This window comes from Rhodococcus sp. ZPP, from assembly GCF_017656075.1.
Classification (GTDB): domain Bacteria; phylum Actinomycetota; class Actinomycetes; order Mycobacteriales; family Mycobacteriaceae; genus Rhodococcus_F; species Rhodococcus_F oxybenzonivorans.
This window is the reverse complement of the sequence record NZ_CP058638.1, coordinates 6,541,702-6,657,044: the sequence shown is the minus strand read 5'-3', so window position 1 is coordinate 6,657,044 and position 115,343 is coordinate 6,541,702. Positions and strand designations below refer to the sequence as shown.

At 65.6% G+C, this 115,343-nt stretch carries 104 protein-coding genes and 3 pseudogenes (2 of these 107 only partly in view); 36 read left to right on the top strand and 71 right to left on the bottom strand.

Translation table 11 applies throughout. The features are described from left to right. The 8 genes from carA to HYG77_RS30685 form a co-directional block, all read right to left on the bottom strand. On the bottom strand, nucleotides 1–977 hold the 5' portion of the coding sequence (gene carA / locus HYG77_RS30720) for a glutamine-hydrolyzing carbamoyl-phosphate synthase small subunit (protein ID WP_159922683.1). The gene continues 184 nt to the left of window position 1, outside the view; only the first 977 of its 1,161 coding nucleotides appear in the window; the start codon lies at nucleotides 975–977; its stop codon lies off the left edge, out of view. After that, nucleotides 974–1,534 (bottom strand): transporter, encoded by a 561-nt coding sequence (locus tag HYG77_RS30715; RefSeq protein WP_109330279.1) that lies wholly within the window; start codon nucleotides 1,532–1,534, stop codon nucleotides 974–976. The genes carA and HYG77_RS30715 overlap by 4 nt, the downstream gene beginning before the upstream one ends. Further along, entirely contained in the window at nucleotides 1,534–2,880 is a 1,347-nt protein-coding gene (locus HYG77_RS30710) for a dihydroorotase (RefSeq protein WP_208961483.1), read from the bottom strand. Before HYG77_RS30710 ends, HYG77_RS30715 begins: the two co-directional genes overlap by 1 nt. Next, entirely contained in the window at nucleotides 2,877–3,818 is a 942-nt protein-coding gene (locus HYG77_RS30705) for an aspartate carbamoyltransferase catalytic subunit (RefSeq protein ID WP_109330283.1), read from the bottom strand. The genes HYG77_RS30710 and HYG77_RS30705 overlap by 4 nt, the downstream gene beginning before the upstream one ends. Beyond that, nucleotides 3,819–4,448 (bottom strand): bifunctional pyr operon transcriptional regulator/uracil phosphoribosyltransferase PyrR, encoded by a 630-nt coding sequence (pyrR, locus tag HYG77_RS30700; RefSeq protein WP_208961482.1) that lies wholly within the window; start codon nucleotides 4,446–4,448, stop codon nucleotides 3,819–3,821. It lies immediately after the preceding gene. A gap of 163 nt (nucleotides 4,449–4,611) precedes the next feature. Then, nucleotides 4,612–5,121 carry a transcription antitermination factor NusB gene (gene nusB / locus HYG77_RS30695; RefSeq protein ID WP_109330287.1) on the bottom strand — a complete coding sequence of 170 codons (510 nt, stop codon included), beginning with the start codon at nucleotides 5,119–5,121 and terminating at the stop codon, nucleotides 4,612–4,614. Next, the gene (efp, locus tag HYG77_RS30690; protein ID WP_109330289.1) at nucleotides 5,122–5,685 is read right to left on the bottom strand and encodes an elongation factor P; all 564 of its coding nucleotides are present in this window, start codon (nucleotides 5,683–5,685) and stop codon (nucleotides 5,122–5,124) included. It abuts the gene before it with no gap. A 34-nt stretch (nucleotides 5,686–5,719) separates the two neighbouring features. Continuing rightward, nucleotides 5,720–6,823: an aminopeptidase P family protein gene (locus HYG77_RS30685; RefSeq protein ID WP_208961481.1), complete on the bottom strand. Its 1,104-nt coding sequence runs from the start codon at nucleotides 6,821–6,823 to the stop codon at nucleotides 5,720–5,722. Nucleotides 6,824–6,983: 160 nt separating this feature from the next. On the opposite strand from HYG77_RS30685, the gene HYG77_RS30680 reads away from it, so the two are divergent. Next, nucleotides 6,984–7,721, top strand: coding sequence for a B-4DMT family transporter (locus HYG77_RS30680; RefSeq protein WP_208961480.1), 738 nt, complete (start codon nucleotides 6,984–6,986; stop codon nucleotides 7,719–7,721). A gap of 107 nt (nucleotides 7,722–7,828) precedes the next feature. On the opposite strand, the gene aroB is transcribed toward HYG77_RS30680, so the two are convergent. The 15 genes from aroB to aspS all read right to left on the bottom strand — a co-directional run bounded on the left by aroB (nucleotide 7,829) and on the right by aspS (nucleotide 28,156). Next, entirely contained in the window at nucleotides 7,829–8,935 is a 1,107-nt protein-coding gene (gene aroB, locus HYG77_RS30675) for a 3-dehydroquinate synthase (RefSeq protein WP_109330293.1), read from the bottom strand. Between the two features lie 61 nt (nucleotides 8,936–8,996). Next, nucleotides 8,997–9,503, bottom strand: a complete 507-nt coding sequence (locus tag HYG77_RS30670) for a shikimate kinase (RefSeq protein ID WP_109330295.1) — start codon at nucleotides 9,501–9,503, stop codon at nucleotides 8,997–8,999. 38 nt (nucleotides 9,504–9,541) lie between these two features. Further along, nucleotides 9,542–10,729, bottom strand: a complete 1,188-nt coding sequence (aroC, locus tag HYG77_RS30665) for a chorismate synthase (RefSeq protein WP_109330297.1) — start codon at nucleotides 10,727–10,729, stop codon at nucleotides 9,542–9,544. Nucleotides 10,730–10,805: 76 nt separating this feature from the next. Further along, nucleotides 10,806–11,453, bottom strand: coding sequence for an A24 family peptidase (locus HYG77_RS30660; protein ID WP_208961479.1), 648 nt, complete (start codon nucleotides 11,451–11,453; stop codon nucleotides 10,806–10,808). A 545-nt stretch (nucleotides 11,454–11,998) separates the two neighbouring features. After that, on the bottom strand, nucleotides 11,999–13,078 hold the full coding sequence (locus HYG77_RS30655) for an IS110 family transposase (protein WP_244373338.1): 1,080 nt from the start codon (nucleotides 13,076–13,078) through the stop codon (nucleotides 11,999–12,001). 105 nt (nucleotides 13,079–13,183) lie between these two features. Beyond that, a complete protein-coding gene (locus HYG77_RS30650) occupies nucleotides 13,184–14,011 on the bottom strand; it encodes a shikimate dehydrogenase (RefSeq protein WP_109330301.1) in 828 nt (275 codons plus the stop codon). Beyond that, complete coding sequence (locus tag HYG77_RS30645; protein WP_208961477.1) at nucleotides 14,001–15,749, bottom strand: endolytic transglycosylase MltG; 1,749 nt, start codon at nucleotides 15,747–15,749, stop codon at nucleotides 14,001–14,003. Before HYG77_RS30645 ends, HYG77_RS30650 begins: the two co-directional genes overlap by 11 nt. Next, entirely contained in the window at nucleotides 15,746–16,285 is a 540-nt protein-coding gene (gene ruvX, locus HYG77_RS30640; RefSeq protein ID WP_109330305.1) for a Holliday junction resolvase RuvX, read from the bottom strand. The genes HYG77_RS30645 and ruvX overlap by 4 nt, the downstream gene beginning before the upstream one ends. A 2-nt stretch (nucleotides 16,286–16,287) precedes the next feature. After that, nucleotides 16,288–18,960 (bottom strand): alanine--tRNA ligase, encoded by a 2,673-nt coding sequence (gene alaS / locus HYG77_RS30635; RefSeq protein WP_109330307.1) that lies wholly within the window; start codon nucleotides 18,958–18,960, stop codon nucleotides 16,288–16,290. 86 nt (nucleotides 18,961–19,046) lie between these two features. Next, nucleotides 19,047–20,480, bottom strand: coding sequence for a replication-associated recombination protein A (locus HYG77_RS30630; protein ID WP_208961476.1), 1,434 nt, complete (start codon nucleotides 20,478–20,480; stop codon nucleotides 19,047–19,049). Nucleotides 20,481–20,537: 57 nt separating this feature from the next. Further along, nucleotides 20,538–21,713 (bottom strand): phosphotransferase, encoded by a 1,176-nt coding sequence (locus tag HYG77_RS30625; protein WP_109330311.1) that lies wholly within the window; start codon nucleotides 21,711–21,713, stop codon nucleotides 20,538–20,540. Between the two features lie 65 nt (nucleotides 21,714–21,778). After that, nucleotides 21,779–22,729, bottom strand: a complete 951-nt coding sequence (locus HYG77_RS30620) for a transglutaminase family protein (protein ID WP_208961475.1) — start codon at nucleotides 22,727–22,729, stop codon at nucleotides 21,779–21,781. After that, the gene (locus HYG77_RS30615; protein WP_208961474.1) at nucleotides 22,726–25,332 is read right to left on the bottom strand and encodes a circularly permuted type 2 ATP-grasp protein; all 2,607 of its coding nucleotides are present in this window, start codon (nucleotides 25,330–25,332) and stop codon (nucleotides 22,726–22,728) included. Before HYG77_RS30615 ends, HYG77_RS30620 begins: the two co-directional genes overlap by 4 nt. Next, a complete protein-coding gene (locus tag HYG77_RS30610) occupies nucleotides 25,329–26,300 on the bottom strand; it encodes a DUF389 domain-containing protein (RefSeq protein WP_208961473.1) in 972 nt (323 codons plus the stop codon). The genes HYG77_RS30615 and HYG77_RS30610 overlap by 4 nt, the downstream gene beginning before the upstream one ends. 41 nt (nucleotides 26,301–26,341) lie before the next feature. Continuing rightward, nucleotides 26,342–28,156 (bottom strand): aspartate--tRNA ligase, encoded by a 1,815-nt coding sequence (gene aspS / locus HYG77_RS30605; protein ID WP_208961472.1) that lies wholly within the window; start codon nucleotides 28,154–28,156, stop codon nucleotides 26,342–26,344. 144 nt (nucleotides 28,157–28,300) lie between these two features. Between aspS and HYG77_RS30600 the strand changes: the two genes are divergently transcribed. Continuing rightward, complete coding sequence (locus HYG77_RS30600) at nucleotides 28,301–29,230, top strand: neutral zinc metallopeptidase (protein ID WP_208961471.1); 930 nt, start codon at nucleotides 28,301–28,303, stop codon at nucleotides 29,228–29,230. 63 nt (nucleotides 29,231–29,293) lie between these two features. Beyond that, entirely contained in the window at nucleotides 29,294–29,749 is a 456-nt protein-coding gene (locus tag HYG77_RS30595; RefSeq protein WP_208961470.1) for a PPOX class F420-dependent oxidoreductase, read from the top strand. Here the strand turns inward: HYG77_RS30595 and HYG77_RS30590 are convergent. Continuing rightward, nucleotides 29,736–30,779 carry an Rv2578c family radical SAM protein gene (locus HYG77_RS30590; protein WP_208961469.1) on the bottom strand — a complete coding sequence of 348 codons (1,044 nt, stop codon included), beginning with the start codon at nucleotides 30,777–30,779 and terminating at the stop codon, nucleotides 29,736–29,738. The two genes, HYG77_RS30595 and HYG77_RS30590, sit on opposite strands and share 14 nt — an antisense overlap. Before the next feature lie 143 nt (nucleotides 30,780–30,922). Here HYG77_RS30590 and HYG77_RS30585 point away from each other — a divergent pair, with 143 nt between their 5' ends. Further along, nucleotides 30,923–31,423 carry a hemerythrin domain-containing protein gene (locus HYG77_RS30585; protein ID WP_109330326.1) on the top strand — a complete coding sequence of 167 codons (501 nt, stop codon included), beginning with the start codon at nucleotides 30,923–30,925 and terminating at the stop codon, nucleotides 31,421–31,423. 255 nt (nucleotides 31,424–31,678) lie between these two features. After that, complete coding sequence (locus HYG77_RS30580) at nucleotides 31,679–33,085, top strand: wax ester/triacylglycerol synthase family O-acyltransferase (RefSeq protein ID WP_208961468.1); 1,407 nt, start codon at nucleotides 31,679–31,681, stop codon at nucleotides 33,083–33,085. A 40-nt stretch (nucleotides 33,086–33,125) separates the two neighbouring features. Here the strand turns inward: HYG77_RS30580 and HYG77_RS30575 are convergent, their stop codons facing one another. Further along, nucleotides 33,126–34,496: a wax ester/triacylglycerol synthase family O-acyltransferase gene (locus HYG77_RS30575; protein ID WP_208963578.1), complete on the bottom strand. Its 1,371-nt coding sequence runs from the start codon at nucleotides 34,494–34,496 to the stop codon at nucleotides 33,126–33,128. A 1,185-nt stretch (nucleotides 34,497–35,681) separates the two neighbouring features. On the opposite strand from HYG77_RS30575, the gene HYG77_RS30570 reads away from it, so the two are divergent. The 3 genes from HYG77_RS30570 (at nucleotide 35,682) to HYG77_RS30560 (ending at nucleotide 37,674) form a co-directional block, all read left to right on the top strand. Further along, nucleotides 35,682–35,879 carry a hypothetical protein gene (locus HYG77_RS30570; protein ID WP_109335140.1) on the top strand — a complete coding sequence of 66 codons (198 nt, stop codon included), beginning with the start codon at nucleotides 35,682–35,684 and terminating at the stop codon, nucleotides 35,877–35,879. 269 nt (nucleotides 35,880–36,148) lie between these two features. Continuing rightward, nucleotides 36,149–36,427: a hypothetical protein gene (locus HYG77_RS30565; protein ID WP_230989856.1), complete on the top strand. Its 279-nt coding sequence runs from the start codon at nucleotides 36,149–36,151 to the stop codon at nucleotides 36,425–36,427. A 257-nt stretch (nucleotides 36,428–36,684) separates the two neighbouring features. Further along, nucleotides 36,685–37,674, top strand: a complete 990-nt coding sequence (locus HYG77_RS30560; protein WP_109330329.1) for a rod shape-determining protein — start codon at nucleotides 36,685–36,687, stop codon at nucleotides 37,672–37,674. On the opposite strand, the gene HYG77_RS30555 is transcribed toward HYG77_RS30560, so the two are convergent. After that, nucleotides 37,675–40,506, bottom strand: a complete 2,832-nt coding sequence (locus HYG77_RS30555; RefSeq protein WP_208961467.1) for an FtsW/RodA/SpoVE family cell cycle protein — start codon at nucleotides 40,504–40,506, stop codon at nucleotides 37,675–37,677. Between the two features lie 20 nt (nucleotides 40,507–40,526). Then, nucleotides 40,527–41,768 carry a hypothetical protein gene (locus tag HYG77_RS30550; protein WP_208961466.1) on the bottom strand — a complete coding sequence of 414 codons (1,242 nt, stop codon included), beginning with the start codon at nucleotides 41,766–41,768 and terminating at the stop codon, nucleotides 40,527–40,529. Between the two features lie 573 nt (nucleotides 41,769–42,341). On the opposite strand from HYG77_RS30550, the gene HYG77_RS30545 reads away from it, so the two are divergent. Both HYG77_RS30545 and HYG77_RS30540 read left to right on the top strand, forming a co-directional pair. Beyond that, nucleotides 42,342–43,280: a hypothetical protein gene (locus HYG77_RS30545; protein WP_208961465.1), complete on the top strand. Its 939-nt coding sequence runs from the start codon at nucleotides 42,342–42,344 to the stop codon at nucleotides 43,278–43,280. A 223-nt stretch (nucleotides 43,281–43,503) separates the two neighbouring features. Further along, nucleotides 43,504–43,833: a hypothetical protein gene (locus HYG77_RS30540; protein WP_109330336.1), complete on the top strand. Its 330-nt coding sequence runs from the start codon at nucleotides 43,504–43,506 to the stop codon at nucleotides 43,831–43,833. A 287-nt stretch (nucleotides 43,834–44,120) separates the two neighbouring features. On the opposite strand, the gene HYG77_RS30535 is transcribed toward HYG77_RS30540, so the two are convergent. Genes HYG77_RS30535 through HYG77_RS30525 form a run of 3 tightly spaced genes read right to left on the bottom strand, consistent with a single transcriptional unit; the run spans nucleotide 44,121 to nucleotide 45,681 of the window. Then, nucleotides 44,121–44,516 (bottom strand): hypothetical protein, encoded by a 396-nt coding sequence (locus HYG77_RS30535; protein ID WP_244373333.1) that lies wholly within the window; start codon nucleotides 44,514–44,516, stop codon nucleotides 44,121–44,123. Beyond that, on the bottom strand, nucleotides 44,513–45,118 hold the full coding sequence (locus tag HYG77_RS30530; protein ID WP_208961464.1) for a hypothetical protein: 606 nt from the start codon (nucleotides 45,116–45,118) through the stop codon (nucleotides 44,513–44,515). Before HYG77_RS30530 ends, HYG77_RS30535 begins: the two co-directional genes overlap by 4 nt. A 29-nt stretch (nucleotides 45,119–45,147) precedes the next feature. Then, nucleotides 45,148–45,681 (bottom strand): MarR family winged helix-turn-helix transcriptional regulator, encoded by a 534-nt coding sequence (locus tag HYG77_RS30525; protein WP_244373330.1) that lies wholly within the window; start codon nucleotides 45,679–45,681, stop codon nucleotides 45,148–45,150. A gap of 217 nt (nucleotides 45,682–45,898) precedes the next feature. Between HYG77_RS30525 and HYG77_RS30520 the strand changes: the two genes are divergently transcribed. The 3 genes from HYG77_RS30520 (at nucleotide 45,899) to HYG77_RS30510 (ending at nucleotide 49,007) form a co-directional block, all read left to right on the top strand. Continuing rightward, the gene (locus tag HYG77_RS30520; RefSeq protein ID WP_208963575.1) at nucleotides 45,899–47,920 is read left to right on the top strand and encodes an MMPL family transporter; all 2,022 of its coding nucleotides are present in this window, start codon (nucleotides 45,899–45,901) and stop codon (nucleotides 47,918–47,920) included. A 63-nt stretch (nucleotides 47,921–47,983) separates the two neighbouring features. Further along, nucleotides 47,984–48,403 (top strand): VOC family protein, encoded by a 420-nt coding sequence (locus HYG77_RS30515; protein WP_208961463.1) that lies wholly within the window; start codon nucleotides 47,984–47,986, stop codon nucleotides 48,401–48,403. A gap of 1 nt (nucleotide 48,404) precedes the next feature. Continuing rightward, complete coding sequence (locus tag HYG77_RS30510; protein WP_109330346.1) at nucleotides 48,405–49,007, top strand: glyoxalase; 603 nt, start codon at nucleotides 48,405–48,407, stop codon at nucleotides 49,005–49,007. A 100-nt stretch (nucleotides 49,008–49,107) separates the two neighbouring features. Here HYG77_RS30510 and HYG77_RS30505 read toward each other — a convergent pair whose 3' ends face one another. Then, a complete protein-coding gene (locus HYG77_RS30505) occupies nucleotides 49,108–51,333 on the bottom strand; it encodes a thiamine pyrophosphate-dependent enzyme (protein WP_208961462.1) in 2,226 nt (741 codons plus the stop codon). A 274-nt stretch (nucleotides 51,334–51,607) separates the two neighbouring features. Between HYG77_RS30505 and HYG77_RS30500 the strand changes: the two genes are divergently transcribed. From HYG77_RS30500 to HYG77_RS30485, 4 genes are all read left to right on the top strand, one after another. Further along, entirely contained in the window at nucleotides 51,608–53,086 is a 1,479-nt protein-coding gene (locus tag HYG77_RS30500) for an AMP-binding protein (protein ID WP_109330349.1), read from the top strand. A 98-nt stretch (nucleotides 53,087–53,184) separates the two neighbouring features. Then, a complete protein-coding gene (locus tag HYG77_RS30495) occupies nucleotides 53,185–55,050 on the top strand; it encodes a DUF3556 domain-containing protein (protein ID WP_208961461.1) in 1,866 nt (621 codons plus the stop codon). After that, complete coding sequence (locus HYG77_RS30490) at nucleotides 55,047–56,480, top strand: NAD(P)/FAD-dependent oxidoreductase (RefSeq protein WP_208961460.1); 1,434 nt, start codon at nucleotides 55,047–55,049, stop codon at nucleotides 56,478–56,480. The genes HYG77_RS30495 and HYG77_RS30490 overlap by 4 nt, the downstream gene beginning before the upstream one ends. 136 nt (nucleotides 56,481–56,616) lie before the next feature. Next, on the top strand, nucleotides 56,617–56,760 hold the full coding sequence (locus HYG77_RS30485) for a hypothetical protein (RefSeq protein WP_208961459.1): 144 nt from the start codon (nucleotides 56,617–56,619) through the stop codon (nucleotides 56,758–56,760). Between the two features lie 39 nt (nucleotides 56,761–56,799). On the opposite strand, the gene HYG77_RS30480 is transcribed toward HYG77_RS30485, so the two are convergent. Next, on the bottom strand, nucleotides 56,800–58,086 hold the full coding sequence (locus HYG77_RS30480) for a helix-turn-helix domain-containing protein (protein ID WP_208961458.1): 1,287 nt from the start codon (nucleotides 58,084–58,086) through the stop codon (nucleotides 56,800–56,802). A 241-nt stretch (nucleotides 58,087–58,327) separates the two neighbouring features. Between HYG77_RS30480 and HYG77_RS30475 the strand changes: the two genes are divergently transcribed. Continuing rightward, entirely contained in the window at nucleotides 58,328–59,227 is a 900-nt protein-coding gene (locus HYG77_RS30475) for an NAD(P)-dependent oxidoreductase (RefSeq protein WP_244373326.1), read from the top strand. A 30-nt stretch (nucleotides 59,228–59,257) separates the two neighbouring features. After that, nucleotides 59,258–60,045: pseudogene (locus HYG77_RS30470) on the top strand (MFS transporter); the annotation flags it as partial. Nucleotides 60,046–60,305: 260 nt separating this feature from the next. On the opposite strand, the gene HYG77_RS30465 reads toward HYG77_RS30470, so the two are convergent. Further along, nucleotides 60,306–60,509: a cold-shock protein gene (locus HYG77_RS30465; RefSeq protein WP_109330492.1), complete on the bottom strand. Its 204-nt coding sequence runs from the start codon at nucleotides 60,507–60,509 to the stop codon at nucleotides 60,306–60,308. 225 nt (nucleotides 60,510–60,734) lie between these two features. Here HYG77_RS30465 and HYG77_RS30460 point away from each other — a divergent pair, with 225 nt between their 5' ends. After that, nucleotides 60,735–61,259 carry a hypothetical protein gene (locus tag HYG77_RS30460; protein ID WP_208961457.1) on the top strand — a complete coding sequence of 175 codons (525 nt, stop codon included), beginning with the start codon at nucleotides 60,735–60,737 and terminating at the stop codon, nucleotides 61,257–61,259. A gap of 914 nt (nucleotides 61,260–62,173) precedes the next feature. Continuing rightward, nucleotides 62,174–62,460 (top strand): annotated as a pseudogene (locus HYG77_RS40020) (IS3 family transposase); the annotation flags it as partial. Between the two features lie 270 nt (nucleotides 62,461–62,730). On the opposite strand, the gene HYG77_RS30455 reads toward HYG77_RS40020, so the two are convergent. The 8 genes from HYG77_RS30455 to HYG77_RS30420 form a co-directional block, all read right to left on the bottom strand. Further along, nucleotides 62,731–63,354 carry a hypothetical protein gene (locus tag HYG77_RS30455; protein ID WP_208961456.1) on the bottom strand — a complete coding sequence of 208 codons (624 nt, stop codon included), beginning with the start codon at nucleotides 63,352–63,354 and terminating at the stop codon, nucleotides 62,731–62,733. A 146-nt stretch (nucleotides 63,355–63,500) separates the two neighbouring features. Then, the gene (locus HYG77_RS30450) at nucleotides 63,501–64,811 is read right to left on the bottom strand and encodes a cytochrome P450 (protein ID WP_208961455.1); all 1,311 of its coding nucleotides are present in this window, start codon (nucleotides 64,809–64,811) and stop codon (nucleotides 63,501–63,503) included. Nucleotides 64,812–65,097: 286 nt separating this feature from the next. Continuing rightward, on the bottom strand, nucleotides 65,098–65,640 hold the full coding sequence (locus HYG77_RS30445) for an NADPH-dependent FMN reductase (protein WP_208961454.1): 543 nt from the start codon (nucleotides 65,638–65,640) through the stop codon (nucleotides 65,098–65,100). Nucleotides 65,641–65,919: 279 nt separating this feature from the next. Next, entirely contained in the window at nucleotides 65,920–66,528 is a 609-nt protein-coding gene (locus tag HYG77_RS30440; RefSeq protein ID WP_208961453.1) for an MFS transporter, read from the bottom strand. A 109-nt stretch (nucleotides 66,529–66,637) separates the two neighbouring features. Beyond that, entirely contained in the window at nucleotides 66,638–66,952 is a 315-nt protein-coding gene (locus HYG77_RS30435; protein ID WP_208961452.1) for a hypothetical protein, read from the bottom strand. A gap of 85 nt (nucleotides 66,953–67,037) precedes the next feature. Next, complete coding sequence (locus HYG77_RS30430; protein ID WP_208961451.1) at nucleotides 67,038–67,739, bottom strand: DUF5642 family protein; 702 nt, start codon at nucleotides 67,737–67,739, stop codon at nucleotides 67,038–67,040. A 92-nt stretch (nucleotides 67,740–67,831) separates the two neighbouring features. After that, nucleotides 67,832–69,418, bottom strand: coding sequence for a hypothetical protein (locus tag HYG77_RS30425; RefSeq protein ID WP_208961450.1), 1,587 nt, complete (start codon nucleotides 69,416–69,418; stop codon nucleotides 67,832–67,834). Between the two features lie 25 nt (nucleotides 69,419–69,443). Beyond that, nucleotides 69,444–70,091: an MspA family porin gene (locus HYG77_RS30420; protein WP_208961449.1), complete on the bottom strand. Its 648-nt coding sequence runs from the start codon at nucleotides 70,089–70,091 to the stop codon at nucleotides 69,444–69,446. Nucleotides 70,092–70,346: 255 nt separating this feature from the next. Here HYG77_RS30420 and HYG77_RS30415 point away from each other — a divergent pair, with 255 nt between their 5' ends. Then, nucleotides 70,347–71,114 carry a hypothetical protein gene (locus HYG77_RS30415; RefSeq protein WP_208961448.1) on the top strand — a complete coding sequence of 256 codons (768 nt, stop codon included), beginning with the start codon at nucleotides 70,347–70,349 and terminating at the stop codon, nucleotides 71,112–71,114. Nucleotides 71,115–71,302: 188 nt separating this feature from the next. Here the strand turns inward: HYG77_RS30415 and HYG77_RS30410 are convergent, their stop codons facing one another. Continuing rightward, the gene (locus tag HYG77_RS30410) at nucleotides 71,303–72,898 is read right to left on the bottom strand and encodes a GMC oxidoreductase (protein ID WP_208961447.1); all 1,596 of its coding nucleotides are present in this window, start codon (nucleotides 72,896–72,898) and stop codon (nucleotides 71,303–71,305) included. A 552-nt stretch (nucleotides 72,899–73,450) separates the two neighbouring features. Between HYG77_RS30410 and HYG77_RS30405 the strand changes: the two genes are divergently transcribed. Next, complete coding sequence (locus tag HYG77_RS30405; protein ID WP_208961446.1) at nucleotides 73,451–74,239, top strand: SDR family oxidoreductase; 789 nt, start codon at nucleotides 73,451–73,453, stop codon at nucleotides 74,237–74,239. A 694-nt stretch (nucleotides 74,240–74,933) separates the two neighbouring features. Here HYG77_RS30405 and HYG77_RS40015 read toward each other — a convergent pair. After that, nucleotides 74,934–75,440 (bottom strand): hypothetical protein, encoded by a 507-nt coding sequence (locus tag HYG77_RS40015; RefSeq protein ID WP_244373324.1) that lies wholly within the window; start codon nucleotides 75,438–75,440, stop codon nucleotides 74,934–74,936. Nucleotides 75,441–75,734: 294 nt separating this feature from the next. Beyond that, nucleotides 75,735–76,913, bottom strand: a pseudogene (locus HYG77_RS30395) (aromatic ring-hydroxylating dioxygenase subunit alpha). A gap of 150 nt (nucleotides 76,914–77,063) precedes the next feature. Between HYG77_RS30395 and HYG77_RS30390 the strand changes: the two are divergent. Then, nucleotides 77,064–77,687 (top strand): TetR/AcrR family transcriptional regulator, encoded by a 624-nt coding sequence (locus tag HYG77_RS30390; RefSeq protein WP_109330510.1) that lies wholly within the window; start codon nucleotides 77,064–77,066, stop codon nucleotides 77,685–77,687. 112 nt (nucleotides 77,688–77,799) lie between these two features. Continuing rightward, nucleotides 77,800–80,223, top strand: a complete 2,424-nt coding sequence (locus tag HYG77_RS30385) for a tetratricopeptide repeat protein (RefSeq protein WP_208961445.1) — start codon at nucleotides 77,800–77,802, stop codon at nucleotides 80,221–80,223. A 363-nt stretch (nucleotides 80,224–80,586) separates the two neighbouring features. Here HYG77_RS30385 and HYG77_RS30380 read toward each other — a convergent pair whose 3' ends face one another. The 7 genes from HYG77_RS30380 to HYG77_RS30350 all read right to left on the bottom strand — a co-directional run bounded on the left by HYG77_RS30380 (nucleotide 80,587) and on the right by HYG77_RS30350 (nucleotide 85,008). After that, nucleotides 80,587–81,207, bottom strand: coding sequence for a hypothetical protein (locus HYG77_RS30380; protein ID WP_244373322.1), 621 nt, complete (start codon nucleotides 81,205–81,207; stop codon nucleotides 80,587–80,589). Nucleotides 81,208–82,427: 1,220 nt separating this feature from the next. Continuing rightward, nucleotides 82,428–82,721 carry a hypothetical protein gene (locus tag HYG77_RS30375; RefSeq protein WP_244373317.1) on the bottom strand — a complete coding sequence of 98 codons (294 nt, stop codon included), beginning with the start codon at nucleotides 82,719–82,721 and terminating at the stop codon, nucleotides 82,428–82,430. A 161-nt stretch (nucleotides 82,722–82,882) separates the two neighbouring features. Then, nucleotides 82,883–83,023, bottom strand: a complete 141-nt coding sequence (locus HYG77_RS30370; protein WP_201453476.1) for a hypothetical protein — start codon at nucleotides 83,021–83,023, stop codon at nucleotides 82,883–82,885. 483 nt (nucleotides 83,024–83,506) lie between these two features. Further along, nucleotides 83,507–83,839 carry a rhodanese-like domain-containing protein gene (locus HYG77_RS30365; protein ID WP_208961443.1) on the bottom strand — a complete coding sequence of 111 codons (333 nt, stop codon included), beginning with the start codon at nucleotides 83,837–83,839 and terminating at the stop codon, nucleotides 83,507–83,509. After that, a complete protein-coding gene (locus HYG77_RS30360) occupies nucleotides 83,836–84,102 on the bottom strand; it encodes a hypothetical protein (RefSeq protein WP_208961442.1) in 267 nt (88 codons plus the stop codon). Before HYG77_RS30360 ends, HYG77_RS30365 begins: the two co-directional genes overlap by 4 nt. Continuing rightward, nucleotides 84,099–84,554, bottom strand: coding sequence for a hypothetical protein (locus HYG77_RS30355; RefSeq protein WP_208961441.1), 456 nt, complete (start codon nucleotides 84,552–84,554; stop codon nucleotides 84,099–84,101). Before HYG77_RS30355 ends, HYG77_RS30360 begins: the two co-directional genes overlap by 4 nt. 34 nt (nucleotides 84,555–84,588) lie before the next feature. Beyond that, nucleotides 84,589–85,008, bottom strand: a complete 420-nt coding sequence (locus HYG77_RS30350) for a MarR family winged helix-turn-helix transcriptional regulator (protein ID WP_109330522.1) — start codon at nucleotides 85,006–85,008, stop codon at nucleotides 84,589–84,591. Between the two features lie 103 nt (nucleotides 85,009–85,111). On the opposite strand from HYG77_RS30350, the gene HYG77_RS30345 reads away from it, so the two are divergent. From HYG77_RS30345 to HYG77_RS30335, 3 genes are all read left to right on the top strand, one after another. Beyond that, the gene (locus HYG77_RS30345; RefSeq protein WP_208961440.1) at nucleotides 85,112–85,900 is read left to right on the top strand and encodes an SDR family oxidoreductase; all 789 of its coding nucleotides are present in this window, start codon (nucleotides 85,112–85,114) and stop codon (nucleotides 85,898–85,900) included. A 147-nt stretch (nucleotides 85,901–86,047) separates the two neighbouring features. Then, on the top strand, nucleotides 86,048–86,335 hold the full coding sequence (locus HYG77_RS30340; protein ID WP_109335148.1) for a YiaA/YiaB family inner membrane protein: 288 nt from the start codon (nucleotides 86,048–86,050) through the stop codon (nucleotides 86,333–86,335). 172 nt (nucleotides 86,336–86,507) lie between these two features. Then, entirely contained in the window at nucleotides 86,508–87,308 is an 801-nt protein-coding gene (locus HYG77_RS30335; protein ID WP_244373315.1) for a DUF5995 family protein, read from the top strand. 15 nt (nucleotides 87,309–87,323) lie between these two features. Here HYG77_RS30335 and HYG77_RS30330 read toward each other — a convergent pair whose 3' ends face one another. The 4 genes from HYG77_RS30330 to HYG77_RS30315 are packed head-to-tail and all read right to left on the bottom strand — an operon-like array spanning nucleotide 87,324 to nucleotide 92,299. Next, nucleotides 87,324–89,306, bottom strand: coding sequence for a 5-oxoprolinase/urea amidolyase family protein (locus HYG77_RS30330; protein WP_208961438.1), 1,983 nt, complete (start codon nucleotides 89,304–89,306; stop codon nucleotides 87,324–87,326). Next, nucleotides 89,303–89,959, bottom strand: a complete 657-nt coding sequence (locus HYG77_RS30325; protein ID WP_109330528.1) for an urea amidolyase associated protein UAAP2 — start codon at nucleotides 89,957–89,959, stop codon at nucleotides 89,303–89,305. Before HYG77_RS30325 ends, HYG77_RS30330 begins: the two co-directional genes overlap by 4 nt. Beyond that, nucleotides 89,956–90,801, bottom strand: coding sequence for an urea amidolyase associated protein UAAP1 (locus HYG77_RS30320; protein WP_109330530.1), 846 nt, complete (start codon nucleotides 90,799–90,801; stop codon nucleotides 89,956–89,958). Before HYG77_RS30320 ends, HYG77_RS30325 begins: the two co-directional genes overlap by 4 nt. A 1-nt stretch (nucleotide 90,802) precedes the next feature. Then, nucleotides 90,803–92,299 carry an amino acid permease gene (locus HYG77_RS30315; RefSeq protein WP_208963573.1) on the bottom strand — a complete coding sequence of 499 codons (1,497 nt, stop codon included), beginning with the start codon at nucleotides 92,297–92,299 and terminating at the stop codon, nucleotides 90,803–90,805. 272 nt (nucleotides 92,300–92,571) lie between these two features. Here HYG77_RS30315 and HYG77_RS30310 point away from each other — a divergent pair, with 272 nt between their 5' ends. Genes HYG77_RS30310 through HYG77_RS30300 form a run of 3 tightly spaced genes read left to right on the top strand, consistent with a single transcriptional unit; the run spans nucleotide 92,572 to nucleotide 95,069 of the window. Beyond that, entirely contained in the window at nucleotides 92,572–93,300 is a 729-nt protein-coding gene (locus HYG77_RS30310; protein WP_109330532.1) for a TetR/AcrR family transcriptional regulator, read from the top strand. Nucleotides 93,301–93,339: 39 nt separating this feature from the next. Then, a complete protein-coding gene (locus HYG77_RS30305; RefSeq protein ID WP_208961437.1) occupies nucleotides 93,340–93,669 on the top strand; it encodes a type VII secretion target in 330 nt (109 codons plus the stop codon). After that, a complete protein-coding gene (locus HYG77_RS30300; RefSeq protein WP_208961436.1) occupies nucleotides 93,666–95,069 on the top strand; it encodes a hypothetical protein in 1,404 nt (467 codons plus the stop codon). Before HYG77_RS30305 ends, HYG77_RS30300 begins: the two co-directional genes overlap by 4 nt. A 45-nt stretch (nucleotides 95,070–95,114) precedes the next feature. Here the strand turns inward: HYG77_RS30300 and HYG77_RS30295 are convergent, their stop codons facing one another. The 3 genes from HYG77_RS30295 to HYG77_RS30285 are packed head-to-tail and all read right to left on the bottom strand — an operon-like array spanning nucleotide 95,115 to nucleotide 97,704. Beyond that, nucleotides 95,115–95,774: a hypothetical protein gene (locus HYG77_RS30295; RefSeq protein WP_208961435.1), complete on the bottom strand. Its 660-nt coding sequence runs from the start codon at nucleotides 95,772–95,774 to the stop codon at nucleotides 95,115–95,117. Next, nucleotides 95,737–97,008, bottom strand: a complete 1,272-nt coding sequence (hisS, locus tag HYG77_RS30290) for a histidine--tRNA ligase (RefSeq protein ID WP_109330540.1) — start codon at nucleotides 97,006–97,008, stop codon at nucleotides 95,737–95,739. The genes HYG77_RS30295 and hisS overlap by 38 nt, the downstream gene beginning before the upstream one ends. A 15-nt stretch (nucleotides 97,009–97,023) precedes the next feature. Further along, entirely contained in the window at nucleotides 97,024–97,704 is a 681-nt protein-coding gene (locus tag HYG77_RS30285; RefSeq protein ID WP_208961434.1) for an MBL fold metallo-hydrolase, read from the bottom strand. Nucleotides 97,705–97,882: 178 nt separating this feature from the next. On the opposite strand from HYG77_RS30285, the gene HYG77_RS30280 reads away from it, so the two are divergent. Next, a complete protein-coding gene (locus HYG77_RS30280; RefSeq protein ID WP_109330544.1) occupies nucleotides 97,883–98,758 on the top strand; it encodes a peptidylprolyl isomerase in 876 nt (291 codons plus the stop codon). 25 nt (nucleotides 98,759–98,783) lie between these two features. Continuing rightward, nucleotides 98,784–99,578: a peptidylprolyl isomerase gene (locus tag HYG77_RS30275; protein ID WP_208961433.1), complete on the top strand. Its 795-nt coding sequence runs from the start codon at nucleotides 98,784–98,786 to the stop codon at nucleotides 99,576–99,578. 112 nt (nucleotides 99,579–99,690) lie between these two features. Here HYG77_RS30275 and HYG77_RS30270 read toward each other — a convergent pair whose 3' ends face one another. The 10 genes from HYG77_RS30270 to HYG77_RS30225 all read right to left on the bottom strand — a co-directional run bounded on the left by HYG77_RS30270 (nucleotide 99,691) and on the right by HYG77_RS30225 (nucleotide 111,066). Next, nucleotides 99,691–102,066, bottom strand: coding sequence for a RelA/SpoT family protein (locus HYG77_RS30270; RefSeq protein ID WP_109330548.1), 2,376 nt, complete (start codon nucleotides 102,064–102,066; stop codon nucleotides 99,691–99,693). A 62-nt stretch (nucleotides 102,067–102,128) separates the two neighbouring features. Further along, the gene (locus HYG77_RS30265) at nucleotides 102,129–102,662 is read right to left on the bottom strand and encodes an adenine phosphoribosyltransferase (RefSeq protein ID WP_208961432.1); all 534 of its coding nucleotides are present in this window, start codon (nucleotides 102,660–102,662) and stop codon (nucleotides 102,129–102,131) included. Further along, nucleotides 102,659–104,395, bottom strand: coding sequence for an ABC transporter substrate-binding protein (locus HYG77_RS30260; RefSeq protein WP_109330552.1), 1,737 nt, complete (start codon nucleotides 104,393–104,395; stop codon nucleotides 102,659–102,661). The genes HYG77_RS30265 and HYG77_RS30260 overlap by 4 nt, the downstream gene beginning before the upstream one ends. Nucleotide 104,396: 1 nt before the next feature. Continuing rightward, complete coding sequence (gene secF, locus HYG77_RS30255; RefSeq protein WP_208961431.1) at nucleotides 104,397–105,632, bottom strand: protein translocase subunit SecF; 1,236 nt, start codon at nucleotides 105,630–105,632, stop codon at nucleotides 104,397–104,399. Continuing rightward, nucleotides 105,629–107,305: a protein translocase subunit SecD gene (gene secD, locus HYG77_RS30250; protein ID WP_208961430.1), complete on the bottom strand. Its 1,677-nt coding sequence runs from the start codon at nucleotides 107,303–107,305 to the stop codon at nucleotides 105,629–105,631. The genes secF and secD overlap by 4 nt, the downstream gene beginning before the upstream one ends. Before the next feature lie 132 nt (nucleotides 107,306–107,437). Next, nucleotides 107,438–107,782, bottom strand: coding sequence for a preprotein translocase subunit YajC (gene yajC, locus HYG77_RS30245; protein ID WP_109330558.1), 345 nt, complete (start codon nucleotides 107,780–107,782; stop codon nucleotides 107,438–107,440). 137 nt (nucleotides 107,783–107,919) lie between these two features. Beyond that, nucleotides 107,920–109,017 carry a Holliday junction branch migration DNA helicase RuvB gene (ruvB, locus tag HYG77_RS30240; RefSeq protein WP_208961429.1) on the bottom strand — a complete coding sequence of 366 codons (1,098 nt, stop codon included), beginning with the start codon at nucleotides 109,015–109,017 and terminating at the stop codon, nucleotides 107,920–107,922. After that, complete coding sequence (gene ruvA / locus HYG77_RS30235) at nucleotides 109,014–109,613, bottom strand: Holliday junction branch migration protein RuvA (RefSeq protein WP_208961428.1); 600 nt, start codon at nucleotides 109,611–109,613, stop codon at nucleotides 109,014–109,016. The genes ruvB and ruvA overlap by 4 nt, the downstream gene beginning before the upstream one ends. After that, a complete protein-coding gene (gene ruvC / locus HYG77_RS30230; protein WP_109330564.1) occupies nucleotides 109,610–110,179 on the bottom strand; it encodes a crossover junction endodeoxyribonuclease RuvC in 570 nt (189 codons plus the stop codon). Before ruvC ends, ruvA begins: the two co-directional genes overlap by 4 nt. 134 nt (nucleotides 110,180–110,313) lie before the next feature. Then, the gene (locus HYG77_RS30225; protein ID WP_208961427.1) at nucleotides 110,314–111,066 is read right to left on the bottom strand and encodes a YebC/PmpR family DNA-binding transcriptional regulator; all 753 of its coding nucleotides are present in this window, start codon (nucleotides 111,064–111,066) and stop codon (nucleotides 110,314–110,316) included. Between the two features lie 143 nt (nucleotides 111,067–111,209). On the opposite strand from HYG77_RS30225, the gene HYG77_RS30220 reads away from it, so the two are divergent. Next, on the top strand, nucleotides 111,210–111,566 hold the full coding sequence (locus HYG77_RS30220) for a GntR family transcriptional regulator (RefSeq protein ID WP_159926459.1): 357 nt from the start codon (nucleotides 111,210–111,212) through the stop codon (nucleotides 111,564–111,566). Next, nucleotides 111,563–112,489 (top strand): hypothetical protein, encoded by a 927-nt coding sequence (locus tag HYG77_RS30215; RefSeq protein WP_208961426.1) that lies wholly within the window; start codon nucleotides 111,563–111,565, stop codon nucleotides 112,487–112,489. The genes HYG77_RS30220 and HYG77_RS30215 overlap by 4 nt, the downstream gene beginning before the upstream one ends. On the opposite strand, the gene pdxT is transcribed toward HYG77_RS30215, so the two are convergent. Together pdxT and HYG77_RS30205 are read right to left on the bottom strand one after the other, a co-directional pair. Then, nucleotides 112,486–113,094, bottom strand: coding sequence for a pyridoxal 5'-phosphate synthase glutaminase subunit PdxT (gene pdxT, locus HYG77_RS30210; RefSeq protein ID WP_208961425.1), 609 nt, complete (start codon nucleotides 113,092–113,094; stop codon nucleotides 112,486–112,488). The genes HYG77_RS30215 and pdxT overlap by 4 nt on opposite strands. Then, the gene (locus HYG77_RS30205; RefSeq protein WP_208961424.1) at nucleotides 113,091–113,945 is read right to left on the bottom strand and encodes an acyl-CoA thioesterase II; all 855 of its coding nucleotides are present in this window, start codon (nucleotides 113,943–113,945) and stop codon (nucleotides 113,091–113,093) included. Before HYG77_RS30205 ends, pdxT begins: the two co-directional genes overlap by 4 nt. Nucleotides 113,946–114,000: 55 nt before the next feature. Between HYG77_RS30205 and HYG77_RS30200 the strand changes: the two genes are divergently transcribed. Further along, nucleotides 114,001–114,624 (top strand): hypothetical protein, encoded by a 624-nt coding sequence (locus HYG77_RS30200; protein ID WP_208963572.1) that lies wholly within the window; start codon nucleotides 114,001–114,003, stop codon nucleotides 114,622–114,624. Between the two features lie 12 nt (nucleotides 114,625–114,636). Here HYG77_RS30200 and HYG77_RS30195 read toward each other — a convergent pair whose 3' ends face one another. Further along, nucleotides 114,637–115,343, bottom strand: partial view of an acyl-CoA thioesterase II gene (locus tag HYG77_RS30195; RefSeq protein WP_208961423.1) — the 3' portion only. Its footprint extends 115 nt past the window's final position; the window shows 707 of its 822 coding nt (coding positions 116–822); its start codon lies off the right edge, out of view; its stop codon occupies nucleotides 114,637–114,639.

Below are 115,343 nucleotides of genomic sequence, written 5' to 3'. Positions count from 1 at the left end.
TCGAATTCCTGCCCGGCCTCCCCCTCGAGCGCGAACCCGTGATTCTGTGCGGTGATCGCGATGCGTCCGGTTTCGTGTTCGATCACCGGGACGTTGATTCCGCGGTGACCGAATTTCATCTTGTAGGTGCCGAGGCCCAGCGCGCGGCCCAGGATCTGATTGCCGAAGCAGATACCGAACAGGGGCAGGCCTTGCCCGATTACTTCCTTCGTGAGATGGACGGCGCCGTCCGCGGTGGCCGGGTCGCCCGGACCGTTCGAGAGGAACACGCCGTCGGCCTTCAGGTCGAGGATCTGCTCGAGCGTCGCATCGGACGGCAGAACGTGTACGCGGATACCCCGCTCGGCAAACATGCGCGGGGTGTTGGTCTTGATACCCAAGTCGATCGCGGCGACCGTGAAGCGGGCCTCTCCCCCGGTCGGCTCGACGACATACCCGCTGGTGGTGCTGACCTCACCCGCGAGATCGGCACCGAGCATCGACGGCTGGCTCTTCACGCGCTCCAGCAACACCTCCGGTTCGGCGAGCGCATCTCCGGAGAACACTCCGGCCCGCATCGACCCCCGGGTGCGCAGGTGGCGCACGAGGGCGCGGGTGTCGATGCCGGCGATCCCCACGACACCCTGCTTCACCAGTTCGTCCTGTAGAGACCCGGTCGCGCGCCAGCTCGAGGTGCGGCGCGCAGGATCGCGGACAACGTAACCGGCTACCCAGATCTTCGCTTCCGCACTGCTCCCGGTGGGACCGACGGACTCGTCGTCTTCGTCGTTCCAGCCGGTGTTGCCGATCTGGGGCGCCGTGGCCACCACGATCTGGCGGTGATAGCTGGGGTCGGTCAGTGTCTCCTGGTAGCCGGTCATGCCGGTGCTGAAGACGGCCTCGCCCAGTGTCTGCCCGACGGCACCGAACGTGGTGCCGCGAAAGATCCGGCCGTCCTCGAGGACCAGTACTGCCGAGTCGGTGTCATAGCCGCTCATGCGTTCTCTCCGTTCTGCTCGACCTCGCCAGAGCTCGCCGCATTCGCTGAATCTTCACTGTCTGTGGTGCCGCCCGACTCGCCCGAGTTGATCCAGACGGGGTAGACGGACTTGTCGTCGCTGCGGAATCCGGTGTCGATCTCGGTGCCGGACGGCAGTGCCCATCGGATCACCAGGAGTCCGTCTTTGCTCATGACCTTGCCGGCGAGGCCCCGCTCCGTGCGCACCGCACGAATCGCGTCCTGCGGAATCCAGATCGCCGAGGCGCCGTCCCTTTCGAGCAGGATGCCGGAGTGGTACCGCGAGATTTCACCGGTGGCCCGGAACCCGAGATCCCCGACCGCAATTCGGTCCTGCCAGCTGGGTGCAAGCGTGCTGCCGACGTAGAGTCCGGTCGCCGGCGCGATCGTCTGCGCACCCAGGTGGGCGGGAACGGACGGCAGCTGACCGATGCGGTCGGCCTGCCGACGGGCCCGGCCACGCCATCCGACGTACATGAGGTAGATCGCCAGAGCCCAGAAGGCGGCCAGCCCGACGATCCAGAGGATTCTCTCCATCACTGTCCTCCGCCGCTGCGTACGGGAGTGCGGACGTCACCGTTCCGCGCGGTGACCCGGCCCCGGAGGATGGTGGTGGTGACCCGCGCCGGCAGCGTCATCGACTCGTACGGCGTGTTGGACGCCACGCTGGCGAGTGCGGGCCCGTGCACAGTCCATTCGGCATCCGGATCGACCAGCACCAGGTTGGCCGGTTCACCGACGGCGATGGGCCGCCCCTGGTCGTCGAGTCCGACGATCTCTGCGGGACGTTCGCTCATCACGCGGGCCACCCCACGCCAGTCGAGCAGGCCCGGCCGGACCATGGTCATCGCGACGATCGACAGCGCCGTCTCCAGCCCCAGCATGCCGGGACGGGCCGCGGCGAATTCGCAGCACTTGTCCTGCTCGGCGTGCGGGGCGTGATCGGTGGCGACGCAGTCGATGACCCCCTCGGCGAGACCGGCGCGCAACGCCGCGACATCACTGGCTTCGCGCAGCGGCGGGTTCACCTTGTTGACGGCGTCGTACGTTTCGAGACGGGAGTCGTCGAGGAGCAAATGGTGCGGCGTCACCTCGGCGGTGATCGAAATGCCCTGCCCTCGCGCCCATTTCACCAACTCGACCGTTCCGGCGGTGGAGGCATGGCAGATGTGGACACGGGCGCCGGCATCCCGGGCGAGCAGCGCATCACGGGCGACGATCGATTCCTCGGCTGCACGAGGCCAGCCGGCCAGGCCCAGCCGGGCCGCGGTCGGGCCTTCGTGGGCGACGGCACCGACGGTCAGCCGGGGTTCTTCTGCGTGCTGGGCGATGAGCACACCGAGCGAGCTCGAGTACTCGAGGGCGCGGCGCATGAGCAGTGGGTCGTAGACGCAATGACCGTCGTCCGAGAACATCCGGACCCGGCCGGATCCTGCGGCCATCGTCGCCATCTCGGCGAGTTGCTTCCCCTCGAGCCCGACGGTGACGGCCCCGACCGGATGCACGTCGACGAGCCCGACTTCCTGCCCGCGGCGCCACACGTGGTCGGTGACAACCACCGAGTCGGCGACGGGGCTGGTGTTGGCCATGGCGAACACTGCCGTGTACCCACCGAGCGCAGCCGCAGCCGAACCGGAATCGATGGTTTCGGTGTCTTCGCGGCCCGGCTCACGCAAATGTGTGTGCAAATCGACGAATCCGGGCAGCAGAATCTGGCCGGCCGCATCGATGACGTCGGTTTCTGCAGCAGCGGACTTCGCGGCGTCCGCGCCGATCGCAGCGACGAGTCCGTCGTCGAGCAGCACATCGGTGGGTTCGCCCTCGCCGTACAGCAACGCGTTCTTGATGAGCACTGTCTCTCCTGTTTCTGTCGAGTTGCTCATCCGGCAACTTCCTCGGCACCGACCAGCAGTCGGAACAGCACGGCCATACGCATGTGCACTCCGTTGGTGACCTGTTGCAGCACAGCGGCTCTCGGAGAGTCGGCGACTGCGGAGGCGATTTCCATACCGCGCAGCATCGGGCCCGGATGCAACACGACGGCATGCTCTGGGAGCAGAGCGAGGCGCTTCTCGGACAGTCCGTAATTGATCGAGTACTCACGCTGGGACGGGAAGAATCCCCCGTTCATCCGTTCCGCCTGCACGCGCAGCATCAGGACCGCATCGAGCCCGGGGAGTTCGGCGTCGAACGAGTGGGCCACCGTGACCGGCCAGGACGAGGCCCCGACCGGAAGCAGCGTGGGCGGTGCCACGAGAACGACCTCCGCACCGAGCATCGACAGCAGCAGCGCGTTGGACCTGGCCACCCGGCTGTGCAGGATGTCACCCACGATGGCGATGCGCTTGCCCTCGATGTCCCCGAGGCGCTGCCGCAGCGTCAGTGCATCGAGCAGCGCCTGGGTGGGATGCTCATGGGTGCCGTCCCCCGCGTTGATGATCGCCGGTCCGCCGTCGTGGCCGGCCGTCCACGAGGCGATCTGGTGAGCGGCGCCCGAAGCCGGATGGCGCACGATCAGCGCGTCGGCGCCCGCGGCACGCAACGTCATGGCCGTATCACGCAGCGATTCGCCCTTCGAGACCGACGAGCTCGAGGCGCTGACATTGATGACATCCGCGCTCATCCACTTGCCCGCGACCTCGAAGGACACCCGGGTCCGTGTCGAGTTCTCGAAGAACACGGTCATGACGGTGCGGCCGCGCAGGGTCGGCAGCTTGTGGACCTCGCGCCCGAGGAGGGCCTGTTCGAAGCGCTCCGCCTCGTCGAGAAGCTCGACCGCCGATCCTCGGGTCAGGTCCGCAATCGACAACAGGTGCTTCACTTAGCTCTTTCCCCCGGAGATCATGACCGCGTCACGGCCGTCGTGTTCGCCCAGGAGAACCTTGACGTCCTCGGTTCGGGCGGTCGGCACGTTCTTCCCCACGTAGTCGGCGCGCAACGGCAGCTCCCGATGGCCGCGATCGACGAGGACCGCGAGCTGAACTGCGCGTGGCCGTCCCAGGTCCCGCAGAGCGTCGAGGGCCGATCGGACGGTGCGACCTGAAAACAGCACGTCGTCGACCAGCACCACCAGCGCGTTGTCGACACCGCCCTCGGGGACGGAGGTCCGCTCGAGGGGGCGGTGCGGCTTGGTGCGCAGGTCGTCGCGGTAGAGGGTGATGTCGAGTGAACCGACCGGCGGACGCACGCCGGAGAATTCTTCGATTTTTGCGGCCAGACGCGCCGCGAGGGTCGTGCCGCGGGTGGGTATCCCGATGAGGACGACGCGAGGCGCTTCACCGTCGGCGGCGTCGATCGCGGTCTTCTCGATGATCTGATGCGCGATACGCGCAATGGTGCGGCCTACATCCGCTGCGGACAACAACTCACGCGCGGGCTCGACTGCCGGTGACGACTTCGGTGTTGCTTCTGCCGGTTCCTCGGCAGGGCGGGACCCTTCGGGCACGCGCATACAACGACCTCCTTCTCCGCCTCACTGGACGGATCGTTAAAGGATGCCTGACGCGGCCAGCTTAGCAGCGCGCCGAGTTGCGCCAGGCCGGGGCCCCGGCCTCCGGTTCCCGCGCGCCACTCGGCCTGAGGGGCTCCGCGGGACCGGAGTGAGGCAGATGAACCTACGAACGCGGATCTTCCGGCTCGTCGCTTCCTGGTTCGGCACGCCGGGAGGTGGCCGCGGCAGCCGACCGCACCTGCGGGGCAACCAGTACGACCTGGCCGAGGACGCCGTTGACGAATCCCGGCGAGTCGTCGGTGGAAAGCTGTTTGGCCAGCTCGACCGCTTCGTCCACCGCCACGACGGGCGGGACATCGGTGGCATGGAACAGCTCCCACACTGCGATCCGCAGAATCGCCCGGTCCACCGCCGGTAGCCGCTCGAGCGTCCAGTCCTGCAGGTGCGAGGAGATCACCGCATCGATCCGGTCGAGGTTTTCGGCCACGCCGGTGACCACGGTGACGGTGTACGGAGCGACGGGCGCAACGGACTCGTCCTTGCCGGACATGTCCGCCCGCTCGGTCGCGAGATCGACCGGGTCGAGGTCGCGCGCTTCCGCTTCGAAGAGGAAGTCGACGGCGCGCTTACGGGCCTTGTGCCGTGCGCCGAGCTTCTTATGGGTACCGGACACTCAGGAATTCACACGCCCGAGGTAGTTGCCGTCGCGGGAGTCGACCTTCAACTTGTCGCCAGTGTTGATGAACAGCGGCACCTGGATTTCGGCACCGGTCTCGAGGGTGGCGGGCTTGGTGCCACCGGTCGAGCGGTCGCCCTGCAGACCCGGATCGGTGTGCTTGACCTCGAGCTCCACCGTGACGGGCAGCTCGACGAAAAGCGGAACGTCCTCGTGCACGGCGACCTGGACCGCCATGTTCTCGAGCATGAAGCGTGCACCGTCGCCGACCGTCGCCTCGTTGATCGAGATCTGGTCGTAGGTGTCACCGTCCATGAAGATGTAGTCGCTGCCGTCGTGGTAGAGGTACGTCATGTCGCGTCGGTCGACGGTGGCAGTCTCGACCTTGACGCCGGCGTTGAAGGTCTTGTCGACGACCTTGCCCGACAGCACGTTCTTCAGCTTGGTTCGCACGAATGCGGGGCCCTTGCCCGGCTTGACGTGCTGGAACTCGATAATCGTCCACAGCTGGCCCTCGATCTGCAGGACCAGGCCGTTCTTGAAATCACTAGTGGAAGCCACTTGCTTCGCGTCTCCTCGATAAGGTCGAAACCGTCTACACGACAGTCAGGTCTTTGGTGGTGAGGGTGAGTAGCTCCGGACCCTGCTCCCGGACCACGAGCGTGTCCTCGATCCGCACGCCTCCGCGCCCGGAGAAATACACGCCCGGCTCGACGGTCACCGCCGCACCGTCCAGAAGTGTACCGGTGCCCAGCTTGCCGATTCCGGGTGCTTCGTGGATTTGCAGGCCGACGCCGTGCCCGAGCCCGTGCAGGAACAGCTCTCCGTAGCCTGCTTCCTCGATCACGCTGCGGGCTGCCGCGTCGACGGCGGTGACCTCGGCGCCCGGCCGCAGGGCGGCACATCCGGCCGCCTGCGAGCGGGCGACCAGGGCGTACACCTCGCGCTGCCAGTCGGCTGCCTGTTCGAGGATGTACGTGCGCGTCATATCCGAGTGGTAGCCGCCGACCTCGGCCCCGAAATCCAGTTTGACGAAGTCGCCGCGCTGCAGCACTGCCGAGGTGGGACGGTGGTGGGGAATTGCCGAATGGGCACCCGCCGCGACGATCGTCTCGAACGAAATGCCGTCGGCACCGTGATCGAGCATCAGAGCCTCGAGCTCGCGCCCCACCTCTTTCTCGGTGCGTCCCGGCCGGAGTCCGCCACGCTCGAGAAGGTCGGCGAGCGCGGCGTCGGCGGCAGTGCACGCGGCCCGGAGCAACGCCACTTCGTAATCGTCCTTCACCATGCGTAGCTCCTCCACCAGCCCGGGAACCGGCTCCAGGCGCGTATCCGGGGCGAGCAGCGACCACGCGGCGAACTCGTCCACCGTGACGACATGACTTTCGAAGGCGAGCGACGACGCCGTCCGGCGGGCGACCGACTCGACGAGGTGGGCGACGCTGGCGCGGGCGATTTCGGCCCGGAGGTCGGGTACCTGTTCGGCCACCTGGGTGAGGTAGCGCCCGTCCGTGCAGATCACCGTGCGTTCCTCGGCGCCGTCGGCGTCCGCCGCGTCGACGAGCACTGCGGCATTGGACCCGGTGAAGCCGGTGAGGTACCGCACGTTCACCAGGTCCGTCACGAGAAGTGCGTCGAGATCGCGGGCGGCGAGCGCCGCGCGCAGTGCCGCGCGCCGCGAACCATGATCAGCAGGCATGACAGCAAACGTACCGGCATTGCCACCCGCCCCGCTGCCGAGGGACACGACCCGCGCGGCGGCGCCGAAATCGACCACCGTCGGCGGGGAGAACAGGTTGCAGACAGCGCGTCTGTGGGTTAGACCACACGCCGGAAAACCTTCTCGTTACGCTGTGCCCATGAATGCGTGGGTGGTACGCGGCCTCGGGATGGCCCTGATACATATTTTGGTTCGTGTGTTGCTCGGTGCGGCAATCACACAGTGGCCCCTCCAAGGTTCGATCCTGAGGTGGGTGGCTCTGCTGGTCGTGGTGTTGGTGGCGTTGATCTGGGCGGGTATCGACGGCATCCGGGACCGGCATCGCAACCCGGACCCCGACCAGGGTGCCGACCTCACCATGCTGTGGCTGAAGGCAGCGTTGCTCGGCGGCATCGTTGCGGGGGTCGGCAGCTGGCTGGCCGATCTGTTGCCCTCCCTCAACGTCACACAGAACTCGTTCTTCTTCGAAATCACCTCCGGTGCCGCGTTCACCGTCCTGCTCATCTTCGTTCCGGCCATGCTGGCCGTCTTCCTGGGCCGTTTCTTTGCCGGGCGTGAAGCCAAGAAGGCATCGCAGGGGCGTGGCGGCGACCGAGATGCCCGGCGGGGTGCCGGATCGGCGGCAGGCGCAGCAGCGGGAGGTACGGCAGCTGCTGCTGTCGCCGACGACAACGGCTATGGGCAGCACTATCCGGACGGAACGTACGACCAGACCGGTTACGCCGATCCCGATGCCGACACCGCGGTTTTCGAACCGGTACACAACTACCGCCAGGACACCTCGGACCTCGATGCCGGCGAGGGGCAGGACACCACCTGGCAGGAACCCGTCGACCTCGGCAAGCGCAACCCCGAAGAGCCGAAACGCGGCGAGTAGACCGCACTCGTCGGTCGAATCCGAAGACGCCGCCGCGGCGGAGGTGAGCAGGGTGCTTGCCTCCGCCGCGGCGTGTCTCGGCGTCAGAGAAGTGCCGTGTCACCGCGTCAGAGAAGTACTGCGCCGCCGGCGGTCTCCTCGCGTGCGACGGCCGAATATGCCGCGACGAGCAAGGACGGGTCCGGGCCCTCCAGACGTCCGGGCTTTGCCAGTCCGTCGAGAACCACGAACCGCAGCACGCCGGCGCGGTTCTTCTTGTCGGTCTGCATTCCCTCGACCAGCTGACCGAACGCGTCCGCGTCGTACGTCGTGGGGAGCCCGACCAGTTCGAGGATCCGGCGGTGCCGATCGGCGGTCTCGTCGTCGAGCCGGCCGGCCAGACGGCCCAGCTCGGCCGCAAACACCAGTCCGACCGACACCGCGGCGCCGTGACGCCAGCGGTAGCGCTCGCGCCGCTCGATCGCATGACCCAGCGTGTGCCCGTAGTTGAGGATTTCCCGCAGATCGGATTCGCGGAGATCGGCCGCCACAACTTTGGCCTTCACCTCCACCGAACGCTTGATCAGTTCCGGCAGCACGGACCCGGTCGGGTCGAGCGCCGCCTCGGGGTCACTCTCGATGAGGTCGAGGATGACGGGGTCGGCGATGAATCCGGTCTTGATGACCTCCGCCATCCCGGCGACGATCTCGTTGCGGGGCACGGTCTCCAGTGTCACGAGGTCGATGAGCACGGCCGACGGCTCGTGGAACGAACCGACAAGGTTCTTGCCCGCCTCGGTGTTGATTCCTGTCTTTCCGCCGACCGCGGCGTCGACCATGGCGAGCAAGGTCGTCGGCACATGGACCACCCGCACTCCACGCATCCAGGTGGCTGCGACGAATCCGGCGAGGTCGGTGGCCGCGCCGCCGCCCAGGGAGACCACGGCGTCACTGCGGGTGAGTCCGATCCGGCCGAGCACCTCCCAGCAAAAGCCGGCCACGGCCAGATCTTTGCCGTCCTCGGCGTCCGGGATTTCGATCCGGTGAGCGTCGATGCCCTTCTCGGCGAGTGCCGCTCGCACTGCCTCCGCCGTTTCGGCCAGCGGCGGCTGATGGAAGATCGCCACTGTCCTGGTCCCGGCGAGCTCGTCCACCAGCTCACCGAGCAAACCACGCCCGATGATCACCGGGTAGGGGTGTGCCGTCTGCACCTGTACACGTACCGGTTCGGTCACCGTCTGCTCCGCTCCGTCTCGTCCGATGTTCTCGGATCACCTGTTCCGCCGGGGTCGCACCTCATCCGGCAAGCTTCGCGACCAACTGCTGCACCACCCGCGCTGGGCTACGTCCGTCCGTCCGTATCCGAATGGACGCCACCTCGCGGTACAACGGCCGACGTTTGCGCATCAACTCGGCATACTTTTCGCGGGGGTCGCCACCGGCGAGCAGGGGACGTGCAGTGCTCGTTCCTGTCCGTTTCAGGCCCTCACCCACACTGATCTCCAGGTAGATCACCGTGTGGCCCTTCAGGAGTGCCCGAGTGCGCTCGGACAGTATCGAGCCGCCTCCGAGCGAGACGATACCCTCGGAACTCTCGATCGCCTTGCGGACGATCTCCTCCTCGAGGGCGCGGAATGCGGGCTCGCCGTCTTCGACGAAGATCTCCGCGATGGTGCGCCCCGCTTCCTCCTCGACCGCCGCATCGGTGTCGAAGAGCGGCAGGTCGAGGGCCTGCGCAAGACGTCGGCCGATGGTCGACTTACCCGCTCCCGGGGGGCCGACGAGCACAGCTTTCGGTGCCACGGCCCGTCACCGCCTCGTTTCGACGGCGGACGGGGCGGTCATCGCGCGAGCCGCGCGGCGACACCGGAGGCGTAACGCTCGAAGTTCGCGGCCGTTTCGGCAATGGAGTCGCCGCCGAACTTCTCGAGTGCAGCCTGGGCCACAACCAGCGCGACCATGGCCTCCGCCACGACACCTGCGGCGGGTACGGCGCACACGTCGGAGCGCTGATGAATGGCGACGGCTTCTTCACCCGTCGACATGTCGACGGTGGAAAGGGCGCGGGGAACGGTCGAGATCGGCTTCATCGCGGCGCGGACGCGCAATGCCTCACCGTTGGTCATGCCGCCCTCGAGCCCGCCGGCGCGATTGGTGGATCGCAGGATGCCATCGGGGCCCGGGCGCATCTCGTCGTGTGCCTGGCTGCCGCGGCGGCGGGCGGTCTCGAAACCGTCGCCGACCTCGACACCCTTGATCGCCTGAATGCCCATGAGCGCCGATGCGAGCCGGGCGTCGAGGCGATCCGCGCCACTGATGAACGAGCCGAGACCCACAGGGAGCCCGTGCACGACCACCTCGACGACCCCGCCGAGGGTATCGCCGTCGCGCTTGGCCGCCTCGATCTCGGCGATCATCGATTCCTCGGCCGCCTTGTCGAATGCGCGCACCGGGCTGGCGTCGATCGCCGCGATGTCGAATGCCGTCGGCTCGACACCGACGTACGGATCGGACGCACCGATGGAAATGACGTGTGAGAGCACCTCGACGCCGAATACCTGACGGAGGAAATTGCGGGCGAAGGTCGCGGCCGCGACGCGCGCCGCGGTTTCACGCGCGCTCGCCCGCTCGAGAACGGGACGGGCGTCGTCGAAACCGTACTTGAGCATGCCGGAGTAATCGGCGTGCCCGGGTCGCGGTCGGGTGAGGGGTGCGTTCCGCGCCTGATCGGCGAGCAGGTCGGGATCCACCGGATCGGCAGACATGATGGTTTCCCACTTGGGCCACTCGGTGTTGCCCACCTCGACCGCGATGGGCCCGCCGAGCGTCCGACCGTGGCGCACACCTCCGACGATGGTGACCTTGTCGGCCTCGAACTTCATGCGTGCGCCGCGCCCGTAACCGAGACGCCGTCGCGCGAGTTGAGTCGAGATGTCCTGGGACGTCACTTCGACGCCCGCAACCATTCCCTCGAGCATCGCAACGAGGGCGGGACCATGGGATTCTCCGGCAGTTATCCAGCGCAGCACGACCAATATCCTTCCACGTCGCCGCGACCCGCAGTGACGGTGGCCCTCCCAACCCGGCGCGGATCGAAGGCGGCGCTCACGGAAGGTGCGTGGCCAGCAGCGCGAGGACGGTCGCAGCGCACATGGCGGGCCCGTGGGGAACGCTCGTCGGAGAAGCCGCGTCCGGCCCTGGGCGCGAAGGGCGCGACCGTGCCCTGACCAGTGCGACGTACCCCGCAGCGGCCGTGAACGCCGGTGCCAGGAGGGCGGCCCACACCCACGCTCCTCCCCCACCCAGTGCGGCCAGCGCGCCCACACCCAGCGCGAGCTTGACATCGCCCGCCCCCAGCGATCCGGGCGCGCAGAGATACAGAAGGAGATACGCCGCCGCGAGAAGTACACCCCCGATCACTGCGGCCGGCGCCTGACCGGTAAACCCCGCAAGGACGACGACTACCGCGAATCCGGGCAGAGTCAGGATGTTCGGCAATCTGCGCGCACACCAGTCCGTGGCCGCGAGGCTGACGCACCACCATCCCAGCAGGACAGCGGCAGGTACCAACGCGGGTTCCGGTTCCCGGCCCGAGGATCCGCACCACACCGCGACCGCCACGCCTGCGGCGCACGAACTTTCACACCAACCGCGTCGCACGGCCGCGTCGCCGACGAACCTCGTCGCCGTACGCCGCGCGCACCATCCTGCGCCTGCGCCGGCGAGCACGCCGACCGAGATGAGCCACCACATGGACACAGCGTGACCGGTGCTCGGCAAGCCTCGTCGTCGACGACGTGCAGAAATTCCCTGGCCTGTGGAGAAACCGGGGCCTGTGGACAACTGATATGGACGCAGATTTGTCAAGAGGGCAGCAGGAGGCGGACGTCCAGGACCGTCGTCGTGGACGTCCGCCTCGGGTGGCCCCGGATGAATCTGGTGGTTGGTGGCGAGCGTGTCGGTTGTCGACGCGTTGTCGAAGTCTGATATGCGCGGGTTGGCTACCGCAAAGACAGTTGTTCGGCTGGAGTGGATCGCTGGTCTAACCTCGAGCGTGATCCCAACGTGCAGTTGAGGATTGCTCATAGTTGTCTCGCGGGTCACTCCCAGGCGCTGTTGTCACCAACCGTGTGATCATCCGGGACGTTTGTAGGCCCTGCCGGCCCCTGGTCAGTGCCTCATCGGTCGTCGCCGAGGAGCGGGGGCAAGGTGGAGTCCCCGCAGCGCAAGCGAGGAGAACCGACCTTGCCGCCCGACGAGCAACGACCAGAATGGCCGCGACGGGGAAGGCCCCGTGGTCAGTCGTCGAGCACGGCCAACGACCAGCACCACCCGGCGAGCTCGCGGGCGATGGCGGTGTTCGCCAGCACGGGACGCTTGCGGCGGGCGTCGAACCCGGCCCAGCGTTCGTGCAGGCGCCGGTTGCCCCGTTGCCCGCGGGCTCGGGCCGCCGGTGAGGCCTTGTTCCAGCGGCGCCGCAGATCCACCCCGGCACGATAGGGCTGCCGGTGATGCCAGGCGGCCTCGATCAGCAACCGGCGCGCGTGCCCGTTGCCGGTCTTGGTGATCGGCCCCTGCGAGCGGGAGGCGCCCGAGGACGACTCGGTGGGCACCAGTCCCAGGTAGGCGCCGATCGAGCGGCCGGTCAGCCGGTGCCAGTCCCCGATCTCGACCGCCAGCCCGAAGGCGGTCAACGTGGATACCCCGCGCAGACACCCGAGCCGGGTCACCACCGGGGTGTAGGCGCTGTCGGCGGCCATCCGGGTGATCGCGGCATCCAAACGGTCGCGCCGGCCGAGGGCGGCGAGCATGGTGTCGTACGCGGTCTCGTAGGCCAACTGCAGACCGGGCTCATCGAAATGCTGGCTGCGCAGCCAGGTGTCGTGCACCTGCGTCCACGCGTGCCCGCCGTAGTAGACGATTCCCTGCCGCAGAAGAAGTTTCGACAGCCTGTGCCGAGCCGCCATCAGATCCCGGCGCACGTCCTCGCGGGCGCGCACCAGATCCCGGGCGGCCTCCTGCGCCACGCTCGGCACCGTGACCGGGGTGATCTGATCGAGGTGCAGCAATCTCGCCAGATGCCGTGCATCTCGCACGTCGGTCTTGACCCGATCACCGGACGGGCGCTGCAGCTTCGAGGGTGCGGCCACCAGACACTCGATGCCGACAGTGTCCAGGAAACGGGCCAGCCCGAACCCGGTGGGCCCGGCCTCGTACGTCGCCTTCACCGGATCCGGCAACGACCGGATCCACTCGAGTATGTCGCGATGATCGGGCGTCAATCGGCGCTCGAACAGCTCACCGGTCCGCCCGTCGAGGCCGCACGCGACGACCGATCGTGCGTGCACATCCAATCCGACGCTCGTACGCTGATTCATTGCTGGGGCCTCCCACATCTTGTGGCTCTACCGGCCAGGACCCGTTTCCTGTCGGCAACCCACGTTCACATGTGGAGTGGGCCCCAGCCCATACCCTCATACTGTCTAGCCCAATGCGGCCGCCATGGCCTCTCTCGGCGCAGGCCGGCCGGTAAACTGCTCCACTTGCCCGAAGGCCTGGTGGAGGAGCATCGACAACCCGCCGACCACCGTTCCACCGGCAGCCTCCACTGCCGCGGCCAACGGCGTCGGCCACGGGTCGTAGATCGCGTCCAGCACGAACGGCGCCTGTCCGAGGACATCCGCACAGTCGATGATTGCGGCGGACGGCACGGTGCTGACGAGGGCGGCCGCTCCGGCGCACCGCGCGGCAAGTTCGCGGCTGTCGAAGCCGAGGAGTCGAACCTCGAGACCGATCGCCTCGGCACAGGCCAACGCGCCCGCGGCCCGACCCTCGTTCCGGGCCACCACGGTGACGCTCTTCACACCCATGTCGGCGAGTGCCACCAGCGCCGGCCTCGCCGTCCCGCCCGCGCCCACGACCACGGCGTCGGCTCCGGCAATAGTGCCGATCCCGCCCGCGGTCAAAGCACCCCGGACGCCGTCCACATCGGTGCAGTCCGCACGCCATCCGCCCTCGATGCGAACCAGCGTGTTGGCGGAGCCGATCGTCACCGCGCGCTCGGTCCGCTCGGTGGCGAAGTCGAGCGCCGCAATCTTGCCCGGCATCGTGACCGACAGGCCCACCCATTCCGGGCCGAGACCGGACACGAGACCTGGAAGACGTTCCCCGTCGCATTCGATGCGCTCGTAGGTCCAGTCGGTCAGTCCCAGCGCCCGATACGCCGCGAGATGCAGCTGCGGAGACCGGGAGTGGGCGATCGGGCTTCCCAGGACAGCAGCCTTGCGTGCCGACTTCACGTCACCGTCCACTGTCGAGGATCCCGTTGTTCAGCGCCTGGTCGATGTTGGACAAGTGCTCCTCATAACTCTTCGTGAACAGCGTCGTCCCCTTCGCGTCCACGGTCACGAAATAGATCCAGTCCCCCTGCTCCGGGGATTCGACGGCCTGCAGGGCCGCGATACTCGGCGACGAGATCGGGGTGGCCGGCAAGCCGGGGCTGGCGTAGGTATTCCACGGGGTGACCGTCGCCCGATCCGCATCGGTGGTGGCCAACTCCGTCGTGTCGAGCGCATAGTTGACCGTCGAGTCGAACTGCAGCGCCTGGTTGACCGCCAACCGGTTCAAGATGACGCGCGCCACCTTCGCGAAGTCTTCGGGCATCGCCTCCCGCTCCACCAGCGACGCGGCGATGAGCATCCGGTAGGGGGAAAGGCCCACCACGTTTCCCGCGGTGAGGATGCCCGTCTCCTCGTAGCTCGCCGCGCTCTCGGTCACGAGCTTCCGTAGGATCTCGGCAGCACCGGCCGTCGGATCGAAATCCCAGCTGCCGGCGGCGATGAGACCCTCGAGCTGCCGGTCCCGGTCGGGTACGCCGGCGACGGCATCTCTGGCCCAGTCCGGTACGCCGAGCGCGCCGATGTCGCCCGCACCGGCGTTGTTGAGTTCGTCGTAGCTGATGCACCGTTCCTGCCCGGCCTCGCCCAGGCAGCTTGCCTCCGAGATGAGGGTGTAGATCCCCTTCTTCACTGCACCCGTCTGCACGTCGGTGGTGTCGTGGAGCTGACGGCCCTCCGAAATGATCATCTGGCCCACACGCGACGCCGGATCGACGAGTTCTCGGACGGCGTCCACGGCAGGGATCTGGGTCGAGAGACTGTAGAAACCGGGCTGCACCGAATTCATCGCAGTGTTCTGGACCGCGGCGTTGAAGAAGGCCGATCCGCTGGCCACCACGTCTCGCTCGGCCAGCGTGGTCGCGATCTCCTCCGCGGTGTCCCCCGCATGGACCTGGACCACGACTTCGGGTCCGCCCGGACCTGGGTAGTCGGCCGGGGCGTCCGGGCCACCGAAAAAGAGCTTGCCGCCGACGAAGACCATTCCCGCCAAGACGACCAGAACGACTGCGGCCGCCAGCGCTCCGAGGATCTTACGCCTGCGTGCCCGGCCGCGGGACTTCTGCTCGCGTCGCGCGTGCACGCGCGACGGCGGGGCGGGACGCTCGACGGGAACGGCGGCAATGATCTGTGTTTCGGCCTCGTCGAACGCGACGTCGGCTCTCTCGTACGGTGCGTCACGTCGCCCCTCGACGGAGACATGGTCGTCGACCGGCAGGCCGTCGTACTCGCGTTCGTGAACGTCGCGCTCGTCATACGCAGGCTCGCCATACGCAGCCTGGTCATACGCAGCTTCGTCGAACGCTGACCGGTCGTACGTGTGCTCATGGGCGTGCTCGTCGAGAGGGTCCTCACGGTAGCGATGCACGGGCTCGTGGTGCGCTGGCTCCGTGTGGGCCCCGTCGTGGCGCCCGAGGTAGTCGGGACCGGGCGGGTGGTAGCCGTACATACGATCATCGAGCGCGGAATCGGCGTAGCCGGTGCGGTGGTGACCGAGTTCGGCCGCTTCGGCACGGTCCGGAAAATCATCGCGCTCGGGGCCAGACTCGTACTCGACCGGCTCGTCTTCGTCGAGATAGCGGTGTCGCCGCGGTTCACGGGGAGGATAGTCGAAACCAGGCTGTTCCCCTGCCGGCCGCCGATGATTGCTCACTGGCCCGCCTCCGGTTGCTGCCTGTCCCCGACCGAATCCCCTGCATTCACCGACCTGCTCCGCTCGTCCAACCACCCCTGCAAGATCGCCACCGCCGCGGCCTGGTCGATCACCGTACGCTGGCTTCTCGCACTGACACCGCTCTCGCGAAGCGCCCGCGTGGCGGTGACGGTGGTCAGACGCTCGTCCGCCATCCGCACCGGGATCGGATCCACCGCCCTTCGCAATCGTTTCGCGAAAACAGTAGCGATCGAGGCCGCCTTGCCTCGTTCGCCCCGCAAGGTCTGCGGCAGACCGACGATAACCTCCACGGCCTCGTATTCCTCGACTATGTCGGCAATGCGCCGGATATCCGGCGCGTCGGGGCCGCGTTCCTTCGACCGGGGAACCGTCTCGACCGGGGTGGCGAGAACCCCGTCGGGGTCGCTCGAGGCGACTCCGATCCGGACGCTCCCCACGTCGATACCGATGCGTCGACCGCGCCCAGGGTCGTCGACGCCCGGTCGATCGGGACCGCCCTGTTCCGCGCGATGCACCGCTACTGGTTCCCTACCTTGTCCGCCACGGCCCCTCGGACCGCATCGAGGGCCGCCGCGATGCCGGTGGTGTCCGAGCCGGACCCCTGGGCCATGTCCGCTTTGCCGCCGCCGCGACCCCCGATCAGGGGGCCGAACTCCTTCACGAGGTCACCGGCCGCGACCCCGAGTTCCTGCGCCGCCTTGTTGACGGCGACAACGAATGGAACCTTGCCGTCGGCATCACCGAACAGGGCGACGACAGCCGGCTGCGTGCCGAACCGTCCGCGAATGTCGGTGACGAGACTCCGGAGGTCGTTGCCACCGACACCGGCGGGAGCCGAGTCCGCCACCAGCAGCACCGGTCCCACGCGCTGAGCCTTGTCGAGGTAGGTGCCTGCGGAGGCCAGAACTGCTTGTGCCCGAGCCTGTTCGAGCTCCTTCTCTGCAACGCGAAGCCGTTCGACCAAGGCCTCGACACGGGCAGGCACCTCTTCGGAGGGCACCTTCAGCGAGGACGACAGTCCGGCGAGCAGCGCCCGTTCCTTGGCCAGGTAACGGTACGAGTCCAGCCCGACGTAGGCCTCCACACGCCGCACACCCGAGCCGACGGACTGCTCACCGAGGAGGGTCACGTTGCCGATCTGCGCCGAGGTTCCCACGTGTGTTCCGCCACATAGCTCCATGGAGAACGGTCCACCGATCTCCACGACGCGTACCTCGTCGCCGTAGTTCTCGCCGAACAAGGCCATGGCGCCCATCGCCTTTGCCTTGTCGAGGTCGGTGACGAACGTGTTGACCGCGTAGTCGGCGGCCACGGCCTCGTTCGCCACAACCTCGATGTCCTGCTTCTGCGACTCGGTGAGCGCACCCTGCCACGAGAAGTCGAACCGCAGATATCCGGGCTTGTTCAACGAACCGGCCTGAACGGCGTTGGGCCCCAGAACCTGTCGGAGGGCGGCGTGGACCATGTGCGTACCGGAGTGACCCTGGGTGGCACCCTTACGCCACCCGGCATCGACCTGCGCCAGAACGACGTCGCCTTCGGTGATCTCGCCTTCCTGGACGGTGACCTTGTGGACCCACAGCTTTTTCGCGATTTTCTGGACGTCGTTGACCTTCACACGCAGTCCCGGCCCGGTCAGCGCGCCCAGGTCTGCAATCTGGCCGCCCGCCTCCGCGTACAGCGGGCTGCGGTCGAGAATGACCTCGACGTCCTGGCCGGTGGCGGCGACGGGAACGCGCTGCCCGTTGGAGATCAGGGCGAGGACACGCGCCTCGGACACCAGTTCGTGGAAACCGGTGAACTCGGTGGGACCGCGGTCGAGAAGTTCCTTGTAGACGGTCAGGTCGGCGTGCGCGTGCTTGCGTGCCTGGGCGTCGTCCTTGGCACGCTGACGCTGCTCCGCCATCAGCGTGCGGAATCCCTCTTCGTCGACCGACAATCCGGCCTCGGCCGCCATCTCGAGGGTGAGGTCGATGGGGAAGCCGTAGGTGTCGTGCAGCGCAAAGGCTTGATCGCCGCCGATGACCGACTTCCCGGAAGCCTTCACGGACTCGGCGGCGCCTTCGAACAGCTTCGAGCCGGACGTGAGGGTCTTGAGGAACGCGGTCTCCTCGCCGACCGCGACCGTCTCGATGCGGCCGAAGTCGCTGTCGAGGACCGGGTACGAGGGGGCCATCGTGTCGCGTACGACGGTGATGAAGTCACGCATGCTCGGCTTGTCGGCGCCGAGCAGCTTTGCCGAACGCACGATGCGCCGCAGCAGTCGGCGCAGCACGTACCCGCGTCCGTCGTTGCCCGGATTCACACCGTCGGCGATGAGCATGGCCGCCGTACGCGCGTGATCGGCGATCACCCGGAACCGGACGTCGTCGTCATGATTGACGCCGTACCTGCGGCCTGACAACTCCTCGGCCTTCGCGATCACCGGGCGGACGAGGTCGGTTTCATACACGTTGTCGACGCCCTGCAGCAGGAACGCGACGCGCTCGACTCCCATGCCGGTGTCGATGTTCTGCTTCGGCAGCGGGCCGAGGATCTCGAAATTGTCCTTGCTGATGCCGAGTCCGCGCTCGTTCTGCATGAACACGAGATTCCAGATCTCGATGTAGCGGTCTTCGTCGGCCTCCGGGCCGCCTTCCTTGCCGAACTCGGGGCCGCGGTCGTAGTAGATCTCCGAGCATGGCCCGCACGGCCCGGGGATGCCCATGGACCAGTAGTTGTCGGCCATGCCCCGGCGCTGGATCCGCACCTCGGGAACGCCGACCTCGTCGCGCCAGATGTCGCGGGCCTCGTCGTCGTCGAGGTAGACGGTGACCCAGATCCGCTCGGGATCGAATCCATAGCCGCCGTCGTCGACGCTGCCGGTCAGCAACGCCCAGGCATGCTTGATTGCTTCCCGCTTGAAGTAGTCACCGAAGGAGAAGTTCCCGGCCATCTGGAAGAACGTGTTGTGCCGGGTCGTGATGCCCACGTTTTCGATGTCGAGGGTGCGCACACATTTCTGCACACTGGTCGCCGTCGAGTACGGCGGGGTCTGCTGGCCCAGGAAGAAGGGCACGAACTGGACCATTCCCGCGTTGACGAACAGCAGGTTCGGATCGTCGAGAATCAGCGAGGCGCTGGCTACCTCGGTGTGGCCTGCCTTGACGAAATGGTCGAGGAAGCGCCGGCGAATCTCGTGGGTCTGCACGTCAGTGATCCTTATTGTCTGTCTCGAGGGCAACTGCGGGGTGGCTGTCCTGTCGGGCACACGGGAGCCCGGCAGTTCGGCAACAATCAGCTTAACCGGCCACCCGGACGCGTCTTGCCACGGACGATGGCACGCAACTTGTCGACCCGGGCCGCAATGTCGCGCTCACCACCGTGCGTGGTGGGCTGGTAGTAGTCGACGCCGACCAGTTCGTCCGGCGGATATTGCTGTGGCAGCACGCCGTCGGGGTGGTCGTGGGGATAGCGATATCCGACGGCGTTGCCGAGCTTCGCCGCACCCGCGTAGTGCCCGTCGCGCAGATGCGGGGGCACCAGGCCTGCGTTGCCCGCGGCGACGTCGGCCATCGCCGCTCCGAGCGCAGCGATCACCGCCCCCGACTTCGGTGCGGTGGCGAGGTGGATGGTCGCCTGGGCGAGCGCAAGGCGTGCCTCGGGCATGCCGATCAGCTGCACGGCCTGGGCGGCCGCGGTGGCAGTCTGCAGTGCGGTCGGATCGGCCATCCCGATGTCTTCACTCGCGTGGACCACCAGCCGACGCGCGATGAAGCGCGGGTCTTCACCCGCGGTCAGCATCCGCGCGAGGTAATGCAGTGCGGCATCGACGTCGGAGCCACGGATCGATTTGATGAAGGCGCTGATGACGTCGTAGTGCTGGTCACCGTCACGGTCGTAGCGGACCGCCGCCTTGTCGACGCTGGCCTCTACCGTGGCGAGGTCGAGCAGAATCGGCCGATCCTCATCGCCCGCCTGGTCGAGGGCAGCCCCCGCGGCCGCCTCGAGCGCCGTCAGTGCCCGACGCGCATCGCCCGCCGCCAATCGGACCAGATGATCCAAGGCATCGCCCGCGATTTCGATCTCACCGCCGTACCCACGCTCGTCGGTGCGCGCCCGCTTGAGGAGTTCCTCGATGTCGCCGGGCGTCAACGACTGCAGTTGCAGCACCAACGACCGGGACAGCAGCGGTGACACGACCGAGAAGGACGGGTTTTCGGTGGTCGCGGCAACGAGGAGCACGATCCGGTTCTCCACGGCAGCGAGCAGGGCGTCCTGCTGGGTTTTCGAGAACCGGTGTACCTCGTCGATGAACAACACCGTCTGTTCCCCCGCGAGGAGGCGCCGCCGCGCGAGTTCGATGACGCCGCGCACCTCCTTCACACCCGCGGACAGCGCGGACAACGCCTCGAATCGGCGGCCCGTCGCCCCCGAGATGAGTGAGGCCAAGGTTGTCTTGCCGGTACCGGGAGGGCCGTACAGCAGCACCGACGCTGCTCCGGAACCCTCGACCAGACGCCGTAGCGGCGCCCCGGGCCCCAGGAGGTGCTGCTGTCCGACCACCTCGCCGAGAGTGCGCGGGCGCATCCGCACCGCGAGTGGTGCGTGAGGGTTGACAGCCACGTGTCCGAGACCGGATTTCGGCGCGAGTTCCACCTCGGGCCGCACGGTCTCGAACAGTCCGGCCGACTCGTCCTCGCCCAACTCCGAACCGAAAAGATCGCTCACAAGTTCGACGCTACTCGGAAGGCGTGGCGGAAACCCACTCCGGTCTGCCGGTCGGCGTCACCCGACAGACAAACCTCGAAGCTTGTCGGCCACCAGGCGGGCGTGGTGGGCGACCACCGTGTTCCCGGCGTGGTCGGCGCTCCGGGCCAGCCTGTCCCAGCGCTGCGTCAGGGCTTCGGACCGCGGAACCGACAGGTGATGCTCACGCACGGCGGCGATGCGGCTGTGATTCTCCGGAAGGAACAGATACGTGCTGACCCACACCCAAATGAGCTGCGCTTCGACCATGCGGGTGGCCAGCACGTTGTCGTCGGCGAGCGCGGGCCACATCCCCACGACCTCGGCGCGCCAAGCCTCGATCATGGCCTGCGTCCGCTCGTCGGACAGTTCCACGGTGCAGAGGCAACCAGGGAAGGAGACCAGTGCATACGCGATGTCGAGCATCGCGTCGCGGAAGCCACCCCACTCGTAGTCCAGGAAACGAACACCCTCGTCGTTGACCATGATGTTGTCCGGGCACAGGTCCGAGGGGCTGAACGCCCTGAATCGGCCACTGTCGAACAGCTTCGCGGCGCGCGCCACCTGCGCCGTCATGTCCGCGGACACGTCGACACCCAGGATCCGGGAGAGAAGGCGGGGCACCTCGGGAACCGCGCGGTGAACCTGCTCGGCGACGGTGTCGTCGCAATGCGCCACCTCGGCGCGGCGAAGAAGGGCGGTGAAGTCTTCTTCGCGTCCCACCGTGGCCGCGTGCATACGGCCCAGCGCCTGTGCCATGGCCATCAGGGTGTTGGTGACCGTATCGGCGTCGGAATGCTCGAGCAGGGCACTGATCGGCGAGGCATCACCGAGGTCGCTGAGAACGAGGAGTCGCGCCTCGAGGTCGGAGGCGAGCAGTTCGGCGCCCGGCCTGCTGTCGGTCGCCAGTGCAGTGGCGAACTGATACGACACGGCTTCACGGAGGAACGCGCTGCTGCTGTCACCCGACAGGTCGTCGGGATCGATAGTCCGTGAGCCGGACACGCCGACGTCCTCACGCAGTTGCTTGATCACCAACGTCCGCGGAAGGGAGAACGGATTCTCGGCCACGCGTACGCGGAGCACGATGGTACGACCACTACCGCCGAGGTCGACGGGGTCTACCAGTGTCACGGGTGCCCCGGTACGACGCGTGAGCAGCTTCTCGGCTGCGGCAACTACCTCGGAAACGGGGTCGGCCAGTATTGCAGTCATCGCGGTCCAACTTACCTGCTAGTGACACGGATCATCGAGTCCTCCGCCGGAAGCCTCGGTGAATTTCAGCATTTCGGCTGATCGGGCGCGAGCGGATGGAGCGGTGCCACGTCAACCGACACCGCAATGGTGCTGTTTCGTGCCTCTGTGTATATGACTCCGCGCAGCGGCGGTACATCCGCGTAGTCCCGGCCCCACGCCACGACTGTGTAGCGCTCGTCGACGAGTTGATCGTTGGTCGGGTCGAAAGCGAGCCAGCGGTCGCCGGGCATCCACACAGCGGCCCACGCGTGGGTGGCGTCGACACCGATCAGTCTTTCCTGGCCGGGCGGCGGCTGCGTTTCCAGATATCCCGACACGTACTGGGCGGCGAGCCCGTGTGAGCGCAGGCAGGCGATCGCGAGCCGAGCGAAATCCTGGCACACCCCGGACCTCTTCTCGAGCACCTCGGTGACCCGGGTGGACACGGACGTCGACCCCGATCTGTACTGGAAGTCGCGGTGGATGCGGCTGGTGAGGTCGAGGACGGCGTCGACGAGCGGACGTTCCGGCGGAAAGCTCACGGCCGCGTAGTCGCGCACGCCGTCACTGATCTCGGCCGGCTGCACGTCCAGCACGAAGTCCTGGGCCAGCGCCCCGTCCGTCCCCACCGGCCGGGACAGCTCCCACCGCGAGTTCGCGGGCGCACTGACGAGCCGGTGTGGTTCCGGCCCGTACACCTCTACTTCGGACTCGGCGGTGACGATCAGCTCCTCGTGCGCTGCGCTGACCTGGAAGTAGAGGTCGCGATTGCCGTACACGTCTACACCCACCGACCGATCGGCGGGCGCGGGCGAGATGTCGACAGCCGATCGGACACAGCGCTGATCCTCGGTGTCACGCGGCAGCAGGTAGCAGCGGCCGTAGGACGAGGACACCGGCTCCGAATAGGTGTAGGTAGTGCGGTGGGTGATCCGGTATCGCCGGAGTACGGGGCGCTTGCTGGTCGAATCAGCCGGGGGCGACGGGTCGATCATGCGGGAACTCCGCCCCCGACCGTCCACGAGGTCGCGCTGCCCCACAGCGGTTGCATACCGCCGGGCAACGACAACGGCCCCTTCGACATGACCTCGGACAACCGGCCGAGAAGTCCGACGATCTCGGTGGTCAGGTCGCCCACTTCTGTTCGTACTCCGGTGTCGTCGATGCGCTCGAGCCGGGCAGGGTCGACCCGTCGAACGGTGTTGAGCATGTCCTCGGCGAGCCGCTCCGCCGGCGAGGATCCGGAGGCGTCGGGTAGGGCCGCCAGGTCGGTCCGCAGCGCCTCGAGCTGGAAGACGAGCGAGCGGGGGTTGCCGATGTCGAACAGCAGCAACTCGGCCACCGCGGCAGGGCGGATACTTCGATTCCGCCGGCGGTACACCACCGAGCTCTCGGTGGCGAGCAGAAGTGATTCGATCAACGCTCGTTCGGTCGCGGGATCCCGCTTCCGCCCCATGGTGGACGCCACCAGGGTGGTGAGAGTAAAGGCCCGTTCGATCCGCTTGCCGATGTCCATGATGTGCCAGCCGGTGTCGCGGACCAGCGATTCTGCTGAGACACCGGACAGCGCCAGCATGCCGCCGAGCACTGCGGATTGCGCCTCGAAAAGCCGGGAGCCATCGTCGATCGACTCGTCGGAGACCTCACCGAGAGCGCGTTCCACCGTGCTCAGCACGGCCCAGATGTCGTTCGACAATTGGCCGCGTACCGCCCGCGCGGCCTGCTCCACGTCCCGGACGGCTCGAGCGAGTGATCCGTCGCGGTCGGGATCGACGGTGAGAGACCGTAGTTCCGCTCGAACTTGCTGGAGATCCGCAGTGGGATGGGGGCCCGCAGTTCCGTCGGAAGCGTTCACCGACCGTGTCGGCGCGCCCCCTTCCCCCCGTGCATTTCCCTGCTCCGCGACGGTGAGGACGGCGTCGAGGAGAATAGGAAGACACCCGGCACCCGGCAGCCACGGGCGGAGCCGATAGTCGCGGTACTTCTCCCCCACGGCGATCATCAGCCGTGCCGAACCCTCGGCCCGCTCCGCGCATCGCCCTATCGAGAAGAGTTCGGACAGCGCGCGGGGCGAGGCCAGCAGATCGGACGAGGTTGCTGCGTAGGTGGGCAGCGACTCGACGTCACGGGCGGCGCTCTCACCGGTATCTGCCGGGCCGAGCCGCGGCGCGAAGCGCACCCAGACGTCCTTGGCTCCCGCATGCCGGCGATCCCCGCGCTCGGCACCCGGAATCAGGGTCGTTCCCAGGCCGCCGGACATGGGTACGTAGCCCACCCGTTGAGCCACGGAGAACAGCCGGACGCCGACGGGCGCGAGAGTGACCTCGCCCCCGCCCCCGGCGCCGGCCGACGGCGCATACGACGAGTCGGGGATGATTTGCCCCACCCAGTTGGCGGGATCCGCGCGTACCTGTTCGAGAAATTCCGTGCGCCGGGCGTCGTCGAGTGCGGAGGGGACCACGGGCGGCCCGCCGCGGACGGCGCGGAGCACCATCGATGAAACATTGGCCAGGATGTGCGCGAGTTCGGAGCGGTCACCTCCCCAGAACGTCGGCACGGACGGCAACAACAGATCCTCGTCGAGCAGTCGCCGCGAGAGTGCCGGCAGCAGGCGGGTGAGTGCCGGATTCTCCAGGACTCCGCTGCCGAGGGTGTTCACAACGGTCACTGCTCCCCGACGCAGCACCTCGACGAGGCCGACTACGCCGGCCCGGGAGCCGGGGCGCAGATCGAGGGGGTCGGCGAGTTCGGCGTCGACCCGCCGGATGATGACGTCGACCTGTTCCAACCGGCCCAGTGACCGCATCCAGATGCGGCCGTCACGGACCACCAGGTCGGCGCTCTCCACGAGCGGGAACCCGAGGACAGTCGCCAGGTAGGCCTGGTCGAACGCGGCACCCGACCTGGTCTGCGGACTGAGCACGACCACGAGCGGGTCTTCCGAACCGGCGGGCGCCGCGTCGATTGCCGCGAGCCGCATCGACTGGGCGAACGAGGACAACGGCCGGGGGCCCACGGTCTCGTAGATGCCCGGAACCGCCCGGGCGATCACTCGGCGGTTCGCCATCGCGTAGCCGGCCCCGCCCGGAGACTGGGTGTGGTCGCGAACAGCGTGGAAATTGCCGTCCGCGCCGCGGCCGACGTCGAGACCGTGGAAGAACAACTGGTGCCGACCCGGGATCGACATGCCGTGCGCAGGCCGAAGATATCCGGGATGACCGAACACGAGGCGGGCGGGCACGGCACCACTCCGCAGGAGCGTCCTCGGCCCGTACAGGTCGGCGAGGACGGCATCGAGAAGCCGCGAACGCTGGAGGAATCCCGCTTCGAGGTGCTCCCATTCGTCGGCCGTGAGGAGAAGCGGTATCGGGTCGATCTCCCACCGAGACGGTCCGGTGGCGAGGTCCGATCCGTCGAGGGGGTTGTAGGTGATGCCGTGGTTGTCGACGAGGAGCCGGATGCGGGACTGCAGCCGGCGCACGGAGCCGCTGTCCGCGCCGAGGAGGCCGTCACCCAGCTCGGACCACGGCGCACGGACCTTCCCGTCGGCGTCGAACAGTTCGTCGTATTCCGGGCCGCGGTGCGGCGCCGCGGTCACCGGAGTCTCCGGACTTGCTGGACGCGTTCTTTCCGTGCCTCGGCGAGCAGGCGATCGGCTCCGTTACCGGCTCGCAACCGCAGCGCGAGGACCAGCACCCCGGCCACCACGATTCCGACCATGTTGATGCCCAGTTGAAGTGCGGACAGTGCGGCGATGCGCCACTCGCCGACCGTGACGGCGACGACGGCGAAACCCGCCGCCGGCACCGTGGTGACCGAGATGAAGACACCGACGAGTGCCGCGGACTTCGCGGACACGAGCGCGAGCATCCCGGCTGCCCCGGCGAGGACGGCGACCACCAGCGACAGGGGTCCGACCTTGTAGATGTAGTCGACCTGATCCTGGGCCTCGAGGCTGTCGAGAGCCATCCACCCGATCCGTTCCATCACCAGCGTGGCAACCCAGGTGGCAGCCATGGCGAAGGGAAAGCCGAGGAGCAGCGCGAACAAGGAGCGTCGTGCGAGACCGAGTTTGCGCCGTGCCAGGGCCACGGCGAGTGCTGCCAACGGACCGAACTCCGGTCCCACCACCATGGCACCGACGATCGTGATCGGTGAGTCGGTCACGACTCCTACCGACGCGAGCAGACACGCGATCGTCAAGAAGGCGAGGAACGTTCCGTTGAGGGTCGACTCCTCACGGGTGCGGCTGACAAGTTCCTCCCACACGACGCTGTCGGCCGGATCGCCGGGAGCCGCCTTCTCTGCCTTCCGTGCGGCCGTGGACAGGACCGTCTCGACCGGTCCCAAGGTGATCGCGCCCATGTGCTGGATGTCCAGCGCTTCGAGCGCGTCGATCACCTCGTTGGCCGCCTCGCGGGCCACATCTGCTTGGACCACGTCACCGGCCGGGTCGATCGCCGCACTGCGCAGGACCACCACGTGGGTGGCCCCGGGCTCCGCGGCGAGCACACCGAGAACGTCGTCGGTGTGCTCGGCGGGGCAGATCACCCGTAGATGCAGCATGACGTCCCCCCTGCTGTCCGCGTCGGTCCCCGTCGATCGATCTACGTGCCGGCGACCGCGTCCTTCGCCACCGACGCTGCGCCGGCGCCGCCCTTAGGCTCCGGCTTGGCGTCCACACCCGACTCCTTGCGTTGCTGCGCGGTGATCGGGGCGGGAGCCTCCGTCAGGGGATCGACGCCGCCGCCCGACTTCGGGAATGCGATCACCTCACGGATCGAGTCGACTCCGGCGAGCAGGGCCGTGATGCGGTCCCAGCCGAACGCGATGCCGCCGTGCGGCGGTGCACCGAACGCGAATGCGTCGAGGAGGAAGCCGAACTTTTCCTCGGCCTCCTCGTGCGAGATTCCCATCACCTTGAACACTCGTTCCTGAATGTCCTTGCGGTGAATACGGATACTGCCGCCGCCGATCTCGTTTCCGTTGCAGACGATGTCGTATGCGTACGCGAGTGCCGAACCGGGGTCGGTGTCGAACGTGTCGATCGATTCGGGCTTCGGCGAGGTGAAGGCGTGGTGTACCGCCGTCCACGCGCTGTAGCCGAGGGCGACGTCGCCGCTGGCGGTGGCGTCGGCGGTCGGTTCGAACAGCGGCGCGTCCACGACCCACACGAAGGCCCAGGCGTCGGGGTCGATCAGGTTCTGCTTGCGGGCGATCTCTCCCCGCGCCGCGCCGAGCAGCGCACGCATCGGCTTGGTGGGTCCCGCTGCGAAGAAGATGCAGTCTCCGGGCTTCGCGCCGACGTGGTCGCAGAGCCCGGCGCGTTCGGTGTCGGTGAGGTTCTTCGCGACCGGACCGGTGAGGGCGCCGTCCTCGCCGACGAGCACGTACGCGAGCCCTTTGGCGCCGCGCTGCTTCGCCCACTCCTGCCATCCGTCGAGCTGACGCCGGGGCTGGGCGGCACCACCGGGCATGACCACGGCGCCCACGTACTCCGCCTGGAACACCCGGAAGGTGGTGTCCTTGAAGAACTCCATGCATTCGACGAGTTCGATACCGAAACGCAGGTCCGGCTTGTCGGAACCGAACCGCCGCATCGCCTCGGCGTACGTCATCCGTGCGATCGGGGTCTTGATCTCGTGGCCGACGAGCTTCCACAGTGCGGTCAGAACTTCCTCGGCGAGCAGGATCACGTCGTCCTGGTTGACGAAGCTCATCTCGATGTCGAGCTGGGTGAACTCCGGCTGGCGGTCCGCGCGGAAGTCCTCGTCGCGGTAGCACCGCGCGATCTGGTAGTACCGCTCGATGCCACCGACCATCAGCAGCTGCTTGAACAGCTGCGGGCTCTGCGGCAGGGCGTAGAAGCTACCCGGCTGCAGTCGGGCGGGGACGAGGAAGTCGCGCGCACCTTCCGGCGTCGACCGCGTCAGCGTGGGCGTCTCGACCTCGACGAACTCGTGGTGCGCGAGAACGGAGCGGGCAGCGGCATTGACCTTCGAGCGCAGCCGTATGGCATGGCCCGGGCCCTCCCGGCGCAGGTCGAGGTAGCGGTACTTCAGGCGCGCTTCTTCCCCGGCCTGGTCGTCGAGCTGGAACGGTAGCGGCGCGCTCTCGTTGAGAACCTCGAGGTCGGTCACGTTGACCTCGATGGCCCCGGTGGGAATCTCGAAGTTCTGGTTGCCCTCTGGCCGGACCTCGACGATGCCGGTGACCTTCACGCAGTATTCCGCGCGCAGTCGATGCGCCTGGTCGGCAGCAGCTCCCTCACGGAACACCACCTGCGACACGCCCGAGGCATCACGCAGGTCGATGAAGATCACCCCGCCGTGATCACGACGCCTGGCGACCCAACCGGTGAGGGTAACGGTCTGCTGGGCGTGCTCGGCTCGCAATGAACCGGCGAGATGTGTGCGCAGCACGGGATTCCTTTCGAAACGTGGGGCAAGCTACTTCGTTGGCTGCGATCCTACGGAGACACTGTGCGTGAGCGGAAACTCATACCCGCTTCACGTGCAATGCTCGAGCTACCTGTACCGCGACACTCGGAGAGAAAGCGACGACACATGACCTTCAACGAGGGCGCCCGCATGGACTCCGGCCGGGTCTCGGTCGGGGGTGGCGGCGGAGGAGGTGGCCTCGGCGGCAAGTTCGCGATGGGCGGCGGAGCCGGGGGCCTGATCGTGCTTGTTCTCGCTCTGCTGCTCGGCGGCGACCCCGGATCCCTGCTCGGTGGACTGAGCGGTGCCACCGACCCGTCCGCCCAGAGTCCCGGTGCCAGCCTCGAAGGTTGTGAGACGGGTGCGGACGCCAACCGCGACGTGGATTGCCGGGTGGTGTTCACGGTCGGCAGTCTCGACTCCGTGTGGGGGCAGGAACTCGGTGCACAAACCGGAACCGACTACATCCCGCCCGAGGTGGTGCTGTTCTCCGGCGCGGTGAACACCGGGTGCGGAAACGCCACCAGCGAGGTCGGCCCGTTCTACTGCCCGGCAGACTCGACGGCGTACTTCGACACCAGCTTCTTCCAGCTCCTCGTCGACCGCTTCGGGTCGAGTGCCGGACCCCTCGCTCAGGAATACGTCGTGGCGCACGAGGTGGGACACCATATTCAGAATCAGCTGGGCGACATCGGCCGGGCGCAGACCGATCCGCGCGGAGCTGACTCGGCCGCGGTCCGCACCGAACTGCAGGCCGATTGCTACGCCGGCGTGTGGGCCCACTACGCCGACACACTTCCCGGGCCCGACGGCGGACCGCCGTTTCTGAACACCCTCACCGACACCGACATCCAGGACGCGCTGTCCGCGGCCTCGTCGGTGGGTGACGACCGGATCCAGCAGTCCGCGGGCGGCCGGGTCAATCCCGAAGGTTGGACGCACGGCTCCTCCGAGCAACGACAGAAATGGTTCGTCACCGGGTACCGGACAGGCCGGGTCGATGCCTGCAACACCTACTCCGCCCGCGATCTGAACAGCCCACCCGCCCTGCGCTGAGCCGCCTGGCGGCTCGCGTTCCCGCGCAGGGCAACCTGGGCTCGCGACGCGAAAGGAGACGCCGTGTCATTCACGGACCAAGAGATCGCCTACATCCGCTCACAACCCGTCGCACGGTTCTCCACTGTCTGCCCCGACGGGCAGCCCGACGTGGTTCCGCTTGCCTTCGAGTTCGACGGGACATACTTCTGGATCGGCGGTTCCGGGCCGGCCGTGATCCAGACACGCAAGTTCCGCAACCTCCGAGCGGGCAACGTCAAGGTCGCCTTGGTGGTCGACGACCTCGAGTCGATCGAACCGTTCATCGCCCGATGCATTCGGGTTTACGGTATCGCGGAGCAGCCGATCCAGCGGGTGGGCATCGTCGGCCCGGGCATGTATGCCCGCATCACGCCGACGATCTCATGGAGCTGGAACATGGGCGGTGAACCCGTCGGGACCGAATGGTATGAACCGAGACGCACGGTTCACTTGCCGCCCGACGAGGACCCCGAGGGAACCGCGATCAGAACAGAGTGAGAGTCGGTCCGGTACTGCCGGCTCGTACGAGTTCGCGGCGCTCGGCCTCTTCCCGCCCTGCCGCTCCGGCGTCACGATGTTGCGCACGACCGGCCAGACCGTGACGTTCGACGAGCGGGTCGACGCGTGCCTTCAGCCACGACTTGTACTCGGCCGGCACGTAGGCGGATCGACCGTACAACTGCCGGTACTGCCGAATCAGTGCGGGATGTTCGGTGGAGAGCCAGTTCATGAACCAGCCCTTGGTACTCCCCCGCAGGTGCATCGGCAGCACGGTGACTTTCGACGCTCCTGCCTGCGCGATGGCCTCGAGTAAACCGTCGAGGTGCCGTGCCGAGTCCGTCAAAAACGGGATGACCGGGGCGACCATCACATTGCACGTCATGCCCGCATCCGTGATTGCCCGGATCAGATCGAGGCGCGCCCTGGGCGACGGAGTGCCGGGTTCGATCGACTTCTGAAGGTCGGCGTCATGGATGGCCAGCGACACGCCGATACTGACGGCGACCTGCTGTGCAGCCAGTGTCAGGAGCGGGAGGTCGCGCCGCAGAAGCGTTCCCTTCGTCAGGATCGAGAATGGTGTGGCCGACTCAGTCAGTGCCCGGATGATTCCCGGCATGAGTCGGTACCGGCCCTCGGCCCGCTGATACGGGTCGGTGTTGGTGCCCAACGCTACGTGCTCCTGCTTCCACGACTTACGGCTCAGTTCTTTTCGGAGCACCGCCGCGACATTCGTCTTCACCACGATCTGACTGTCGAAATCCCGGCCGGCATCGAGGTCGAGGTACTCGTGGGTGGGCCGGGCAAAGCAGTAACGACACGAATGGGAACACCCTCGAAAAGCGTTGACCGTGTAGCGGAACGGGAGCTGGGACTCCTCGGGCGTCTTGTTGAGCGCACTCTTGCAGAGCACTTCGTGAAAGGTGATGCCCTCGAACTCGGGCGTCTGCACGCTGCGCACCAGACCTGCCCGCTCGAGCCCGGGCAACGCGCCGTCGTCCGCATCGAGCGCCTGCCCGTCCCACCTCATGAGTACATGCGAACATGTGTTCTAACGGGTGTCAAGTCCAACCGGAGCCAAGGGCAGAGCCGGCGTCCGGTCGCGCGTAGAGACGGTCCACTCGGGGTACTCGCGGGAGCGTCGACCGCCGACCACACCCTTGCGAGGTACCCATGTCCACCGACGCGATTGTGCTCCTGCGCAACGACCACAAGGCAATCCGAAAACTCTTCCGCGAGTTCCGTAGCGCCGGCCCCGACGCCGAAGCGGCGAAGGGCCGGATCGTCGACCAGATCATCGAGGCACTGACCGTGCACACCTACCTCGAGAACGAGTGCATGTACCCGGAGGTACGCAAACTCGCCCCCGACCTCGAGGACGACATCTTGGAGTCGTTCGAGGAGCACCACGTCGCCGACGTTCTCGTAACGGAGCTGGCGGCCATGAAGCCCGACAGCGAACGATTCGACGCGAAGGCCACCGTCCTCATCGAGAATGTCGAGCACCACATCGAGGAAGAGGAGCAGGAGTGGTTCCCGAAGGTGCGGGAAGAGCTGGGGCGTAAGCAACTTCAGGAAATGGGTGCGCGACTGCTGGAATTGAAGGAAAAGGCACCCCATTCGCCTGCACAACCGTCGGCGTTGAAGAAGACGGTGGACGCCGTCATCAAGTGATGCACCTGGTGGACCTGAAGTGATGGGTAGATCTCCGGCGACTCCACGAGCGCCCTCTCGCGGTGACCCGCTCGACGTCTGCCGGGTAGCGCGCGGACAGCACCTTCCTGTAGAACTGATCCGGATGCCGATTTGTGACGTAAACCACACCTGAACGTTACCGAACAAACCGGCTAACGGAAACCGAAGTCACCCCGCCCGGAGACACCGCAGTGGCAGTGCGGATCCGCCGTTCGGGAAGGAAGGACACCCCGCATGCTGCTGCCGATGTCGCCGACCGATTCACTGTTCCTGCTCGGCGAGTCGCGGGAGCATCCGATGCATGTGGGCGGCCTGGCGGTGTTCACACCCCCGGACGGCGCCGACGCCGCAGACATGCGGGCGATGTTCGACACGGCCACGGCCTCCACCGAAGTCGCTCCGCTGTTCCGCAAACGCGCCCGACGTTCGATGACCACCCTGGGACAGTGGGGGTGGGTCACCGACACGGAGTTGGACCTGAACCATCACGTGCACCGCCACGCCCTCCCCCGCCCGGGCGGCATGCCCGAACTGCTGGCGTTGTCGTCTCGGTTGCATGCGGGTCTGCTCGACCGCAACCGCCCACTGTGGGAGATGCACCTGATCGAGGGCCTCGCCGACGGACGCTACGCGGTCTACACGAAAATCCACCACGCGCTTGCCGACGGCGCCTCCGCCATGAACCTGCTGCGCCGCAGTATGAGTGAAGATCCCGACCGACGAGGAATGCCAGCCCCCTGGCAGCCGATGCCCACCGCGAGCGGTCGTGTCACACCGCCACCGGGAACGGCGGCGTCACACCTGCCCGGAGTTGCAGACGTGCTGGGCCTGCCAAGACTGGCGTTGCACGGCGCCCGAGAAGTCGCAGGTCTGGCACCGGCGCTGGCAGGCACCATGGACCGGGCCCTGCACGCCCGGGGCGGGCCGCTCTCGATGCGCGCACCGCACACCGTGTTCAACGTTCCGATCGGCGGGGCGCGCCAGTTCTCCGCCCGATCGTGGCCGCTCGAACGGATCAGGTTGCTGGCCAAGCACGCCGACGCCACCGTCAACGACATCGTCCTGGCGATGTCCGCCGGAGCCCTGCGCAGCTACCTCGACGACCTGGGCGCCCTGCCGGATGAACCGCTCATCGCGATGGTCCCGGTTTCCCTACGCGCCGATGACGGCGAATCGCAGGGTGGCAATCGGGTGGGAGTCCTGATGTGCAACCTCGCCACCCACCTTCCCGAGCACGGAGCGAGGCTCGCCACGATTCGGACCTGCATGAGCGAAGGGAAGCAGGCCCTGCGCGCGATGAGCCCGGCCCAGGCGTTGGCGATGAGCGCCCTCGGAGCGGCCCCCCTCGGCCTCGAGATGCTGGCCGGCCGGCGGGGACCACTGCGACCTCCGTTCAACCTCGTCATTTCCAACGTCGCCGGCCCCGCCAGCCCCCTGTATTGGAACGGCGCCCGCCTCGATTCCCTGTACCCTCTGTCGATCCCGGTGACCGGACAGGCACTGAACATCACTGTCACCAGTAGCGACGACCATCTCGTGTTCGGACTGACCGGATGCCGGTCCGCCGTCCCGAATCTGCGCCCGATGCTCGATCATCTCGACACCGAACTCGACGCCCTCGAGCAGGCCGTCGGCCTGTAGTGGCCTCGACGGCGGTCGCACGCCTTTGCGAAGTTCTCGATCACCGGCGCGCAGTGTGGCTCGCGGTTTCGAGTTCGGTCAGGGAGGTGTCGAGGTAGCCGATGATCCGGTGCAAGTGGGGAACCGCGGTGCGATCGCCTACGACACCGACGTGTAACTCCCCGGATCGGCTGGTGAGGGTGATGCTCAACGCCTGTCCGCGAGCGAGGGCCGGTACCGGGTAGACCGCGTCGAGGCGAGCTCCGTTCCAGAATCGTGGGCGGGTCGGACCCGGTGTGTAGGAGATGGTCACGTTGAAAGGCGGCGGGATCTCCTCGAGCACCCGCCGGACCGGTTCCAGCATGATCGGACTCAACGTCAGCGCGCTCACCAACTGAAACTGTGAGCGACCGAGGGCGGCGACAACCCTGCTGGTATGGGCGACGGAGTCGGCAATCCGCGCCAATCGCGCGAGGGGATCGGCTTCGTCGGTGGCCAGCGACACCACCATTGCCCCGACTCCACGGCCCGCGGCCCCGATGGTAGGGCCCTCACCGAAGTCGAGTGGGACCGGCAGCATTGCGGTCAACGGCGCCTCGGGGAGGGCGTACTGCTCGAGCAGATACCCGCGGAGGGCGCCCGCGCACATCGCCAACACCACCACCTCCAGCGGTGCGCCGGTGCAAGTGGCGAGCCGCCGTAGCGGCTTCAGTGGCCAGGACCGGGTCGCTACCTTGCGGGCGCGACCAGTCGGTGCGTTGAAGATCGTCGGCGGTGACTGCAGCGGCAACGTCAGATGTTCTTCGGTCAGCCCGCGGTAGCCCGTCCGCATCAAGGTGGGGAGAATGGCCGCGCACTGCCATGTCAGTTCCACACCGGACCGCAGTGTCACTCGCGGGTCGAGGGAGAGATGCCGCGCTGGGGCCGCGACCGACGGACTCCACGGCGCCGGGCAGTCCCGGATGCCCGGGTCGATCGAGAGCGTGCGGTGCAGTAGCCGTAGCCCGGAGGCGCCGTCGGTCAAAGACAGATGGAACTTCGTGTACACCGCGGTGCGCCCGTCGGTCAGTCCTTCGATGACGTGCATCTCCCACATCGGGTGCTGCGGATCGAGCGGCATCGAGTGCATCTGGGACACCAGCGAGAGTAGGTCGGTCATGGTTCCTCCACCAGGAACTGCGGTGTGCCGCACGTGATAGTCGAGATCGACCTCCTCGTCGACACGCCACCACGGATACCCGTACATCAAGCGGACCGGGCGTTTGCGGAACAGTTCCGAGATCTCGGCGTGAGCGCGGAGCCTCCCGACCATGTCAGCGGCGTGCGCGCCGGGCACGGTGCCGCTGGGTGGTTCGAAGAGCGTCAGGGTGGCCACGTGCATCGGGTGTGAAGGGGACTCGAACAACACGAACATCGCCTCGGTCATCCCCATCGGCGCCAGTCCGCCGAACGCAGTTCGCACACCGCACCTCCCGGCTCTGTGGTCCCAGCACAGCACACTCCGCTCGCGAAGACTGCGTTTCCCGCAGAGACGAAGCACTGCGACCGGTCCACCCGGATGGCACCGGCGATCCTCGGGCGCCGGCAACGGGCAAGTATGCATATCGGTTGCCGCGGGCCGATGAATAATCCCTTTTTCTATCCGACCGAATAGACCATGCGCCGACGCATTCGATCGAGCGTCCAGTAAATAAAATGGGCAATTGTCCAAGAGTATCTGGGCATCTGTTCAATACGAAACCTGAAATTCTTTCCCGCCCGGTGAAACGTTGCGGAAAGTCTGGTCGATATTCGAGTTAAGCGTGGATCAACTGATCCCGTGGAATACAACAAAGGTGAGGAGTGACTTCAGATGGGTTCTGCAGGTATCGACTTCAGTGTCGCCTTCGACGCTTTCTTGAAATGGTTGAGCGTCACATTCGGCGGCGGCATCGGCATCGGCTGACAGCGCCGGGCATATCCGAAGAACGACAGCAGCTCGACTCACCACACCAGTGGTAGCCGAGCCGCTGCCATGGTCCGCTCGACCCGCTACGACCGCCTCTCTCGTGATCGCCGGTCTGTTCGAGCGCCGGCCCCTTTCGAGCACATTGGGCATTGCGGTGCATGGGTACACGCGCGTATATTGAGTACTGCGGATCGAGATAGTAATCGGCAACGGTGAAAGACTCGTGAAGCAGAGATCCGGCCGAGAATGTGAGAGCATTCCCGGCCGAACCCCTGTCTGGGGTATTCCTCGCCAGCGCGTCAGGCGGCAGTTGTAGCCGCAACCTCCGAATACGCCGAGTCCCCGAATGCGCCGAGCGCACTGAAGCCGCCGAGTGCACTGAAGCGGCGTACGCCGCTTCCCTCGACGAGAATCGGGTCGAGATGGCGTCCCTCCGGCCGAAGGGGTCAGGCGGCCGGAGGGACTGGCTGTCGCGGGTTCGCCGTCCGAGGTCGCGCGGCAGCCCAGACATCGGATACCCGCATTCGCCTCAATTACTCCTCGGGCCCGGACGCCGCGTTCCTCTCACGCTTTGCTGGTGTTCAGTGAGGACTCGGGTCGTCATCTGGGGTCGCGTGAATTCACCAGTTCGTGGTGCGCCACTACGCCGGCGGTGGCATATTCCTGACCATGCCGAAGTACAAGGTGACTCTTCGTGACGGAAGCTCGAGCGACAGAACCTTCGAATCAGACTTCCAGGCGATCAACGAGACCCATAGGCCGACCGAATCCGTGGCAAGCATCGTCCGGATCGACCGTTACGACGACGATGGGGATCCCCACGGCGTGTGGTCGGCGGCGCCCACGCGCCGCACACAACGCGATTGACGCTCGGCCCTGGAAGGAGCTGATAACCTCCTCCCTTCTTTCGTCGGCGCGAGTTGGACAACCGACTTCAACAGATACGTATTTCTACCAAGGGTCGTGCGATTCGCGCTTGCCGCGTTTTCGGAAATGGGAAACGCTCACCAACGGGCAACCGCATCGCGCACAATGGCTACCGGACGAAGCACGATGGGTTGCCGGAGGTCGTTACCGCAACCGCGAACCGCCTTTTCCCACTACGGAATAGCTTCTGAGCCAGAGGAGCAGACCCAATGCCCGTTCCACAGCACAAATTGCTGCAATCCGTCCAGGATCGCACCATCGAGCTGCGGAGGTGGTTGGACGCCGACCACAACAGCGCGGCCCTCACGGCATATCTGCGCGACGAACCGGTCGACGACCGGTGGCTTGCCACCTATCTCCGGCTCCAACACGACCTCCTCCGGGCGGTCGGCCACGCGCACAAGCCGGAGGCGTCCCGGAAGAGGGCCGACCAGCATCGACACCGACGCAGTGGTGCCGCCACATCCTCGCCACGCCGAGGGCGATGAGCGAGGGGACGAGCGGATCAGTGCCTGATACCGTCTCGACCGCTCTACCAACACTTTCCGGACGGCACGTCGGTCAGGCGTCGATCGTCGACTCCCGAGCACTTGGCCGCTCGTCCAACAGACCCGTCGGCGTCGTGTGAGTGTCGCTCGAGTGCAGAAGCCGGAATCGACCGTGAGTCACCGCGATATCCGCCCGCGAGTCGATGGCCCTGAGTAGCATCTAGATCATCTCGTTCGAATCCCTTTCGGAGGCCGACGTGCGTGGACTGGGTATCGATCTCGGAACTGCCAATACTGTCGTCGGCACACCGGAAGAGGGGGTCGTCCTGAACGAGCCGTCCTTCATGCTCGTTCGCACCAAGGAACCACACCGCGCCCTCGCCATCGGTCACGATGCTCGCAGCCTCGTCGGCCGCACTCCCATCGGCATCACGCAGGTGCGTCCGATGCACAACGGAGTGATCGTCGACCTGGAAACCGCCCGCACCTTCGTCAGCGCCGTCATCAAACGGGCCTCCCCACACAGGCCGTACGGCGTGCGACCGAAGGGTGTCATCGCGGTCCCCGCGGGCGCCACACCGCTCGAACGCCGTGCTCTGCTGGAGGTCGGACACGAGGCGGGCCTACGGAAGGTCGGTTTGATACCGGAACCTGTCGCGGGAGCACTCGGCTGCGGTATCAACCCGCTCGAGCCGCGCGCCCACCTCGTTGTGGATATCGGCGGTGGCACTTCGGAAGTCACAGCGATTTGTTTCGGTGGCATTCTCTCGCATCGCAGTTGCCGGCTCGCCGGGGACGAACTCACGCACGCGCTCTACCAATACCTCCGGGCCGAGCACAACATCATCGTCGGTGAACTCACGGCCGAACGAGCGAAGGTGGGCGCGCCCGACACCGAGGACGGACAGTCACTCGTCGTGGAAGGCCGGGACGCCGTGACCGGCCGTGCACGTCTGGTCACGCTCGAAACCGAGGAAGTAGTCGATGCCTTACGCCCGACTATGTCGGGGATCGTTCAGACGCTTACCGAATGCCTGGAGGACCTTCCCGCCCAGGCGATCGGCGACGTGATGGCGGAAGGTGTGCTCGCCATCGGCGGTGGGTCGATGCTGCGTGGTGTGTCGGAGATGCTCGAACAGGCCTTCGGATTCCCGGTGAAGACGGCCGAGCGGCCGCTCACCTGCGTCGCCGAAGGCGCTACGGCGTGCTTGGAGCACCCTGAGGTCGTGGCCGCGTACAGCAATTGATCACCGAATCGGCAGCACGCCGGGCGGCCGTGGGAAGTAGTAGTCGAGGATTTTCTTGACGACGGGCCCGGAGGTCGCGGACCCGAAACCACCGCCACGAACCAGCACCGACACCACGATCTGGGGAGCGTCGAAGGGTGCGACCGCGGAAAACCAGGCGTTGAGACCTTCGCCGGGCGCCGACGGATCCTCGGCCGTGCCCGTCTTTGCACCCGCCGGCACCGGCAGTTCCGCAAGCTGTCCGGCCGTGCCGGCCGCCGCGGATGCCCGCATCCCGGCCCGCACCGGGTCGAGTCTGTCCGCGAAGGGCAATCGCATAGGTTCCGCTGTCGGGATGGGGACGACGTCCGGCCCGTACCCTGCTGCGAGCTGGGGGGTGACCATCGCACCCGTCGCAATCCCCGACGTCCAGCGCGCCACCTGTATCGGAGTGGCATTGACGGTGCCTTGGCCGATTCCCATCAGAAGCGTAGAACCGGGATACCAAGTGGCGCCGATACTTCCGACATTGGCCGGAGTGCCGAGGAAGCCCTCGGCCTCACCGGGAAGGTCGATCCCCGATCGCCGGCCGACACCGAGTTGGTCGGCCACTGCGGCGATGTTCTCGGGACCGAGGAGTTCGCCGAGCTTGTAGAAGTAGACGTTGTCCGACCACTGGATGGCCTGCAGCAGATTATGGGGGCCCATCGGTTGCCAGTTCCGAAAGGTATGGCCGCCGTACGTATAGGCGGCACCGGTTTCGATCACGGACTCCGGCGCAAGGACCGGGTACTGCGTATTCGCTGCGGCGACGACGATCTTGAATGTCGAACCGGGCGGCACCGCGGTCTGGGTCACGTTGTTCAGCAACGGGCTCGGGCCCGGGGTCTGGGCCTGAGCCGCCAGGGCAACGAGGTCGGCCGGGGGGCCGTAGACGTTGTTGTCGAATCCGGGAACGCTGGCCATCGCCAGCACTGCCCCGTTGCGCGCATCCATCACGATGGCAGCGCCGAGGTCGCCCCTGCTCTTACGCATCGCCTCGGTGAGCGCATCCGTAGCAAGGTTCTGCACGGCGACGTCGAGGTGCAACCGCAGGTCATGCCCTCGTACAGGGTCTACTCGCTCCCCGGTGGCGACGGGATGCCCGGAGGGATCCACGTAGACGCACTGCTTGCCGTCGCTGCCGCGCAGCAGGGCATCGTACTGCTTCTCGAGTCCCGCCTTGCCGACCCGCGATCCGAGGGCAAGGTGCGGCCAGCGTTCCATGTCGTGCTCGTCGGCCACCCCGACGTGTCCGAGGACGGAGGCGAGCACCGCGCCGTACGGATAGTGCCGGCGACCGGAAGGCACCACGAGAACCCCGGGCAGACGAGCGTCCACGACGCGCCGAGCGACTTCGGGGGCGACGGTCCCCACGACGACGTCCTGTTCGCCCTCGCCACGTTCCCGCACGACACTCGTCACCTCCTCCGGCGAGATACCGAGCAGTGAGGCGAGGCGGCGGCGGGAACCGGCGTCGTTCTCGTCGAACATCCGGGCGACCACCGCTACGGCATACTCCGCGACGTTCACTGCGAGGGGAACACCATTGCGATCGACGACGAGACCGCGCTCGGCCGGCAGGCGGATACAGCGCATCATCTGCTGGTCGCTCATCGCACGTAGGTCCGCGCCCCGGTCGTGCTGCAGCTGCCACGTGAACAAGGACATCGCGACGAGCAGCGCAGTGACGGTCACTGCGCCGACGGACAGCCCTCTCGGCCGGCGGCGCCGTCGGGGCTCCGGCGCCCAGAGCGGTCGTGCTACGCCGTCCCTACGCACGGCGAGCACCAGTCCGACGGCCACGAAGCCGACGATCGCCGCAGTGCCTCCGTAGCTGAACAGCGGAATCGGCATGCCGTTGTGCGGCAGCAAGGAGAGACTCGCACCGATCGAGACGAGTGCGTGGATCCCGAACAGTCCACCGACGCCCGCTGCGACGAGTGCTGCTTCCCTCGTCCGTGCGGTTCTGGCTGCGAGTGCAGCCCGCCACACGATGACCGAACTCGCCACCACGACAGCGATTCCGGCGATCAAGCCCCATCCATACACCAGGCTCGCGAACGCCAGGTCGTGTTCCGATTCGGGAAGGTATTCGGCACGTACCTCGAAGAGCGGGTCACGCGAAAGGCCCCACAACCCGCCGCTACCGATCGCGATGTTCGCCTGCATTTCGGCCCACCCCGCCCCGCTCGGGTCGGCATTGCTCGACAGGAACACATGGACGCGTTCGAGCTGATACGGCCGGAGAAAGAGCACGGCGAGTGGCAACGAGGCGATTCCCAGCATGAACAACGGCAACAACGGCAACAACGGGACCCGCGCCAGGACGAGCATGAATCCCGCGGTCACCACGAGAACGACGGCAGTCGACAGGTCGGGCTGCAGTGCGACCAGCGCCACGGGGATTCCCACGACCGCCAGCGTCGCAACGAATCGGCCGAGTGTGAACCCCGCAGCAAGCAACCCCGCCGACACCAGAACCACAGCCAGCTTGGCCAGTTCGGACGGTTGAATGGTGAATATGCCGAAGTCGAGCCAGCGCTGGGCGCCTTTGGTCGCGACCCCGGCAAGTGGGACGGCGGCCAGCATCGCGGTGGTGACAGTGAATATCGCCCAGCCGAATGCTCGCAGGTCACCCATCCGCAGGCGGGAGACGACGCGCATCAATCCGAGTCCGGCGGCAGCGAAGAGGGCATGGCGCACGGCGTGCGAGGTCATTCCCGTCGACGTCAGGTTGAGCAGTCCGAGCACCACGAGGACGACCGCTGCCGTGACGATCCAGGGATCCGATTCCCGCTTGTCTTCCTGCATGTCTCACCGCTCCCCGATGCTCAGCAGGATGCGTTCTCGGCAGGCATCAGCACCGGCTCCGAGGCGGCTGTCGCGGGGAAAATCGTGACCGCAGCGACAGCGAGGGCGGTGCTGGGGGGCAGATCTGTCCGGCCGATGCCGTATACCTGTTGCGCGCCGGGTGGGACGTGGAGCGACACCTCGTTGCCCGTCCGCACCTCGCCCGAGCATCGGTCGTACACATTCAGCTTCCAAACCACGGTGCCTTCATTCGGGGCCGAGTCGAGATGAACGTCGACCCTGATGTCGCACGCACGTCCCGACGTGCATTCGCCGTTGGCGAGTGTGGCGGTAACCATGGTGATGATCCCCGCACTGGCGGGGGCCCCGACCTCCACCGATATCGGTTCCGCACGCTGTCCCCCCGGTGCCGGTGAACCCGGATCGCCGGTGGGTTCGGGTGGCGGCGGCGATACCGGGGCGATCTGATTCTGGTCCGACGGATTCACCGGATTCAGAACGGCATCCCAGCCGCGACGCAATTCCGACCACACCCGCGGTGCGGTCCACAGCACTCCGGCGAGCACCACGATCGCGATGAGACCCAGCGCACCACGGCGACGCGAGAGCCGTCTCTTTCTGCGGTGCCATGGACTTCGAACCGGTGGAAACCAGTCGCCGGTGGCAAGTGATGCCCCGGCACCCCCCGGCCGGCGCCCCTGAGGGGTCCGTTCCTCCCCCGTCTCACGGCCGTCCGATAGTTGGCGCCCCAGCGTGGCGAAGACCAGCGCGCCGAGTTGTCGCCGCGTCCTCTCTTCGTCGGCCGGGTCGATGTCAGGTGCGATTGCCCGACGAACTCGTTGCATCACATCGTCGAGATCCGTTGCTTCTGTAGTTGATTCGTGTATCCGGTCAACCAGTGCGGACGCGCGGCAGTTCGCCGCGATACTTCTCGACAGGTCGGCGATCGCATCGCTGATCTCGCGCCAGGACGCCGCACGCCCGGTGAACTCGATCGTGAGCTTTCCTTCTTCGAACACTGTGACGGCATCATCTCGGAACAGGATCGGTAGGCGGCCTCGGCTGCGCGTCAGCTCGAGCTGGTCGAGCGCATCGGTGATGAGCCACGACGCCTGCGCCGGGGTCAACGCCGCAATCCCGAGCAGCCTTCGGAGTGAGACGCCGGTGCCACGTGCGTCCTCATCTTGTCGTTCAGGAGGTACGGACCCGACCACTACGGGCTCGCCTCTCCCCGCGAGGAGCCCTGACACCACTTCGATCATCGCGCACCCCGAAACGCTATGCCTCCCGCACGGGTTGGAACAGAACCGGGCGGGCGGCGGCGGACCTTGAGCTGGGCTTACTCGCTGTCGAACTCCCATATGCCTGTGAGAGTCAATTTAACTCTCATCCGCGCTCCCGGAACACCGATCCGCACTCCCGGAACATCCCGTTACTCATCCGAGATACACGGCGACAAGCACCTCGGCCCATCGCCTGGCCGTACTGCCATACGTGAACCGATCACGGGTCAGGTTTACCTCTCCTTCAAGAGATTCCGAATCTGTGCGAGATCCCGGACGAGGAGAAGCCGAAAGCGTGAACTGACTCCTGATACGAAAGCGCCTCTGGCCCCGAAGGTCTGGACGAGCGACCAACTCGAAAGTGACCTCCTCCGCTCGATGCCGCATTGCCCTTCAGGTGACGTTTCGCGGAAACACCCGGTTCGGCACCCACGGTCATCGGCGGGTTACCCCTGCTGCCTTCTCTCGATATCACTCGGCACAGGTGCATCCGTGGGAACATCTCTACTGGTCGAGACGAGACCGAGGGCGATCAGAGGAGGGGTGCGTCGTATGGAGTTGATTCCGCCCGGACGCGCGGTGGCACTGGTAACGATTGCCGTCGCCTCCGCGCTGTTGCTCGCGGGATCAGGGAGTCGAGACGCGGACTCGTCATCACCGAGCGCGTCGACGGTGGTGGCGAGCGGGGCGGTCGGCACCTCGGGCGAACCGCCGGCAGCCGAGGAGCGCGACACGACCGGTGTCGACCGGGAGCAGTATGCCGGCGGGGACCCGAGTGGCGCCTACGGCTTCGTCACCCCGTCAGGAAAATGGCTCTGCGCGATCACCCCGGCGAACGAGATGGTCGCCTGCGCGTCTCACACGCCGGGGACGCCTCCAGGAGTTCCCGGCCCGCTACAAATCCCCGTCCAGGCCCCCGGGCGCTCCGCCGAAGCAAACATCGTCGCCATCGAAGCCAAGAAGGGACCGAGCTTCCAGACCGCGAACCAGCCACTCTTCCCCGGAAACCCCAACGTCCTCCCCTACGGGTCGACCTTGTCTGCCGACGGCTTCACCTGCAATGTGCAGTTCTCGGGCGTCTCGTGCAGAGAGAACGCAACGAATCAGGGATTCACCATCTCGACCGGCGGCTACAAGTTCGAATTCACCCCGATACCGGGCACCCCCGACGCCGGCCCACCGCAGATCACGCCTACCGAGCCGACCGCACCTCCTCTTCCCCAGTTGGAAGGCGGATCGAATCAGTGTGGCCGCGTCGTCTACCCGCCGACAGGCGAACCCGCAACGGTCGTCATCGTGAAGGGAACGATCCGCTGCGACGCTGCTCACGCCATGCTCAACAAGTACTTCACCGCCCCCGACGCGACGGACGAGGTATACGACGTCGACGGATGGAAATGCCGAACAAAGGGAGACCCACACTCCGCGGCGACTGGATACAGCATCACGTGCACGGATTCCGGCGGGAACATCGTGGTTGCACAGCCCTAGAACCGGCTTTCCGCAGGTCGAAGGGGTAGACGGGGCGGAGGGGACGGCACGGACTCCGCTGCCTGCGGCCCCCGGGAAGGTACCGGGAGACGAAAAATAGGTATACCCACGGGCCATCCGGCCGATGTGGCGTAGCCGCACCCGGTGGCAGTCTGTGACTTGTCACACACGCGTAACCCGGCGGCTTCCGGAACCGCGTCGATTGCAGGAGAGGTCCCGCACCATGAAGGCAGAACCGCTTACCTGCGGTGACTATGTCACCGCGACGTTCGCTCGCGACTTCGTCGCGGAGGGATTCGACTATGACACCGTCGAGCGAATCCATTCCGGCGACCTCGACGAATGGACGTTCGCACTCGCCCAATCAGGGCTGTTCACCAACCGGGTGGTCGCGCACGCCCGGCAGGCGTGGCAAGACGATCCGCGATCGCTTCTCGACAGCCTCTTGGCGGACGCGGACGAGATGACCGTCAAGCGTTACGACGTCGTCTGGCAAGCCCTGACCCGGACCGCCCAGTTCGGCACTTCCGGGGTCGCCGCCGAATATGCGTGATCGACTTCCTGCCCACCGAACAGTCCACATCGCCCACTGAACAGACCACAGCGAAGAACGAGAACCATGACCGTCAACACCTACCCCACCGCCGAGACGATCCGATTGGGCGTACGCGGTCACGAATGCCGTTACTGCGGCCAAACCGTCAGCGCTGACGGCAACCGCTTCCGACATACCGCGACGGGGCAGTACCGGTGCGAACCGGCAAAGCGGGCGTCGTACGAGAAGTCCCTGTCCGACAGTTTTATTCGAAGCTGAATTCAACCTTTTCGGACCGGCCGGCGTCACAATTTCTCTGACGGCGATCGCCCCTTCGCTGCGATGAGTACCACCGAGACGACTACCGTAACCACCACCAGGTAGGCGGCCCACATCAGGAGGAAGGGTTGCAGCCATCCCTTGTCGGTCGTCTGCCCCCGTTCTCCCACGCAGTACAGGGTGAAATTGGTGGACCGACCGTCCCTGGTGGAATAGGTATCCGACACGACGACCGCGTCGTTCCCGGGCTGTTCGCAGAACACAGGCGCAAGGTAGACGGCCTGTCCCGGCCAGATCAGCGAAGAGATCAGGGTGAGGAAGCCGACGCTCACCGTAATGCCGATTCCCCACAACAGGAGCGGCTTGGCCACACGGCGCTTCCGAGGTTGTGGATCTACACCCAGTTCCACCGGCTCGGTCATAGCGGATGCACCCCGACCACAGCTCCGTCGGCATCGAACACGACCACCGACCGCGACCGCGACGACTCGACCATCGCTGTCGGCGAAATTCCGCCAGCCCTGGTCACCGAGATGCCGACTACCTGACCGCCCTCGAGACCGCTGCGGGACAGGGCTTCGTCTACCAGATGCTCGACTCGACCCAATGCCGGAACGTCGTCGAGGGTGAAGGCGCGTGCATCCAGGTCTTCCAGTGCAGAGACCACCACTGGACTGGGCTCACTCACATTCTCACCATCGAAGGTGTACTGGTCGAGCTGATCGGGGTTCGCCGGATCGCGGACGGTGACAGCCAACTGCTCGACCGGCGCGATGTCCAGATTTGTCACCTGCACTTCTGCGACGCCGTAGCGAACTGCGAGCGCTGCTAAAGCATCGCCCACGAGGTCCGAGGTCATACCCCCGCCCCTGGATCGCATATCCGCGTCGAATTCAGCACGGTCGACAGCTCCGATGCATGCCGTGGCACCGAAGACCACAGCCACCCCCATCGATAACCACACCGACACACGCAACACTGGCGAACGCAGCAGCGGCGAACGCAGCAGCGGCGGGGTCTTCATTGCATGAGACTATCCACGTCACGGACTTCTCAGGTGGTCCGGCGCGCGGTCAGGTGTCGGATGTTCTTTCCCCCGAGATCCTCATAGTGGCTCTGCATCGAGTCGATCAGCACTGCGAACACGCGGTGGGCAGCAGCCAGGTCGGCATCGGGGACGTCCCGCAGGGCACGCGCCGTCCGCTGTCCTAGTGGGGCGAAGAACTCGCGGGCTACTTCCAGCCCGTGGTCGTCGTAACGCAGGATGACTTTCCGGCGGTCCGACGGGTCTGCCTCCCGCCGAATATGCCCTGACGACAGCATTCGCTCCACCAGATAGGTCACCGCCGCCGACGACAGCCCGAGCAGGCTCCCCAGTTCCCCGGCGGTCAGCGGCGTGCCATTGGTGTCGGCGACCATGACGTGCATCAGCGCCTGGAAGTCGTTGGGGCTGAGATCGTGCAGCGCACCGAAAGTGCGTCCGATCTGTTCCGACGCCACGGTCATCGCGCGGACATCTGCCGAAATGTCTGCTTCCAGTCTCGCTCTCGCGTCGGGACGAGCACTGTCCGGCATGTCGTCTGTCATCTCTAGGCCCTCTCAGCGGTCGGCCGACAGCCTATCCCCTCACATTCTCTCAGTTGCTTAACTATTCAGTTTCTGAAATATTCGAACAGTGAACACCGATGGGCATGCGCCGACAGAACACCGTTCTCTCGCTATCTGGGACCGGCTCGCATCCGCCGTGACCGGACAGCGGTCGTGGGCAGTGGCCCTCACCGTCCTTGTCTTGGCCGGCGCTTTCATGGCGCTCGTCGGTGGCAACGACTCCGCGGGACAGTCACCGATCTCCCTGCCCGCGTCTGCGGAATCGGCCGAGGTGGACGGCCTCCTCACCGACTTTCCCGAATCGGGGGTGACACCGGCGATTCTCGTCGGCAGTCGTGCCGACGGCGGCGTGTTGACCGATGCGGACCTCGCCGCGTTCGACGCGGCTCGGAACCGGATGACCGGTGTCGACCGCACCCTCGAACCCAGCCCAGGACCGGCACTCATCCCGTCACCGGACGGCAGAGCGGTGATCGGGCAGGTTCCCGCCGATTCGGAACTCTCAGGTTTCGCGTTGAACGATCGCGTCGCCGAGCTGCGGGCGGCGGCCACCGACTCGCTACCGCCGGGGCTTCTGGCGCAGGTGACGGGAGGTCCGGCATTCGGCGCTGATATCGCCGACTCGTTCTCGGGCGCGAATGTCACGTTGCTCGCGGTCACTGCGCTTGTCGTCGCGGTCCTGCTGATCGTCACCTACCGCTCACCGATCCTCTGGCTCGTGCCACTCGCCGTGGTCGGCTTCGCCGATCGGGTTGCGTCGACCGTGGGTACTGCCGTGGCCGAACTGACCAGGCTGACCTTCGACGGGTCGACGTCCGGTATCACGAGCGTGCTGGTCTTCGGTGCGGGAACGAACTACGCGCTACTCCTCATCTCCCGCTACCGGGAGGAACTCCGCGCGGAGCCGGACCACCGAGTCGCCTTGCGCCACGCCGTGCGCCGAGCCGGACCGGCGATCGTCGCGTCCAATGTCACTGTGGTGCTTGCCCTACTGACCCTGCTGTTGGCGACCATTCCCAGTACCCGCAGTCTGGGTGTGCTCGCGGCCGCCGGCCTGCTGGTAGCGCTCATCTTCGTGCTGCTGGTCCTCCCGCCCGCTCTCGCACTCAGCGGAAAGCGATTGTTCTGGCCGTTCGTGCCCCGTGTGGGCGACCCGGACAACACCACGCACGGCGCCTGGTTCCGGGTCGCCTCCGCGATAGCACGACACCCGCGACGCACCGCAATTGTGTCGATTATGGCGCTCGGGGTCTGTGCGGCGGGGTTGATCGGCACCCACGTCGGGCTGTCCCAAACCGAACAGTTCCGGGTCGCAGCGGAATCGGTCGACGGCTTGGACACTCTCGCTGCTCATTTTCCTTCCGGGCTCTCCGACCCCACCACCGTGGTCGCCCGCACGGAGGCGACCGACGCCGTACAGCGGGTTCTGGCCGATACCGAAGGGGTCGTGTCGGCGAGCGAGGCCGGCCGGTCGAACACCGGTCTGACGCGATGGGCCGTCGTACTCGACACACCACCTGCAACGGAGGAGGCCTTCGCAACAATCGACACCATCAGGGCAGCCTTGGCCGACATCGACGGTGCGGATGCGCTCGTCGGTGGCAGCGACGCCCAGGCGCTGGACAAGCGGGACGCCGCCCTCCGAGACCAGGTGATCGTCATTCCGGCGATCCTTCTCGTGGTCCTGGCCGTGCTCGTAGTGCTCCTGCGGGCCGTGGTCGCACCGCTGGTCCTCGTCGGGACGACGGTACTCAGCGCGGTCGCGGCGCTCGGGCTCGGCAGCTGGGTGAGCACGCGCATCTTCGGGTTCCCTGCGCTCGACGACACCGTTCCGCTGTTCGCGTTCCTGTTCCTCGTTGCACTCGGCGTCGACTACAGCATCTTCCTCGTCACCCGGGCCCGGGAGGAAACACCGGGGCGCGGCACGCGGGCCGCGATCGTGCGGGCTGTTGCCGCGACCGGCGGCGTCATCACCAGTGCCGGAATAGTGCTCGCCGCAGTGTTCGCCGTCCTCGGTGTGCTGCCCCTGATCACACTGACCCAGCTGGGCATCGTCGTCGGCCTCGGCATCCTCCTGGACACGTTCGTGGTGCGAACACTCGTCATCCCGGCGCTGTTCACGCTCGCCGGGGACGCGGTGTGGTGGCCGAACCGCCAGGCCACCTCGACGCTCGACTCACCCGGCGAAGCAAGGAGCGCGGTTCCGTCAGAAATCTGAGCGTTCGCAGACCCGTCAGGAATCGAGAAGCGTCTCATCGCGGGCCGCATTAACGTCACTCACATGAACATCACCATTCACTCGGCCTTCCTTCCACACACCGACCACGACGCCTCACTGGCCTTCTACCGCGACATCCTCGGGTTCGAAGTCCGCAAAGACGTGGGTTACAACGGGATGCACTGGATCACCGTGGGACACCCGGAGCAGCCCGGCACCTCCCTCGTTCTGCACCCACCGGCGGCCGATCCCGGGATCACCGACGAGGAACGCCGCACCATCACCGAGATGATGGCCAAGGGGACCTACGCCATCCTCACATTGGCCACCCCCGACCTGGACGCAACCTTCGCCCAGCTCGCGGCAAGCGACACCGAAATCGTCCAGGAACCGATCGACCAGCCGTACGGCATCCGTGACTGCGCCGTCCGCGATCCCGCAGGAAACCTCATCCGCATCAACGAGATCAAGGAGCAGCGCTGACATGACCACCATCAATAATCTCACCCTCGACACTCCCGAGCCCACCGCCGCGAAGGCCTTCCACACCGCACTCGGCGTCGATGCCCACATCACTGCCCGGGACGCGGATGCACCGACCACCGGATTCCCCGGTTTCACTCTCTCACTCGTCGTGTCCCAGCCGAACATCGTCGACGCCTACATCGAGGCCGCCCTCGACAACGGCGGCGCCACGATCACACCGGCCAAGAAGAGTCTCTGGGGGTACGGCGGCGTCGTACAGGGCCCCGACGGCGCCCTGTGGAAAATCGCGACATCGTCGAAGAAGAATACGGGACCGGCCACCCGGCACTTCGAGGACCTCGTGCTGCTCCTCGGAGTCGGAGATGTCAAAGCCGGCAAGCAGTTCTACCTCGACCACGGCCTGGAAGTGACGAGAAGCTTCGGACGCAAGTACGTCGAGTTCGCCACCGGCCCGAAGGTCAAGCTCGCGCTCTACGGGCGCCGCGCACTCGCGAAGGACGCGGGCATCTCCCCCGACGGCACCGGCGCCCATCGAATCGTCATCCGCAGCGACGCCGGCACCTTCACCGATCCGGACGGTTTCTCCTGGGAATCCGACTGAGTCGACGCGCTTTCGAGGGCAGCACACGCCGCAGCGGCACACCACCACCGATGACGGGCCTGTGAAAGAATGACCCCTCCGACGCGTCCGGTGCGGGGAGTCAGCGCCCCCGCACCACTTCGAGCGCCGCGGCCTCGATCGTGTCTTCGGACAGCAGGACCTCGAGTGCGGCGTCGCCGAGGGGAATGAAGCTGTTCTCGCTCGCAACCCGGGCGAGGCGGCCGGTGAAGCCTTGGTCGACCAATGCCATGACGACGCCCTCCCCCACCCCACCCGCTGCCCGGGTTTCGTCGACGACGAGGACTCGGCCGGTGGCGTTCGCCTCGCGGACGATGTCCGGCACCGGCAGCGGCGCGAGCCACCGCATGTCCACCACCCGGGTCGAGATATCGGCTCGTTCGAGGCGACGCGCCACTCGCAGGCTCATGTGCACCCCGTTACCGAAGGTGACGATGGTCAGGTCCGTTCCCTTGCCATAGGTGCGCGCCCGCCCGATCTGTACGAAATTCTCGGCGCCCTTCAGTGGATCCGGGTAGGGGGCGAGCCACTGCTCGTCGCCGTCCTCGTGCAAATCCCTGGTGTGGTACAGGGCAATCGGTTCCAAGTACACGCACACCGCGCCAGCGCTGTGGGCGGCCGCAACACAGGTGCGCATCATGGCCGCGGCGTCGTCGGGCCTGGCCGGGGAGGCGATGATTATGCCGGGGAGGTCACGTAACGCTGCGACGGCATTGTCGTTGTGGAAGTGCCCCCCGAATCCCTTCTGGTACCCGTAACCGGCGATACGCACCACCATGGGGTTGCGGTATTGACGATCGGAGAAGAATTGCAGGGTCGCGCCTTCACCGCGGATCTGGTCGGCGGCGTTGTGCAGGTACGCGAGGTACTGGATCTCCGGGATCGGCAGCAGCCCGGAGACTCCCGCGCCGAGTGCAAGCCCGAGAATCGCCTGTTCGTCGAGGAGGGTGTCGAAGACGCGGGCAACCCCGACTTTCTTCATCAGCCCGCGTGTGACCCCGTAGACGCCGCCCTTCCGGGCGACGTCCTCGCCGAAGATCAGCGACTCCGGGTACTCGATGAGCACGTCGAGCAGGGCACGGTTGATCGACGAGGCCAGGGTCAGTGGGCCCTCTTCTTCGGGTAGCGGGCCGCCGAAGATGTGTGCGCGGCGAGCGAGGTGGGTTCGTCGCGGTTCGGCCGCCATCGCTTCGTCGAGGCCCTCCCTCAGTGGTCGCATCACTGCGGCGGGACTATCGAGTTGGGGTAGCTCGCTCACGTGCCGTGCGAGTCCGATGACTTCTGCGCGCTTCTTCTCATAGAGCGCAAGCACCTCGTTCGGGCTGAGATGCCCGCGCTCGATCAGCAGTTGTGCAGTGCACAGCACCGGATCTCGGTCGAAGTCTGCGGTGATCTCGCCGGTGGTGCGGTAGGCGGCTTCGACGTCGGATCCGGCGTGGCCCATCAGTCTCACCGTGCGCAGATGCAGGAACGCCGGGCGCCTGTTCCTGCGGACCCAGTCGGCGGCACGCTGCGCGGTGGCGTAGGCCATCGGCAGATCCGATCCGTCGACGGTGAAGTACTCGAGCCCTTGACGATTCCCGAAGTTGGCGCCGATCCACCCTGCCGGGGTCTTGGTGCTGATCCCGATGCCGTTGTCTTCGCAGACGAACAGCAGCGGAATGGGAAGGCCTTGAAACGCCGAGTAGACAGCGGTGTTGATGGCGCCGATCGCGGTCGAGTGGTTGACCGAGGCATCTCCGAAACTGCACACTGCGATCGCATCGTCGGGCCAGGGTGAGGGGACGTGTAGCTTGGCGGCGCGCGCGAGGGAAAAGGCAACGCCGACCGCACGCGGCAGATGAGATGCGATCGTCGAGGTCTGGGGGATGATATTGAGGTCGTGGCGACCGAACACCTTGTGCCGGCCACCCGACATCGGTTCCTCGGCGGCGGCGACGACGCCGAGGAGCACATCGCGCAGCGGGTCGCTGCCCTGCACTTGCCGGGCGCGTTCGAGGAAGAACGCACCGGAGCGGTAGTGCAGCAACGCCGGATCGGTCAGACGGAGGGCGCGGGCCACGACGGCGTTTCCCTCGTGCCCGGATGAGCCGATCGTGTAGAAGCCCTTACCTTTCGAGCGTAACCAGCGCGCCGCGAGATCGAGATGACGGCTGCCCAATTGCGAATCGAACAAGTCCAGAATGTCCTGCACGGAAAGGCTCGACTGTGCCTCCACGGCTCCGTCGCGATCACGTTCCCCCATCGGTACCGCGCCGACCATCTCGTTGATGAAGGTGGTGAAGTAGTCATCGATCTGTTCGGCCATGTATCCGGCTCCTGACAGGCAGGTCGTCCTCGTCCGCGGGGCGGTCTGACGGGACGCGTGTCCCTTCACCAGGGTATGCATGTCACGGGCGCCTTCATGCGTCATTGTCGATGATCCGCGCATGCACCACTCACTACGCGCCGTGCCTCGCTCCAGATCCGGTCTTGTCCGCCGCGGACAAAACCGGGCGCGAACTCGAGCCTCGCGGAATATTTCGGAGCACCGTCCCCGCGCATAGTGTCGTGAATCACACGGCAACGAAGGGATCGAAACAGTGTCCGACATCGGCTATTTCACCTGGGACCTCGCGCCCACACACGGCGACGCACCGTGCCTGCGCGACGACCACAGCGACCTCACGTACCGGCAGTTCGCCGATCGGGTGGATGCGTTCGCGGCGCAACTGAGCGAACGCGGGGTCCGCGAGGGTGACGTCGTCGCGGTGATGCTGCCGAACCGGGTGGAGCTGCTCATCGTCCTCATGGCGGCGTGGCGGCTGGGTGCGGCCGCCACACCGGTCAACCCCACCTTCACCGCCGCCGAAGCGGAGTACCAGATCACCGACGCCGACGCCGCGCTGGTCGTAAACGAGGGACCGGACGCTCCGAGCGCCGGTCGTCCGTCGATTGCGGTCGACGAGATGCACACCTCCCTGCCTTCGGGGCCCGCCCTGGACTTCCGCCCGGCGGGCAGCGACGTCGCGCTACTGATCTACACGTCGGGGTCGACGGGGCGACCCAAAGGCGTCATGCTCACGCACGACAACCTGCAGTTCATGAGTTCATCACTTGCCGAGCATCTTTCGCTCACCGCCGAGGACCACTGCCTGCTCATCCTGCCGCTGTTCCACGTCAACGCGATCTGTGTCAGCTTCCTCGCTCCGATGCTGGCCGGAGGGCAACTGAGTGTCACCGGCCGGTTCTCCCCGGCCCGGTTCTTCGACGACGTGGCCCGGCTGCGGCCGACATACTTCTCCGCAGTCCCGACAATCTACGCACTGCTCGTCTCCCAACCCGATGAGGTTGTCACCGACACGTCGTCGTTGCGGTTCGGAGTCTGCGGAGCCGCCCCGATCTCCAAGGAATTGCTCGAACGCGCTGAACAGCGCTTCGGCCTGGTGATCGTCGAGGGGTACGGGCTCACCGAGGGTACCTGCGCGTCGGCGTGCAACCCACCCGGCGGCGTCCGCAAACTCGGCACCGTCGGGCCCGCACTGCCCGGGCAGACCCTTGCGATCATGGATGAGTCCGGCGTCCTGCTGCCACCGGGAACTGTCGGCGAGATCGTCATCCGCGGCGCCAACGTGATGCACGGCTACCTGAGGCGTCCCGAGGAGACACACCGGACCGTTGTCGACGGCTGGCTCCACACGGGCGATGTCGGTCGACTCGACGAGGACGGCTACCTCACCCTCGTCGACCGGATCAAGGACATGATCATCCGGGGCGGCGAGAACATCTACCCCAAGGAGATCGAGAACGCACTCGCCACCCACGACGGCGTCCTCGAGGCAGCCGTGGTCGGCGCACCTCACGAAGTGTATGGCGAGGTACCCGTCGCCTACGTGGTCCCCTATCCCGACAGCCCCGTGACCGACGGGCAGCTCACCGACCACCTCCGTGAGCGGCTCACGAAAGTCAAACTGCCCGTGGCTATACATGTCGTCGACGCCTTGCCCCGCAACCCCGTCGGCAAAATCGACAAACCCGGACTGCGCAGCCGGCACCGGCTGTCCACCACTGCTCGCGGCTGAGCAACCCGCTCTCACCGCCACCACGGCACCCGTCGCAACTCGGGCCACACCCGAGGCGATGACCCCTACCCCCGCCCGCCCTATCCAGGAGACTTCCGATGGGATTCACAACCGGGAACTTTCCCGAAGTAGACCCCGCAACATTCCTCGACCGTCCCTTCTTCGACCGCATGCGCGCCATGTCGACGCACTGGGTCGACTACGGCTTCGGCACCCCGAAGATGGTGCACACCATCTACATTCTGAAACTGCTGGTCCTCTACATCGGCGCCGGACTGTCCATCGCGACATTCACCTCCGGCTATAACGTGCTCGACATCGGCGCGTGGTGGAACGCACCGATCGTGTACCAGAAGCTCATACTGTGGACGCTGCTGATCGAGACCATCGGCCTGGGCGGTTCCTGGGGGCCACTCGCCGGCCACTTCAAGCCGATGATGGGTGGCGCTCTGTTCTGGCTGCGGCCGGGCACCATCCGCCTACCACCCTGGCCGGGGAAGGTGCCACTGACAGCCGGCGACTCTCGCACCGTCTTCGACGTTGTCGTCTACGTCGCGATTTTGGTCGACATCGTCCTCGCACTCGGGCTCGCCGGTGTCCACACACCGTCCATCGACGCGGCACTGCCCGGCAATCACGGCCTGGTGAACCCCACGCTCTTGTTGCCTCTGATCGCACTGCTCGTCGTGATCGGGTTGCGTGACAAGGTCATCTTCATCGCCGCCCGCGGCGAGCAGTATTTCCCGGCCGTCGTCTTCTTCGGTGTTCTTCCGTTCATCGACATGATCGTCGCGCTCAAGCTGCTCATAGTGTCGGTGTGGGTCGGCGCCGGCATGTCGAAGCTGGGCCACCACTTCTCGATGGTGGTGCCCCCGATGCTGTCCAACACTCCCTGGTTGCCGTCGAAGACGATCAAGCGCGCCCATTACCGCAGCTTCCCGAACGACCTGCGGCCGTCCATCGTCGCCGGCGGTGTCGCCCACGTCCTGGGCACCGTCGTCGAGGTGGTGACGCCACTGGTGTTGCTGTTCACCACCAATGGAACCGTTACCCTGCTCGCTGTTGCACTGATGGTCGCGTTCCACCTGTTCATCCTGTCGACGTTCCCGCTCGCAGTGCCCCTCGAATGGAACCTGTTGTTCGCTTACGCGGCAGTCTTCCTGTTCCTCGGATTCCCCAACGCCGCCGGTTACGGGCTGGGCGACTTCTCCTCACCGCTACTGCTCGCCGCGATCATCGCCGCGCTGGTGTTCTTCCCGATCCTCGGCAATCTGCGCCCCGACCTCGTCTCGTTCCTGCCCTCGATGCGGCAGTACGCCGGCAACTGGGCCTCGGCCACCTGGGCGTTCGCGCCGGGCGCGGAAGACAAGCTCGACCAGTTCATCAAGCGCCCCAGCCAGAACACCCGGACTCAGCTACTCGCGACGTACCCGCCCGAAGTCGCCGACGTCGTGATGCACCAACTGCTGGGCTGGCGGTCGATGCACAGCCAGGGCCGCGCCCTGCTGTCGCTGATGAGTCGCCATCTCGGCGACGACATCGACACCTACTCGCTGCGCGAGGCCGAGTTCAGCTGTAACTCGCTGGTAGCCTTCAACTTCGGTGACGGACACCTTCACAACGAGCACCTCATCGCGGCCATTCAGCGGCGCTGCAACTTCGCGCCCGGCGAGTTCCTGATCGCGTGGATCGAATCGCAGCCCATCCACAAGGGCATCCAAGAGTACAAGGTGATCGACGCCGCCCTCGGCGTCATCGAACGCGGAACCTACAAGGTGTCCGACGCCATCGCCGAGCAACCGTGGCTGCCGAACGGTCCCATCCCGTTCGACGTACAGTGGACGTTGGACATCGACACCGACCGGGCACTCCCTGATCCCGGAACCGTGCCGGATCCGAGAATGCGCAGCAGGCAAGCTGATTCGCCGTATCGAGATGACGCAGGCACAGGAGTGCGGCAGTGAGCACAGCGGTCGTGGTCGGCAGCGGGCCCAACGGGCTCGCTGCCGCGGTCCACCTCGCCCGGCACGGCGTCGAGGTCCAGGTCCTCGAGGCGGCCGACACCATCGGCGGCGGCACCCGTTCGAGCGAACTCACCCTTCCGGGGCTTCTGCACGACGAGTGCTCCGCGTTCCACCCCATGGGAGCGGGGTCGCCGTACTTGCAGACGCTCGACCTCGAACGCTACGGCCTGAGCTGGAAGTGGGCCGACGTCGACTGCGCGCATCCGCTCGACAGCGGGGAAGCAGGCCTTCTGCACCGCTCCGTCGACGAAACAGCCGCCGGCCTCGGGGCCGACGGGCCTCGCTGGCAGCGGATGTTCGGAAACCTTGCCGACGGGTTCGACGATCTCGCCGCCGACCTCATGCGTCCGATCGTGAACATTCCACGTCATCCGCTGAAGCTGGCGAGCTTCGGGCCCCGGGCGCTGCTGCCGGCCGGCATTACTGCCCGGTGGTGGCGCACCGAGAAGGGCCGGGCACTGTTCGGGGGTGTGGCCGCGCACGCGTACTACCGGCTCGACCGTCCAGCGACGTCCGCAGTCGGCCTGATGATCATCGCCGCAGGCCACCGCTACGGATGGCCGGTGGCCGAAGGGGGATCGCAGTCGATCACCAGCGCTCTGGCCGCCGTGCTCACCGACTGGGGCGGGAAGATTGCCGCAGGTGTCCGGGTCGACAGTATCGCCGACATTCCTCCCGCGGACGTCGTCCTGCTCGACCTGTCACCGTCCGCCGCACTGAGCATCTTCGGCGAGCAGATTCCACAGAGAGTCGCGCGTGCGTATCGCCGGTTCCGGCACGGACCGGCGGCATTCAAGGTCGACTACGCCGTCGAGGGCGGGGTGCCCTGGCGCGACCCCGACTGCGGCCGCGCCGGAACCGTGCATCTCGGTGGCACATTCGCGGAAATCGCGGCCGCCGAAAAGGATGTCTCATCCGGCAGGATGCCACAGCGGCCGTTCGTCCTCGTGGGGCAGCAGTATCTCGCCGACGCCGGCCGATCGAAAGGGAATCTGCACCCGCTGTATGCGTACGCACATGTGCCGCACGGGTACACGGGCGATGCGACGTCGGCGATCACCGCGCAGATCGAACGGTTCGCCCCCGGCTTCCGCGACCGCGTCGTCGCGACGGTAAGCAGTGGGCCCGCACAACTTGCCCAGTCGAACGCCAACTATGTCGGCGGCGACATCATCGGCGGCGCCAACACCGAGACCCAGGTGGTACTCCGGCCGCGCATCGCCCTCGACCCTTACAGCACCGGCGTAGCGGGAACCTACTTGTGCTCGGCGTCAACGCCGCCGGGCGCCGGCGCCCATGGAATGAGCGGATACAACGCCGCCCAATCCGCACTGCGTTACCTGCGCAGACACGGCGCCGATGTGCTGTAGCAGTCCCACCGCCTACTCCGGGCGCACGCGGCGGAATGAGACGATTCGGCCGTCATGAGCGCGCATCGGCACCGCGGAGATCCCGCGGTGCCGATGCGCACGGCCCACGACACTCACGAAGAGGAACCGACACACCATGCTGAAACGTCTCTACGCAGCACTTCTCACGGCGGCCGGACTGTCCTGCGACGGCTACATCACCCTCGACGAGGCCGTGAGTATTCCGGCCACCCATCGCGGGCAGGGACGGACTCGCCGACCGAGCCGCAACCGGAGGTAGATAAGGCCTCGGCGTGAAGTGGGACCCGCCCCCATGGCATCACTGCCCACCCTTCGCCTGATCCGGCGTCAGGACAGCCGGTCCCAACCATTGGCACACGAGCAAGGCAAGTTCGACAGACAGGCGGTCCCGGGTGAAATCCTCCCCCCGCTCCTCCGCGGCGCGCTTCACCCGATACTTCACTGAGTTGTAGTGCAAGTCGAGAACTTTCGCGGCCGCAACATTGCTGAGATTGTTCGCGAGGTAGACCTGCACGGTCTCGCGCAGGCGGGCCGCGTTCTCATTGTCCGCCGCCAGGCCGCGCAAGACGCTCTGTACCCACGTCCGGGTAGCCGCGGGGTCCTCGGTGAGCATCGCGACGGTCGACACTCCTGGTTCGTCGTATGCGATTGCGACGGGGGCATTTTTTCCCGCAGCGATGGCAAGCGCTCGTGCGCGTTGGGCGCGCGCGTGGGACTGCCTGAATCCTTCGGGGCCGGAGGTTATTCCACCGACAGCCACAACTAGTTCCGAATGACGGTCGTGAAGGAATTCGCGCAGCTCACTGTAATCTCGCCGGGGAGCCGAGCGGGTACCGAGGGGAACCCATACCCATCCGGTGACGCGGTCCGCCGCCACGAACAGTGGATCGGTCACTGCCCCCATGAACCCGGAGAAGTCGTGTGCAGCCGATTCGATCTTGGCCAGCATGTCTCCTGCACCGGCATCGGGGGCCCAAATGATCGCTGCCAGGTGATTCTGATTGAGGACGTAGTTGAGGGCAGCGCTGGCCCCTGCATCCGGGTGTTCGTTGCCCGCCAATATTTCCTGAACTCGGACGGCACGCACGCTACTCTGGTGGGCCAACCACCGTTCCCGTTCACGCTCGTAGACTGCGACCACCTGCTGCGACACCCTGTCGATGTACACCGACATCACGGTGATGATGCGCTCGAGCACTGGAACGCCCAGTTCCGGCTCAACCGCTTCCCCACCCAACTCGTCGAAGACCAATTTGAGGAGATTGGTCTGCCCGAGTCGATATGCGCGTACGAGCGCATTGACCGGAACCCCCTGTTGAGCAAGGCGTCTCGCGTACTCCATCGCCGCGGCCGGCGCCTCCAGATTTTCCGGCGCAATGTTGTGCTGCAGCGTGTGAAAGATGGTGTCGAGGTTTCCTTCGACACTCGCCCCGAGCAGTTCGAGCAACTGCCGATCGGCACGCAAGTCGGGTATCTCGGTGTACAACACGTCGGTGATGTCTGCCGTCAGCGACACCAACCGCCGGTTGAGCGAGCTTGCGATTCTTGCGACCAACAGCGCGGTGCGCTCGTCGTGTGAAGCCATGCGAAGACAATAGAGCAGTTACCTCCCACGCATGACGAATCGCCTCGAAAGTCACAATCAGCGCTTACACCTGCACCTTTCTGTCCAACCGGCATTTGCGGCCCTCACCCGTCCGACACGAGCTTGTCCGATGAGAACAAACAACGCCTCATTCTTGATTCTTCGCGGACGTGGTCACCATCACAGGACTTCCCTATCGTGAAGGGGGCTCGGCCGCAGCGCCAACGATGAAGGGATCACGATGAACGACAAGAGCTTCCGTGGGAGAACCGCCGTCATGTCCGGAGGAAGTCGCGGCATCGGACTTGCCATCGCCCAGGCAATCGCGAGCCGCGGCGGAAACATCGTCCTGCTCGCCAAGACCGATACCCCTGACCCCCGACTACCCGGAACGATTCACACCGCCGTCGCGGAACTGGCCGAGTTGGGCGGACACGCTGTCCCGGTGGTGGGCGACGTCCGCAACGCCGACGATATCGCCCGAGTCGTCGATTCTGCCCGTGACAACTTCGGCGGCATCGACATCGTCGTCAACAATGCGAGCGTGCTGGACATCTCGAGGACCGAGGCACTGCCCCTGAAGCGGTTCGATTTGATGCAACAAGTCAACGTGCGCGGCACTTTCGCGCTGACCCAGGCGTGTCTTCCGTACCTACGGAAATCTGAAAACCCGCACGTATTGACGCTCTCACCGCCGCTCAATATGTCGAAAAACTGGCTGGGCGCCCACCCGGGCTACATGCTGGCCAAGTATGGGATGACGCTGGCCGCGTTGGGTATCGCGGCTGAACACGCGGATATGCCCTTCTCCAGCAACTGCCTGTGGCCGCAGACCATGATCACGACAGCAGCGGTCGGGAACCTACTCGGCGGATCCGAAAGCCTGCGACACTCACGCTCCCCCGAAATCATGGCCGACGCTGCAATCGAACTACTCGGCCGTCCCGCCGGCACCGACAACGGTCGCACAGTCCTCGACGTCGAAGTGCTCACCGAAGCCGGTGTCACCGACTTCACGACGTACGGCGGAAACGCTCCCCTGACCATCGACATCTTCGTCGACGAACCCGGGATTTCCGATAGCTCGGAGGCGTTCGCCCGCACCGGCCAGGCCGGCCCGCGGACCAGTAGTGTCGGATGAGCTCGGCCCTTCGTGCCAGGAGATCGACGTATCCTCGTCGGTTCGATCGTCGCGGCCACGGCTCCCAACGTCACCGTCTTCCTGATCGGCGCGCGTTGCAGAGACTCACCTACGGGATCGTCCGGTGACGATCGCTTTGGCCCGTCGCCATCTTCCCGAAAACCAGGCCCGGCTCGGCATCTCCAGCCTGTCGGTAACGGTCACGACAGGCCTGGGACTCGGATACCCCCTGACCGGCATCCTCGCCGACCTTCTCGGGTTCCGTTTCGCCTTCTGGTTCGCGCCGCTGTTCCTTATCACCACCATCCTCGTCGTCTGGCATGTCGTTCCCGCAGGCCCGACGAGCAGGCGCCACGCAACACACTCGACGTCCCGGGCGCACTGCTGGTCGGCACCGGACTCGCGTCCCTACTCGTCGCCGTCAGCGAAGGCTCCCGGTGGGGCTGGGACTCTTTGTGGACCATCGGATTCTTCGCCGGTGCGGCCACACTGCTGGCGGCGTGGTCCCTCGTCGAGCTGCGCACCCCGTACCCGCTGATCAACCTCCGGGTCCTGCGCGACGGTGACGTTCTGGTCGCGAACAGCACCGCGATCGGCCTCGGCGCCGCAATGTACATCGGGCTCTCGATCGGCAGCCTCATCGCCCAGGCGCCCGCCTCCACCGGACACGGCATCGCGCTGTCCCTGTTTTGGGCCGGATTCGTACTGCGCTCCCCTTGTCGGTGGCAAGCTTCGGCGCGAACCGGCTCGTGCGCACCCTCTCGCACCGGATACGCATGAGGACTCTGCTGCTCGTCGGCGCCGGGATAGTGACAGCCCGACCGCAGTTCGCCGACGTGCACGACGGCCGCGCCCGCTCGACATCGACAAGGACCTGCGGCGATCGAACACGGCCGAGGACGCACTCGGCATCCCGGACGGGCCCAGGGGCGGTCACCGACCAGCCACCCTCGTCAGTCCTTCCGGGGCGGCGCGATGGGTCATACCAAGCTCACTACTGGAGAATCTTGTGAAGACCTGGGAGATATACGCCCAGGACGGGGCCACATCCGAGTGGATGCGGCCCCGTGGAGGTTTGTCAGACTCCCCGCACGCTCTGGGCTTGCGGACCCTTCTGTCCCTGGCCGACCTCGAACTCCACACGCTGGTTCTCGTCGAGCGACTTGTAGCCGCTGCCCTGAATCTCGGAGAAGTGGACGAAAAGATCAGCTCCGCCATCGTCCGGCGTGATGAATCCGAAACCCTTTTCACCGTTGAACCACTTCACAACGCCCTGTGCCATGCTTCGTCTCCCTGCAGCAACTTGGAGCCGGGACCTCACAGCGAAGTCCCGATCTCATGCATGATCCTGCCAGCATCGGGCACCGTTCACCGGCACGGTTCCACCGAGGACGTCACTACGTCGTTCAATGCGGTCACTCGTCCAAGAGACGGGCAGTGAGTTCCGGCATCAGGTGGACGTCAGGCTGCCGGAAGGGGGCTGGCGGGTTCAGGTATGTTTCCGCACATGAGAGCCGCATCGTGGTTGAGCGTGGCGACCGGGGCGCTGTCCGGCGCCGCCGTTGCCGCAGCGTGGCGGAGGGCATACCTTGCCGATCAGGCAAGGCTCGACGCCGAAGCCGAGCGGGACGCGGCATTGGAGCAAGTTGCCGAAATTGGGCGGACTGCCGTGCAGCAGGTATGCCCACGTCCGCAGAACGTCGACTTCCACGTCCAACGCATCCGGGGAGCGGTCGACCGGTTCCGGCTTCGGAATGTCGGGAGCGGCACGGTCACGGACGTCCGATTCGTCATAGACCCCGCGGAGGAGCAGAACCGCCGCATCCCGACGCCACACTGGCTACAGGACGAGCCGGTGACCTTGCTGCCGAATCAATGGGCTGACTTCGGTGCGAGCGCTCTCACGCTCGTTGCCGGTTCCTGGCGATTAGTCTTTCCGGCGTTTATCACCGTCCTCTGCGAAGAAGGCAGCACACCTTTGCGAATAGACCTGCCCACTGCCGGCGTTGCCGAAGACGACACAATCGGCTGACCACTCGATTCGGCTTTCCGACAGACTGCGTCGTCGAGGCCGCCGTCGCCGGAAGCCGATACATGCCGCGCCGATCGATTCACTGGTTTCTGAATACAGAGTATTGTGTACCGTTTGGAATGGAGCTGCTGGTTCATCGCGAGGCCCTGGCCCGCTTCGGGTAAGCCGCTTTCCGACTCGACGCGGACTTGAATCTGCTGACCCCGAGGTTCGGACCGGGATTCCGTCCGAGCTGGCGCGGCAGATCGGAGTCTCACGGGAGAATCTGTCCATCACCTGGCGTGCCTGCGCTGGTGCGGCCTCCGCGGCAACGGTCGTCTGGCAGTTCGCGAGTCCGGACCCACAGTCACGGGAGAAAACCGTGCTGGATGTCAGCGCAATCTCATTCCTCGGCCTCGCCTTTATGTCATTGTCGGCGCCGTCCGATCACTGCTCGGATTCGGCGAGTCCGACCCCTCGGCCGTGGGAATCATATTGGTAGCAGCGAGTTCAGTCATGCTGGTGTTGTCGTCGACGCAGCGCCGTGCGGGCCGAGAGCCGTTCGGCACCGTTGGCTGCTGCTGATTGCGGAGAACCTAGCGGCAACTGCTGCGAGGGCTGACGCCCTGACGACCGACGCTCCGAGACGTCTACTCATAGACGCCACGGTCGATCGTGATCGACCTCGTCACCGAGGAGTGTCAAGAGCAATCACCGGAGCCTTCTGACTCAGGCGCATAATCGCACTCCACGGCCTGTAAGCGTGTGCGCCTGGCCCAAACACCGCTTGTTCAAGTAGTAATTCGACGACGGTGCTTGTCAGAAGCGGGCGGCGACCGCTCCTCGTCAGGTGTATTCGTGAGACTTCCCCAAGCACTTCGTGCAGGGAGCCGCCCCCACCAAGCTTGCGGGCCAAGGCGAGGCCAGGCCAGGCCAAAGGTACTTACTTCGATGCGTACCTCATGGCCGATGTCTTCTCCTGCTACAGCGTCGGCCGATCCGAACCCGGGCTGCTTCCCGCTGAGATGATGGCTGAAGTTCTCGCTGTGCACGGCATTTCGAACGTAGTACACGGCGATCGGGGAAGGTCGACGACTGTAGAACCGTCTCGACACTGCTCGCCGACCTCGAGGTCATTCGCTTGCACTCACGGCCACGGGTATCGAACAACAACCCCTACTCGGAATCGCTGTTCACGAGCCTCGAATACGGCCCGGCGTTCCGCGCTCCGCACGGTCCGGAGGAGCAAGAATTGTATTCCCCTGCATTTTCCCAGCCCCCCGTTCACCTTCAGATCGAAATCCGAAGCCTCCGGGCAACGGCACACCAACTACAAGATTCGAACACATCAGCATTGTTGTCGCCGTCACGATCGTCATCGACTGCGCAAGAGCTTATTTCGTCATACCGTCCTCCGTTCCGGCTCAGGGTCAATCCCGACTGCGGAAGCATTCACCACGCGCCAACAGTCCACACTTCCGCGTCTCCATACTCACGTGGAACTCCCGCCAGGGCTAGTACTGCGCGGACGAGCATCAACCATCGACAGCAGATAGGCGCGGGCCTCGGGCGGGCACAACGACTCCGGGATGCGCGCCGCGCGACCCATGCCGCCATGGATGTAGAGATACACCAATCCGTGTGCGACCTCGATCCTGGCAATCGAGCCGTGCCCAATGACTATCTGGGCCAAAGGATCTTCCAGGAGCATCCCGAAGGAGTTGAAGCCGGTGGCCCACTGGGCGCCCGGGCGCATCGTCGTCCGATTCACGCGCACGATCACCACGAATAACGCAAGTGGAAACCCCACCACAATGACCCCAAATAGGGCGGCCAGTTCCTCTTCACCACTCCACACGGCCACCACCAGTGCCACCCCCACGAACGCGAAGTAGACCATCACTTTCGGACGCCGAAAAACACGCAACAGGGCCAGACGGGAGAACCGGCTCACGTCACCGGGTTGGGCCGTCCACGTGTACTGCACCGCAGGCACCGAAACATCATCATTGGTGGGCAAAAGAATTACCTCTCTATAGCGAATCGCTGCGAATATGTGCGGGACCGTGGCATACAAGCAGCCAGCGATCCGACCAACAAGTTTCGGTGTCGACAAAGCGACATAATAAATACCCCGTACACACCATCGTGAGGCGCATGGATGATGTGGTCGACCGGGGGACGGTTACCAGTAGTCGCCGCCGGCGTCATCGCGCTTCTGCCGAGAACGCCCAACAACCATAGACATCGACGGATACACCTTTACCGGGAAGCCCCTGTGGAGGCAGGCTGCCCGAGATCCACCGGCAACGACGCCCACCCGCGCAGAACCCGGGTGTCACGCCGGATTCCCTCACCTGTCGACCGCAAGTGGGGGAACCGGTCGAACAGCGTCTTCAGTCCCACTTCCGTCTCCGCCTTCGCGAGTGATGCACCGAGGCAGTAGTGCCGTCCACCGGAGAACGACAGGTGCTTGCCCGCGTTCGCACGGGTGACATCGAAGCGGTACGGATCCTCGAACAGCTGCGGGTCACGATTGGCGCCTGCGAGAACCAGAATTACCAACTCGCCCTCCGCCAGAGACACACCCTCGACCGTCACATCGTGTTTAGCCCGACGCGCCGTCAGCTGCACCGGTGATTCCAGGCGAAGCATCTCTTCTACCGCCGTCGGCCACAGCGACGGATCCGCCTGCAGGATCTCGAGCTGGTCAGGGTTGTCCAGGAGTAGCCGGATCCCGCTGCCCAGCAGGTTGACCGTCGTCTCGAAACCGGCGGCCAGGACCAACCCCGCTGTCGCACGGAGCTCTTCGTCGTTGAGCCCGACGCCGTCCTCGGTGGCCCGGATCAGCTCGCTCATCAGATCATCACCAGGATTGCGGCGAAGCTCGGCGAGGTGACCGGCGAGCCAGGTATCGAATCGCTCGAGCCCATCCTCGACACGCGTGAACTGTTCCCACGACAACCCGATGTCGAGACTAGGGGCGGCCATCTCCCCGAACTCGAGCACCCGCTGCCGGTCCCCGTCGGGGACGCCCAGGATCGTGCTGATCACCGCGACAGGAAGCTGTGCGCAGTACTTGTCGACGATGTCGACCTCACGACCGGCTGCCGTCAGCTCCTCGAGGAGGCGGTCCGCCTTCTCCTGCACCATTACCCGCATCCTCGCGACCGCGCGCGGAGTGAATACCGACGCCACGAGCTTGCGGTAGCGGGTGTGCTCGGGCGGCTCGACCGATAGTAGCGACGGCGGCTTCAGCGGGTGCAGCGCTTTCGAGCGGGTCTTGTTCTCGATCCACCGCAGCGGCCTCGGGAGACCGGCACCGAACTCGATCACCCGAAAATCGTCCGAGCGGAGCAGATCATGCACGACGCGGTGCGTGACGGAGATGTTCGCCATCCGCGTCGTCACCAACGGCCCGGCCGCCCGGATCTGCTCGAACACCTGCCGCGGATCCGCCCGCGTAGCAGGGTCGGCGACCAGCATCGCCTGCAGATCACCACGCTGCGCCGCCTTCTTCGCCCCATAGCGCACGACGCCGTGCGCCGCGACCCACCTGATCCAAGCCCTCATCTGCCCCACCCCTTCCGCCGCCCAGTGTGAACCTCCCCAGCCAACAGAAGACCAACACCCCCGTTTTTGGCTTATCCCGGGCCATGCCTCACAGCCCCCGATCAGCGATCGACTCTCGTCGCCTGACGTCAAGTCCGGTCGCGGATGTTGCGGTCGGATCCGGTGCGTAGTGGCGAAGAAATCGTTTGCCGCAACCGATCCGGGCGGGCATCGAAGGAACCTTCCTGGCGATCGACGCTTGCATGAACCGCCTAAGGTCGGCTGTCCCGTTGGGGGGATTCCCAGGTCAGCCCGTCACAAGCACCCGTTGACTCAAGGCCGCTAGAGCGCCGGCGATTCCCTCACGAACCGCGAGGTCAGTGATGATGCCATTTTCATCGATCATCGTGGGTGTTACCGGCAGGTGGACGCATGCTTCCTCAGCGATCGCGGCACCGGTGTAGTTCAACACCAGTCGCAGTAATGCGTGGGCGTTGGCCGCGTTCGTCGCGTTGGCGGAAACGATGATCCACGCTGTGGGCTTGTCACCGATCTCGATACCACCGACAGTCCAGTCGAGCAGATTCTTGAACGACCCGGGCAGCGCCCCAGCATATTCTGGAGTGCAGATCAGCAGCGCAGCTGCGCGGTCGATTTGCTGCCGTAGGTGGACTACCGCCTCCGGTAACGGATCGTGGTCGTCGTCCGGGTTGAAGTGTGGCAGGTCTCCCATCTCGAGGTACGGCACGCCGCGGAAGCCGACAGGCACCAGAGTTTCGGCCGTGCGCAGGAGTGCCGAGTTGCTCGATTTTCCGCGCAGGCTCCCGGAAACCAGCAGGATGTCCGACATAGTTCACACCTTCCAGATTGACGGCAGTTAAATGCGCACTAAGCGTTACTCAACGTCGATGGTTGCCGACTGTGCAGGTCCTTCGCCCGGACGAGAGCGTAGGCGATCAGGGACCCGACGCCACAAATCAACGCGCACACGATCATCACCGAGCTGAATGCATTGGTGAACACGCTCTGCGCGGCGACCTCGAACTGTCCGCCGGTGACGCCAGGAACAGCAGCATTTAGGTCGTTTCCCGCGCCGGATGCGATGGCATGGCTGAGCTCTCGTTGCGCCTCAGGGTTGGTGCTCAGCGCCGTAGAGTCGGCGGCCGGACGATACCTGGGCTTGGAACAGTGCGCCGAACGCGGCGATACCGACGGCGACTCCCACCTGCTGGAACGTTTCCCCGATACCGGTCGCCATGCCTGCCTTCGCCGGCTCGACCACACCGACCGAGACCAGCGAGCGCGGCGGATTGAACATGCCCATGCCTACGCCCATCACGATCATGCTCGGCAGGAGCATCAGCCAGGAACTGGTCGGAGAGATGAGCGCGATCAATGCCATACCGATGGCGATGAACAAGATCGCAGTGCCAATCAGCAGGCCGGGTGCGAATCTGGTGACGACGCCGCCCGTAACGGCCGTGAATACGAAAAGTACCAGGGTGAGCGGCAACAGCTGCAAACCGGCGACCAGTGCTGAGTGCCCCAGCACGTTCTGCCGATAGGACACCATGAGGAAGATCGCCGCCAGACTGGTGGCGTTCGAGAGAAACGTTGCCAGCGAAAGCCCTAGGAAGGTCCGGTTGCGGAACAAGCTCAGATCGAGCATTGCGGAGTCACCGCGGCGGCGCTCGATGAGCACGAATATCAGGAGCAGCGCCACGCCACCGACGAACATGCCGAGCACCGCAACGCTGCTGACGACCCGTCTCCTAATGTCATGTTCGCGAGTACCCGGCGCAATGCAACGCACACCGAGTTCCTACCCCATTTACAGGCGGGCAGCGTCATGCCTGAGGTTGGCTTACCGATTCCGCTACTCCCGGAGTCCGCGAGGCTGCCAAGGTCCGCAACACCATGATGACGAGAATGCTAGCGGCGCCGGCGAAGAGAGCGGTGAGGACCACCTTCACCATGATCGGACCTGTACCGGTGAGAACCCCGATGATGCACAGCCCACCGCCGGCAAGAACAAGAACAGTTCCCAACCACTGCCCTCTACAGGAACGGTGCGGCCGGCGGCCACCCAAGGAACTGACCATCTGCAATAGCCAACCCCCGAGTACCAGGCTGACCCCAACCCCGTACGTAGTGTTGACCATTCTGGATCATCCTTCATGCTGCATGCGCTGAGAACGCTGATCGACAATTTCTGGACTACTCGCGCAGACCCCCGGCGCGGTCCAGCTATTGCACGAGTTCGGCGGCACGTTTGTACAGGTCGATCCCCGTGTCACTGTCCACAACCAGGCGTGGGGCGTTCGAGGACAAGTCCGGGATGACCGAGAGGGTCAGAACCTCCAGATCGGACAGGTTCGCGGTGTAGCTGACCGTGACCGACTGCTGGGAGCCGTCTGGCGACAAGGCGATGACCTGCTTGCCCTTCGCCGGGACTCCGTTGAGGTCGAGCGGCTCGGGCACACGAAAGAGCCCTTCACCGCCGGCCGCCCGGAAAGAGCCGATGTCACAGACACTGTCAGCGTCATTGGCGGGGTGAGGTTCCTTCCGCGACTGCAATCCGATGACGATCACTTGTCCTTGACCGGTGAACGTCACCGTTTCCACCGTCGACCCTTCCTGGTAGGCCGCCGAGGACTGGAAGGACTGGGCGCATTGTGCAGGCCAGATTTCCATGCCCTCGGTAGCGGGGGTGGCCCTCGCGATCAGCTCCGCGGTCACCGTGGTCACCCCAGAAGCCTTCGCGGTGTAACCCTCTGGTGCCTGATCCTGCAAGGTGCTCAGACCTGTCGACGACGACCCCGACGGATCATCGAACGATGCCGAAGCACACGCAGCGAGCACGCTGCCCCCGGAAACCACCATCAGCACCGTCACCGCAACCGACGCCACCCGGTGGCCAGTGCTCACATGTTCATCTTTCGTAGACATCCGCGTTCTCCTTCTTCCGTCGGGATCGGTGTGCTTCTCGCCGAGCAGCCGGGGGCCCACGGCGCGGCGTACTCCGGCGCTGAATCTTCTCATCAGCTTGCCGCCATCGCGGCACCGCCGACAGCGAGCGGAATCCCGATCTGTGGCTGAACAACGACGAGGACACCGACACCCACCACAGCCGCTCCGACACCAACCTTCTCCCATGTCGAGAGTTCGTCATCGTCCGCGCGTTCAGCCGGCTTTGACGGCGGCTTAGACACCGACGGCGGAGACGACGCTCTCGGCGCCGCCGGCGGCGCCGAAGGCGACGGCACGGAGGTTTGCACGGGTGCCGAGGTCGTAATTTCCGTGGGCGGTGCAGTCGGCGCGACCGAGGAGAGCGGCACCGCACTGGTCGTCGGCACCGGTGCGGCCGTGGAAACCGGGATCTCCTGCACGGTCGTCGCCGGGATCTCCACCACCGAGGTATCCGGGAACTCCGGCTCCATCTGGCTGGTGACCTCCGGGACCTGCTGCTCCGTATAGATCTCTGGCTGTGTGGTGTACGGAATCTCCGGGTACGCCGTCGGTTCCACAGACGGTTCGGCTGACGGTGCGACCTCGCGCGTCTCCGGAGAAGGGGGCGCGGGCGAACCTGGCTGACCGCCTCCCGGGACCCCGGTCTGTAGCGCCTCGTTGAACAAGTACTCGGCAAGGGCTCGGAGGATCGCGAGCTGGGCTTCACGCTCGTAGAGGCACAGCAACTTCCGATCCTCGTCGCTGAACTCCGGCTTGGGTGTCGTTTTCGGGCCCTCCCAGTCACCGATCGACTTCTGCTGCTTGGAGCTGTTCCACTGGGAGTGCAGCGGACGCAGATTCTCCGGGGAATCGGCAATCTCGATCTGCTTCTCGAGGGGCAACTGCATGAACCCCGGTATCTGCACCAAACGATTCAGCGAGACGACATGATCAGCCTGCCAGTTCTTGCTAGGCGTATTGACATAGTGGTCGCCGTATCTGCCCGCCGCCACATCATCCGTGACCCGGTCTCGATTGGTATCGGACGGCGCCCGTCTCCTCAGTGCATCGTAGGCCTGGACCTGCGCAGGAGTCAGCGCGGTCCGGTTGACTCCACCAGGGATCAAATCGGGTGTGCAGTCGGCCAGAACCTCCTCGAGTGACCGGCGAGCAGCCTCCTCCTCGAGAGTTTCCGCTTCCTGCGCCTCGGGAACAGCCGCACTCTCGGCGGGAACCGCAGGTTCGGCGTCAGAATCCGACAGGATCCCAGGTTCGGCCGGACCAGCCAGTGGCTGTCGCTGCCGCTGCGGAACCACAATGGGCCCATTGAGGTTCGGTTGAACAGTTAATGGCGAGTTCGCATCGGGATTGGTCTCGGTGACCAACCCCTCGCCTGGGTCGGCACCGGGATCGACCGGATCAGCCGGATCGAACGGCTCATCGTCCGGCTCCGGACCCGGGTCATAACAGGTATACGGGGCTGGCGGCGGCGGAACCGGTCCCGGATCCCCGGGATGCGCGGCCAGCCATGACGACTCCCACGCATCGTTGTACATCTGTGTTTCCCGTTCGCATCGCTGCGCCGGTGTCTCCGGGGCCCCATACGCCGGTTGCGCGAGCGCCACCACCGGAACCGCCACCAGTACCGCACACACCAACGCCCGTAGTGCACGTCTCACGATCTCGCCTCTCCCCCGCGCTCCTCTACAACCACATGACGGGGCCGTAGGCCGCGACGGTGTCGTCGAAAGAGTCACTGGTGGTGGAGAAGGTGACGTAGGAGCGGATCGAGACCGGTCCCATGCACCCATCGATCTCGAGGTGCACGTTCTTCACCGACACCCCGGCCTTGCCGTTCGCCAGTTCCTTCGTCTTGAACGGCACATCCGTGATCGTGCCGGGCTTGAGTGTCGTCGACACGTTCGGCTGGACCTGGGCACCGAGGTCGGCTTTCGGCCCGGTGGCCGAGATCCCGATCGAGGGCCCCACCGAGAGGCCCAGGCCCACCGCAAGTCCCGAGGACACGTCGATGCCGCAGCCCACTTGATACCCGGTCTCGAGCGATGCCCCGTTCACCGGCGCATCACCGTCACCGGTGATGTCGGCCTCCGCGCGGTACGAGACGAAGCCTTCCCTGCTGAACTGGGAGGCAGCCAGGTTCGGAACCTGATTGACCACCTCGCCGGTCTTGCGGATGTTCAGTACCCAGCCGTCGCCGGTAGTGGTGGTTTCGAACGCGTCGGGAACCGGATTCGGCGCCGCCGAGCCTGCACCCGCGGCAAGGACCACCGCCCCCACGGCCACCATCGACCCGATACTCAACCGGCGCAGCATTCTGACAGCAACCGACACAACTATCCCCCTCGTGATACGTGAAACAGGGGGCGGGCACGCCGGATCGATGCCCCACGACCCCCCGCACGGCTCCGCGAACGGTAACAGACAAACAACCCCAGCTACCTTCCAGCTGTGACAAGTCACCGCGAATGCAGCCCCGGCGTTGGGGCAAGGAACAGTTGCTAAAGTCATGGGCGGGAGAGGCCACGTCACGCGCATACTCCGGGGGCGAACCCGTCGCACGACGAAGGATCAGAAAGGGTGTGGCTTGTGACCACGGACCAAAAAGTTGTACAGCTTCTGGCGACGCGGCATCCGTTCCACGATCTCGAAGCGATTAACGCCGACCAGTTGAGCGACGACGAGGCCGGCACCATCCCCCGATGGTGGATCGACGCACAAACCGCGAGCAATCCCGTCGACGTCGCGCTCCGGGCATGGGAGAACGCGATCCCCGGGCAACTCCCGCGCACCACACTGATCATCCGGGACGCCGCACCCAGCCTCAGACTGTGCCGCGCGACCCTCTCCGAGAGTGGCCGCACCGCCGTGGTTCTGGCCTACATCTTCGGGGAGGCCAACCCCTCGTACTTTCAAGTCGCATACGGACTGGCACCACTGCAGCACAACGAAATACCGTTGTTCACCGCCGGGATCGATCACGGGCTCAGGACGTTCTATACGACCGTGCAGAACGGATTCTTCAACGAGGACCCGATTGGCTTGATGCCAGCTCAAGACATGCCGCGGATTTCGAACTTTGGGGAGGCAGCCGATTTCGAGTACGTCGGGCAATCACGGGACCCGGTGAGCAACGAGCTCCGTTTCGTGGAGATCCCGGAATCCGAACTACCCGAAATCGACCAACTCGTCGGCGTCTGCCGCGACGCTTCCGACAACGCAGTCGCTCTGGATACACGCGATGACAGCGGTCGAGTCTGGGAAATGTGGCACGGAGGTCTCGAACGCATCGACAAAACCCTTTGGGAGGCGATCGACGAATGGGTAACACGCCTATTCGGCATCGACGACCACTGACAACTGCCCGCATTTGACCTGGCCGACAACTAGAAATTGCAGCGGCGCCCAATACTCCATCTGCGCGGCTAGCTGTTGCGGGTCATGACGTTGTAGACGCCCGGCGGAGAATGGGCTGAGCGAAGGGGACGGGCCTACCCGGCGATGTACCGATATCCCGAGACCCATACTTGCCGGCCTCGGGATTTTCAGATCACCGTACCGACGTCTCGGGCGACGATGTGATCGAGCGCGCGCTCGGCCACGGCAGCGATCGTCATCGACGGGTTGCACGCCGCAGTGTTCCCTGGCATCAGCGCACCGTCGAGCACATACAGCCCCCGCTGGCCGTGGACGCGGCCCTCGAGGTCGCAGACCGAACCCATGGACGCACCACCGAGCGGATGCCATGTAGACGGAAACAGCGCATTGGTATCGGTGAGAACACCTGCCGGACCGGCGATCTTGTGTACGGTCGGCCCGATGTGACGATCCTGGATTACTGAATCGCCATCCCTCGGCCAGTGTAGGACCGCGTCGTCCGTGGCCGAGTCGTACGCGAAGTGGCCGCGTCCCTCGCTGACCCCATATCCGACCAGCATGGTGCTACGAGCGTCGACACCGAGTGTGGGAATCGACGCCTGGATGACGGTGTGGGCGGACGCCGGATCGTCCCAATTCAAGCTGCCATACACAACGGGTCCGCCCTGCACGGGACCAAATTCTCTTTCCAGGTTGGTCCAGACGTAGATGCGGTCGGCATTGGTGCCCCACCCACCGCCGAGCCCGTCCGGCATGTCCGAAATTCTGCCCGCCGCCGCGGCACGCATCAAAAGCCTAGTGGTGCCCATGCTGCCCGCGGCCATCACGAGCGCATTCGTGGTCAAGACTTTGTTCTCGAGTACCTTGCCGGCCGTGTCGGTCCGGTCCACATACACCGTCCAACGACCGTCCTTGGCCCGCTCGACGTCGGTCACCTGGTGAAGGACCTCCACCGTTACCAGGCCGGTCGATTCCGCGGCGGCGATGTACGTCACATCCACCGAATGTTTGCCGCCGTTGTTGACCCCGAAGGTGCCGGCACTGTTGGTATACGACGGATTCATTACGCCGCGAAGCTCGTCCAGCGCGTAGTTCCAATCGACCGGCATCGGAATTTTCATCAGCGGGAGTCCCGCACGCTCCACGTTCTGCGCAAACACTCTCGGGGCCAGATAATTCGGGCTGGCGATAAGTTCGTCGGGGGCCACGGCAAGTTGCAGCATTCGCGCGACCCGCGGGTAGTGCACCCGGTTCATCATCGTCCAGTCCAGGTCCTCAGGGAAATGCGTATTGAATACGGCCTCCGACGGCTGCAGGGTCATCCCCTGATAAATCAGAGAACCTCCGCCCACCCCCGCCGCGCACAACGTCGTCATGTTCTCGCCGGGAACCGCCTCGAGCAAGCCGGCATACGGGTCGAACACCGCTGGCTTGCCGAACAACTCCGGAGCGGACTGATGCCAGAGCATTCGCTTATCGGGCGCAAGGGGATCGGGAAACGTGTCTGCATTCGGACCGGTGGGCCAACGAAGTCCACGCTCGAGAACGAGGACCGGGACACCTGCCTCGGCCAGCCGCAAGGCGGTGACTCCCCCGCCGAATCCAGACCCGATCACGATCACGCGGTGATCCTCGCGGATGACCGGCACCCTATTTACCCGGGCTGCCATGCCCGAGGCGGCTCCGGCGATCCGCGGCGTCGTCAGCGCGACGCCCGCGGTGGCAGCGCCAACAAGAAAGGATCGACGATTGAACTCGGACACGGCTTACCCCCACATGACAGACGGCGATCTACTCGAAAAGAACGCGTCAGGTCGGCACAATCACAGTGCGCGTGGACTATGTAAACCGGACGTGCCCCAGGCGGCGGAGCGCTCTATGCGCCGCCGAGGCGAGGTAAAACTAAACACTGCTGGTCGATATGTCAAGAAATTTCCATGGCGGGTGGGCCGTCACTTCCACGAGGCGCGCATCGATCGATAACGTCATCAGTCCACAAACCCGCGGTGCTCGAACCCGACGCCAAAAAAGCCGAACTCATCTCTCACTTCGACTTAGGCGACGGTGAGGTTTCTGCCGCCTGGCCGGGGCCGACCTCGACAACCCACGTCACACGCCGATCTAGTCGGCTACAGCTGCTTCACAAGATCAACTAGCGAACCCACCTGCGACGCAGGCACGATGAAGGCGGCCGGCAACGAGGAAGGCGTTGACGCGCAGAGGTCTCGTTCGATTCACCCGGATCCGCCTGGGCCCGTTTTTCGAAACGCCGACCAGAACATACCGATAATCGCGGTAACGTCTATCCTGTCGAGATGCCCACTCCAACAGTCTTCATCACCGGCGCTGCAGCCGGGATCGGACGTTCCACTGCCCTCCAATTCTCCCGCGCCGGATACCTCGTCGGGGCCTACGACATCGACGCGACGGGCCTCGCCTCGTTGCAGGAGGCGATCACGTCCGCCGGTGGGCGCGTCGTCACAGGAGTTCTGGACGTCACCGACCCCGATCAGTGGGAGAAGCGCCTCAAAGAGTTCGACGCCGAAGCGGGTGGTCGCCTCGATATCCTCGTCAACAATGCCGGCATTCTGGTCGCGGGCCGGTTCGAGGAAATGCCGCTGGAGTTACACAAGCGGCAAATCGACATCAACGTCAACGGTGTCGTCTACGGAACGCACGCCGCCTTCCCCTACCTGAAGGCAACGCCGGGCGCACAGGTGATCAATCTGTGTTCCGCCTCGGCGATCTACGGTCAACCGGAACTCGCCACCTACGGTGCCACCAAGTTCGCCGTGCGCGGCATCACCGAGGCACTCGACCTCGAATGGGCCGAGTACGACATCTCGGTGAAGGCGATGTGGCCGTTGTTCGTCAACACCGCCATGACTGCAGGCGTCTCCACGGGCACCACCAACTCGCTCGGTATCAAACTGAGCGCCGACGACGTGTCAGCGAGCATCTTCAAGGCGACTCGTCCCTCGAAGCGGCCGTACCACAAGGTGCATTTCCCGGTCGGCCTGCAATCGAAAGCGCTGTCGCTCGGATCCCGCTTCTCCCCCGCGTGGCTCACTCGTGAGGTCAACCGCAGACTCAGCCACACCTGAGATGTAGCGAAGTTTGTCAAGAAGGCAGGGAAGGCGCCGCCGGGGAGCGACCCCGTCGGCGCCTCGTCGCTTCCTCGGCAAGTCTGTGTGGTGAGCGAGCCAAAAAGACGACGGGCGGTCAGACGGGGATCCCTCCCCCCTGCACGAAGCGCTTGGGGGCGTATCCGCGAGTTGACCACCGCAGGAGGGGGTTTCGGCTAGATCGCGTCCGCTTGTCTAGAGTCGAGCGTTGATCGTCGTGATTGCGAACAGGCGCGACATCCATCCGTCCATCGAAAACCAGAGCATGTTGCCGACGCGCTCGAGGCCTCCGTGCCACATTGCCATAGACCCAAGCGTCGTCACCTAGATCCAATGTGACTGCGTTGACGGAGGTGTCGAGGCAGTCCCAACTCATGGGTTCGGTGGACGAAAACGGTTTCAGGCATAATCATTCAGATCGTGCGGGGGGATGGCGTCAGCGTCGACCGAGCCCGTTCTTGGGAAAGTTGCCGGCTTCACCGCAGGACTATCGAGCATGTTCAGTAGTTGCATCGCGTCGCAGTCGGGTGTGCCGGGTACGGCCTGGTATACGACAAGCCGTTGCTGCGTGCCGGAGATGTCGATCGTAGTTCAGTTCCATCCGTCCCACTTTCGGGTGGTCGAACAGTTTGTTCCCAGTGGAGAGGCTGCGGACATCGTGCAGCCGCCAGATTCAGGGAAATTCCTCGCTCCTGGTCTCCAATTCGTCGATAAGCTCCGCCAACTCTCGGTCGTTCGGTGCGATCCCCGCCATCGCCCGCAGATGCGCGACCGCGCCACACGCTATCGAGTTCCATTCCGCGAAAAGCGTTCTGGCTGCGGGGCGGAGGAAGATGTAGCGGATGGTGTTGCGGCGTTCCGGCGACCATTGGTCGATACCCGCGAGGAGGGCGATGCCGGCCGCGTTCGACGCAAGTAGATCGTTGATCCTCGAGAGCACGTAGGCGCGAGACGGGCCGATGGTGTCGAGCAACTGGCATACGGCGAGTCGGACCTGGCGGGGGGTAGGGGCGGTCCGCGCTCGTCTAGGGCTTCCGGCGTGGGCAGCGAGGCGGAAGAGGTGCTCGCGTTCCTCGTCGCCTAGGAGCAGTGTCCCGGCGAGTGCGTCGACGACGACCTCGCTCGGGTTGCGCGCGCCCTTGCTCGAGGCGAGTGCAGTAGTCGACGCTGACCCCCGCAATCGCGGTGACCTCTTCGCCGAAGTCCGGCGGTTCTGCGAGCACCGGTTGCGGGTGGCAGCGCGATATCCGACGGTTGCACCCGAGCGCGGCGTGAGCGCAGGAACATGCCGATTTCCGTCTGGGACATACCGCCATGGTGCCATGGCACACTCGCTGCCGCGGCAACCGTTCCGCCGGGGTGTGTGACACCCAGGCGCGGCGCTCCCTCGCTGAGATGACGCGTTCGGACAATTACTCCCAGCAGCGTCCCATCACCGGTGCCGCGTTGAACGTCGGTGGCGGATGTTTCCAAATCAGCCAAGGGAGACGCCAAGCTTGTCTGCCATTACCCGGATCATGTGCTGCACCCCGATCTCGTTCCGGCCGATCACCATATGGTCATGCTGGCCGTGGCGAACGCCTTGGCCGCACTGGGGCAGCATGGCGAAGTCCTCATCGCGCACCGCGGCGTGAACTTGGGAGAAGATGTCGGCATACAGTTCTCGTTGTTCGTCGGTGGTGGCGGGGTATCGAGCCATCCAACTGTGCCGCACAGTACATCGTGTCGCGGAGTTCTCCGGAAGGATGTCGATCACTTCGACGCCCACTGGGCTGTTGGCGAGAACAAGGTTGGGATACACCCAATAGATCACACCCATTTGCTGCGCTGGATCCCAATTCTCTGCTGGCTCGGCACCTTCCAGGTCGGTGATCCAATTGAAGGGAAATCCGACTCGGTGGTGAGCGCCGAACTCGTCATAGACGTGTGTGTTCGCCAACGTGTTCATCCCGATGACGCTCTGGCCGTGCACGAAAGGGAAGTGGTAGCCCTCGGCGAATGCCTCGAGGGCTCCCTTCCAGCTGACTTCTGAGGTGAGGATTTTCTCGTCGTGATAGCCGAAGGTCTGGTAATTCCATTGGGCTAGTTCAGGTCCCATGCTGCCCAGATGAGCGTCGAGGTCGATCTCAGCGCCCGCGGTCAAGACTGCCCAGACGAACCCGTGTCGTTCCTCGGAGGGCAATTCGACGAGTCCGTACCGGTCTCGATCGATGTCGTCGAAACCCTCTTTACCGGGAACTCACCTGAGTCGCCCATTCGAGTCGTAGACCCACGCATGGTAGGGGCAGGTGAAGCGGCGTGCATTGCCCGATCCACAGGCGGGCATGGCACCACGATGGCGGCAATAGTTGAGAAAGACGTGCGCCACACCGTCCCGGTCACGGGTGATCAGTAGAGAGTCACCAATCGCCGAGCGCACCACGTAATCGTGCGGCTGCGGTATCTGGGCGCTCGCGATCACCGCGAGCGGAGTGCGGCGGAGGATCTCGGACTCTTCGACCTCGGCGAGCTTGTCGTCTCGGTAGTAGTTGAGGGGAACGCGCAGTGTCGAAGGCGCCATATCGGTGGTATTGGCCAAGGCGAGGTCGAGACCGCGCCGAGTCAACTCATGGTTCAACGGTGTAGGAGTGTCGGTTCCAACGGTCGAAGTCATCGGGCTGTCCTCGCTATTCGGTGAATGGTCTGAGGCGATGTCACCAATCGACCTTGACCATACACACATACCGGCTTGTGTATAGTCAATTGCGACATGTGGCCGACTACCATAAAACTCAATGGCACACGAATCGGTCTGGGGATAACAGTGCGAACCCATGGGTGGGGCGGAGCCGCGCCGTCGTCCGACGACGAGGCCGTCGCCCGAATCCTGCGCGCAGCCGGCGAGATCCTCGACGAGGGTGCCGACGAGGTCACCATCCTGCAAGTCGCCAAACGGTTGGCCGTCACCCGCCCGACTGTCTACCGCTACTACTCGAGCACCGACGAATTACTCGAGGCCACCGCTGCGCATGCTGCGGACGACTTCCTGCGTGGGCTCGCCTGTTCGGTCGAGGGAATCACCGACCTGACCGAAGCGGTGATCCAGGCATTGGCCACCACTGTTGAACGCCTCCACGCCAATCGGCGTTTCAGGGTTCTCTTCAGCGATGATTTTCGCGGGAAGGTCATCCCGAAGGTCACCTCGGCGTCGGCTGTCGAACTCGGACGATCCATTGTCGACGAGTTCGAGGTCGACTGGAGCGGGTGGGGTGAGCGAGATAAGAACGAGCTCGTCGAGCACATGCTGCGGACGTTGCAATCGTTCATCCTCGACCCGGGCGACCCACCTCGATTGGGAGATGCCCTGCGCGATTATCTTCGCCGGTGGGTTGTCCCGGTGTCATTCACTGCGCCGCCACCCCTTGCAGGATCTCGTCGCCACAGGTAGCGACACGCTACCCTCGCCGGACTCTTCGACCCCATGTGAGCGGTTTCGTCGAGGGCGCCTCCGATCCGGCGGCCGGAGATATCCTGAGGGCAGGTCATCGAGAGGTGTGTGAATGATACCGACCGCCGAAGGCGGCTTTCCTGTCGACGAGATGTCGCTGTATTCCAGTCAGTCCCGCGTGGGGGGACGGTCTGCGGATTCCAGCCTGACAGCTCCATCGGCCACTCGCGGCCCCGTCGGCAACCTTCCTCACGAACTGACCAGTTTCGTCGGACGTCGCCACGAGCTGGCCGAGTCGAAACGGCTGCTGTCGGCTTCTCGTCTGGTCACCCTGACCGGTATCGGTGGGGTGGGCAAGACGCGGCTCGCGTTGCGCTTGGCACAGACGGTGCACCGGCAGTTCCCCGACGGCGTGTGGCTGGTCGAACTGGGAGAACTGCGAGACACGTCGTTGCTCGCCGACGTCGTTGCCGCGGCCCTGGGTGTGCGAGACAGGTCGGCGCGGCCGGTGCGGGAGGTGCTGGTGGACTTCCTCGACCTGAGGCGTCTGCTCCTCGTGATCGACAACTGCGAGCAAGTGATCGATGCAGTAGCCGCGCTGGCCAAGACGCTGCTCAGGGCGTGCCCCGAGCTGAAGATTCTCACCACGAGCCGTGAACCCCTCGGTATCGGCGGTGAGGCGGCGCTGCGGGTTCCTCCCCTAGCAGCGCCGGATCCGGACCGTCCGTCCTCATTGCAGGGTCTTCCCGGATACGACGCGGTGACGTTGTTCACCCAACGAGCGATCTCCTCGGTGCCGGATTTCAGGCTGACCGACGACAACACGGGGGCGGTAGCCCGGATCTGCGCCCACCTCGATGGGTTACCCCTGCCCATCGAACTGGCGGCGGCGCGCCTGCGGGCGATGTCCGTCGAGCAGATCCTGCAGCGGTTGACCGACCGCTATGCCTTGCTGACCCTCGGTGACCGGGCCGCACCGAGTCGGCAGCAGACACTGCGGCTGTGCATCGACTGGAGCCATGATCTGTGCACACCACTCGAACAGCAGTTGTGGAGCCGGCTGTCCGTGTTCGCCGGCACCTTCGAGCTCGACGCGGCAGAAGCAATCTGCGGCACCGACATCCCTCATAGCGAACTACTCGACACAGTGGCCTCCCTGGTGGACAAATCGATCCTCATCCGAGAGCAGTCGGGCGCTGTTGTTCGGTTTCGGATGCTCGAGACCCTGCGCGACTACGGCCGCGAGAACCTGCGCCAGGCAGGGGGCGAGGGTGAACTACTCCGACGGCACCGGGATTGGTATCACCAGTTGGTGGTAGAAGCCGAGGCCCACTGGATCAGCCCTCGGCAACTCGACTGGATCACCCGGCTTGCGCGAGAACAACCGAACCTGCGTGAGGCAATGGAATTCTGCATATCCGAATCCGGCGATGCACAGCGTCGTGCAGGACTGCAGATCGCTGTCGCCCTGTATCGGTTCTGGCTCTCGCGAGCTCTGTTCAGCGAGGGCAGGCGGTGGCTCGACCGCATCCTTTCCACCTCGGCGAGAACGCCGAGTACGGATCGAATGAAGGCCCTGTATGCCGCCAGCGTGTTCACCGAAATTCAAGGCGATCTTCCTGCGTCGAAGGCCTTGGTCGAGGAGAGCTACGCCCTGGCTCAGGAGATGAACGACCCGATCTCGCGTGCACTCGCCGCCCACGCCGACGGACTTCTCGGACTGTTCAGCGGCAATATTGCCCGGGCATCCGCACTCCTGAACGAGGCTTTGGAGATATTCGCATCCAGCAGTGACCTGTCGCGACGACTGGAAATTCTCAATGGACTCGGGTTGGCCTACGCCTCGCTCGACGACATGACCAAGGCAGTCGAGCGCTACGAGCAAGCTCTGGCGATCACCAGTGAGCATGGGGAATCAGCCTACCGTTCACATTCACTCTGGGCTTTGGGCCTCGTCGTATGGCGGCAGGGCCGCGTGGAGCGGGCGCGGGAGCTGTTCGAGGAGAGCCTTCATCTGACCCGCCTCGTCGACGACCCGCTGACTGGCGCCACCTGTTTGGAATCGCTCGCGTGGATTGCGGGTGTCGACGGGCAGGCTCACCGCGCCGCGGTGTTACTCGGTGCTGCGGAAGCATTCGGACGCTCCGTCCAGAGCACCACAATGCTGCTCCCCCGCCTTTACAGGTACCACGAAGACTGCGAGCGATCCGCCCGTGAGACCCTCGGCCGAAAAGCGTTCGACGCAGCACGCAGTGCGGGACGAACAATGACCTTCGCCGAAGCAGTCGCCTACGCACTTGACAACACGGCGCCCGACAAAAATTCGTCGACCAGAGAACCTACCTCCCTGACCAAGCGGGAATGGGAGGTCGCCCGACTGGTGGCTCGGGGAATGACCAACAAGGCCATCGCCGCCGAACTCGTCATCGCCCAGCGAACGGCTCAGGGCCACGTCGAGCACGTGCTCGCCAAGCTCGGATTCACTTCCCGCGCGCAGATCGCGGCATGGGTGGTGGAACACGGCAGCCACGGGTGAGGGTAGGTCGCCCTCGATGTGGATCGACCAACGCTGTGCACCTGATCGGTGATCCAGCCGAGCTTCGGCAAGAAGTTCGAGCGCGGCGTGTGACGAACGCAGATCCGAGCAGGTTCCTCCCGAGTGCATATGCATTACGAGCACGTGACAGTCACTGCTCATCGATGCTGTGATGCGCCTCAGCGGCGAAGCGCCCCGCTCAAAATCGCCAACCCTAGGTCGCCTGTTTGGCGACGTCGCTACAGGCCCGTGACAGACGACGGAATCCATCGATGCCACTGCCCAGAACGCGAGGATCGCTATCCCGCGGGCCGCAAACTGGTCAAATCGCTTCCCCTTTTCCGGATGTCGCTGTAAATGACGTCACTCCCCTTCGTCCGGCTCATTCGGATGACCCGATCGTGGGATGTCGGGAAGTCGTAGGCCCCACATGTCGAGATAGAAACGGCTTCGCATTTCACATCCTCCGGCAATCGGACGGACCTGGTGTGCAAGCCATCCGACGTCCAAGGGGGCGACAGCACTGCCGACTCTAGCCAGGATCGTCGTGTGGTCATCGGGCACCTCGAAGCCGTGGGCGAGTGGGTTCTGGACCGCGATCGTCAACTGCTGTAGTTTCGGGCCGATGTACTCGTCGACGTAGGAAGCGTTCCCGATGTACTTGGCTCGGTCAGGGATCGGCTCGGCGGTGTTGTCCACTGCGAGGCCGGCGTATAAGTGCGCGTCCGGATGCCACAGCTTGTAGCGGGCGGATTCCGCCGAGTGCCAGCCGAACCACCAGTCCCACATCGCCGCCGTGACGCCCGGCATCTCGGTGTGCACGGCCACCCACACCTTGCCCGAACTTGCCCTGCCATAGCCGGTCTCGGTCGGTGAAGATCCGGTCGCGGCGAGTTCGGTCTGCAGTGTCGAGACTTCCGGGATTTCATGCGCGGGAGTCGGCGGGCCGGCGTAGGCCGCGGCAACCGAAGGTGTAGCGGGCAACGTCCGATCCGCCATCGCATACGGCCTCGCCCAATCCTCAGGCGAGTAGCCGCGATAACGAGCGGCGGACACCGGCCGCGCACGAGCCGCGCCCGCTCTCAGGCCCGCGGCCCCAGTCCCACCCACGAGAACTCCGAGAACAAGGGCCGCACGGCGGGTCACACTCGCATCTCTCAACATCCGTTGTGAGTACGCCCCTGGTGGGAGCGCGTACCGAGTTGACTAAGTTCTCGCCTGGACAGCACACTGCGCCCGCATCAGTGGGGCACCGACGTATCTGCTGACCGACAATCCCGAACCGTCACGATAGATCGGATCGCAGGCCTCCCCTTCCGCCACCCCGAGATCGTCTCCGCAGGAAGACATTACCGCTACGTAATGATACCTGTGGACCTTTCGACCCGGGATCGAAGGGCGGCGCCGAGCACACGGTCAAGATCGCGACGGAGGGTTTCGTGCCGACCGAGGCGAACCTGCTCGAGGAATACCCGAGTTTCGTCGAAATCCTCGACGCCTGTGAGCGGTGGTGCGAGAAGGTCAACGCCCGCCCGCACGGCGCGGTCAGGGCCGCCCCGGGCCACACGATAGGCGACCGAATTCAATCGGCAGCACGTGCTGCCCGGAGACCCGCATCTGGTCGCCCTCGACGAGGGCGCACACCGCTGGCTGACCGACGCCGCCGCGGGCGGCGTCGTCCGGATCCGCCACAAGATGACCGGGGCATTCGAATTCGCCCACATCCTCGGGCGCGGGACGGGTCGATCAGGCATTGGCCGTGGCCGCGGCGGCGGGCCGGTTCGGCGACGGGGACCTCGCTCGATCCCTCGACCACCTTTCCGCCGAACAACCGGGACCGGTGGTGGTGGCCGAGACACCACGCCCATGTCATCGTGACCAAGGGCGTTTCACAACGCCTCGACGCCGGACCAACACACCGGTCACCTCCGGTCTTTACGACCACACATCCGGAATCTTGATGTCGACAGATCCAGAGATCCCATGTCCGCCGGCCCGGACTTCCTCGTCTTCGTTGACGCGCTGTCCGAGTCGACGCGTACCCAAATTCTGCTGAGCTCGAGGTCCGTCCTGGGCTATCCATCCGTGCTGGCATATTAGATCGGAGTTTCATGACAAATCTCTCGAATCATTTGGTGGCCTGCGCGGATGCTGTCTCGTGTGGCGGTACCCGAGCGCGGGCACTCCCGGCGATGTCGCCGCCGTCACCCGACACAGACCAGCACACCCACGACCGCCACCGCAACCAGCGAAGCGCCGCCGCAGATCAACCACGCCCGCGTCGCCAGCTGCCGCCACCGCTCGCACCGCTCGTCCACGTCCACATCTACGTCCGAGCCGCTCAAATGCGGATCGGACGCTCGGGACGTCGAGAGGCGGCGAACCTTCGCGTCCGCTCGGGCCGCCACACCGAACGCGACGGGCACCATCAACAGTGCAGCCACCAGTAGACCCACCATCGCGCCCATGCCCGTCCCGAACACTGCCGTTCCTCTCATACCCACAGGCGCCGTCACAGGTACCGCGCATTGATCACAGGCCAGGCGGCACCCACAGGCACAACCACGCCGCCCCCGTCAGCTCCATCGCTGCATGGCCGCCGCCCCGCGTCTCACTTCGCAACGCCAGGCATCGGCGGGAGACCATGAAGCGCCGCGGGCTACACGCCGGGCATCGGGAACTTCCACACCGCCACCACAATTACGCCCATGATGAGTGCGGCGTACAGAACGGTGCCAACCACACCGACCCGCAATGTATTCAGCAGATTCGAGCCCAGGTTCTCGGTGATGCGTGCCATGACATCTCTTCTCTCACGTGCAAATATTCTCGACTGCCACATCGACGGTGGCGTACGGCCTACCAGCTACCTTGGACCGTCTTCGACACCTGCACATCGGCCGAACTACCTACACCCATACCCGAAATCAGGTCTGGAGGTAAGGGTCCCGGTATAGGTTGGCAACCCAACATCCCCGAACGCCAGGCTTCTCCGAAGAATTGAGCTGTGTTATACGTCACACACCGGGGTCGAACCTCGAGGCCAGTCGTTTTCCCGCAGGTTCTCACGAATCGTCGACATCACACTTACCGGTCGGTTTCTGAGGTGCGCCGAAAATAGTGCAATGGCGTAGATCACACTCCCTGGACTTCCGGGCGTCGGCTCTCGAAAATCATTGTTGCGCTGCTCGTTACTACGTGCAGATTGTCCGTGTAGCGCCCCCGCCCGCTGATATACATCGTTGGCGGGGGCTGCGCTTGGCTGCGCCGCCACATCACCCCCTCACCGGGCGATCAGTGGCCCGCCCGCAGTGCGCCAATGGACGAGGCCGCCGCTCATGTTGACCGCGTCGAACCCGTTCTCTACCAACAAGTTCGCAGCACCGGCCGAGCGGATTCCGCCCGTGCAGAAAGTGATGAGCAGGCGGTCGTCAGGGAATTCCAGGCACCGATCGAGTAATTCCTCCAGTGGCGCGTGCACGGCGCCGGGGATGTGGACCCGGTTCCACTCGAACTGGCGTCGGACGTCGATAACGAGCGCGCCATCTTCGACGAGGCGAACCGCCTCCGCGGCGCTGACCGCCGGCGGCCGGTACAGGTAGTGCCGAAAACTCATGCGCTGCGAGCCTCCTGTCGCAGGTTGACCATCGTGAGGGGGCCGCTGAGCACGGGCACGAGCGCACCGACGCGGGTCCGGGTCGTCAGACCGCGACCGAGCAGTGCCGTGACGGCGACGGCCAGGTAGAGCGCACCGTGCACCGGACCGAGGACGCGAGCCAACGTGGCGTCGTGCACGGTGCCGAGGTTGATCAGCAACGCGAGGACACTCACGGTCTCGAGCGCCGAGAGCGCAGCGAGGGCGCGCAACACCCCGGTCATGTGCAACCCGACCCGGGCCGCACGATCATGAGCACGACGACAACCACCCACAGCAGGTTGAACAGGCCGGTCACCATGCCGAGGCGCCGAAGGCGGCCTCCGTCGCCGGTTGCGGTGAGCGCATGCTGCTGCATTGGGGCGATCTGCAGGGCGAGCAGTCCACCGGCAAGGGCGGTGAGCACCATCGCAACCACCACCCAGACCTCGCTCGTGCGGCCTTGCACGGAAGCGAGGACCAGTCCGACGAGCGGGACCGCGAGCGCCAGGACCCCGTAGACACGGGTGATCCGGTGCAGCACACGGGCGGTGTCGATGCTCCGCTCGACCTGCGTCGCCCCACTTGCCGGGGCGGTCACCGGCGCGTATCGGGGGAACAGGCTGGTGGCCACCGTGACCGGACCCACGAAGAGGATGCCCGCCACGACGTGGAGGGAGAGCAACAGCGATTCCATGACCTTCAGTCTAACTGAAGGTTGGTGATGGGGGTCAGTCGGTGGCCGACATCACCCGCAACATGTGCACCCGCAACGCCTCGGTCAGCTCGGGGTGCTGCGCTGCGAACTCCGCGTCGAGTCGGGCAACCACCTCGGCCGCCCGAGCCAGCAGTGATTCACCCTCCGCCGTGACCCGCAGAGTGGATGCAGCCCCGGCGTGCGCAGTCCCGTCGTCGACCAGCCCGGACTCGACGAACGCCGCGACCGCCGTGTGAGCGCTCTGCACAGTGATGCGGGACCGCCGAGCGAGCTCGCTGAACGAGATACCCGGCGTTCCGCGAATGTGCCCCAACAACCCGTACCTGCGGGTGGTCAACCCGAGCGGCTTCAACCCCTCGGCGAACGCGGCATCCCACACTCGGCCCACCGTCAGCAGCGCGACCGTGGGACTGAAAGGTGGAAGCTCCGACATGGGAGAAGGCTACCCATCGAACTCGATTGCGCTCGGCATGCTCCGTTTCACGCCACGTCGACGAGGTCTTACCGATAATCGCGGTAACGTCTATCCTGTCGAGATGCCTACTCCAACAGTCTTCATCACTGGCGCTGCAGCCGGGATCGGACGTTCCACTGCCCTCCAATTCTCCCGCGCCGGATACCTCGTCGGTGCCTACGACATCGACGCGACGGGCCTCGCCTCGTTGCAGGAGGCGATCACGTCCGCCGGTGGGCGCGTCGTCACAGGAGTTCTGGACGTCACCGACCCCGAGCAGTGGGAGAAGCGCCTCAAAGAGTTCGACGCCGAAGCGGGTGGTCGCCTCGATATCCTCGTCAACAATGCCGGCATTCTGGTCGCGGGCCGGTTCGAGGAAATGCCGCTGGAGTTACACAAGCGGCAAATCGACATCAACGTCAACGGTGTCGTCTACGGAACGCACGCCGCCTTCCCCTACCTGAAGGCAACGCCGGGCGCACAGGTGATCAATCTGTGTTCCGCCTCGGCGATCTACGGTCAACCGGAACTCGCCACCTACGGTGCCACCAAGTTCGCCGTGCGCGGCATCACCGAGGCACTCGACCTCGAATGGGCCGAGTACGACATCTCGGTGAAGGCGATGTGGCCGTTGTTCGTCAACACCGCCATGACTGCAGGCGTCTCCACGGGCACCACCAACTCGCTCGGTATCAAACTGAGCGCCGACGACGTGTCAGCGAGCATCTTCAAGGCGACTCGTCCCTCGAAGCGGCCGTACCACAAGGTGCATTTCCCGGTCGGCCTGCAATCGAAAGCGCTGTCGCTCGGATCCCGCTTCTCCCCCGCGTGGCTCACTCGTGAGGTCAACCGCAGACTCAGCCACACCTAGAATCGCGTGCTCGGCGCCGGTTTCCGTTCGACGCGGGAGGTGAACCTCTGCCCGGCCGGAATCCGGCGCGACCACGCGGATCTACCCTACGGAAGTCGGGTAGTGCTACTCATGTCTCGCGCAGAGTCAACCGCCAAACTGGGTTGCATGACTCCGACACCGACACCCAGAACGACGACCGCCTTCTTCGTTCAGGCGGGTATCGCCTTTGCCATCAGTTTCGCGGGATCGCTCATCGGAATCGCCTACCTGCCCATCGATCCGTGGCAGCGTGGCTTTCTCTGCATGACGTTGCTGTTCCTGGTGACGAGTACGTTCACGCTCGCCAAGGTGGTGCGTGATCATCAGGAGGCGTCGACGGTACGCGTTCGCGTGGACGAGGCGCGGCTCGAGAAGTTGATTGCCGAACACGACCCGTTCAAGGCGGTGGCCTGATCGCGCCGAGATACCGTTCACTCACCGCACAACACCGGCCGCGACTCGCTATGCTCCGGCGATGCACTCTGTGAGATCGTCGATCGCCGTACGCTCGGTCGTTTCACTCTGCGCAGTGATCATCAGCGCGGGAGCCCTTCCCGCGCATGTTTCGGCGCAGCCGCCAAGTTCCGTGAGCACAGCATGTGGTGAGGCACTGACGAAGCCGGAGCTCGCGCGGATCATCGAACTCTCCGACCTGTCGACTCTCCCGGACACCCCGTCACTGGAACGCCTCGAGGACGAGGTAACCCGTCACGCGGAGATCACCGCCGTTCTTGTGCGCCATCACGATCGGCGCGGACTGTTCTCCCTCGGACTCGACGCGGTGGAACACTCTGCGGTGATGCCTCTGCAGCGCGACCCCACTGCGTTCGCGGATCGCCGATGGGCACCTGCGATCAGTTCGGATCTGCTGCGCCGGTATCTCCGCAACCTGCATGCCGAGTTCACGGGCACGGCCGTCGAGCCACAGTGGGAGCGGTACTTCTCGCTGTCGAAGCAGTGCTCGCTGAGTCCCGCCCGTGTCGCGATGGTGGGGTACAACGCGCACATCACGATTGATCTGGCACGGGCAGTTGCGTCTTCCGGCACCGCCGCTGATGACATTCCCGACTACTACGAGATCGTCGATTCCATTGCTCGCGACGGCGACACCATCGTCTCCCGTACCCAAGAAATCTACGGTGCCGATCTCGGGCCTCTGTGGCGGTTCTACTTCGTCGGCGAGGGTCTCGATCGCCTGGCCGGATCCGATGTTCCCTCGGATCTTCTCCTACGCGCTGCGGACAGCGGTTACAACACTGTCACTCTCGCCAATGGCTTCGCATTGCAGTCACCCAACTCGGCGCCGGTCGCTGAGGCGGAGATGGCGGCGCTGGTACAGGCAACCGACGCCGCGCTGGGAGTCCTGTCCGATTTCGGTGGGCTCTGACGGGTAGGGCCCTCCTCACCCCACTGTCGTGAATTCCCCCGCCGCGGACCATCTCTGCCGTTCGGCGGCGAAGGCGACGGTCTGCCCGGCGCGGAATTCCCTGATCGAATCGGTGTGCGCGCTGAGAAACCGCTCATGATCGGCGAGCGAAAATGTGCCGTCGGTGATGTCGATGCCACCCCCGCGCCCTGCCGCGACGTCAGACCGCAGATCCATCAGTTCCTCCGGTTCCACGGGGTACCAGGAGATCCGGTCGAAGAAGCGAAGCAACCATGGAGTTCCGTCCTCGAACGGACCGGACTTCTCGGGGTGGCGGTGGTTCCACACTTGGGTCGTGCGGCCGACGAACTGGTATCCTCCGGGTCCTTCCATTCCGTAGATGCACAGGTACGCCCCGCCGATCCCGACCGCGTTCTCGGGGGTCCAGGTGCGTGCCGGGTTGTACTTCGTTGTCACGAGCCGATGACGCGGGTCGAGGGGTGTCGCCACGGGCGCGCCGAGGTAGACATCGCCGAGACCGAGCACCATGTATTCGGCGCCGAACACGGTGTCGAATACGTCGTCGACACTGCCGAGACCGTTCATGCGGCGGATGAATTCGATGTTCCACGGGCACCAGGGGGCGTCGGCGCGAACTCCGTGTATGTACCGCTGGATTGCTTCCCGGGTCGAGGGGTCGTCCCAGGACAGCGGCATCCGAACGGACCGACTCGGAACGACGAGCTCGTTCGCCGCGGGCAATGCGTCCTCCGCTTCACCGAGCAATCCCATGAGCTTGGGAATGGGCAACACATCCGGATCGACCCGGACTTGCAGCGAACGGATCCCCGGGGTGAGGTCCAGAAGGCCGGCCGGCTTCTCGATCTCGAGCCGCTGATGCAGCGCGTGGGCCCGGGCCCGAAGAGCAAGATCCAGGGTCATGTCACCGTATTCGACCAGGACATTGTCGTCGCCGGATCGACGGTAGGTGACGGCGGTGTCACCGTCGCGGCGGGCGATCACGCCGTCGTCGCCGTCACCGGTAGTGGAGAACACCGAGGAGTGCGCAGCGCGACGGGCAGGACCGAGCGCGCGGGTCGACGCCGCCCTACTTGCTTTGATGGGTACGAATCGCACCGTGTTGCCCGGGGCCAGTTGGCCCAGCTTCCATCGTTCCGCCGCGACCACGGTGACCGGGCAGACGAAACCCCCGAGGCTCGGTCCGTCGGGTCCCAACAGGATCGGGGTGTCCCCGGTGAAGTCGAGTGCGCCGACGGAATACGCGTTGTCGTGAATGTTGGACGGGTGCAGTCCCGCCTCGCCGCCGTCGGTCCGGGCCCAGTCGGGTTTCGGACCGATCAGCCGCACCCCGGTGCGGTCCGAATTGAAATGCACCTCGTAATCGGTTCGGTACAACGTGTCGATGTCGGACCGGGTGAAGAATTCGGGAGCGCCGTGTGGCCCTTCGGTGACCGCGATCTCCCAACGTCGGCACATCGCCGGAACATGTTCGGCGGGAATGCCCTTCACGGACCCGTTCACGTCACCGATTGCGAGGATGTCACCCTGTCGCAGGGTCCGGCCCTGGTGACCGCCGAATTTGCCGAGGGTGAACGTCGAGGCGCTCCCGAGGTAGTCCTCGACCTCGAGACCGCCCTGCACCAGCACGTAGATGCGCAGTCCGGGACCGGACACGGTACCGACGTCGAGCACTCCCCCAGCCGGTACGTGTATCGGGCGCCATTGCGCCGCCAGGACACCGTCGACGGTGACCGGTGCCGGTGCACCCGTCACACACACCACCGTGTCCTTGTCGAACTGCAGGGCGGGACCTGCCATGGCGCACTCGAGTCCGGCGGCGCCCTCGTCGTTTCCGAGCGCACTGTTGCCGAGCCGGAAGGACAGATCGTCCATGGGGCCCGACGGCGGAACCCCGATGTGCCAGTAGCCGGTCCGGCCCGGAAAGTCCTGCACCGTGGTGAGCATGCCCGGCCGCAGCACGGTGATTTTGCCGGTCATCGTCGGACCCCCGTCGGGCGTGTCACGATCATGCGCACCGGTGTCGGATCGAAACCGTTGCACGGGTTGTTGATCTGCGGGCAATTGGACACCAGAACCAGAACATCTCGTTCCGCGCGCAGTGCGAGCCGCTTGCCGGGGGCCGACAGGCCGTCGACGATTCCCAGTGTCCCGTCCGCCTCGACGGGAACGTTCATGAAAAAGTTGATGTTCGACACGAGGTCGCGCTTGGCTATCCCCCACTTGGAACCCTCGGCGAGAAAGTTCTCCACGCACGCGTGCTGGTGTTTGGTGTGGTGGCCGTAGCGCAGCGTGTTCGATTCTTGCGAGCAGGCTCCGCCGACGGTGTCGTGGGAGCCGACTTCGTCCGCCACCAGGGTCATCAAGGCGTCGTGGTCGTCGGATCTCAGGACACTTCCGGTGGTGAGGAAGAGGTTGCGCTGTGCAGACACGGTCGCGGCCGCCGAGTACCGCTGCCGGTGGTCGTCTGCGGCGTACACGAGGGTGTCCACGGCCTGATTGCCGTACAGGTCGACGATGGTGAGGACGTCACCGGCCTCGACGACGGCGGACCACGGCCCGCGGGCCCCGACTTCTTCGTCCAGGACGACCGTTCCCGGTACCAGGGCGGCGGTGTCGATGCTGGTGGTCATGCCTGCTCCTGCCCCTGCGACTGCGCGGCAGCCCAGATGTCTTCTGTGTTGAGGAATGCCCGCCGGTATTCCGGTTCGGCTGCTGCGGGTTCTTCGATGCGTCTGCCCGACCACGCGAGTACCTCGAGCGCGGTCGTGTCGAAGGTCGGTGACGGGTCCAGCGGGTGAGCGGTATTCGCGATCAGGACGACGAGTGGGAGATGCAGAACCAGTTCGACCACTGCGCCCGGTCCCGCCGAACCGATGCTGTTCAGGGAGCCGTCCGCGCCGACTCGTACTCCGTGGAACAACGACAGGGACGGTGGCAGATCACGTCGGTCGAGCCCGTGTTTCGCAGCGGCCACCGTGAAGAGTTCGCGGCCTGCCGGTGACGGTGAATGCAACGAACCGTCACCGTACTTCGCAGCGTTGGACGCGAGCGACGTAGTGCCGCACAGCGCGTCGTGGTGTCCGGATGTGTCCGCGACGACCGTGGCGAGCAACCTGCCTTGATCCGACAGCAGCGGATGTCCTTCACCGATATATGCCTGCCACGGCACTTTGACCGTGTCGGCGACGTTCAACCGCTCCCACGGCGCGTCTGCGCGGAACAGCAGAAGGTGCGCGCAGGCCAACCCCTCCACATCTCGCAACCGCACACGTGTTCCGCGTTCGAGAACCTTGCTGGTGTATCGGCCGCCTGGAACCGTCTCGGCCCACGTCAGGGCCGCCGGGTCGACATCGGCTGGGGGCGCCGGCCACGCCGATGCCGGGACCACGGGCATCGATCCGGTGATCGCGCCCGCCTGGGCGCGCGCGTGTTCTTTCGCGGCAGTGGTGGTCGAGGTATCCACTGAGGTCATGTCAGGCTCCGATCGTGACGGGGTTGGGGGTGCTGCGGCCGCGCGGGAAGCACAGAATTCCGAGTGCGATCACAGCGGCGACCGTGACGGGTGCGGCCCACCGCAGAAGCGGGTAGGCACCGCTCGGGTCGAAGACCTCGGCTCGCGGCCACGAGAGGTTCACCACCATGAGGGCGCCGTAGCCGACAGCCAGAATGTTCACGGGTAGGCCGAGTCGTCCCAGCGAGAAAAGACTCCGGCCGTCCGCGTCCACCTGCGGACCACCGTGCGGCCAGCCCTTCAGGCGGCGAACCAGGAGGGGCACCGTGACCATCAGATACGCGAGGTAGATCAGGATGATGCAGACACTCGACAAGGTGGCGAAGATCGCGGAGTTTCCGACGTTCACCGCGAGGATCCCAATGCAGACGACACCGATGAGGACGGACGGTGCGATGGGAGTTCCTGTGCGAGCGTTCACCTTCGAGAGCATCTGCGAGGCGGGCAACCGACCGTCGCGGGCCATCGAAAAAACCAACCGCGACGCCGCCGTCTGAATGGCGAGTGTGCAGACGAACACGGCGACCGCGACATCGGCCAGAAGCAATGTGCCCCAGGGCGAACTGAGAATCGACGACAACACGTACGGCAGACCCTCCGCGGCGAGGCGTCCGTCGATCAAGCTCGGAGCCGCCATGAGCGCGCCGATGATCATCAGGCCACCACCGATCGCCGAAACAGACAGCGCCAGCCGGATCGTGCGCGGGGCCACCCGCCGCGGGTTCCGCGTCTCCTCCGCGAGCTCGCCCGCCGAACCGAACCCGACCATCACGTAGGCGGCCATGAGACCGGACACGATCCACGCCCAGCCGTAACCGGGGTCGGTGCCCGCCGCACCCGTGTCGAATACGACCTGCGGTCCCCGCTGCGCGTGCGTGAAGAACATGCCGACCACAGCGACGACTCCGACGATCTCGCACGTGACACCGATGTTGTTGATGCGCGACATCCAGTTCACACCGATGCAGTTGATGAAAGTGGTGAGTACCAGCAGGACCGATCCGAGCAGGACCGCGTTGGCGGCACCGCTGGCGGACGTCAACGTGCTGTCTTCGCCGATGATCTGGAATCCGCTCCACACGTTCGGAAGCACCACCTGCAGTGCGATCGCCGCGGCCGAGGCTGTGACCATCTGCGCCAGGATCATGAACCATCCGGCGAACCAGCCCACCACCTCCCCGCCCATCCGGCGCGACCACTGGTAGATGGCACCGGAAATGGGATACCGGGCAGCCAATTCGGCGAAGTTGAGCGCCACCATGAACTGACCGGCGAATACTACCGGCCACGTCCAGAAGAACGCCGGTCCGGCGAATCCGAAACCGAGACCGAACAATTGAAAGATCGTCGTGAGGATCGACACGAAGGAGAAGCCGGCCGCGAACGAAGCGAACTTCCCCAGTTTCCGGTGCAGTTGCTGCTCGTAGCCGAATTTACCGAGGTCGCCGGAGTCGTCAATTCTCTCGGCCCCGGTCGGAACAGGAGGTGCAAGTACCGGTGCGGACGGCGCTTGCGCAGTCCTCGTAGGTGTACTCAAGGGCCTTCTCCTTCGGCGAGAGCAATATCTGTCGATCGATAGTTTTCTCTCGCGCCCGACCGGATGGGTGACGCGGACGTATACAGATCGGCCCCCGCCGTAACAGGATCGTTGCGAACGTTTCGGAGGTATGACGAAAGGCTCACGGCGGGTGTCCACGGTAGCGTGGAGAACCGACCTGACATCATGTGTAGGTGAGCACCGGGCCGGGACGACCGCGACTGACCAGTCAACGCAGGCCGGGTCGGACGACGCCCGAGGAGATACTCGACGCCGCCGGAGAGCTGTTCACCACCAAGGGCTTTGCTGCCACCTCCACGCGCGAGATCGCCGACATGGTGGGCATCAGACAGGCATCGCTCTATCACCACTTCGCCAACAAGGAGGAGATCCTGGTGGCGCTTCTCGAGGAAACAGTGTCGCCCGCGCTCGCCGCCGCCCGAGTCCTCGAGAAGGTCGATGCGCCTGCCGTCGTGCGCCTGCACGCACTCGCCACCTATGACGTCACTCAGCTCACCGGCACGCGCTGGAATCTCGGCGCCCTCTACCTCCTGCCCGAGCTACGCACCGAACGCTTCGCCCCGTTCCGGGCGCAACGCACTCTTCTGCGCTCGCACTATCAGCACTGCGCCGAACAGGCGCTCACCGAGATCACGGCCGGCGACACCGAATCAGCACCCGGCCTCACCGATCTCCCTTTTCGCATCGTCGAGAGCGCTATCGCTACCCGGGCGGACGTCGAAAGCGGAGCGGTACCGGCACCGGAGAACACCGATGCCGCCGCCCTCCTCGCCGACGCCTGCTTGCGCGCACTCGGATGGGCACAGCCACTCGACGGGATCCGTGCGCAGTCGCGGGTTCTCCTCGACCACACGGCAGGTGGCACCTCCCGCGACCTTCGGCCGCCGACGTCGGATCTGTGAGATAAAGTCTGGCGAACGCTTACTACCTGGGGGGTTATCTTGAGCGATGTCTTCGTCGTCACAGACGGCATTCGGCGTTACGGTGCGACGGCGGCGCAGGCCGCGGAGCAGATCAGTAGTGCTGCAGCGATCGACCTCGGTGCCGACCTCGCCGCGCTGGCGCCGGTGTTCGGTCCGATCGGAGCCGACTTCCTCGCGTCCTTCGCGGTGGCGCAGGGCAACCACGCCAAGTCGGTCGCCGAACTCGCATCCCACTACGCTCACACCGCTGTCGCGTCCGGGGCCACCGCAGACTCCTACGATTCCGTCGACGACGCCAACAGCGGCGCCCTCGGAGACATCGGCGGGGCCATCGGAGACCTCGCATGACGTCTCCCGAGCCCGCCGGCGACATCGCGCACCCGTCGATCCTGGATCTGCTGCAGGGTTCCGCGTTCGGTGAGGCGGTGAACACGCCTCTGCCGAGCACGCCGCTCGAGGCGCTGCAGAGTTCGCCGCTCGGCCCGCTACTCGACACCCCGATCAGCGTGCCGACGCTGCCCGAACTCCCACCGTTGCCTGCTCTTCCGCCGTTGCCGCCCAATCCGGTGGAGGCCCTCCTCCAGGGACAAGGCCTGCCCGGACTGCCGGGAATCGACGAGTTGTTCAAGCCACTCACCGACCTCGCGGGCACGTTCGGTACCGGGACGTTCGGCTCCGTCGATCCGACATCGGTGCTCGACATGTCCTCCGGACTGATCGACCAGGCCATGTCGCTCAGCATGTCGGGACTGAAGGCGCTCGATCAGATCTGGCAGAGCCAGGCGGCGCAGGCCGCGCAGGTCCAAGGACAGCAGGCTCAGGTAAGCGGCGCAGAGCTGAGCGAGCGTGGCACGCAGATTTCCGGGACCACCCAGACCGCCGCTGCGTCGGTGGCCCGTGGCAACGCCAATCTGATGACCATCTCCGAATCATTCGCCTCCACTGCGGTCGCTGCAGCCCCGATGGTGATGACGCCGCCCGGGCAGGCGATGCTTCTCGCGTCGGCCGCCGAACACATCAAGGCCGCGATCGGAGTGGTCACGCAGACACGAACCGAGCTGAACGAGCAGACCCTCACCATGAACGGCCTCGCGGCACCGGTGCCCGTGCCGCCGCCGCCCGGACCGTCCGCCGCAGCGGCGACGTCGCCGTTTGCCGTCGCGGGCACCGTGCTCGAGAGCGTCGGTACCCCGTTGGTCTCCACAGTTACCGACAGCCTCGATCAACTCGTCTCGGCCACGACGCAGGCCGCGAGTGTGTCGCCCAGTGACGTGTCCGCCGACTCCGTCGCGGCCAGGTCCGGCTCGCCCGCGCCGGCCGGTGCAGCGCACGGTGTCCCCGGCTCGGTGGGCATCGCAGGTGGTACCGGAATCGGCATGTACGGCGCCGGCACCGGAACACCTTCTGGGAGCGTCGCTTCCGTGCCGCGCGCACCGGTGGCCGGTTCCGTTCCGCCAAGCGCTGCCGGTGTGGCGACTCCGGCTGCCACGGGCACGCCAGGAGCACTCGGCACGTCGACAACGACCGGAGTGGGAACAGCCGGCGGGCCGATGGGCGCGATGGGTGGCGGCGCAGGAATGGCGGGGGCGGGTCGCGGTGGCGACGAACAGCTCAGCGGCCGCACCACACCCGGCTACCTCGTGAACGCGGGCGACAGCAACGCCTTCGTCGGCGACCTCCCAATGGTGGCTCCGGCCGTCATCGGCGGCGAAGAACTCGACGACGGCCAGATCGACGCCAGGAACTGACAGCCGCAGGTGGGGCGGAGGCACTGCCGCCCCACCTCGGTCTGTCTACTCGACGAGCGCTGCTACTTCGTGATCGGTGAGTGTGGTCATCGGAACTCGTCCGGCTGCACGGACCAACTCCACCGCCCGGAACAACGGGCGCTCGGTCAGCGCGGCGTCGCGCGCCTCGGCACGTAACTGCTCGATGAGCACCGAGGCGATCGCTGCGGCCGGCACCAGTTCGCTCGTGGTCAGTGCGTCGGCCAGCTTCCGCAGCCCCAGCACGTCCAGTTCACGGCCGCCGTCAGTGGTGTACAACGCCAACGGCACCGCGAGAACGCCGTCGGAATCGGTGATGCGGACACTCACTTCGCTGACCCGAGCCGAGCGCACCACCACCTCGGCCGCCACCGCCTTCGTGACATCGACGTGACGGGTTCGCAGCCCTCCGGTCGAAAAAATGACACCGTGTTCCAGCAGGACCTTGCGGCGCAGGGTGACGAGGGCCGACAGGGCGGTAGGGACGGCGATCACACCGCCCACCACCACGGCCAGCCACAACGGAGTGAAGAAGCTCAGCACGGCACCGACGACCACGCCGATCAGTATGGCGATCATCGCGACCCGCCTGAGGCGCGGCGCAATCAGCTCGATGGGGACGAGGTCGAGTGACACCGGCGGATCGTGCTCAGGCGCCAAGGATCGCTCCGACGTGCGCGACGACATCGGTCGCCGAGATCGATTCCTGGTCACCGGTGGCCAAAGTCTTGATCCCGATGGTGCCCTCGGCGATATCGCGGTCACCCAGCACGAGTGCGAGTGCGGCACCGGAACGGTCCGCGGCCTTCATCGCGCCCTTCACGCCACGGTTGCCGTAGGCGAGATCGACCCGAATGCCCTGCGCGCGCAACTGCTGGGCGATCACCACCAGTTTCGCCTTCGCCTCGTCGCCCAGCGGAACCCCGAATACCTCGCAACGGGCGGTCGACCCTGCCGTCTTGCCCTCCGCAGCAAGCGCCAGGACGGTGCGGTCGACGCCGAGCCCGAAACCGATGCCGGACAACGGCTGACCGCCGAGTTGCGCCATCAAGCCGTCGTAGCGTCCGCCGCCGCCGATGCCCGACTGCGCGCCGAGACCGTCGTGCACGAACTCGAACGTGGTCTTCGTGTAGTAGTCGAGGCCGCGAACCATCCGCGGGTTGATGACATACGGCACGCCCAATGCGTCGAGGTGGGCAAGGACCTCGTCGAAATGCGCCTTCGCGGTATCCGAGAGGTGGTCGAGCATGAGCGGCGCATCCGCGGTCATCTCCCGCACCTCCTTGCGCTTGTCATCGAGAACTCGCAGGGGGTTGATCTCGGCGCGGCGACGCGTCTCCTCGTCGAGAGGAAGGCGGAAGAGGAACTCCTGCAGACGTTCCCGGTACTGGGGCCGGCAGGTGTCGTCACCGAGTGACGTGATTTCCAGCCGGAAGCCCTCGAGCCCGAGACCCCGGAACCCGGCGTCGGCAACTGCGATGACCTCGGCGTCCAGGGCCGGGTCGTCGACACCGATGGCCTCGACCCCGACCTGCTGCAGCTGTCGGTAACGTCCCGCCTGGGGACGCTCGTAGCGGAAGAACGGACCGGCATAGCTCAACTTGACCGGCAACTGGCCCCGGTCGAGACCGTGCTCGATCACAGCGCGCATCACGCCCGCGGTCCCCTCGGGGCGCAGGGTCACCGATCGATCACCCCGGTCCGCGAAGGTGTACATCTCCTTGCTGACGACGTCCGTCGATTCACCGACACCTCGCGCGAACAGTCCGGTGTCCTCGAAGATGGGAAGCTCGATGTGCCCGTAGCCGGCCAGTCGCGCAGCGCGGGTGAGCCCGTCGCGGACCGCGACGAATTCGGCGGACTGCGGCGGGACGTAGTCGGGAACGCCCTTGGGGGCGGAGAAGGTGCTGGCTTTACTCACTGTCGCTACTTTTCCTTACTTCGATCCCGGGAGTCCAACGAGGAACGGGTTGGATGCGCGCTCGGCCCCGATGGAACTCGATCCGCCGTGCCCGGGCAGCACCGCCGTGTCGTCGGCGAGGACCAGAAGCTTGTCGGCGATCGACTGCAACAACTGTTCGTGGTTGCCACCGGGCAGGTCACTGCGCCCGATCGATCCCTGGAAGAGGGTGTCCCCGGTGAGTGCGAGCTCGACCCCACCGGTCTCCTGCTCGACTCGGGTCCGGAAGACCACGGAACCCTGTGTGTGCCCCGGAGTGTGATCGACGACGAACGAGATGCCCGCCTGCTCGATTCGATCGCCGTCCGACAGTTCGATCACCTCGCTCGGCTCCACGAAATCCATCCCCTCGATGAACGGTTTCATCGTCGGCCCGATGCCCCGTCCGGGGTCGGACAACATGTACCGGTCCTCGGGATGGATGTACGCGGGGATGCCGAACTTGTCGCACACCTCATGAGCGTTCCAGACATGGTCGAGGTGACCGTGTGTGAGCAGCACCGCCGTCGGTGTGAGATTCGACTGGGCGAGAAAGTCGATCAGCGGGCCGGCAGCATCCTGACCGGGGTCGACGACGACGCACTCGCGGGCATCGTCCTGGGCGAGGATGTAGCAGTTGGTCTGGAACATCCCGGCCGGAAATCCTGTGACGAGCACGCGCGACGCTCCTGTTCGAGTGATCATTGCAGTCGCTACAGCCTAAGCTGCCGCCCCGCCAGCTCGTTCTCAGGTTCGGATGGCAGACTCTGAAGGTCGTGTGCCGGGGGTAGATCACACCGACCAACTGCTATATCGACCGACTGCCAGAGAAGACCGATACGGGAGGACCACCGCAGTGCCGAGCAACGAGCAGCGCCGGGAAGCAGCGAAACGAAAGCTCGAGCGTCAACTCGAGCGCCGCGCGAACAGAGCACGCAAGCGCAAGCAGCTGACCATTGCCGGCTCGGTGCTGGGTGTAGTGCTCGTCGTGGCGGCCGGCGCAGTGGTCTTCGCCCTCACCAACGGTGACGACGACACGACCGAAGCCTCCGCCGACTCGGTGTCCGCCTCGCCCCAGTCGCCCGGTGTCATGCCCGCAGGACGCGCCGAGCCGCTCCCCGAGAAGGTGTCGTGCACCTACACCCCGGACGGTCAGCCGCCGGCCAGGCAGGTGAACCCGCCGCGCACCGAGGACATCGACACCACGGTCAGCGAGGTCAGCGTCAGCGTGGAGACCACCCAGGGCAATATCGGACTGACGCTGGACAACGCCGACTCCCCCTGCACGGTCAACAACTTCCTCAGCCTCGCGAGCCAGAACTACTTCGACAACACGCCGTGCCACCGGCTCGTCACTTCCGAAGGCCTCAAGGTGCTGCAGTGTGGTGACCCGACCGGTTCCGGTACCGGTGGACCCGGTTACGGCTTCACGAACGAATTCCCCACCGACCAGTACCCCGCCGACGATCCGTCGCTGCAGGTTCCCGTCACGTACCCGCGCGGAACCATCGCGATGGCCAACAGCGGCCGGCCCGGCAGCAACGGCAGCCAGTTCTTCCTCGTCTACGCCGATTCCCAGCTGCCTCCGCAGTACACCGCTTTCGGAACCATCGACGAGACCGGCCTCGCCACCATCGAGAAGGTCGCGGCCGCCGGTGACGATGCCTCGATGCAGGCGGGCGGCGGCAAGCCGAACCTGCCGATCGACATCAAGTCCGTCCGGATGGACTGAGGCCGCCACATGTGAGGATGGACCGATGAAACGCACCTCGATTCTCGTCGCAGGCGTGGGCCTCGCGGTCCTCCTCGCCGGTTGTTCGGACTCGTCCGACTCGGGCGGTTCGGCAACCGGCACCTCCTCGAAGGCATCCCCCACGAGCGCCGCGGCGCAGTCGCTCGACCTCTCCCGATTCGGCACGTTGCCGCCGGTCCCGGCCCCCGCCGCGCCAACCGTCGACTGTTCGTACCCGGCGGGTCGACCACCCGCCAAGGACGTCACCGCCCCGTCCGCCACCGGTGTGTCCACCGCAGGCACCGTCGCGGTGAACCTCACCACCAGCGCCGGCCCCATCGGACTGACCCTCGATCGGGCCGAGGCACCGTGCACGGTGAACAGCTTCGTGAGCCTCGCCGAGCAGGGATACTTTGACGACACTCCATGCCATCGCTTGACGACGGAACAAGGCTTGCAGGTCCTGCAATGTGGTGATCCGAGCGGCGTCGGCACGGGTGGTCCCGGCTACGGGTTCGACACCGAATATCCCGAAACGGCGTTCGCGGCGAACGATCCGGCGCTGGCCGAGCCGGTGGTCTACCCCCGCGGCACTGTCGCGATGGCGAACAGCGGACAGCCGGGTAGCAACGGCAGCCAGTTCTTCCTCGTCTACGCCGACTCGGTGCTCCCGCCCAATTACACCGTGTTCGGTTCGATCTCCGAGGAGGGCCTCGCAACGGTCGAGAAGGTGGCGGCCGACGGCGACGACGGCTCCATGTCCGCGGGCGGCGGCAAGCCGAACACCCCGGTTCAGATCGAGACGGCAAAGGTCGGCTGACCGCCCGACCTTCCCGGCGCCCGGTCCCGTACCCAGTCACGCACGAACGGGACGTTCGTTCGGTTAGACCGAACGAACGTCCCGTTCGTGCATGTTGGACAGGGCGGAGCTGTCAGGCGGCGGAGGTCACCCGGTAGACGTCGTAGACACCCTCCACGTTCCGGACGACGTTCAGCACGTGGCCGAGATGCTTCGGGTCGCCCATCTCGAAGGTGAATTTGCTGATGGCCACCCGGTCACCCGACGTCGTCACCGACGCCGACAGGATGTTCACCTTCTCGTCCGCGAGTGCCTTGGTGACGTCGGAGAGCAGCCGGTGCCGATCGAGGGCCTCGATCTGGATGGCAACGAGGAATACCGAGGACGGTGACGGCGCCCACTGGACCTCGATGATGCGCTCGGATTGCTCCTGGAGAGACCCGGCGTTGGTGCAGTCGGTCCGGTGCACGCTGACCGCTCCGCCCCGGGTGACGAAGCCCATGATCTCGTCGCCGGGAACCGGGGTACAGCATTTGGCGAGCTTCGCGACGGTTCCTTCCGCTCCCGGAACCAGGACACCGGCGTCGCCGGTACTGCGCGGGCGCATCGGCATGGTGGACGGCGTGGCCCGCTCGGCCAGCTCCTCCTCCACGTCTCCGACACCACCGAGGTGGGCCACCAGTCGCTGCACCACATGCTGCGCAGACACGTGGCTCTCCCCGACCGCGGTGTACAGCATCGACACGTCCGTGTAGTGGAGTTCGTGTGCGATAGCTGCCATCGATTCGGCGTTCATCAGTCGCTGCAGCGGGAGACCGACGCGTCGCACTTCCTTCGCGATCGCGTCCTTACCGTTCTCGAGCGCCTCCTCCCGGCGCTCCTTGGCGAACCACTGCCGAATCTTCGTCTTCGCCCGAGGGGACACAACGAACGACTGCCAGTCGCGGCTGGGGCCCGCATTGACCGCCTTGGAGGTGAAGACCTCCACCACTTCTCCGTTGTCGAGGGTGCGCTCGAGCGCGACCAGCCGCCCGTTGACCCGGGCGCCGATACAGCGATGCCCGACCTCGGTATGGACGGCGTAGGCGAAGTCGACGGGCGTCGACCCTGCGGGCAACGTGACCACGTCCCCCTTCGGGGTGAACACGAAGATCTCCTTGACCGCAAGGTCGTAGCGGAGAGACTCGAGGAACTCGCCCGGATCGGCGGCCTCACGCTGCCAGTCGAGGAGCTGCCGCATCCACGCCATGTCGTCGACCTCGGCGACGTCGCCGGAATGCTTGCCCTTGGTCTCCTTGTACCGCCAGTGCGCTGCGATCCCGAATTCGGCGGTCCGGTGCATGTCGTGGGTGCGGATCTGCACCTCGAGTGGCTTGCCCTCGGGTCCGACCACGGTGGTGTGCAGCGACTGGTAGACGCCGTAGCGGGGTTGCGCGATGTAGTCCTTGAACCGGCCTGCCATGGGCTGCCACAACGAATGCACCACACCGACTGCCGCATAGCAGTCGCGGACCTCGTCGCAGAGGATCCGCACACCGACCAGGTCGTGGATGTCGTCGAAGTCGCGCCCCTTGACGATCATCTTCTGATAGATCGACCAGTAGTGCTTGGGTCGGCCTTCGACCACCGCGTTGATGCGCGACGCCGTCAGGGTGGCGTTGATCTCCGCGCGAACCTTGGCGAGGTACGTATCCCGCGACGGTGCCCGGTCGGCGACCAGCCGCACAATCTCGTCGTACTTCTTGGGATGCAAAATCGCGAACGACAGGTCCTCGAGCTCCCACTTGACGGTCGCCATTCCCAGCCGGTGCGCCAGCGGGGCAATCACCTCGAGAGTCTCACGTGCCTTGCGGGCCTGCTTCTCGGGCGGCAGGAACCGCATGGTCCGCATGTTGTGCAGGCGGTCCGCCACCTTGATCACCAGCACGCGGGGGTCGCGCGCCATCGCGATGATCATCTTGCGGATGGTTTCGCCCTCGGCCGCGTTACCCAGAACGACCTTGTCGAGTTTGGTGACGCCGTCGACGAGGTGCGCCACTTCGTCGCCGAATTCCTCGGTCAGCTGAGCGAGCGAATACCCGGTGTCCTCCACGGTGTCGTGCAGCAACGCCGCGACCAAAGTTGTCGTATCCATGCCGAGCTCGGCGAGGATGCTCGCGACGGCGAGTGGATGGGTGATGTACGGATCACCGGATTTGCGCTTCTGACTGGCGTGCTTTTCCTCGGCGACGTCGTACGCGCGCTGGAGGAGGGCCAGATCGGCCTTGGGATAGAGCTCGCGATGCAGACTGACGAGGGGCTCGAGAACCGGCCGGATGGTCGCGTTCCGTTGCCCCGTGATACGCCTGGCGAGTCGCGCTCGTACCCGGCGCGATGCAGACGCCGGAACGGCGAATCCCTGCGCTCCGCGGCTGTTGCCGGAAGCGGGATCCGCTACAGGTGACTCGGCATCGGACTGTGCAGACGAAGGGGATTTCGCGTTCTGCGACCGATCGAGATTCGAAGTCATGCCGTCACCTCCTACCACTGGTTAGCTGGGCCTTTCGGCACCACCAGGCACAACTTTAGTACTCAGACCGTGACGAGGGACGTGAGCGGGTACTTTCCGAGCCGCGTCCTGCCACCGAGCGCCGCGATCTCGAGAACCACCGCCACACCGATCACTACGGCACCTGCCGATTCGAGGAGGCGAGCGGTGGCCTCGATCGTCCCACCGGTGGCCAGGACATCGTCGACGACAAGCACCGAGCGGCCGTCCAATCCGAGGGAGTCGGCAGGGATTTCGAGCGTCGCCGTACCGTATTCGAGGGTGTACGACTGTGCGAGCACCGGCGGCGGAAGCTTGCCTGCCTTGCGCACCGCCACCACGCCGGAGCCGAGCTCCCGTGCGACCCCGCCACCGAGAAGAAATCCTCGCGCGTCGACGGCGGCGATCACCTCCGCATCCGGCGCGCATGCGGCCAGCGCATCGACCACGACGCGGAATCCGGTGGCATCGGAGAAGACGGGCGTGAGGTCCGCGAACCGCACCCCAGGCTCGGGAAAGTCGTCCGCCCACCGGGTGAGCCAGGTGACGACGTCATGTGCGGAAGAAGTGTCAGTCACCGCCGCAGAACCCACCTGTCCATATTCCATCCGGCGCCGGAACGCGTCGGATTGACCGCTCCGGCCTCCAGACCCGTCGCGAACCCGACGGTGCGAGGCTGATTGAACAACGGCACGGTGGGCACCTCCGACCACAGGATGTTCTCGGCCTCGGTGGACAAGGACAGCTGTGTTGCGGTGGAGCTGTCGACCGCGAGCTGATCGACGATCTGATCCACCCGGCCGTTGGCATAGTCCCCGAAGTTGTTTCTGCTACCGCCGCGAAGTGCGTACATCGCGGTAGTCGGCGCCGCAGTCCCGGCCGCGCCCGGAGCGGACGCCGTTCCCGCGAGCAGCGCGTCCACCTGTCCGTCTCGCAGCATCGACGGAGTGAACTCTTCAGATCCGGCGTCCTGCACGGTAATTCCGGCCGGGGCGCACGCCGCGGCCACGGCAGCCACGATCGCGGCACGGCGCGGATCGGGTCCCAGGTATCCGATCCGCACGGTGGCCGCGGTGTTGTCGGTCTCGGCCAGCGCCGCAGTGGCTGCGGTCGTATCCGGCGTCTCGTACCGGCCACCGGCGGTTGCCGCGACCGACTCATACACGAGGCTGTCGGGTGCCGTGAACCGGGTGTCGACGGAGGCCGCGGCGGCACCGTCCTCCGCGGCCGTTCCGAATTGCGCGGCCAACTCCTCGCGGGGCAGGCAGGAGGCGAAGGCGCGGCGCCCGGCCGGGGTCTCGAACAGCCCCGACGTGGCCAGCACGAACTGCTCGACGCTGCGCGAGGGCACGTCTGTCACGTCGAAGCCGCCGAGTTCGATGTCCGGGACCGATCCCGTGGCCACGTCGACCACCTCGACGGACTCGTCTGCGATGCGCACCGCCAGATCGCTCGCTTTGGGCCACACGACGATTCGGGAGGTGGCGGGACGATTGCCCCACCAGCGGTCGTTCTCCACCAGCACCAGACCTTCGTCCGCGGAAAACGATTCGACCTTGTAAGGACCGGACGCGGGGAAGAGGGCGAGATCGAGTTCGCCGGGCGTCATCGTCCATCCGTCGTTCCAGAAGTCTGCGATCCGGGCGAGCGCCTCGTTGTCCGAATTCTGAACGGCGGCAACAAGGTCGGGAACACCGGCGGCGCGGGCGACCACATGGGCGGGCATCATCGACGTCGCCCCGAACAGCGACCGCCAATCCGTGAAGTTTCGCCCCGCCTTGAAGGTCACCGTGGCTTCCTTTGCCCCGGTCTGGCAGTCGACACGGTCGATGTCCGAGTAGCCGGCGGTACTGGCCGCATCGAACAGCGGAACCGTTGCCTCGCCGGGTCGGGTGAACCGCCCGCTGTTCGCTGCCCAGGTGAGCACGAGATCATCGCAGGACATCGGAACTCCGTCGGAATACACCGAATTGGGGTTCAGCTTGTACTGCACCGTCAGCGCGTCCCCCGGCACGGCATTGGCCGTGCCGATGTCGGTGTCGGCCACTGGCCCACCCTCCGGCCCGGTATAGCTGAATCCGGGCAGCACGCGGGCGAACGCCTGCCGTGCCCCCGACACCGAGCCGGCAACGGTCCCGGCGTTGTAGGTGGTAACGGTGCTGTCGATCGCGTACCCGATGGACGGGATCTGCTCCCCCTCGTCGGAGCATCCGACGAGCGTTCCCGCGAGCACGACGGTGGCGAGCAGACCGGCGCCCGACACCGCCGCAGCGCGGTGGTGTCGGGTTCGAACTCGGGCCGATGCGCGCATGTCAGTGCCTCTTCTTGTGGCGCTTCCCGGTGGGACGCGTTCCGGGCCGGGGCGCACCGCCGGCGGCACGCCGCGGTGCGGCCCCCGCCGTGGCCCCGGCGCTCACTCCGGTCACGGACGTTGCGGCGGCCGTCTTCACCGACCCGCCCTCCGCGAGCGCTGCTCGGCGAGCGAGCACCTTACGTGTGTGTGCAGCCACGGGACCCCACCGCTCCTTGAGTGACACCAGCAACGGCGTCGCGAAGAAGATCGACGAATACGCACCGACGACGATGCCGACGAGCTGAACCAACGCTAGATCCTTGAGGGTGCCCACACCAAGCATCCACACCGCGATCACCATCAGCGCAAGGACCGGCAGGACGCTGATCAGCGTGGTATTGAACGACCGCATCAGCGTCTGGTTGACCGCCAGGTTCGCTTGCTCCGCGTACGTGCGGCGGGTCAGGTGCAGGATGCCGCGGGTGTTCTCCTCGACCTTGTCGAACACGACCACCGTGTCGTAGAGCGAGAAACCGAGGATCGTGAGCAGGCCGATCACCGTCGCGGGCGTGACCTCGAAGCCGACCAGTGAATACACGCCCGCGGTCACGGCGATATCGAAGAACAGTGCGACGATTGCCGCGATCGCCATGTCCCGCTCGAAACGGACGGCGATGTACACGCTGACGAGGACGAGGAACACGAGCAGCGCGATCAGCGCCTTCTGGGTGATCTGACCGCCCCACGTCTCGCTGACATCCGCGACGCTGATGGTGTTCTTACTCACCGCGCCGTTGCTGTCCTTGGGCTGGAACTCCTCGTACAGCGCGTCCTGGAGCGTGATCACCTGGGCCGCGTCGAGCGCCTCGGAGCGAATCTGCACCGTTGCGCTCGATCCCGACCCCACGGTTTGCACGGTGACGGGATCCGTTCCGAGCGCCTCGCTGTACACCTGTTCCACCTGCTCGGTGTCGACTCCGTCGCCCGCGGGAAACTGGATGCGCGACCCTCCCTCGAAGTCGATACCGAGAGTGAACCCCCGGACGAGGATGCTCAGCAGGGAGACGAGCACGATCACACCCGTCAGGATGTAGTAGAAGCGTCGCCGCCCGATGATCTCGAACGCGCCGGTTCCGGTGTAGAGCCGCGAGAGCAGGCTGTGTTTCGGCATGGACGCCTGGTCGACACCCGAGTCGGACAGCGAGGCTTCGGCGTCCGCCGGGGATCCGGCCTGGGACGTGGTCGATTCGCTCATACTCGTGACTCCTTCGCCGACGCTGCGGCAGCCTTACGTTCCTTGGCGATCTGCTGCACGGCTCCCAGCCCGTTGACGCCCGGCCTGGACCAGAACGGCGACTTCGACGCCAGGTGCACCAGCGGCCACGTCACCAGGAAGACGACCACGACATCGAGGATCGTGGTCAGGCCGAGCGTGAACGCGAACCCGCGCACCTGACCGACCGCGAGCACGTAGAGGACCGCGGCGGCGATGAAGCTCACCGCATTTCCCGAGAGAATCGTGCGGCGCGCCCGAGCCCAACCGCGGGGAACCGCCGACCGGAAACTCCGGCCTTCCCTCATCTCGTCCTTGATTCTTTCGAAGAACACCACGAACGAGTCTGCAGTCATACCGATACCGATGATCAGACCGGCGATACCGGCCAGGTCGAGGGTGAAGTTGATGTACCGGCCGAGCAGAACCATGATCGCGTACACCATCACACCCGACAGCACCAGTGACAACGCTGTGAGCACCCCGAGCATGCGGTAGTACAGCAGGCAGTAGAGCAGCACGAGGATCAGACCCACGAGGCCGGCGATCAGACCCGCCTCGAGCGAGGCGAGACCGAGCGTCGCCGACACCGTCTCCGCCTCGGATGCTGCGAACGAGAGGGGCAGCGAGCCGTATTTCAACGTGTTCGCCAGTTCCTTGGCACTGGCCGCCGTGAACGAACCGGTGATCGAGGTGGAGCTGCCGGCGGGTGTGGCGCCCTGGACCACCGGCGCACTGACCACCTTGGAGTCGAGGGTGAAAGCTGCCTGTTTGCCGATGTTCTGCGACGTGAACGCGGCCCAGGTGTTACTGCCCTCCGTCTTGAACGTCAGGCTCACCTCGTGCCGCGACTGCTGGGAGTTGTAGCCGGACGTGGCGTCGGCGATCTCCTGCCCGTCGATAATCGACGGCGCGAGCAAGTACACCGCTTGACCGTCGGTGGAGCACGCCACCAAGGGCAGCGCCGGATCGTCGTTTCCCCGCAGCGGGTCGGGAACCGAGCAATCGAGCGTCGCCATCGCCGCCTGCTGTACTGCGGGGTCCGTACTCTGTCTGCTCGCGCGTGCCGCTGCGATCTCGTCGGCGGCCTCGGCGGTCTCGGACCCGGAGCCGTCGGCCGGGGCGGCCTCGTCGGACGGGGTCGGTTCGGCGGGTGCGGACGGATCCTGGGCCGGGAACGGACGGTTCTGTGGTGCCGGTGCCGGCCCAGGATCCAGTGTCCCGGTGGGCTCGGCCGGGGTTTCGCCGGCGGGAGCCTGCGCGCCGGGGGCAGCCGCCGCCTGCGACGTCTGCACAGGACGCACGTAGAGGCGGGCGGTCTGACCGAGCGAACGCGCCTGAGCACTGTCGTCGCCAGGAACGGTGATCACCAGGTTGTCACCGTCGATGACTACCTCGGAGCCGGAGACTCCCAGCCCGTTCACACGGGTCTCGATGATCTCCTGCGCCTGACGCAGGCTGTCCGGCGTCGGCTTACTGCCATCGGGTGTGCGCGCCGTGAGGGTGACTCGGGTCCCGCCTTGCAGGTCGATGCCCAGCTTGGGTGTCGCGGACTTGTCGCCAGTGAAGAACACCAGGGCATACAGAACCGCTACGAGCACCGCAAAAACGGTGAGGTAGCGGACGGGATGCACCGATCCTGTGGAAGGTGCCACGATCTCTATGTCTCCTCAGTACATGCAGTTCGAGTGGAACGTTCGGTGGGCACCCCGCCGCCCTTGCAGGGCTCGGCCCGGTGCAACGCCCGCCGCGCCTCGGACGCGACGGCTACGCAGCGGATGCGTCGATCAATCCTTGGTCAACCGCGGCGCGGTGTCTCCGCCGTTCTCATGGTCATCGGGCGCAGCGTCAGACGCGGGCTCCCCGGGCTCGATCGGAGAGTCGACGATCTGCTCACGGATGACGAGCCGCGACCAGGTCGTGATCACGCCGGGGGCGATCTCGAGGTCGACCGTGTCGTCGTTCATCGCGACGATCGTCCCGTGCAGCCCCGCAGTGGTCAGGATGCGGTCGCCGACCGAGAGGGATTCCTGGAGAGCTGTGGTCTTGGCCATCTCCTTCTTCTGCCGGCGGATCCCCAGGAACATGGGGACGAGCAGCGCCAGAATGAGCAGCGGGAAGAGAAAGTCCATCGGTAAGTCAACCTCGAGGTATGTCGCACGATCCGTAGCGCACCGGTCCCGGTTGGACCGATGCAGTACACCAGTGTGCCATTACCGTCCCGTACATCGGTTCGGTCGGCATGCGGCGGCGCGTTCCGCCCGGCCGATCAGGGGTCTTCCGGATCGAACAACGAGGCCTGCGGTTCGTTGACCCGCACATCGATTCCACCGGCGACGGCGTCCGGTGGCGGCGTCAGCCCGAGTTGGGTCCAGGCGGCGGCCGTTGCCACTCGACCGCGGGGTGTGCGGGCGATCATGCCCGCCCGGACCAGGAATGGCTCGCAGACCTCTTCGACCGTCGCCGGCTCCTCACCCACCGCGACAGCGAGGGTGGACACGCCGACAGGGCCGCCACCGAAGCTTCGGACGAGGGCACTGAGAACGGAACGGTCGAGACGGTCGAGGCCCAGTTGGTCGACGTCGTAGACGGCGAGTGCCGCGTGGGCGATGTCACGGGTGATGACGCCGTCGGCACGAACCTCGGCATAATCACGCACCCGGCGCAGCAATCTGTTGGCGATGCGCGGTGTGCCGCGGGACCGGCCGGCGATCTCCGCCCCGGCCTCCGCACCGAGCTGCACACCGAGAATCCCTGCGGACCGCATGAGGATTTGCTCCAGTTCAGCGGGTTCATAGAAATCCATGTGCGCCGTGAACCCGAACCGGTCGCGCAGCGGCCCCGTCAGCGCCCCCGAGCGCGTGGTGGCACCGACCAACGTGAAGGGAGCCACTTCCAGGGGAATCGACGTAGCGCCCGGCCCCTTACCCACGACGACGTCGACCCGGAAGTCCTCCATTGCGAGGTACAGCATCTCCTCCGCCGGACGGGCGATGCGATGGATCTCGTCGATGAACAGCACGTCCCCTTCCACGAGGTTGCTGAGCATGGCGGCGAGATCACCGGCCCGCTCGAGCGCCGGTCCGGAGGTCAGCCGCAACGACGACCCGAGTTCGGCGGCGATGATCATCGCCATACTGGTCTTTCCCAGGCCGGGTGGTCCGGACAGCAGGATGTGGTCGGGGGTGCCGCCGCGCATCTTCGCGCCGGTCAGGACGAGTTGGAGTTGTTCCCGCACACGGGGCTGACCTATGAAGTCGTGCAGGTTCTTGGGGCGCAGACTGGCTTCTATGTCGCCGTCGCCGGCAACGAGGTCGGGCGATACCGGTGACTCGTCCTCGAAGTCCGCGTGGGATTCGAGATTCATCGTGTCTTCCCGAGCAGGGACAGGGCCGAGCGTAACGCTGCGGACGTCGTCGATTCAGGTGCTTCCACCAAGACGGAGTCGGTGGCCTGCTCGGCCTGCTTGGCCGGGAATCCGAGGCCGACGAGGGCTTCGACGACCTGATCGCGAATGGAACCGCTCCCGGCGGCGATCGCCACGGCGCCCGACGACGACGCAACCGCGTCCACCTTGTCGCGCAGTTCCACCACCATTCGTTCCGCTCCCCGTTTGCCGATCCCCGGTACCCGGGTCAGCGCGGTCACGTTGCCCTCGGCAAGGGCTGTGCGCAATGCGTCCGGTTCGAGGACAGCCAGCGTGGCCATGGCGAGCCTCGGTCCCACCCCCGACACCGTCTGCAAGAGGCCGAACAGTTCCTTCGACTCAGAATCGGGGAAGCCGTACAGCGTCATCGAGTCTTCACGCACGATCATGGCGGTGATCAAGCGGGCTTCACTTCCGCGGTGCAGCCCACCGAGGGTGGCGGGGGTCGCGTTGACGCGGTATCCCACCCCTGCGGACTCGATCACCGCATGATCGAGCGCGATCTCGAGTACCTCGCCGCGGACGGACGCGATCATCGTGTACCTGCCTTCTTCACCTCGGCCAACCGGGCCTGGTATCGACGTTTCTGTTCGGCCGCGGCCGCCTCGGCCCGGGCCATGCGTTCGATCATCGGCGCTCGCCAACAGTGACAGATGGCGAGTGCCAGGGCATCCGCGGCGTCGGCAGGCTTCGGTGCGGCCGCGAGTCGCAGGATGCGCGTCACCATGGCCGTCACCTGAGCTTTGTCTGCCGATCCGCTGCCCGTGACCGCGGCCTTGACCTCGCTCGGAGTATGGAAGCAGACCGGGATCCCGCGGCGGGCGGCCGCCAGCGCGACCACACCACCGGCCTGCGCCGTGCCCATAGCAGTGCGCACGTTGTGCTGGGAAAACACCCGCTCGATGGCGACGACCTCGGGCCGGTGGAGGTCGATCCACGACTCGGCCGCCTCGGAGATCCGCAGCAGCCGGGCAGACAACTCGAGATCCGCGGGGGTACGCACCACGTCGACAGCCACCGGGATGACCGTCCGTCCTCCTGCGCCGTCGACCACACCGAATCCGCACCGGGTCAGACCGGGATCCACACCCAGCACACGCACGCCTTGCCACCTCTCCCACGCCGAACAGCTGTTCGATAGCTTAGCCGGGGGGTCGGACGGTGATGCGCACCAACACGCAGGACGAGTCGGGGCGGGCGAGCACCGCTCCCCCACCCCTCACCGGTTGCCGGCGGTCAGTCCTCCAGCTCGGCGAGGACCTCGTCGGACAGGTCGACATTGGTGTAGACGTTCTGCACGTCGTCGGACTCCTCGAGAGCGTCGACGAGCTTGAAGACTTTGCGTGCCCCGTCTGCGTCGACCGGAACCTCGACGGACGCACGGAAGTCGGCCTCCGCGGAGTCGTAGTCGATTCCTGCCTCCTGCAGCGCGGTGCGCACGGCGATGAGGTCGGTGGGCTCACTGACGATTTCGAACGTGTCACCGAGATCGGTGACCTCTTCGGCGCCCGCGTCGAGGACGGCCATCAACACGTCATCTTCGGACTGATCACCCTTCTCCAGGGTGACGACGCCCTTGCGGGTGAACAGGTAGGACACCGATCCCGGGTCTGCCATGTTGCCGCCGTTACGGGTCATCGCGGTACGCACCTCACCCGCGGCGCGGTTGCGGTTGTCGGTGAGACACTCGATGAGGACGGCGACGCCATTGGGTCCGTAGCCCTCGTACATGATGGTCTGCCAGTCGGCACCGCCCGCTTCTTCACCGGCACCGCGCTTGCGTGCGCGCTCGATGTTGTCGTTGGGCACCGAGGTCTTCTTGGCCTTCTGGATGGCGTCGTACAAGGTGGGGTTTCCCGCAGGATCGCCACCGCCGGTACGGGCCGCCACCTCGATGTTCTTGATCAGCTTCGCGAAGGCTTTGCCACGCTTGGCATCGATCACGGCCTTCTTGTGCTTGGTGGTGGCCCATTTGGAGTGGCCGCTCATGCGATTCAAGCCCCTTTCCTGCTGCCTGTGACACGCCGAATGCGCGGTTTCAGCTCTGACGATGTTACCCGCCCCCCTGTTGTTGCTGCGCGTTCCGGTACACCGACTCGCTTTTATCGCCATTGTTTGCATAGAATGCAAACATGTTGATGCGAGTCGACCACGGGTCGAGCACTCCACTGGGCGAGCAGATCGCCGCCAATGTGCGCGGAGCGTTCATGAGGGGAGAGATAGCGGCCGGCGATCGCCTGCCGTCGGCCCGTGCGCTGGCCGAGTCCATCGACGTCAATTTGCACACGGTCCTGCGGGCGTACGCCGTGCTGCGCGACGAAGGACTGATCGACCTGCGGCGCGGACGGGGAGCAGTGATCCGCGCAGACACGAATTCCGCCCACGCCGGGCTCACGGAAGCCGCCCGAGCATTCGTGGCCGAAGCGCGACGCCTCGGCCTGGACACAGACCAGATGATCGACATGATCAAGGAGATTTCGAAGAAATGACCACCACTCGCATACGCCTCGGCGCCGGTGCTGCCGCCACCGTGCTCCCGCTACTCGCCCTCGTCGTCGCGCGGATCGACTGGGGCGCTGAAGTGCCTCCCGTGATCCCGCAGCACTGGTCCGGGACGCAGCCGGACCGATTCGGGAACACCACGACGTACTTCTGGATCGCGCTGGCCGTGTGTTGCGTGGCTGCAGTGGTCGCCGGACTGGTGGTGGCCCGCGACAGAAGTGACGCCGCGCTGTGGCTCCCGATCACCGCACTCACCACCTGGACGGTGTCCTCGGCCTGGATCCTCGGCGTCGCCCTCACCGTGCGCGCCGGATCCCCTGCCGCCGCCACGATGGGCGCATGGATCGTCATACCGCTACTCGGGCTGGCTTGGGGCGCGGCGGTATTCGCGATTGCACCCAAGGCCACCCGGGCGCGGCTCAGCGGGCCCACCCCGACCCTGTCCCGACCTCTGGCGCCCAGCGAACGGGCCTCGTGGACGGCATACGCCCGCGGCCCCTGGGCCGCTGCGCTCACCCTCGTCATGACGGCCGCCGCAATCGGATCCCTGCTGATGGGCGTCTGGTGGCTCGCCCCGCTCTTCCTGATCCTGGCCGTCGCGAGCGGCGTGTTCGCCTCTGTCGGAGTGCACGTCGATCGAGTGGGTCTCACGCTGTCGTCGTGGAATGTGCGGTGGCGGCGAATTCCCCTCGACAGCATCGAATCGGCCCAGGTGGCCACCATCCGGCCCGCCGAGTGGGGTGGATGGGGTTACCGTTTCAGCCCCCGAGGCACCGCAGTCGTGGTGCGGGGCGGCGAGGGAATTCTGCTCACCTGCCGGGACGGCAGACAGTTCGCAGTCACGGTCCCTGCGGCGAAGCAGGGTGCCGCCCTGCTCAATTCGCTGCTGGAAGTGCGGGCAGCGAGTTAAGCCTCACGGACGAGGTCCACGAACAACTCGTGTACCCGCCGATCGCCGGTCACCTCGGGATGGAAGGAGGTTGCCACCACGCGGCCCTGCCGGACGGCGACGATGCGTCCGGCAGCGGCGCCGCCCGACTCGGGGACACGAGCGAGCACCTCGACGGCGTCCCCGACCCGCTCAACCCAGGGGGCGCGGATGAAGACGGCGCGTACCGGATCGCCGATGATGCCCTCGAAGTCGAGGTCGGACTCGAACGAATCGACCTGCCGCCCGAAGGCGTTGCGGCGAACCGTCATATCGATCGCGCCGAGATGCTGCGCATCCGGCCGGGTGTCGAGGATCTCGCTCGCGAGGAGGATCATTCCAGCACAGGAACCGTAGGCGGGCAGGCCGTCCCGTAGTCGCGCCTTCAGCGGCTCGAGCAGCTCGAAGATCTCCAGCAACTTGCTCATGGTGGTCGACTCGCCGCCCGGAATGACGAGACCGTCGACCTTGTCGAGCTCTTCCGGACGACGAATACCCACGGCGTCGGCGCCTGCGTCCTGCAGTGCGGCAAGGTGTTCACGCACATCGCCCTGGAGAGCGAGAACACCGACGAGGGGACGGGTCATGCCATATTTCCTGTCTCGATATCGCGCTTGTCCTGGTCGCGCTGGATGCGGGTCAAACCCTCCTGGACTACCGCGGCCACCATCGCGCCGTTCTGATCGAACATGCGGCCCTGGGTGAGAGCCCGACCGAACCCAGCAGAAGGTGAAGTCTGGTCGTAGAGCAGCCACTCGTCGGCGCGGAACGGGCGCATGAACCACATGGCGTGGTCGAGTGACGCAGTCTGGGTCACCACGCCGGGATGCGGCACCTTCGACGCTCCGAGCAACGTGATGTCACTGAGGTACGCGAGGGTACAGATGTGAAGCACCTGGTCGTCCGGAAGCTTGTTGCGGTATCGCATCCAGACACGTTGCTGGGCGGCGATACCAGGAATCGGCTTGACGGCATCGGACGGAACGATGCGGACGTCCCATTCCTTCCACTCCTGATACAACTCGCTGTTCGCGAACTCCTCGACAGTCTGCGCGTCGACGAGTTCCTCCGGATCCGGCACGGACGGCATCGTGTCCTGATGTTCGATTCCGGCGTCCTCTGCGTGGAAGGAGGCGGACATGGTGAAGATCGCCTTGCCGTCCTGGATACCGGTGACGCGGCGAGTGCAGAAGGACCGGCCGTCACGAATGCGGTCGACGAGATACACGGTCGGCTCGGTGGGGTTACCCGGCCGCAGAAAGTACCCGTGGAGCGAGTGAACCCGAAACCGCTCGTCGACGGTGCGGACCGCCGACACCAGCGACTGACCGGCCACCTGACCACCGAAGGTCCGCTTCAGCACCGAAGGATGCACCGCGCCGCGAAAGATGTCCTTCTCCAGCGCTTCCAGTTCGAGGATGTCTTCAATGCTCGCCATGTGCCCTCCTACGGTGCCCGTCAAGGTTATCTGCCCTGTTCGCGCTCGAGGCACGATGGGTGTCATGACGATGTTCACACCGACGAGCCCGGAAGGACTCGTCACACTCGTCACGACACGCTGCTTGGACGTCGACGGCACGGTTCTCGTCGCGATCGACGCACCCGACGGCGCTCGCCCGGAGCTGCTGGCGAACGCAGTCTGCGTAGCCCTGCGCGAGCGCGGACGCCCCTGTGACGTGGTCTCGCTCCACGACTATGTTCGACCGGCTTCCCTGCGCTTCGAGCACGGACGCGACGACGAGCTGAGTTACCGCACGCTGTGGTTCGACTACGAGGCGCTCGACCGGGAGGTCCTGCGGTCGGCACGCACCGACGGCGTCTGGTTGCCGCGCCTGTGGGACGAAACGGCCGATCGCTCGGCGCGGTGTGCGCGTGTTCCCACCGCGGCGCGGCAGGTACTCCTCGTCACCGGTCCGATGCTCCTCGGGCGCGGACTCGACTTCGACGTCACCGTGGCCCTTCACCTGAGCGATGGAGCGTTGCGCAGGCACACACCTGCAGATGCGCTCTGGACCGTGCCCGCGCTCATCCGGCATGCAGCCGGCGTCCTCGATCCACCGGACCTGCTGGTGCGATACGACCATCCACCGAAGCCGGCCGTGCAGACGCTTCGATGACGGGGCAGTGAGTCACTCTGCGCGCAGGAACCGGGTCAACCCTTCCTGGACCACCGCGGCCACCAGGTTCCCGGCCCGATCGAAAATTCGACCCTGTGCCACTGCACGGCCGAAACCTGCGGACGGTGACGTCTGGTCGTACAACAACCACTCGTCCGCGCGGAAGGGCCGCAGGAACCACAGCGCGTGATCGAGAGAAGCACCGTTGATGTGCACGTCCTTGTGGGGTGTCATGGCCGAACCGATCAGCGTCATGTCGCTCATGTACGCCAGCGCACACACGTGGAAAACCGGGTCGTCGGGCAACGTCTTCCGCGAACGGAACCACACCTGCTGCTGCGCGGCCGCTCCGCGTCGGCGGTCGACCTCACCGTCACCGACCATCCTGATGTCCCAGTCGGACCATTCGCGGGCAAGCCGGGCGATCTCCGGGTCGTCCGAATCGCGAGCAAGAGGCAGGTTGTCCGGCGGCGGCACCACGGGCATGGCGTCGTGGTGCTCGATGCCGCTCTCGGAGACCTGGAAGGACGCGGACATCGTGAAGATCGCTTGACCGTCCTGAACCGCACTCACCCGCCTGGTCACGAACGATCGCCCGTCTCGAATCCTGTCGACGAGATACACGATCGGCATGGTCGTGTTGCCCGGCCGCAGGAAGTAACCGTGCAGCGAGTGCACCGCGAACTGGGGGTCAACCGTACGCACCGCCGCCACCAGCG

Bases quoted from the DNA above. Each gene is read 5' to 3' on its own strand.
- HYG77_RS30715 (WP_109330279.1), bottom strand. From the start codon at position 1,534: ATGGAGAGAATCCTCTGGATCGTCGGGCTGGCCGCCTTCTGGGCTCTG.
- HYG77_RS30710 (WP_208961483.1), bottom strand. From the start codon at position 2,880: ATGAGCAACTCGACAGAAACAGGAGAGACAGTGCTCATCAAGAACGCG.
- pyrR (WP_208961482.1), bottom strand. From the start codon at position 4,448: ATGCGCGTGCCCGAAGGGTCCCGCCCTGCCGAGGAACCGGCAGAAGCA.
- HYG77_RS30685 (WP_208961481.1), bottom strand. From the start codon at position 6,823: ATGCCTGCTGATCATGGTTCGCGGCGCGCGGCACTGCGCGCGGCGCTC.
- HYG77_RS30680 (WP_208961480.1), top strand. From the start codon at position 6,984: ATGAATGCGTGGGTGGTACGCGGCCTCGGGATGGCCCTGATACATATT.
- HYG77_RS30660 (WP_208961479.1), bottom strand. From the start codon at position 11,453: ATGTGGTGGCTCATCTCGGTCGGCGTGCTCGCCGGCGCAGGCGCAGGA.
- HYG77_RS30655 (WP_244373338.1), bottom strand. From the start codon at position 13,078: ATGAATCAGCGTACGAGCGTCGGATTGGATGTGCACGCACGATCGGTC.
- HYG77_RS30625 (WP_109330311.1), bottom strand. From the start codon at position 21,713: ATGACTGCAATACTGGCCGACCCCGTTTCCGAGGTAGTTGCCGCAGCC.
- HYG77_RS30620 (WP_208961475.1), bottom strand. From the start codon at position 22,729: ATGATCGACCCGTCGCCCCCGGCTGATTCGACCAGCAAGCGCCCCGTA.
- HYG77_RS30610 (WP_208961473.1), bottom strand. From the start codon at position 26,300: ATGCTGCATCTACGGGTGATCTGCCCCGCCGAGCACACCGACGACGTT.
- HYG77_RS30600 (WP_208961471.1), top strand. From the start codon at position 28,301: ATGACCTTCAACGAGGGCGCCCGCATGGACTCCGGCCGGGTCTCGGTC.
- HYG77_RS30590 (WP_208961469.1), bottom strand. From the start codon at position 30,779: ATGAGGTGGGACGGGCAGGCGCTCGATGCGGACGACGGCGCGTTGCCC.
- HYG77_RS30585 (WP_109330326.1), top strand. From the start codon at position 30,923: ATGTCCACCGACGCGATTGTGCTCCTGCGCAACGACCACAAGGCAATC.
- HYG77_RS30580 (WP_208961468.1), top strand. From the start codon at position 31,679: ATGCTGCTGCCGATGTCGCCGACCGATTCACTGTTCCTGCTCGGCGAG.
- HYG77_RS30575 (WP_208963578.1), bottom strand. From the start codon at position 34,496: ATGGGGATGACCGAGGCGATGTTCGTGTTGTTCGAGTCCCCTTCACAC.
- HYG77_RS30570 (WP_109335140.1), top strand. From the start codon at position 35,682: ATGCCGAAGTACAAGGTGACTCTTCGTGACGGAAGCTCGAGCGACAGA.
- HYG77_RS30565 (WP_230989856.1), top strand. From the start codon at position 36,149: ATGCCCGTTCCACAGCACAAATTGCTGCAATCCGTCCAGGATCGCACC.
- HYG77_RS30555 (WP_208961467.1), bottom strand. From the start codon at position 40,506: ATGCAGGAAGACAAGCGGGAATCGGATCCCTGGATCGTCACGGCAGCG.
- HYG77_RS30550 (WP_208961466.1), bottom strand. From the start codon at position 41,768: ATGATCGAAGTGGTGTCAGGGCTCCTCGCGGGGAGAGGCGAGCCCGTA.
- HYG77_RS30545 (WP_208961465.1), top strand. From the start codon at position 42,342: ATGGAGTTGATTCCGCCCGGACGCGCGGTGGCACTGGTAACGATTGCC.
- HYG77_RS30540 (WP_109330336.1), top strand. From the start codon at position 43,504: ATGAAGGCAGAACCGCTTACCTGCGGTGACTATGTCACCGCGACGTTC.
- HYG77_RS30535 (WP_244373333.1), bottom strand. From the start codon at position 44,516: ATGACCGAGCCGGTGGAACTGGGTGTAGATCCACAACCTCGGAAGCGC.
- HYG77_RS30530 (WP_208961464.1), bottom strand. From the start codon at position 45,118: ATGAAGACCCCGCCGCTGCTGCGTTCGCCGCTGCTGCGTTCGCCAGTG.
- HYG77_RS30525 (WP_244373330.1), bottom strand. From the start codon at position 45,681: ATGACAGACGACATGCCGGACAGTGCTCGTCCCGACGCGAGAGCGAGA.
- HYG77_RS30520 (WP_208963575.1), top strand. From the start codon at position 45,899: ATGGCGCTCGTCGGTGGCAACGACTCCGCGGGACAGTCACCGATCTCC.
- HYG77_RS30515 (WP_208961463.1), top strand. From the start codon at position 47,984: ATGAACATCACCATTCACTCGGCCTTCCTTCCACACACCGACCACGAC.
- HYG77_RS30510 (WP_109330346.1), top strand. From the start codon at position 48,405: ATGACCACCATCAATAATCTCACCCTCGACACTCCCGAGCCCACCGCC.
- HYG77_RS30505 (WP_208961462.1), bottom strand. From the start codon at position 51,333: ATGGCCGAACAGATCGATGACTACTTCACCACCTTCATCAACGAGATG.
- HYG77_RS30495 (WP_208961461.1), top strand. From the start codon at position 53,185: ATGGGATTCACAACCGGGAACTTTCCCGAAGTAGACCCCGCAACATTC.
- HYG77_RS30485 (WP_208961459.1), top strand. From the start codon at position 56,617: ATGCTGAAACGTCTCTACGCAGCACTTCTCACGGCGGCCGGACTGTCC.
- HYG77_RS30480 (WP_208961458.1), bottom strand. From the start codon at position 58,086: ATGGCTTCACACGACGAGCGCACCGCGCTGTTGGTCGCAAGAATCGCA.
- HYG77_RS30475 (WP_244373326.1), top strand. From the start codon at position 58,328: ATGAACGACAAGAGCTTCCGTGGGAGAACCGCCGTCATGTCCGGAGGA.
- HYG77_RS30465 (WP_109330492.1), bottom strand. From the start codon at position 60,509: ATGGCACAGGGCGTTGTGAAGTGGTTCAACGGTGAAAAGGGTTTCGGA.
- HYG77_RS30460 (WP_208961457.1), top strand. From the start codon at position 60,735: ATGAGAGCCGCATCGTGGTTGAGCGTGGCGACCGGGGCGCTGTCCGGC.
- HYG77_RS30450 (WP_208961455.1), bottom strand. From the start codon at position 64,811: ATGAGGGCTTGGATCAGGTGGGTCGCGGCGCACGGCGTCGTGCGCTAT.
- HYG77_RS30445 (WP_208961454.1), bottom strand. From the start codon at position 65,640: ATGTCGGACATCCTGCTGGTTTCCGGGAGCCTGCGCGGAAAATCGAGC.
- HYG77_RS30440 (WP_208961453.1), bottom strand. From the start codon at position 66,528: ATGTTCGTCGGTGGCGTGGCGCTGCTCCTGATATTCGTGCTCATCGAG.
- HYG77_RS30435 (WP_208961452.1), bottom strand. From the start codon at position 66,952: ATGGTCAACACTACGTACGGGGTTGGGGTCAGCCTGGTACTCGGGGGT.
- HYG77_RS30430 (WP_208961451.1), bottom strand. From the start codon at position 67,739: ATGTCTACGAAAGATGAACATGTGAGCACTGGCCACCGGGTGGCGTCG.
- HYG77_RS30405 (WP_208961446.1), top strand. From the start codon at position 73,451: ATGCCCACTCCAACAGTCTTCATCACCGGCGCTGCAGCCGGGATCGGA.
- HYG77_RS30385 (WP_208961445.1), top strand. From the start codon at position 77,800: ATGATACCGACCGCCGAAGGCGGCTTTCCTGTCGACGAGATGTCGCTG.
- HYG77_RS30375 (WP_244373317.1), bottom strand. From the start codon at position 82,721: ATGAGAGGAACGGCAGTGTTCGGGACGGGCATGGGCGCGATGGTGGGT.
- HYG77_RS30370 (WP_201453476.1), bottom strand. From the start codon at position 83,023: ATGGCACGCATCACCGAGAACCTGGGCTCGAATCTGCTGAATACATTG.
- HYG77_RS30365 (WP_208961443.1), bottom strand. From the start codon at position 83,839: ATGAGTTTTCGGCACTACCTGTACCGGCCGCCGGCGGTCAGCGCCGCG.
- HYG77_RS30360 (WP_208961442.1), bottom strand. From the start codon at position 84,102: ATGACCGGGGTGTTGCGCGCCCTCGCTGCGCTCTCGGCGCTCGAGACC.
- HYG77_RS30355 (WP_208961441.1), bottom strand. From the start codon at position 84,554: ATGGAATCGCTGTTGCTCTCCCTCCACGTCGTGGCGGGCATCCTCTTC.
- HYG77_RS30350 (WP_109330522.1), bottom strand. From the start codon at position 85,008: ATGTCGGAGCTTCCACCTTTCAGTCCCACGGTCGCGCTGCTGACGGTG.
- HYG77_RS30345 (WP_208961440.1), top strand. From the start codon at position 85,112: ATGCCTACTCCAACAGTCTTCATCACTGGCGCTGCAGCCGGGATCGGA.
- HYG77_RS30340 (WP_109335148.1), top strand. From the start codon at position 86,048: ATGACTCCGACACCGACACCCAGAACGACGACCGCCTTCTTCGTTCAG.
- HYG77_RS30330 (WP_208961438.1), bottom strand. From the start codon at position 89,306: ATGACCGGCAAAATCACCGTGCTGCGGCCGGGCATGCTCACCACGGTG.
- HYG77_RS30325 (WP_109330528.1), bottom strand. From the start codon at position 89,959: ATGACCACCAGCATCGACACCGCCGCCCTGGTACCGGGAACGGTCGTC.
- HYG77_RS30320 (WP_109330530.1), bottom strand. From the start codon at position 90,801: ATGACCTCAGTGGATACCTCGACCACCACTGCCGCGAAAGAACACGCG.
- HYG77_RS30300 (WP_208961436.1), top strand. From the start codon at position 93,666: ATGACGTCTCCCGAGCCCGCCGGCGACATCGCGCACCCGTCGATCCTG.
- HYG77_RS30295 (WP_208961435.1), bottom strand. From the start codon at position 95,774: ATGTCGTCGCGCACGTCGGAGCGATCCTTGGCGCCTGAGCACGATCCG.
- HYG77_RS30275 (WP_208961433.1), top strand. From the start codon at position 98,784: ATGAAACGCACCTCGATTCTCGTCGCAGGCGTGGGCCTCGCGGTCCTC.
- HYG77_RS30270 (WP_109330548.1), bottom strand. From the start codon at position 102,066: ATGACTTCGAATCTCGATCGGTCGCAGAACGCGAAATCCCCTTCGTCT.
- HYG77_RS30260 (WP_109330552.1), bottom strand. From the start codon at position 104,395: ATGCGCGCATCGGCCCGAGTTCGAACCCGACACCACCGCGCTGCGGCG.
- secF (WP_208961431.1), bottom strand. From the start codon at position 105,632: ATGAGCGAATCGACCACGTCCCAGGCCGGATCCCCGGCGGACGCCGAA.
- yajC (WP_109330558.1), bottom strand. From the start codon at position 107,782: ATGGACTTTCTCTTCCCGCTGCTCATTCTGGCGCTGCTCGTCCCCATG.
- ruvB (WP_208961429.1), bottom strand. From the start codon at position 109,017: ATGAATCTCGAATCCCACGCGGACTTCGAGGACGAGTCACCGGTATCG.
- ruvA (WP_208961428.1), bottom strand. From the start codon at position 109,613: ATGATCGCGTCCGTCCGCGGCGAGGTACTCGAGATCGCGCTCGATCAT.
- HYG77_RS30225 (WP_208961427.1), bottom strand. From the start codon at position 111,066: ATGAGCGGCCACTCCAAATGGGCCACCACCAAGCACAAGAAGGCCGTG.
- HYG77_RS30220 (WP_159926459.1), top strand. From the start codon at position 111,210: ATGTTGATGCGAGTCGACCACGGGTCGAGCACTCCACTGGGCGAGCAG.
- HYG77_RS30215 (WP_208961426.1), top strand. From the start codon at position 111,563: ATGACCACCACTCGCATACGCCTCGGCGCCGGTGCTGCCGCCACCGTG.
- pdxT (WP_208961425.1), bottom strand. From the start codon at position 113,094: ATGACCCGTCCCCTCGTCGGTGTTCTCGCTCTCCAGGGCGATGTGCGT.
- HYG77_RS30205 (WP_208961424.1), bottom strand. From the start codon at position 113,945: ATGGCGAGCATTGAAGACATCCTCGAACTGGAAGCGCTGGAGAAGGAC.
- HYG77_RS30200 (WP_208963572.1), top strand. From the start codon at position 114,001: ATGGGTGTCATGACGATGTTCACACCGACGAGCCCGGAAGGACTCGTC.